The organism is Dactylosporangium sp. NPDC000244, assembly GCF_040300725.1.
In the GTDB taxonomy this organism is placed as follows: Bacteria; Actinomycetota; Actinomycetes; order Mycobacteriales; family Micromonosporaceae; genus Dactylosporangium.
Genome location: NZ_JBEPEH010000045.1, coordinates 1 through 110,872 on the forward strand (window position 1 = coordinate 1; position 110,872 = coordinate 110,872).

General features: G+C 74.4%; 106 protein-coding genes and 2 pseudogenes (1 of these 108 cut by a window edge). 50 read left to right on the forward strand and 58 right to left on the reverse strand.

Annotated features, from left to right (window positions below):
* Positions 1-254 precede the first annotated feature (254 nt).
* A complete protein-coding gene (locus tag ABT369_RS46270) occupies positions 255-1,133 on the forward strand; it encodes a universal stress protein (protein ID WP_350622965.1) in 879 nt (292 codons plus the stop codon).
* A 12-nt stretch (positions 1,134-1,145) separates the two neighbouring features.
* On the opposite strand, the gene ABT369_RS46275 is transcribed toward ABT369_RS46270, so the two are convergent.
* Positions 1,146-2,156 (reverse strand): zinc-binding alcohol dehydrogenase family protein, encoded by a 1,011-nt coding sequence (locus ABT369_RS46275; RefSeq protein ID WP_350622967.1) that lies wholly within the window; start codon positions 2,154-2,156, stop codon positions 1,146-1,148.
* Between the two features lie 96 nt (positions 2,157-2,252).
* Between ABT369_RS46275 and ABT369_RS46280 the strand changes: the two genes are divergently transcribed.
* The gene (locus ABT369_RS46280) at positions 2,253-3,140 is read left to right on the forward strand and encodes a universal stress protein (RefSeq protein WP_350622969.1); all 888 of its coding nucleotides are present in this window, start codon (positions 2,253-2,255) and stop codon (positions 3,138-3,140) included.
* Between the two features lie 39 nt (positions 3,141-3,179).
* Here ABT369_RS46280 and ABT369_RS46285 read toward each other — a convergent pair whose 3' ends face one another.
* The 3 genes from ABT369_RS46285 to ABT369_RS46295 form a co-directional block, all read right to left on the reverse strand.
* On the reverse strand, positions 3,180-3,758 hold the full coding sequence (locus tag ABT369_RS46285; RefSeq protein ID WP_350622971.1) for a CBS domain-containing protein: 579 nt from the start codon (positions 3,756-3,758) through the stop codon (positions 3,180-3,182).
* Between the two features lie 41 nt (positions 3,759-3,799).
* Positions 3,800-4,495: an FAD/NAD(P)-binding protein gene (locus ABT369_RS46290; protein ID WP_350622973.1), complete on the reverse strand. Its 696-nt coding sequence runs from the start codon at positions 4,493-4,495 to the stop codon at positions 3,800-3,802.
* A 152-nt stretch (positions 4,496-4,647) separates the two neighbouring features.
* Positions 4,648-5,613 (reverse strand): Acg family FMN-binding oxidoreductase, encoded by a 966-nt coding sequence (locus ABT369_RS46295; RefSeq protein WP_350622975.1) that lies wholly within the window; start codon positions 5,611-5,613, stop codon positions 4,648-4,650.
* 141 nt (positions 5,614-5,754) lie between these two features.
* On the opposite strand from ABT369_RS46295, the gene ABT369_RS46300 reads away from it, so the two are divergent.
* Together ABT369_RS46300 and ABT369_RS46305 are read left to right on the forward strand one after the other, a co-directional pair.
* Positions 5,755-6,792: an Acg family FMN-binding oxidoreductase gene (locus tag ABT369_RS46300; RefSeq protein ID WP_350622977.1), complete on the forward strand. Its 1,038-nt coding sequence runs from the start codon at positions 5,755-5,757 to the stop codon at positions 6,790-6,792.
* Between the two features lie 194 nt (positions 6,793-6,986).
* On the forward strand, positions 6,987-8,879 hold the full coding sequence (locus tag ABT369_RS46305; RefSeq protein ID WP_350622979.1) for a sensor histidine kinase: 1,893 nt from the start codon (positions 6,987-6,989) through the stop codon (positions 8,877-8,879).
* A gap of 8 nt (positions 8,880-8,887) precedes the next feature.
* Here the strand turns inward: ABT369_RS46305 and ABT369_RS46310 are convergent, their stop codons facing one another.
* Positions 8,888-13,210: an HAD-IC family P-type ATPase gene (locus tag ABT369_RS46310; RefSeq protein ID WP_350623167.1), complete on the reverse strand. Its 4,323-nt coding sequence runs from the start codon at positions 13,208-13,210 to the stop codon at positions 8,888-8,890.
* Positions 13,210-13,731, reverse strand: a complete 522-nt coding sequence (locus ABT369_RS46315; RefSeq protein ID WP_350622981.1) for a hypothetical protein — start codon at positions 13,729-13,731, stop codon at positions 13,210-13,212. The genes ABT369_RS46310 and ABT369_RS46315 overlap by 1 nt, the downstream gene beginning before the upstream one ends.
* 163 nt (positions 13,732-13,894) lie before the next feature.
* Between ABT369_RS46315 and ABT369_RS46320 the strand changes: the two genes are divergently transcribed.
* A complete protein-coding gene (locus tag ABT369_RS46320) occupies positions 13,895-14,890 on the forward strand; it encodes an Acg family FMN-binding oxidoreductase (protein WP_350622983.1) in 996 nt (331 codons plus the stop codon).
* 43 nt (positions 14,891-14,933) lie between these two features.
* On the opposite strand, the gene ABT369_RS46325 is transcribed toward ABT369_RS46320, so the two are convergent.
* The gene (locus ABT369_RS46325; RefSeq protein ID WP_350622985.1) at positions 14,934-15,581 is read right to left on the reverse strand and encodes a DUF2267 domain-containing protein; all 648 of its coding nucleotides are present in this window, start codon (positions 15,579-15,581) and stop codon (positions 14,934-14,936) included.
* Positions 15,582-15,691: 110 nt separating this feature from the next.
* Here ABT369_RS46325 and ABT369_RS46330 point away from each other — a divergent pair, with 110 nt between their 5' ends.
* From ABT369_RS46330 to ABT369_RS46345, 4 genes are all read left to right on the forward strand, one after another.
* On the forward strand, positions 15,692-16,066 hold the full coding sequence (locus tag ABT369_RS46330; RefSeq protein ID WP_350622987.1) for a nuclear transport factor 2 family protein: 375 nt from the start codon (positions 15,692-15,694) through the stop codon (positions 16,064-16,066).
* A gap of 98 nt (positions 16,067-16,164) precedes the next feature.
* Positions 16,165-17,019 carry a universal stress protein gene (locus ABT369_RS46335; protein ID WP_350622989.1) on the forward strand — a complete coding sequence of 285 codons (855 nt, stop codon included), beginning with the start codon at positions 16,165-16,167 and terminating at the stop codon, positions 17,017-17,019.
* A gap of 62 nt (positions 17,020-17,081) precedes the next feature.
* The gene (locus tag ABT369_RS46340) at positions 17,082-18,062 is read left to right on the forward strand and encodes a universal stress protein (RefSeq protein ID WP_350622991.1); all 981 of its coding nucleotides are present in this window, start codon (positions 17,082-17,084) and stop codon (positions 18,060-18,062) included.
* Positions 18,063-18,182: 120 nt separating this feature from the next.
* Positions 18,183-18,452 (forward strand): DUF1876 domain-containing protein, encoded by a 270-nt coding sequence (locus ABT369_RS46345; RefSeq protein ID WP_350622993.1) that lies wholly within the window; start codon positions 18,183-18,185, stop codon positions 18,450-18,452.
* Between the two features lie 83 nt (positions 18,453-18,535).
* Here the strand turns inward: ABT369_RS46345 and ABT369_RS46350 are convergent, their stop codons facing one another.
* The 9 genes from ABT369_RS46350 to ABT369_RS46390 all read right to left on the reverse strand — a co-directional run bounded on the left by ABT369_RS46350 (position 18,536) and on the right by ABT369_RS46390 (position 29,363).
* The gene (locus ABT369_RS46350) at positions 18,536-19,231 is read right to left on the reverse strand and encodes a putative glycoside hydrolase (RefSeq protein WP_350622995.1); all 696 of its coding nucleotides are present in this window, start codon (positions 19,229-19,231) and stop codon (positions 18,536-18,538) included.
* On the reverse strand, positions 19,228-20,181 hold the full coding sequence (locus ABT369_RS46355; protein WP_350622997.1) for an NAD-dependent epimerase/dehydratase family protein: 954 nt from the start codon (positions 20,179-20,181) through the stop codon (positions 19,228-19,230). The genes ABT369_RS46350 and ABT369_RS46355 overlap by 4 nt, the downstream gene beginning before the upstream one ends.
* Positions 20,178-21,494, reverse strand: coding sequence for a nucleotide sugar dehydrogenase (locus tag ABT369_RS46360; protein WP_350622999.1), 1,317 nt, complete (start codon positions 21,492-21,494; stop codon positions 20,178-20,180). Before ABT369_RS46360 ends, ABT369_RS46355 begins: the two co-directional genes overlap by 4 nt.
* A 51-nt stretch (positions 21,495-21,545) precedes the next feature.
* Complete coding sequence (locus ABT369_RS46365) at positions 21,546-22,523, reverse strand: glycoside hydrolase family 191 protein (protein WP_502891913.1); 978 nt, start codon at positions 22,521-22,523, stop codon at positions 21,546-21,548.
* Positions 22,451-23,359, reverse strand: coding sequence for an NAD-dependent epimerase/dehydratase family protein (locus ABT369_RS46370; RefSeq protein ID WP_350623003.1), 909 nt, complete (start codon positions 23,357-23,359; stop codon positions 22,451-22,453). The genes ABT369_RS46365 and ABT369_RS46370 overlap by 73 nt, the downstream gene beginning before the upstream one ends.
* A gap of 169 nt (positions 23,360-23,528) precedes the next feature.
* Positions 23,529-24,257 (reverse strand): nucleotidyltransferase family protein, encoded by a 729-nt coding sequence (locus ABT369_RS46375; RefSeq protein WP_350623005.1) that lies wholly within the window; start codon positions 24,255-24,257, stop codon positions 23,529-23,531.
* 32 nt (positions 24,258-24,289) lie between these two features.
* A complete protein-coding gene (locus tag ABT369_RS46380; protein ID WP_350623007.1) occupies positions 24,290-25,726 on the reverse strand; it encodes a hypothetical protein in 1,437 nt (478 codons plus the stop codon).
* A 2-nt stretch (positions 25,727-25,728) separates the two neighbouring features.
* Positions 25,729-27,210, reverse strand: coding sequence for a GT4 family glycosyltransferase PelF (gene pelF / locus ABT369_RS46385; protein ID WP_350623009.1), 1,482 nt, complete (start codon positions 27,208-27,210; stop codon positions 25,729-25,731).
* Between the two features lie 11 nt (positions 27,211-27,221).
* On the reverse strand, positions 27,222-29,363 hold the full coding sequence (locus tag ABT369_RS46390) for an Agd3-related carbohydrate-binding protein (protein ID WP_350623011.1): 2,142 nt from the start codon (positions 29,361-29,363) through the stop codon (positions 27,222-27,224).
* Between the two features lie 275 nt (positions 29,364-29,638).
* Between ABT369_RS46390 and ABT369_RS46395 the strand changes: the two genes are divergently transcribed.
* A complete protein-coding gene (locus ABT369_RS46395) occupies positions 29,639-29,926 on the forward strand; it encodes a GlsB/YeaQ/YmgE family stress response membrane protein (protein WP_350623013.1) in 288 nt (95 codons plus the stop codon).
* A gap of 28 nt (positions 29,927-29,954) precedes the next feature.
* Here ABT369_RS46395 and ABT369_RS46400 read toward each other — a convergent pair whose 3' ends face one another.
* The 3 genes and pseudogenes from ABT369_RS46400 to ABT369_RS46410 form a co-directional block, all read right to left on the reverse strand.
* Positions 29,955-30,701 carry a hypothetical protein gene (locus ABT369_RS46400; RefSeq protein ID WP_350623015.1) on the reverse strand — a complete coding sequence of 249 codons (747 nt, stop codon included), beginning with the start codon at positions 30,699-30,701 and terminating at the stop codon, positions 29,955-29,957.
* 319 nt (positions 30,702-31,020) lie between these two features.
* Positions 31,021-31,407, reverse strand: a pseudogene (locus tag ABT369_RS46405) (CoA-binding protein); the annotation flags it as partial.
* Positions 31,408-31,518: 111 nt separating this feature from the next.
* Positions 31,519-31,941: a CBS domain-containing protein gene (locus ABT369_RS46410; RefSeq protein ID WP_350623017.1), complete on the reverse strand. Its 423-nt coding sequence runs from the start codon at positions 31,939-31,941 to the stop codon at positions 31,519-31,521.
* A gap of 157 nt (positions 31,942-32,098) precedes the next feature.
* Here ABT369_RS46410 and ABT369_RS46415 point away from each other — a divergent pair, with 157 nt between their 5' ends.
* The 4 genes from ABT369_RS46415 (at position 32,099) to ABT369_RS46430 (ending at position 34,641) form a co-directional block, all read left to right on the forward strand.
* Positions 32,099-32,293: a DUF1918 domain-containing protein gene (locus tag ABT369_RS46415; protein WP_350623019.1), complete on the forward strand. Its 195-nt coding sequence runs from the start codon at positions 32,099-32,101 to the stop codon at positions 32,291-32,293.
* A 103-nt stretch (positions 32,294-32,396) separates the two neighbouring features.
* Positions 32,397-32,684, forward strand: a complete 288-nt coding sequence (locus tag ABT369_RS46420; RefSeq protein ID WP_350623021.1) for a hypothetical protein — start codon at positions 32,397-32,399, stop codon at positions 32,682-32,684.
* Positions 32,685-32,822: 138 nt separating this feature from the next.
* On the forward strand, positions 32,823-33,779 hold the full coding sequence (locus tag ABT369_RS46425) for an Acg family FMN-binding oxidoreductase (protein ID WP_350623023.1): 957 nt from the start codon (positions 32,823-32,825) through the stop codon (positions 33,777-33,779).
* A 121-nt stretch (positions 33,780-33,900) separates the two neighbouring features.
* A complete protein-coding gene (locus ABT369_RS46430; RefSeq protein WP_350623025.1) occupies positions 33,901-34,641 on the forward strand; it encodes a VIT1/CCC1 transporter family protein in 741 nt (246 codons plus the stop codon).
* A gap of 92 nt (positions 34,642-34,733) precedes the next feature.
* Here ABT369_RS46430 and ABT369_RS46435 read toward each other — a convergent pair whose 3' ends face one another.
* The gene (locus ABT369_RS46435; RefSeq protein WP_350623027.1) at positions 34,734-35,819 is read right to left on the reverse strand and encodes a GH12 family glycosyl hydrolase domain-containing protein; all 1,086 of its coding nucleotides are present in this window, start codon (positions 35,817-35,819) and stop codon (positions 34,734-34,736) included.
* Positions 35,820-35,977: 158 nt separating this feature from the next.
* Here ABT369_RS46435 and ABT369_RS46440 point away from each other — a divergent pair, with 158 nt between their 5' ends.
* Entirely contained in the window at positions 35,978-36,379 is a 402-nt protein-coding gene (locus tag ABT369_RS46440) for a hypothetical protein (protein ID WP_350623029.1), read from the forward strand.
* Positions 36,380-36,463: 84 nt separating this feature from the next.
* On the opposite strand, the gene ABT369_RS46445 is transcribed toward ABT369_RS46440, so the two are convergent.
* Positions 36,464-37,261 (reverse strand): ABC transporter ATP-binding protein, encoded by a 798-nt coding sequence (locus tag ABT369_RS46445; protein ID WP_350623031.1) that lies wholly within the window; start codon positions 37,259-37,261, stop codon positions 36,464-36,466.
* Complete coding sequence (locus tag ABT369_RS46450) at positions 37,258-37,926, reverse strand: FadR/GntR family transcriptional regulator (protein ID WP_350623033.1); 669 nt, start codon at positions 37,924-37,926, stop codon at positions 37,258-37,260. Before ABT369_RS46450 ends, ABT369_RS46445 begins: the two co-directional genes overlap by 4 nt.
* A 342-nt stretch (positions 37,927-38,268) precedes the next feature.
* Between ABT369_RS46450 and ABT369_RS46455 the strand changes: the two genes are divergently transcribed.
* Positions 38,269-38,352: an LPXTG cell wall anchor domain-containing protein gene (locus tag ABT369_RS46455; RefSeq protein ID WP_350623169.1), complete on the forward strand. Its 84-nt coding sequence runs from the start codon at positions 38,269-38,271 to the stop codon at positions 38,350-38,352.
* A gap of 5 nt (positions 38,353-38,357) precedes the next feature.
* Here ABT369_RS46455 and ABT369_RS46460 read toward each other — a convergent pair whose 3' ends face one another.
* The 4 genes from ABT369_RS46460 to ABT369_RS46480 form a co-directional block, all read right to left on the reverse strand.
* Positions 38,358-39,029, reverse strand: coding sequence for a DNA alkylation repair protein (locus ABT369_RS46460; protein ID WP_350623035.1), 672 nt, complete (start codon positions 39,027-39,029; stop codon positions 38,358-38,360).
* A complete protein-coding gene (locus ABT369_RS46465) occupies positions 39,026-42,703 on the reverse strand; it encodes an FHA domain-containing protein (RefSeq protein ID WP_502891914.1) in 3,678 nt (1,225 codons plus the stop codon). The genes ABT369_RS46460 and ABT369_RS46465 overlap by 4 nt, the downstream gene beginning before the upstream one ends.
* 49 nt (positions 42,704-42,752) lie before the next feature.
* Positions 42,753-43,196, reverse strand: a complete 444-nt coding sequence (locus tag ABT369_RS46475; protein WP_350623037.1) for a CBS domain-containing protein — start codon at positions 43,194-43,196, stop codon at positions 42,753-42,755.
* 91 nt (positions 43,197-43,287) lie between these two features.
* The gene (locus tag ABT369_RS46480) at positions 43,288-43,998 is read right to left on the reverse strand and encodes an SDR family NAD(P)-dependent oxidoreductase (protein WP_350623039.1); all 711 of its coding nucleotides are present in this window, start codon (positions 43,996-43,998) and stop codon (positions 43,288-43,290) included.
* Between the two features lie 69 nt (positions 43,999-44,067).
* Between ABT369_RS46480 and ABT369_RS46485 the strand changes: the two genes are divergently transcribed.
* The gene (locus tag ABT369_RS46485; RefSeq protein WP_350623041.1) at positions 44,068-44,859 is read left to right on the forward strand and encodes a helix-turn-helix transcriptional regulator; all 792 of its coding nucleotides are present in this window, start codon (positions 44,068-44,070) and stop codon (positions 44,857-44,859) included.
* A gap of 61 nt (positions 44,860-44,920) precedes the next feature.
* Positions 44,921-46,495, forward strand: coding sequence for a cation:proton antiporter (locus tag ABT369_RS46490; RefSeq protein ID WP_350623043.1), 1,575 nt, complete (start codon positions 44,921-44,923; stop codon positions 46,493-46,495).
* 22 nt (positions 46,496-46,517) lie between these two features.
* Here the strand turns inward: ABT369_RS46490 and ABT369_RS46495 are convergent, their stop codons facing one another.
* The 3 genes from ABT369_RS46495 to ABT369_RS46505 are packed head-to-tail and all read right to left on the reverse strand — an operon-like array spanning position 46,518 to position 48,807.
* A complete protein-coding gene (locus ABT369_RS46495) occupies positions 46,518-47,741 on the reverse strand; it encodes a rhomboid-like protein (RefSeq protein ID WP_350623045.1) in 1,224 nt (407 codons plus the stop codon).
* Positions 47,742-48,035, reverse strand: a complete 294-nt coding sequence (locus ABT369_RS46500) for a hypothetical protein (RefSeq protein WP_350623047.1) — start codon at positions 48,033-48,035, stop codon at positions 47,742-47,744. It abuts the gene before it with no gap.
* A 49-nt stretch (positions 48,036-48,084) separates the two neighbouring features.
* Entirely contained in the window at positions 48,085-48,807 is a 723-nt protein-coding gene (locus tag ABT369_RS46505; protein WP_350623049.1) for a hypothetical protein, read from the reverse strand.
* A 19-nt stretch (positions 48,808-48,826) separates the two neighbouring features.
* Here ABT369_RS46505 and ABT369_RS46510 point away from each other — a divergent pair, with 19 nt between their 5' ends.
* The gene (locus tag ABT369_RS46510; protein ID WP_350623051.1) at positions 48,827-49,840 is read left to right on the forward strand and encodes a universal stress protein; all 1,014 of its coding nucleotides are present in this window, start codon (positions 48,827-48,829) and stop codon (positions 49,838-49,840) included.
* 24 nt (positions 49,841-49,864) lie between these two features.
* Here the strand turns inward: ABT369_RS46510 and ABT369_RS46515 are convergent, their stop codons facing one another.
* The 3 genes from ABT369_RS46515 to ABT369_RS46525 all read right to left on the reverse strand — a co-directional run bounded on the left by ABT369_RS46515 (position 49,865) and on the right by ABT369_RS46525 (position 53,137).
* The gene (locus tag ABT369_RS46515) at positions 49,865-50,749 is read right to left on the reverse strand and encodes a universal stress protein (RefSeq protein ID WP_350623053.1); all 885 of its coding nucleotides are present in this window, start codon (positions 50,747-50,749) and stop codon (positions 49,865-49,867) included.
* Between the two features lie 349 nt (positions 50,750-51,098).
* Complete coding sequence (locus ABT369_RS46520) at positions 51,099-52,556, reverse strand: alpha/beta hydrolase (RefSeq protein WP_350623055.1); 1,458 nt, start codon at positions 52,554-52,556, stop codon at positions 51,099-51,101.
* A 245-nt stretch (positions 52,557-52,801) separates the two neighbouring features.
* Positions 52,802-53,137: a hypothetical protein gene (locus ABT369_RS46525; protein WP_350623057.1), complete on the reverse strand. Its 336-nt coding sequence runs from the start codon at positions 53,135-53,137 to the stop codon at positions 52,802-52,804.
* 123 nt (positions 53,138-53,260) lie between these two features.
* On the opposite strand from ABT369_RS46525, the gene ABT369_RS46530 reads away from it, so the two are divergent.
* Entirely contained in the window at positions 53,261-53,911 is a 651-nt protein-coding gene (locus tag ABT369_RS46530; protein ID WP_350623059.1) for a LuxR C-terminal-related transcriptional regulator, read from the forward strand.
* Positions 53,908-54,978: a sensor histidine kinase gene (locus ABT369_RS46535; protein WP_350623061.1), complete on the forward strand. Its 1,071-nt coding sequence runs from the start codon at positions 53,908-53,910 to the stop codon at positions 54,976-54,978. The genes ABT369_RS46530 and ABT369_RS46535 overlap by 4 nt, the downstream gene beginning before the upstream one ends.
* Positions 54,979-55,020: 42 nt before the next feature.
* On the opposite strand, the gene ABT369_RS46540 is transcribed toward ABT369_RS46535, so the two are convergent.
* A complete protein-coding gene (locus ABT369_RS46540; RefSeq protein ID WP_350623063.1) occupies positions 55,021-55,386 on the reverse strand; it encodes a DsrE family protein in 366 nt (121 codons plus the stop codon).
* A gap of 133 nt (positions 55,387-55,519) precedes the next feature.
* Between ABT369_RS46540 and ABT369_RS46545 the strand changes: the two genes are divergently transcribed.
* The 6 genes from ABT369_RS46545 to ABT369_RS46570 all read left to right on the forward strand — a co-directional run bounded on the left by ABT369_RS46545 (position 55,520) and on the right by ABT369_RS46570 (position 61,270).
* The gene (locus ABT369_RS46545; protein ID WP_350623065.1) at positions 55,520-57,121 is read left to right on the forward strand and encodes a Na+/H+ antiporter; all 1,602 of its coding nucleotides are present in this window, start codon (positions 55,520-55,522) and stop codon (positions 57,119-57,121) included.
* A 98-nt stretch (positions 57,122-57,219) separates the two neighbouring features.
* On the forward strand, positions 57,220-58,266 hold the full coding sequence (locus tag ABT369_RS46550) for a sulfate ABC transporter substrate-binding protein (protein ID WP_350623067.1): 1,047 nt from the start codon (positions 57,220-57,222) through the stop codon (positions 58,264-58,266).
* Complete coding sequence (gene cysT, locus ABT369_RS46555; RefSeq protein ID WP_350623069.1) at positions 58,266-59,126, forward strand: sulfate ABC transporter permease subunit CysT; 861 nt, start codon at positions 58,266-58,268, stop codon at positions 59,124-59,126. Before ABT369_RS46550 ends, cysT begins: the two co-directional genes overlap by 1 nt.
* Entirely contained in the window at positions 59,119-59,907 is a 789-nt protein-coding gene (locus ABT369_RS46560; protein ID WP_350623071.1) for a sulfate ABC transporter permease, read from the forward strand. Before cysT ends, ABT369_RS46560 begins: the two co-directional genes overlap by 8 nt.
* Positions 59,907-60,860, forward strand: a complete 954-nt coding sequence (locus ABT369_RS46565; protein WP_350623073.1) for a sulfate/molybdate ABC transporter ATP-binding protein — start codon at positions 59,907-59,909, stop codon at positions 60,858-60,860. Before ABT369_RS46560 ends, ABT369_RS46565 begins: the two co-directional genes overlap by 1 nt.
* A 14-nt stretch (positions 60,861-60,874) precedes the next feature.
* A complete protein-coding gene (locus tag ABT369_RS46570) occupies positions 60,875-61,270 on the forward strand; it encodes an Rrf2 family transcriptional regulator (RefSeq protein WP_350623075.1) in 396 nt (131 codons plus the stop codon).
* A gap of 9 nt (positions 61,271-61,279) precedes the next feature.
* Here ABT369_RS46570 and ABT369_RS46575 read toward each other — a convergent pair whose 3' ends face one another.
* The 5 genes from ABT369_RS46575 to ABT369_RS46595 form a co-directional block, all read right to left on the reverse strand.
* Positions 61,280-61,615: a CU044_2847 family protein gene (locus tag ABT369_RS46575; RefSeq protein ID WP_350623077.1), complete on the reverse strand. Its 336-nt coding sequence runs from the start codon at positions 61,613-61,615 to the stop codon at positions 61,280-61,282.
* A 111-nt stretch (positions 61,616-61,726) separates the two neighbouring features.
* Positions 61,727-62,563, reverse strand: coding sequence for a class I SAM-dependent methyltransferase (locus ABT369_RS46580; RefSeq protein WP_350623079.1), 837 nt, complete (start codon positions 62,561-62,563; stop codon positions 61,727-61,729).
* Between the two features lie 153 nt (positions 62,564-62,716).
* Entirely contained in the window at positions 62,717-63,397 is a 681-nt protein-coding gene (locus ABT369_RS46585; RefSeq protein WP_350623081.1) for a methyltransferase family protein, read from the reverse strand.
* Positions 63,398-63,446: 49 nt separating this feature from the next.
* Positions 63,447-64,469 carry an alpha/beta fold hydrolase gene (locus tag ABT369_RS46590; protein WP_350623083.1) on the reverse strand — a complete coding sequence of 341 codons (1,023 nt, stop codon included), beginning with the start codon at positions 64,467-64,469 and terminating at the stop codon, positions 63,447-63,449.
* A 90-nt stretch (positions 64,470-64,559) separates the two neighbouring features.
* Positions 64,560-65,744, reverse strand: coding sequence for an ATP-binding protein (locus tag ABT369_RS46595; RefSeq protein WP_350623085.1), 1,185 nt, complete (start codon positions 65,742-65,744; stop codon positions 64,560-64,562).
* A gap of 15 nt (positions 65,745-65,759) precedes the next feature.
* Here ABT369_RS46595 and ABT369_RS46600 point away from each other — a divergent pair, with 15 nt between their 5' ends.
* The 3 genes from ABT369_RS46600 (at position 65,760) to ABT369_RS46610 (ending at position 68,259) form a co-directional block, all read left to right on the forward strand.
* Positions 65,760-67,007, forward strand: a complete 1,248-nt coding sequence (locus tag ABT369_RS46600; protein ID WP_350623087.1) for a tetratricopeptide repeat protein — start codon at positions 65,760-65,762, stop codon at positions 67,005-67,007.
* A 71-nt stretch (positions 67,008-67,078) separates the two neighbouring features.
* Positions 67,079-67,309: a hypothetical protein gene (locus tag ABT369_RS46605; RefSeq protein WP_350623089.1), complete on the forward strand. Its 231-nt coding sequence runs from the start codon at positions 67,079-67,081 to the stop codon at positions 67,307-67,309.
* 5 nt (positions 67,310-67,314) lie between these two features.
* Positions 67,315-68,259, forward strand: coding sequence for a Gfo/Idh/MocA family protein (locus tag ABT369_RS46610; RefSeq protein ID WP_350623091.1), 945 nt, complete (start codon positions 67,315-67,317; stop codon positions 68,257-68,259).
* Positions 68,260-68,361: 102 nt separating this feature from the next.
* Here the strand turns inward: ABT369_RS46610 and ABT369_RS46615 are convergent, their stop codons facing one another.
* The gene (locus tag ABT369_RS46615) at positions 68,362-68,949 is read right to left on the reverse strand and encodes a TetR/AcrR family transcriptional regulator (RefSeq protein ID WP_350623093.1); all 588 of its coding nucleotides are present in this window, start codon (positions 68,947-68,949) and stop codon (positions 68,362-68,364) included.
* Between the two features lie 84 nt (positions 68,950-69,033).
* Here ABT369_RS46615 and ABT369_RS46620 point away from each other — a divergent pair, with 84 nt between their 5' ends.
* On the forward strand, positions 69,034-69,915 hold the full coding sequence (locus ABT369_RS46620) for an SDR family oxidoreductase (RefSeq protein ID WP_350623095.1): 882 nt from the start codon (positions 69,034-69,036) through the stop codon (positions 69,913-69,915).
* Between the two features lie 4 nt (positions 69,916-69,919).
* Here the strand turns inward: ABT369_RS46620 and ABT369_RS46625 are convergent, their stop codons facing one another.
* Positions 69,920-70,777 (reverse strand): M15 family metallopeptidase, encoded by an 858-nt coding sequence (locus ABT369_RS46625; RefSeq protein ID WP_350623097.1) that lies wholly within the window; start codon positions 70,775-70,777, stop codon positions 69,920-69,922.
* 113 nt (positions 70,778-70,890) lie between these two features.
* On the opposite strand from ABT369_RS46625, the gene ABT369_RS46630 reads away from it, so the two are divergent.
* The gene (locus ABT369_RS46630; protein ID WP_350623099.1) at positions 70,891-71,667 is read left to right on the forward strand and encodes an alpha/beta hydrolase family protein; all 777 of its coding nucleotides are present in this window, start codon (positions 70,891-70,893) and stop codon (positions 71,665-71,667) included.
* A gap of 7 nt (positions 71,668-71,674) precedes the next feature.
* Here ABT369_RS46630 and ABT369_RS46635 read toward each other — a convergent pair whose 3' ends face one another.
* The 3 genes from ABT369_RS46635 to ABT369_RS46645 form a co-directional block, all read right to left on the reverse strand.
* On the reverse strand, positions 71,675-72,418 hold the full coding sequence (locus ABT369_RS46635; RefSeq protein WP_350623101.1) for a class I SAM-dependent DNA methyltransferase: 744 nt from the start codon (positions 72,416-72,418) through the stop codon (positions 71,675-71,677).
* A 136-nt stretch (positions 72,419-72,554) separates the two neighbouring features.
* Complete coding sequence (locus ABT369_RS46640) at positions 72,555-76,523, reverse strand: bifunctional nitrate reductase/sulfite reductase flavoprotein subunit alpha (protein ID WP_350623173.1); 3,969 nt, start codon at positions 76,521-76,523, stop codon at positions 72,555-72,557.
* Between the two features lie 60 nt (positions 76,524-76,583).
* Positions 76,584-76,985, reverse strand: a complete 402-nt coding sequence (locus ABT369_RS46645) for a MerR family transcriptional regulator (protein ID WP_350623103.1) — start codon at positions 76,983-76,985, stop codon at positions 76,584-76,586.
* 126 nt (positions 76,986-77,111) lie between these two features.
* Here ABT369_RS46645 and ABT369_RS46650 point away from each other — a divergent pair, with 126 nt between their 5' ends.
* The 3 genes from ABT369_RS46650 to ABT369_RS46660 are packed head-to-tail and all read left to right on the forward strand — an operon-like array spanning position 77,112 to position 78,960.
* Positions 77,112-78,323, forward strand: a complete 1,212-nt coding sequence (locus ABT369_RS46650) for an inorganic phosphate transporter (protein ID WP_350623105.1) — start codon at positions 77,112-77,114, stop codon at positions 78,321-78,323.
* Positions 78,323-78,640, forward strand: a complete 318-nt coding sequence (locus ABT369_RS46655) for a hypothetical protein (protein WP_350623107.1) — start codon at positions 78,323-78,325, stop codon at positions 78,638-78,640. Before ABT369_RS46650 ends, ABT369_RS46655 begins: the two co-directional genes overlap by 1 nt.
* 8 nt (positions 78,641-78,648) lie before the next feature.
* Complete coding sequence (locus ABT369_RS46660; RefSeq protein ID WP_350623109.1) at positions 78,649-78,960, forward strand: DUF3349 domain-containing protein; 312 nt, start codon at positions 78,649-78,651, stop codon at positions 78,958-78,960.
* A 54-nt stretch (positions 78,961-79,014) separates the two neighbouring features.
* On the opposite strand, the gene ABT369_RS46665 is transcribed toward ABT369_RS46660, so the two are convergent.
* Positions 79,015-79,509, reverse strand: coding sequence for a YfbM family protein (locus tag ABT369_RS46665; protein WP_350623111.1), 495 nt, complete (start codon positions 79,507-79,509; stop codon positions 79,015-79,017).
* A gap of 89 nt (positions 79,510-79,598) precedes the next feature.
* On the opposite strand from ABT369_RS46665, the gene ABT369_RS46670 reads away from it, so the two are divergent.
* Positions 79,599-80,744, forward strand: a complete 1,146-nt coding sequence (locus ABT369_RS46670) for a DUF1996 domain-containing protein (RefSeq protein WP_350623113.1) — start codon at positions 79,599-79,601, stop codon at positions 80,742-80,744.
* 133 nt (positions 80,745-80,877) lie between these two features.
* Entirely contained in the window at positions 80,878-81,315 is a 438-nt protein-coding gene (locus ABT369_RS46675; protein WP_350623115.1) for a hypothetical protein, read from the forward strand.
* A 12-nt stretch (positions 81,316-81,327) separates the two neighbouring features.
* Here ABT369_RS46675 and ABT369_RS46680 read toward each other — a convergent pair whose 3' ends face one another.
* Both ABT369_RS46680 and ABT369_RS46685 read right to left on the reverse strand, forming a co-directional pair.
* Entirely contained in the window at positions 81,328-81,792 is a 465-nt protein-coding gene (locus ABT369_RS46680) for a hypothetical protein (RefSeq protein WP_350623117.1), read from the reverse strand.
* 38 nt (positions 81,793-81,830) lie between these two features.
* Positions 81,831-82,118 (reverse strand): hypothetical protein, encoded by a 288-nt coding sequence (locus ABT369_RS46685; RefSeq protein ID WP_502891915.1) that lies wholly within the window; start codon positions 82,116-82,118, stop codon positions 81,831-81,833.
* On the opposite strand from ABT369_RS46685, the gene ABT369_RS46690 reads away from it, so the two are divergent.
* The gene (locus ABT369_RS46690; RefSeq protein WP_350623119.1) at positions 82,015-82,704 is read left to right on the forward strand and encodes an MmyB family transcriptional regulator; all 690 of its coding nucleotides are present in this window, start codon (positions 82,015-82,017) and stop codon (positions 82,702-82,704) included. The genes ABT369_RS46685 and ABT369_RS46690 overlap by 104 nt on opposite strands.
* An 8-nt stretch (positions 82,705-82,712) precedes the next feature.
* Here ABT369_RS46690 and ABT369_RS46695 read toward each other — a convergent pair whose 3' ends face one another.
* The 4 genes and pseudogenes from ABT369_RS46695 to ABT369_RS46710 form a co-directional block, all read right to left on the reverse strand.
* Positions 82,713-83,609 carry an RNA polymerase sigma factor gene (locus ABT369_RS46695; protein WP_350623121.1) on the reverse strand — a complete coding sequence of 299 codons (897 nt, stop codon included), beginning with the start codon at positions 83,607-83,609 and terminating at the stop codon, positions 82,713-82,715.
* Positions 83,606-83,935, reverse strand: a complete 330-nt coding sequence (locus tag ABT369_RS46700; RefSeq protein WP_350623123.1) for a YciI family protein — start codon at positions 83,933-83,935, stop codon at positions 83,606-83,608. Before ABT369_RS46700 ends, ABT369_RS46695 begins: the two co-directional genes overlap by 4 nt.
* 65 nt (positions 83,936-84,000) lie before the next feature.
* Positions 84,001-84,132, reverse strand: a pseudogene (locus ABT369_RS46705) (YdeI/OmpD-associated family protein); the annotation flags it as partial.
* A gap of 75 nt (positions 84,133-84,207) precedes the next feature.
* Positions 84,208-84,594, reverse strand: a complete 387-nt coding sequence (locus ABT369_RS46710) for a VOC family protein (RefSeq protein WP_350623125.1) — start codon at positions 84,592-84,594, stop codon at positions 84,208-84,210.
* Positions 84,595-84,644: 50 nt separating this feature from the next.
* Here ABT369_RS46710 and ABT369_RS46715 point away from each other — a divergent pair, with 50 nt between their 5' ends.
* The gene (locus tag ABT369_RS46715) at positions 84,645-85,598 is read left to right on the forward strand and encodes a helix-turn-helix transcriptional regulator (protein WP_350623127.1); all 954 of its coding nucleotides are present in this window, start codon (positions 84,645-84,647) and stop codon (positions 85,596-85,598) included.
* A gap of 10 nt (positions 85,599-85,608) precedes the next feature.
* Complete coding sequence (locus tag ABT369_RS46720) at positions 85,609-86,472, forward strand: oxygenase MpaB family protein (RefSeq protein ID WP_350623129.1); 864 nt, start codon at positions 85,609-85,611, stop codon at positions 86,470-86,472.
* A gap of 104 nt (positions 86,473-86,576) precedes the next feature.
* Here ABT369_RS46720 and ABT369_RS46725 read toward each other — a convergent pair whose 3' ends face one another.
* From ABT369_RS46725 to ABT369_RS46735, 3 genes are all read right to left on the reverse strand, one after another.
* Positions 86,577-87,884, reverse strand: a complete 1,308-nt coding sequence (locus ABT369_RS46725; protein WP_350623131.1) for a condensation domain-containing protein — start codon at positions 87,882-87,884, stop codon at positions 86,577-86,579.
* A 128-nt stretch (positions 87,885-88,012) separates the two neighbouring features.
* Entirely contained in the window at positions 88,013-88,417 is a 405-nt protein-coding gene (locus ABT369_RS46730; RefSeq protein ID WP_350623133.1) for an MmcQ/YjbR family DNA-binding protein, read from the reverse strand.
* Positions 88,418-88,476: 59 nt separating this feature from the next.
* Entirely contained in the window at positions 88,477-88,653 is a 177-nt protein-coding gene (locus ABT369_RS46735) for a hypothetical protein (protein WP_350623135.1), read from the reverse strand.
* 64 nt (positions 88,654-88,717) lie between these two features.
* On the opposite strand from ABT369_RS46735, the gene ABT369_RS46740 reads away from it, so the two are divergent.
* Positions 88,718-89,143 carry an NUDIX domain-containing protein gene (locus ABT369_RS46740; protein ID WP_350623137.1) on the forward strand — a complete coding sequence of 142 codons (426 nt, stop codon included), beginning with the start codon at positions 88,718-88,720 and terminating at the stop codon, positions 89,141-89,143.
* A 62-nt stretch (positions 89,144-89,205) separates the two neighbouring features.
* On the opposite strand, the gene ABT369_RS46745 is transcribed toward ABT369_RS46740, so the two are convergent.
* Complete coding sequence (locus ABT369_RS46745; RefSeq protein WP_350623139.1) at positions 89,206-91,719, reverse strand: LamG-like jellyroll fold domain-containing protein; 2,514 nt, start codon at positions 91,717-91,719, stop codon at positions 89,206-89,208.
* A 141-nt stretch (positions 91,720-91,860) separates the two neighbouring features.
* On the opposite strand from ABT369_RS46745, the gene ABT369_RS46750 reads away from it, so the two are divergent.
* On the forward strand, positions 91,861-92,535 hold the full coding sequence (locus ABT369_RS46750; protein ID WP_350623141.1) for a hypothetical protein: 675 nt from the start codon (positions 91,861-91,863) through the stop codon (positions 92,533-92,535).
* An 11-nt stretch (positions 92,536-92,546) separates the two neighbouring features.
* Here ABT369_RS46750 and ABT369_RS46755 read toward each other — a convergent pair whose 3' ends face one another.
* Positions 92,547-93,176, reverse strand: coding sequence for a maleylpyruvate isomerase family mycothiol-dependent enzyme (locus ABT369_RS46755; protein WP_350623143.1), 630 nt, complete (start codon positions 93,174-93,176; stop codon positions 92,547-92,549).
* Between ABT369_RS46755 and ABT369_RS46760 the strand changes: the two genes are divergently transcribed.
* The 3 genes from ABT369_RS46760 (at position 93,135) to ABT369_RS46770 (ending at position 99,548) form a co-directional block, all read left to right on the forward strand.
* Positions 93,135-94,124 (forward strand): sigma-70 family RNA polymerase sigma factor, encoded by a 990-nt coding sequence (locus ABT369_RS46760; RefSeq protein ID WP_350623144.1) that lies wholly within the window; start codon positions 93,135-93,137, stop codon positions 94,122-94,124. The two genes, ABT369_RS46755 and ABT369_RS46760, sit on opposite strands and share 42 nt — an antisense overlap.
* 64 nt (positions 94,125-94,188) lie before the next feature.
* The gene (locus ABT369_RS46765) at positions 94,189-95,835 is read left to right on the forward strand and encodes a hypothetical protein (RefSeq protein ID WP_350623146.1); all 1,647 of its coding nucleotides are present in this window, start codon (positions 94,189-94,191) and stop codon (positions 95,833-95,835) included.
* The gene (locus tag ABT369_RS46770; RefSeq protein WP_350623148.1) at positions 95,832-99,548 is read left to right on the forward strand and encodes a CHAT domain-containing protein; all 3,717 of its coding nucleotides are present in this window, start codon (positions 95,832-95,834) and stop codon (positions 99,546-99,548) included. Before ABT369_RS46765 ends, ABT369_RS46770 begins: the two co-directional genes overlap by 4 nt.
* A 17-nt stretch (positions 99,549-99,565) precedes the next feature.
* Here ABT369_RS46770 and ABT369_RS46775 read toward each other — a convergent pair whose 3' ends face one another.
* Entirely contained in the window at positions 99,566-103,246 is a 3,681-nt protein-coding gene (locus ABT369_RS46775; protein WP_350623150.1) for a CHAT domain-containing protein, read from the reverse strand.
* 124 nt (positions 103,247-103,370) lie between these two features.
* Between ABT369_RS46775 and ABT369_RS46780 the strand changes: the two genes are divergently transcribed.
* Together ABT369_RS46780 and fxsT are read left to right on the forward strand one after the other, a co-directional pair.
* On the forward strand, positions 103,371-103,652 hold the full coding sequence (locus ABT369_RS46780; protein ID WP_350623152.1) for a hypothetical protein: 282 nt from the start codon (positions 103,371-103,373) through the stop codon (positions 103,650-103,652).
* The gene (gene fxsT, locus ABT369_RS46785; RefSeq protein WP_350623154.1) at positions 103,603-106,230 is read left to right on the forward strand and encodes an FxSxx-COOH system tetratricopeptide repeat protein; all 2,628 of its coding nucleotides are present in this window, start codon (positions 103,603-103,605) and stop codon (positions 106,228-106,230) included. The genes ABT369_RS46780 and fxsT overlap by 50 nt, the downstream gene beginning before the upstream one ends.
* Here fxsT and ABT369_RS46790 read toward each other — a convergent pair whose 3' ends face one another.
* Both ABT369_RS46790 and ABT369_RS46795 read right to left on the reverse strand, forming a co-directional pair.
* Entirely contained in the window at positions 106,231-106,509 is a 279-nt protein-coding gene (locus ABT369_RS46790) for a helix-turn-helix domain-containing protein (RefSeq protein WP_350623156.1), read from the reverse strand. It abuts the gene before it with no gap.
* A 99-nt stretch (positions 106,510-106,608) separates the two neighbouring features.
* Positions 106,609-107,979, reverse strand: a complete 1,371-nt coding sequence (locus ABT369_RS46795; protein WP_350623158.1) for a glycosyl hydrolase family 18 protein — start codon at positions 107,977-107,979, stop codon at positions 106,609-106,611.
* A 174-nt stretch (positions 107,980-108,153) separates the two neighbouring features.
* Between ABT369_RS46795 and ABT369_RS46800 the strand changes: the two genes are divergently transcribed.
* The 3 genes from ABT369_RS46800 to ABT369_RS46810 form a co-directional block, all read left to right on the forward strand.
* Entirely contained in the window at positions 108,154-109,365 is a 1,212-nt protein-coding gene (locus ABT369_RS46800) for a ricin-type beta-trefoil lectin domain protein (protein WP_350623160.1), read from the forward strand.
* Positions 109,366-109,418: 53 nt separating this feature from the next.
* Positions 109,419-110,375, forward strand: a complete 957-nt coding sequence (locus tag ABT369_RS46805) for a serine hydrolase domain-containing protein (RefSeq protein ID WP_350623162.1) — start codon at positions 109,419-109,421, stop codon at positions 110,373-110,375.
* 249 nt (positions 110,376-110,624) lie between these two features.
* Positions 110,625-110,872: the 5' end (the start) of a DUF899 domain-containing protein gene (locus tag ABT369_RS46810; RefSeq protein WP_350623164.1), read on the forward strand. Its footprint extends 460 nt past the window's final position; 248 of the gene's 708 nt are visible here — the first part of the coding sequence; the start codon lies at positions 110,625-110,627; its stop codon lies beyond the right edge, outside the window.

The following is a 110,872-nucleotide window of genomic DNA, read 5'->3' on the forward strand; positions in this document are numbered from 1 at the left end:
ACTACCACGTCGTCTACGCCATCGCGATGATCGTCCTCGCCGCCGCCTACGCCGGCCAGACCTGGGGCCTCGGCAAGCGCTGGGCCAAGCTCCCCCTCGTCCAGCGCAACCGCTGGCTCATCTGAACGCTGCTCGGCCGAGGCCCGGGACCCCACCGTCCCGGGCCTCGCCGTCGTTCGGTCACCTCCCGGAACTCACCCGCGGCCGCGCAACGCTGGAGGCAGGCCCATCACCACGAGAACTGGGAGGTCGTCATGGTCCCGGAGCAGAGCGTCGTCGTCGGCGTCGACGGATCCAGGCCCAGCCTGGACGCGGTCGCCTGGGCCGCGGCCGATGCGGCACGGCGCGGGCTGCCGCTGCACATCCTGCACGCGTTCGTCTGGCCGGCGCTCTACACACCGATCGCGGCGCCGGTGATCGTGCCGTACGAGCGCGGCATGCACGACGTCGCCGCGCAGATCCTCGCCCTGGCGGAGGACCGGGCCCGGGCCGCGGCCCCGGACGTCCGGCTCACCACCGGCCTGCCGATGCAGCCGGCGGCCCAGGCCCTGCTGGAGGCCTCCGAGCACGCGCGCCTCCTGGTGGTCGGCAACCGGGGTCACGGCGGTTTCGCCGGGCTGTTGCTGGGCTCCCTCGGCGTGCAGCTCGCCGCGCACGCCGCCTGCCCCGTGGTCATCATCCGGCACGACGACCGTCCCGCCGGGCCCGAGGCCGGCCGCGTCGTCGCCGGGGTCGACGGCTCGCACGACACCGAGCCTGCGCTGCGGTTCGCGTTCGAGGAGGCGGCGTCCCGCGGGGTCGGGCTGACTGCGGTGCTGGCGTACCTGTGGCCGACGTCCACCGGGCCCGGCGACCTGATGCCGCTGACCTACAACCCCGACGCGCTGCGCGAGCAGGAGCGGCGCACCCTGGCCGAGTCGACGGCCGGGTGGATCGAGAAGTTCCCGGACGTCGACTTCCGCTCGTCCGTCGTGCCCGGCCGCCCGGCGGCGAAGCTTGCCGAGCTGTCCGCCGGCGCGGAACTGCTCGTCGTCGGCTCCCGCGGCCGGGGCGGGTTCACCGGGCTGCTCCTCGGCTCGGTCAGCCAGGCCGTCATCCATCACGCCGCCTGCCCGGTGGCCGTGACCCGGTAGGTGGCGGCGCCATCACCCGGCGGCCGGTGACAGCACGGCCGCCCCCGTGACACGGTCGCCGGCGAGGTCGGCCAGGGCGTCCATGGCCGCGTCGAGCGGGTACGACGTGACGGCCACCCGCAGACGGTGGCGCTGCGCGAGCTCGAGGAACTCGCGGCCGTCCTCCCGCGTGTTGGCCGTGACGCTGCACATCTTCCGTTCCTGGAACAGGTGCTCGCCGTAGTGCAGCGGCGGGATGTCCGTCAGGTGGATGCCGGCGATCGCGAGCGTGCCGCCGCGGTCGAGCGCGGCGAGCATCGGCGGCACCAGGCTTCCGACGGGCGCGAACAGGATGGCGGAGTCGAGCGGCTCGGGCGGTGCGGTGGCGGAGGCCGAGGCGGCGCCCAGGGACAGCGCGAGCTCCCGGGCGGCCGGGGACCGGGTCACCACGTGCACGGTCGCGCCCTCGGCGATCGCGACCTGGCACGCCAGGTGGGCCGAGCCGCCGAAGCCGTACAGGCCCAGCCGGCCGCCGGGTGGCAGCTCGCTGCGGCGCAGGGCGCGGTACCCGATGATGCCGGCGCACAGCAGCGGTGCCACCTCGTCGTCGCCGTACCCGGCCGGGAGCCGGTACACGTAGGCGGCGGGCGCCACGCAGTACTCCGCGTACCCGCCGTCGGCATCCCAGCCGGTGTACTGCGAGAACGGGCACAGGTTCTCCGCGCCGCGGCGGCAGTACCGGCACCGGCCGCAGGTCCGCCGCAGCCACGCCACGCCGACCCGGGTCCCGACCGGCGGATCGGTGACGTCCGCGCCCAGCCCTTCGACCGTGCCGACGACCTCGTGGCCGGGCACGGTGTCCGGGCGCCGCGGGGCCAGGTCCCCCTCGGCCAGGTGCAGGTCGGTGCGGCACACCGCGCACGCCCGGACCCGCACCAGTACCTCGTCGGCGGACGGTTCGGGCACCGGCCGCCGCACCCGGCACAGCGGATGCTCGGCGACGGGCCCGGGCCGGTGTACCGCCCAGGCGGTCATGGTGGTCATCGCTGGTCCTCCTCTCCGACGTGACGTTCGGCCTTGTCGTTCTCACCCCGCGCCGAGGCAGCATGAGGTGTGGGGAGCACGGACAGGAGGCCTCCGATGACGTACAGGTACGGCCCGGTGATCGCCGGCGTCGACGGTTCCGCGCACAGCATCGGCGCGCTGCGATGGGCGGCGGACGAGGCGTGCCGGTGCACCCGGGCCCTGCGGGTCGTGACGGTGCCGACCGGCGACGTCTCCGAGCCGGCCGCGAAGGAGATCGCCGAACGCGCGGCAGCGGAGGCGCAGCGCTGGCACGTCGGTATCGAAGCGGACGCCGAGACCCGCCGCGGCTCCCCGGCCGACGTGCTGCGCGAGCTCGCCCACGGCGCCCGGCTCGTGGTCGTCGGCGGACGGGGCACGACCGTCGGCGACGACCGGCCGATGGGCTCGGTCAGCCAGGCCCTCGGCGCCCGGGCCGACGCCCCGGTCCTCGTGGTGCACGCGGCGGACCGCTGGGCGGCGCCGGACGCGAAGCTGCCGTCCACGGCTCCGGTCGTCACCGGCTTCGACGGCTCCGACTCGAGCCGCCGGGCGTTGCGGCTCGCCTTCGAGGAGGCGGCCGCGCGCGGTGTCCGGCTCGTCGTCGTCCAGGCCTGGCCGCACCCGGACCTGTGGCGGCCGGGCTCGATCCGGGGCGGCGACCTCAGCGCCCACGAGTGCGTGGTCCATGAGGCGTTGTGCGAGGCAACCGCGCGCTGGCAGGCCGAGTTCCCGCTCGTCGACGTCGAGGTGCGCAGCGAGCCGGGCGAGGCCGTCCGGACGCTGGCGGTGGCCTCGCAGTGGGCCGGGCTGATGGTCGTCGGCACCCGCTGCCCGGCCGACAAGGCCCGGCCGGACTATCCGTCGGTGGCCAAGCGGCTGCTGCAGTACGCCGCCTGCCCGGTCCTCGTCGCGCACGGCCCGAGTAAGGCGTCCGCGCCCCGGGTCGCGCCCGCGGCCGCCTGAGGGCACGACCCGCCGTCCGGTCCCGTTGCCGGGCATCGCTCAGCCGGTCCGCGACTGCATCCGGACCGCGGCGATCCCGGCGGTCGTGCGGACCAGTGCCTCCGCCACCGCCAGCTCCTTGTCGTCGTCGAACAGCCCGTCGACGGTCGCGACGCCGTCGTGCACCACGACCGGCCAGCGCCGGCGGCCGCCCGCGTAATTGTCCAGGCGCCGCTGCGCCTCGTTCTGGGCCTGCTCGTCGGTCGGCAGCAGCGTGCGCAGCACGTCGCATCGGCTGACCACGCCGACGACGTGTTCCTGCATGACGACCGGGACGGTGTGCGCGTCCCGCTGCACCATGAAGGCGGCCAGGTCGCTCACGTCCGCCTCCGGCCACGCCGTCACCGGCAGGCCGGCCATCACGTCACGGACACGCCGTGGTGGGCCTCCCGGGGCGGCCAGGGAGGCCGCCTGCTGCAGGATGTCCCGCTCGCTGACCATGCCGACCAGCGTGCCCCCGTCGTCGACGACCGGGACCGCGGTGATCGAGTAGTGCTCCAGCAGCCCCACCACCTCCGCGACCGGGGCATCGGCGCGGACCGTGTGGGCCGGGGTGCTCATGATGTCCTTGGCGTGCATCGCTCCTCCTCGCTGTTGCGATCGTTCACTCATCACCGCTCCTACGCCGGCGGTAGCGGCGGCGGCAGCAGCGGCGACACCCACCGCTCGGCCACGCCGCGGTCGACGAGCCCGCGCGCGGCGCGGCGCATCATCGCCCCGGGCCCGCAGACGAACGCGACGGTGCGCGCGGGGTCGCCGCGCAGCAGCGGGAGGAGATCGGTGACGACGCCGACCCGCCCCGTCCACCCGGCTCCGGCCCGCTCGACGGTCGTCAGCACGTCGATGCGCTCGGCCCGCCACTGGTCGTACTCGTCCGCGAACACCAGGTCCTCCGGCGTTCGCGCGCCGATCAGCACCGCCACCCGCCCGTAGCGGGCACGGTGGGCGGCGGCGTGCCCCACTACCGGCCGCAGCGGCGCCAGCCCGAGGCCACCGGCGACGATGACCAGATCGGCATCCCACGGCGCCGGCAGCACCCAGCCCCGGCCGAAGGGGCCGCGCACGCCCAGCACCCGGCCCGGCCCGGCCGCGCGCAGCACCGCGCCCGTGGCACCGGCGGCTCGCACGGTGTGCAGCAGGCCGCCGGTGCCGTGCCGCCCGGAGACGGCGATCGGCACCTCGCCGACGCCGGACGCGTACAGCGTCGCGAACTGACCCGGCCGGAACACCGGCAGCGGCTCGTCGACCGGTTCCAGCGCCAGGGTCGCGGTGTCCGCGGTCTCGTCGATGCGGTCGATCACCCGGTAGCGTCGCACCGCACCGCCTCCCGCCCTCGTTCTCGCCGGCCCGGCTACGGCAAGCGTCGCACCGGTGAGGCGGTGCGGCGCCCGCGTGCCGGAGGTGAACTCGGAGTCGAACGCGATGCCCGGCTCGATGCCAGATGCGATGCCCGACTCGAGGCCAGGGATCACGCGTCGATGACGTCGGTGACCGGGCGCCGGTTCGTGTAGCAGGTCGTCGGCGCGTACCCGAACCGCAGGACCAGCTGCGGGTCGTGGATCCGGTCGATGGCCCGGCGGATCCGCTCACGGGTGGCCGGCACCTCGATCGGCTGGGAGTACATCGCGGTCGCCAGCCCGAGGTCCGCGGCGGTGAGCAGCACGCACTGCAGCGCCATCCCCACCCGGATCGCGTCTTCGGGACCGTCGCCGAGCACGCCCAACACCGCCACGACCGGATGGCGGGACAGGTCGCGGGTCACCTCGCGGCCGGGGCCGCCGTAGTCACGCCGGGTCAGGATCTCGGCCGGATGCGGTGCGGCGCCGGCCGCGTAGGGCCCGATCCCCTCGACGGCGTGGTTCGCGCAGATGGTCCAGGCGCGCAGCTCCGCCCCGTACTCCGAGTTGGCCCGCAGCTCGGCGTCCGCGATGCGGATCAGTTCGGCCAGCGCGGTGAGCGCCCGCTCACCGGCCACGAAGTCGAGCCAGCCGCCCTCGCGCCGGGCCGCGTCGGCCAGCTGCTGCGGCAGGCCCGGGCTGACGGGGGTGTCCGCGAACGGACCCCGGTTGGTGTGCCGGCGGGTGATCTGCCAGTGCAGCCGGCGCTCCATCGGCGTCGGCGGCCGCGGTTGCGCCGGCCACAAATACAGCAAGGCACTCCCGGACACGAACCGGTGCCGGGCCGGCAGTCCGGAGACGGCCAATCCGAGCCGCATGTTGTAGGCGGCCGCACCGCACGAGATGCGCGCCATCCGGCCGTCCGCGTCGCAGACGGCGAGCCGGCGGCGCTCGTCGAGCAGGACGTACGCCCCGTCGTTCGTCCACCGGAACCGCCACGGCTGACTGTTGTGAATCGACGGCGCCCAGACGGCATCGCCCACCGCGGCGGTGAATGCCTCGAAAGTCCAGGTCGTCGGGGTTGTCAACGTTGACATACCGCACCTCCAGTCAACCTGCGGCCATTACCTCCACAATGCCCCCGCGCGGCGTCCTTCGTCCTGTCGCCCGGGCCGCGATGAACCCGGCCCGGAATGGGCAGAGGGTGCATCGGCCCGACCATTCCGAGGGAGAACGCCATGTCCGCACACCCATCCGGCCCCGCCACCACCTATCAGGTCGGCCCGGTCGGCCGGGAGCTCGCCCGAGCCGCGGCGGCTGCCCTGCACGCGCCGTCGGTCCTCAACACCCAGCCGTGGCGCTGGCGCATCGTTCACGACGCGGCGCTGCTGTACGCCGACCGGCGGCGCCGCCTGGCCACCCTCGACCCCACCGGACGGCTGCTCGTGCTCAGCTGCGGAGCCGCGCTGCACCACGCCTGCGTGACGCTCGCGGCCGACGGGGTGGAGTTCGAGGTCTACTCCCAGCCACACGACGACGACCCGGACCTGCTCGCCGTCGTGCGGTACCGCGGCGCCGCCGAGCCCTCGCCGCGCGTCGAGCGGATGCGGCGGGCCATCCGCTCCCGCCGGTCCGACCGGCGCCCGTTCGCCGACCGGCCCGTGCCGGACGAGGTGATCGAGCGGCTGTGCCGGGCCGCGCAGCGCACCGACGCCCGCCTGCAGATGGTGTGGGCCCGGAACCTCACCGACCTGGCGGTGGCCGCGGGCGAGGCGGCCGACGCGCAGCTGTCCGATCCGCGGTACCGCGCCGAGCTCGCCGACTGGATCCGCGCGCCGGGCGAGGGCTGCGACGGCGTCCCGATCGACACGCTCGCGCCGGTGGGCGCGCGGCCGGTCCCGGTGCGCGACTTCATCGCCGCCGGCACCGCGGCGAGCATCTCCAGCCGCATGGACGTGACCGACCGGCAGGCGCGCTACGGCGTGGTGGTCACCGACGGCGACGGTCCCCTGGACTGGCTCACCGCGGGCGTCACCCTCTCCGCCGTCCTGCTGACCGCGACCGCCGAGCACCTGGCCACGTCGGCGATGAGCGACCTGGTCGAGAACGAGGTGGCCCGGGGGACGCTGCGGCGGATGCTCGGCGGAGTCGGCTATCCCGCGATCGGCATCCGGATCGGGATCCCGGCCTCCGCCGCGGCCCTGCCCCGATCGCCGCGCCGGCCCGCCGCCGAGGTCGTCGAGGTGGTCGCCGACAAGGTCGCCCGCCCGGCGTGACCGATGCGCGGACGGGTGCTCGCCGGCTACCGCCCGCCGCATCTCACCCGCCGCGGGTGATGGTCTCCTCGCCCCGGAGGACGAACCGTCGACTAGTGGGTGAATGCGACCTGTGCCGATCGAGCGTGCCAGCAGGCGGGACCTCCTCGTCGCCGGATCGCCGAGGGCTGAGGGCGGCCATCGCCCAGCGGCTGATGGCCTGGCTGCTGCCCGCGAAGCCGCCGCCGATACCGATCGGGGTGCTCACCGCGGTCGTGGTCATCGGCCTGGAGACCTTCCTGGTGGGCCTGCTGCGGTCCGCGTCGCCGGAGGCCCCGCCGAAGGCGGTCGTCTACATGCTCGGCGTGCTGGCCATCACGAGCGTGTGGGGCGCGCCGCTGGGCATCGCCACGGCGCTGCTCAGTACCATCGTCTACAACTACTTCTACATCCCGCCGGCCGGCCTGAACCTGACCGCCGGCCAGGACCTCACCCAGCTTGTGATCTTCGCCGTGCTGGCGCTCTTCGGCAGCGGGCTGGCGAGCGTGGCCCGGGCCAGCGCCGAGGATGCCCGGCGACGGGCGGCCGAGGCACAGATCACGGCCGGAGTGGCGCAGATCTTTCTCCGCAACGACCTCGCCGGCGGCCTCCAGGCGGCGTCGCGCTTCCTCACGGACCGGCTCCGGCTGTCCTCCGCCTCGCTCGCGCTCGCCGACGCCGGGCCCGCCGACGCGAATGCGGGTGACTTCGTGATCGCCATCGGCGACGAATCCCACCCGATCGCCCGGCTGAGGCTGGCCGCCGACACCCCGCCGGCCACGTGCCGCCGGTTCCGCAACCATCTCCGCGGACCGCTGGAGGTGGTGCTGCGCACCGCGCTGGACCGCGAGCACCTCCTCAGCACGCTGCGCGGCAGTCAAGCGAGGACCGAGGCCCTGCTGACGGAGCAGACGGCGTTGCGGCGGGTGGCGACGCTGGTCGCCACCGGCGAGCCGCCGGCCCACGTCTTCACGGCGGTGACCGCGGAACTGCACCATCTGTTCGCGGGCTTCCGCACCGCCCTGATCCGCTACCAGCCGCACGGCGAGGCGCTCGTCGTCTCCGAACGCGACGAGAACGGCTCCCTGCTGCCGAGTCGCCCGAACCAGTCGGTCGGCGCCGAGAGCGTCGTCGCCACCATCGCGCGCACGGCCAACCCCGTCCAGGTCGACTACGACGCCGTACATGGGCCGACCGCCGAGCAGATGCGGCGGATTGGCGTGCACCGCGGCGTGGGGGTGCCGATCGTGGTCGAACGGAAGCTGTGGGGCGTCGCGGTCGTCATGTCGCACCAGCAGATTGCGGTACCGGCCGACGCGGAGGCGCGCCTGCGGGCCTTCACCGAACTGGTGGCCACCGCCATCGCCAACGCCGAGACCCGCGCCGCGCTCGCCGCGTCCCGCTCGCGGCTGGTCACCGCCGCGGACGAGGCCCGGCGCCGCATCGAGCGGGACCTGCACGACGGCGCGCAGCAGCGCATCATCTCGCTGGCCCTGCATCTGCGGCTCGCCGAGGGCACCGTGCGGGACACGGCCTCGGCCCGGCAGCTGCTGGCCGAAACCGTGCATTCCCTCACCGAGATCCACCAGAGCCTCTCCGACCTGGCCCGGGGCATCCACCCGGCTCTGCTGGTCCAGGGCGGGATCGGGCCGGTCCTGCGAACGCTGGCCCGGCGCAGTGCCGTGCCGGTCGAGCTCGACCTGCGCGTCGAGCGGCGGCTGCCCGAGCCGGTGGAGATCGCGGTGTACTACGTGGTCTCCGAGGCGCTGACCAACATCGCCAAGCATGCCCAGGGATCGCACGCCTGTGTCACGGTGGCGGCCGACCAGCGGCGCGTGCGGGTGATCGTGCGCGACGACGGCGTCGGCGCGGCCGATCCGAAAGCCGGCACGGGACTCGTCGGGCTGCGCGACCGCGTCGAGGCGCTGGGCGGCCGCCTGAGCGTGACGAGCCCGCCGGGCCAGGGCACGACGCTGCACGTCGAGATACCGCTCGCGGAGTCACCGCGGGTGCCGAGCGATGCCTCCGCCACGATCGACGCGATGCCCGCCAGCCACCCGATGGCATAAAAGAGTGCTCACTCATCCCGGCTCGCCGGCAACGGTATCGGCAGTGGCAGCGCGCCGAGGGTCATGCCGGCGGCAGTCGCGGCGAGCACGATGCCCCACGCGACCGGCCCCAGCGGCCGGCACCCGAAGAACTGGCTCAGGCCCGGGGTCTGGACCACGCCGACCAGCGCGGCCGCGGACACGCCGGCGGCGCCGAGCACGACGGGGTCGCCGCGGGACAGCAGGGCGGTCTGGCCCAGCTGCGCGCCGACGAGGGAGGCGAGCGCCACCGTGCTGGCGCGGACGTCCGACCCGGTCGCCTTGGCCGCCAGCCAGGCGCCCGCGGTCGCCGCGGACGTCGCGACCGCGCGGCGGAACACGGTGCTGACGAGCGCCCGGCCCAGCGAGGCATCCGGCCCCTCCCGGACCAGCTGGTCCGGGTCGACACGCCGCGGCGGGCGCGCGGCGACCGTGATCGCGGGCAGCAGGTCGGTCATCAGGTTGACGAAGAGGATCTGCCGGGCGTTGAGCGGCGGCGTCGCCGAGACGAGCGACCCGCCGACGGTGAACAGGATCTCGCCGAGATTGCCGCCGAGCAGCAACGCCAGGGACTCGCGGACCGACGCCCACATCGCGCGCCCCTCCACGACCCCGTCGACGATGGTCTCGATCTGCCCGTCGAGGACGATCAGGTCCGCCGCGTGCCGAGCCGCGGCGGTCGCCTGCTCGCCGAGCGCGATCCCGGCATCGGCGAGCCGGATGGCGGGCGCGTCGTTGGCGCCGTCGCCGGTGACCGCGACACTGCGACCGGCGCGGTGCAGCGCCTGGACCACGGCGACCTTGTGGGCCGGGCTCACCCGGGCGAAGACCGACGCCTTGGCGACCAGCGCGTCGACGGCGGCATCGCCTTCGGCGTCGTCCAGCTCCGGCCCGGTGACGACGGTACCGCCGTCGAGCAGGTCGAGCTCGGCGGCGATCGCCGCCGCCGTGCTCGGATGGTCGCCGGTCAGCATCAGCACCCGGATGCCCGCGCCGCGCAGCCGGTCGACCGCCTCGCCCGCGCTGGGCCGGATCGGGTCCGCCAGGCCGAGCAGGCCCAGAAACCGCATGCGCTCGACGCGCTCGTCGTCGAGGCCGCCCTGGGCCGACGCCGCGCGTTCCGCGATCGCCAGCACCCGCAGCCCCTGCCGGGCCATCCGGTCGATCTCGGCCTCGATCTCCCGCCGGTCCTCCGGCGTCAGGGTCCGCAGCTCCCCGTCGGCCCACCAGGTCACGCAGCGTGGCACCGTGACCTCCGGCGCGCCCTTGACGCTGATCACCTGGCTGCCGCCCGCCGCGCCCAGCACGGCGTGAAACCCGCGGACCGGCTCGAAGGGCAGCTCGCGCACCGGGGTCCAGCCGTCGGCAGCCTCGCCGGTGGTGACGCCGGCCGCCTCCGCCCCGACCACCACCGCCCGGTCGGTCGGGTGCGGCAGGGACTCGTTCGGGCTCGGCGCGGGGCTCGCCCGCAGCGCCGCGGCGAGGACCTCGCGGTGCCGTGCGGTGAGCCGGTCCAGCGGCACGTGGACCCGGCCGTCGGACACGCTGCGCAGGGCGATGCGTCCCTCGGTGAGCGTGCCGGTCTTGTCGAAGCAGATCACGTCGGCCCGGCCGAGCGCCTCCATCGAGCGGGGATCGCGGACCAGGATGTTGCGCCGGCCCAACCGGCGGCTGGCGCTGAGCTCGGCGGCGGTCGCGATGAACGGCAGCCCCTCGGGCAGCGCCGACACCGCGAGGGCGACCGCGTTGCCGACCGATTCGGACAGCCGCCCCCGCACCACGCCGGTGGCCAGCAGCGCGACCGCGGCCGCCCCGGCCGCGGGCAGCGACGCCTTGGTCAGCTCGCGCAGCCGTTGCTGGACACCGCTTCTCGGCGACTGCTGCAGCGCGAGGAGCGCGTTGCGGCCCGCCTCGGTGTCCGGGCCGATCGCCACCACGACCCCGGCCGCCGTGCCGGCCGCGACGGTCGTGCCCGCGTACACCATGCTGGTGCGTTCGGCGATCGTGGCCGCCCGCGTCGCCGCGACGTCCTTCTTCATCGGCATGGACTCGCCCGTCAGCGGTGACTCGTCCATCTCCAGCCCGGCGCACTCGAGCAGGCGGCAGTCCGCCGGCACGGCGTCGCCCGGCTCCAGCAGGACGACGTCGCCGGGCACGAGGTCGTCGAGCACCCCGACCCGCTCGATGCCGCCCCGGCGCAGCCGTACCGCCGGTGCGGCCTCGGTCACGAGCCGCCGCAGCGCCCGGCGCGCCGCCACGTCCTGAACGCCGGACAGCACCGCGCTGGCCAGGATCACCGCGATGACCAGCGCCGCGTCGCTCTTCGCACCGGTGACGGCCGACACCCCGGCCCCGGCGGCGAGCGGCAGCGTCAGCGGGGTGTCCAGCTCCCCGGCGATGGTCCCGAGCACTCCGCGCTCGGCCGGTGCGTCCGGTGCCGCTCCCCCGTCGCGGGCTCTCCGGCGGCGCAGGGCCTCCTCGTCGTCGATGCCGTGGGGGGCCGTACCGAGCAACCGCAGCGCCTCGCCGATCGGCAGCGCGTGCCAGGCGACGTCCGCGGCCGCGACGGGCGGCGTCCGGCGGGCCAGGCCCCGGGCCGACCACGCGCCCGCGACCACGTTGGCCACCTGGGCGGCCGCGGTGGCGATCGACGTGCGGCGCGCGCCCCGCTCCCCGGTCTCCATCAGGCCCAGCAGCGCCCCGGCGGCCGTTCCCTGCACGGCGACGCGCGTGCCGCGGCGGCTCACCGCACGCGCCACCGACGCCGCCTCGAGCATCAGCCAGGCCGTCTCCAGCCCGGGTCCGCCCATCAGGTGGGCGCCCCACGGCGGCCGCCGGTCCTCCCGCAGCACGCCGAAGCCGCAGTCCGCCGCCGCGAGCGCGGCGTCGTTGCTCCCCGCGACCAGCGCCACGGCGTGCCCGTCGGCCTGCAGCGCCCGGATCGACGCGGCGAGGCGCGAGCCGCCGGGCACCCGGCCGTCGGCCGGCACCCGCCCGCGGATGCCGGCCCAGGTCGCGCTGCCCGCCCCGGCGATCAGGACGGAGCCCACCTTGCGCCCGGCGGCGATCACGGCGGCGGTCATCGGGTCCAGGGCCGGCTCCGCCAGCACGACGGCGACGAGCCCCCCGTCACGGGTCAGCGCGTACAGCGTCCCCCGGTGCCCGTCATGGGATCGGGCGTCGGCCAGGACCGCCTCGGGGATCGCGGCATCGGCGTGCCGCGCCTCGGTGAGGGCCCAGCCGTCGGCTCCGGCCACGGGCGGCGAAGCACCGTCGGCGAACAGACGCGCGGCGGCCTCCCACGCGGCCTCGACCGATCCGTGGACCGGTACCACGTGGGTGATGACCCGCCGGCCGCCGGTCAGCACGGCGGCGTCGATGACCACCGTGTCGATCCGGTCGAGGCGGCGCAGCGCGGCACGGTCGCGAACCAGGACGCCGCGCTGGGCGAGCAGCCGGCCGAGGCCGCCCGCGAAGGCCTCACGCCCGGCGTGCACGGGAGCCGGCGACCCGGCCATGAGCAGACGCGATGCGCGGCGCAGTCCCGCCGGCAGCTGGGTGGCCGCGGCGGCGACCAGCAGTGTCAGGGTGCTGACGCGCCGGGTGTACCGCTCGACCGGGCCGTCCGGCAGCTCCGCCGGGCGGCCGTCCTCATGCCGGTCGGCCCGCGCGGCGGTCGCGTTCGCCGCCAGCCTGGGCGAGCGGCGCTGCCACGTGTCGCGCTGCGCCGCCATCTCCCGCAGCAGGACCGTGCGCAGCCCCGCGTCCGCGAGCAGCGACAGCTCCGCCTGCCCGGCGGCGTTGATGAGCGCGTTCAGGGCCGAGATCAGCAGGTCGGCCTCGTGCCGGCCGAGCGACCGCCGCAACCACGCCCGCACCGCGGGGAGATGGTCGGCCAACGTCACAATCGCGGTCAGCTCGCGCGCGGCAGCGGGCAGCCGGAGTTGGCGCGCCACGACCGATCCGGCGACGCCCACGACGTCGGCGGCGAGCGTGATCCGCTGCCGGGTCTCCGCGTCCAGCTCCTCCGCGGCGGCGTCGGGGCTCGTCTCGGACTCGACGTCCGCCACGGCCTCGATGAGCTCATCGAGGCTGGGACCGTTCTCGTCGTAGCTGACGAGGACCCGGCCGAGCGCCGCGTTCCACGCGGCCCAGTCCACGCCGTGCACGGCCCCGACGGCCCGCTCGATGAGCCGGCCGTGCTCCGCCGTGACCGCGCCCCGCCGGGCGCCTCGAATCTCGATATGTGCCAGGCCGTCCCGGGCCCACGCCTTCCGCCGGCCCCGGGACGACCGGTTCGGGGATCGACCCATCACCCGGCGACGGTGGCACGGCGCTGATGCGTCGCCACCCACACCCCCGCCGCGGCCGCGAGCGCGACCGGCCATTCCAGGACGCCGAACGCCGCCAGGGCGCCGACGCCGCCGTAGTACAGCAGCCGTGACGGCCTGGGCTCACCGACGGCCGACTTGAGCGCACCGGCCGTCCACCGGGCGCGTTCGGCCACGGACCACTCGGTGGGGTGTTCGATGTGCACGACGGGCATCTTGAGGTGCGGCACCGGTACGTCCTGCCAGGTCACCAGCTGCGACCCGGACGGGTGCGGGGCCTCGGCGGTCTCCTTGGCGGGCCGCTGCGCCTTCGGCGCCGTGCGGCCGGTCTTGGTGGCCGCTCGTGCCTTGCCGGGCCGCTCGGTCTCGGTCTGGGTCGCGGTCCGGGTCGCGGTCTGGGTCGGGGGCTGCGTCACGGTCGCCTCGGCGGCCTTCTTCCCGGTCGTGGCCTTCGTCCGCGTCCCGGCACCACTCCGGGCGCGCGTCTGCGCTGTTGTCGTCATGACCCAGCACCTCCTGATCGTCGGCATCTGACGAATTCGGGTGCCTACCCGCGCGACGCCCGATCAACCAGGCCGAAGGGGGGCGAACTGCGGGCGTAGGTCCCCCGGTGCCGGGTAGGTCACGGCAATGGAAGCCCGTCACGACGACGAAGGGCGCCAGCCGATGGACCGACAGCCGAGGGATGCCGCACGGCAGCGGGCGGCGGGCGTGCTGCGCCGAGCCGCCGAGGAGGCCGGCCGGGCGCCGTCGCTGCTGAACACCCAGCCGTGGCGATGGCATCTCGGCGGGGACGTGCTCGAGCTGCACGCCGACCTGTCGCGCCAGGTCGGCTCGATCGACCCGCGCCGGCGGCTGCTGACGCTCAGCTGCGGCGCGGCGCTGCACCATGCCCGCGTGGCATTGGCGGCGGCCGGCCACGAGCCCGTGGTCCAGCGGCTGCCGGACAGGCGCCGGCCGTTGCTGCTCGCCCGCGTCCGGGCCCGTGAGCCGCACCCGGTCACCCGCGACGACCTCGTCAGGTACGAGAGCATGCGCTGCCGCCGCACGGACCGGCGGCCGTTCCGTGCGGCGGTCCCGGTGCCGGCCGAGACCATCGCGGCGCTGGAGGCCACGGCCGATGCCGAGCACGCGTCGCTGTACCGCATCGAGCCCGACGATCTCGACCTCCTGCGGCACACCGCCGAGCGCGCGCAGGCCATCGATGCCGGGGACGAGCTCCCCGTGGCCGAGCAGCGGGCATGGACGCATCGCGACCCGGGCACCGGCGACGGCGTGCCGGCCGACACTGTGGTGGCACGAGCCGCCCGGCCCGTGCCACTGCGCGACTTCGCGCTCGGCGAGGAGGCCACGCTCCCGCCCGGCCCCGGGGACGACCGCTGGGCCTCATACTTCGTGGTGGCCACCGAGGGCGACCGGCCCCTCGACTGGCTCGTCGCCGGCGAGGCGGCCAGCGCGGTCTGGCTGGCCGCGACCGCCGAGGGGCTGGTGATGTCCCCGATGAGCGACGTGGTCGAGAAGCTCGGGGCGCGGGCCCTGCTCGGCACTCTCATCGACCCGCCCGCGCGGCCGCAGCTGGTGCTGCGGGCCGGGGTCGACGTGAACCCGGTGCCGCCACCGGCGAGCCCGCGCCGCCCGCCGCGCGACGTCATCGACGTGTGACAGCGGCGATCCGGGCGGGGTCGCCGCCGCGCGCCGTCCTCACTCATCCGCTCCTGGTGGCACCGAGCAGGATCTCGTCGGCGAGACGAGCGGCCCGGTTGACCTGGCGCTGATCCACGCCGGCTCCGGTGCGCTGGTCATCCTCCAGCCCCCGGGCCAGGGCCCGCACCGCCGCGGTGAGGTTGCCGACCTGCTCCTCGATGCGGGCCGTGCGGTCGGGCGGCTCCGGCGACTGCGGTGTCTCGGCGGCCGTCCGGCCCGCGGCGGTCGTCCCCGCGACGGTCGCGCGCAGGTCGGCCGGGAGCTCGCCCAGGATCTTCGACACCTGCTCCGGCGTCATGTGCTCGGCGACGGCGCGGGTGATCGTGGAGGCGAGCGCAGGAACCTGGGTCGCCGGGACACCTGCCTGGGCGGCGAAGCGCTCGACGTACCGCTCGACCCCGTACTTCACCGGAACGTGGCACACGTCCCAGCCGTCGTAGTACACACCGCGCAGGAGCTCGGGCAGCTGCGCGCCGAACTTGACGGCCGCCTCGGCGGGAAGCCGGTCGCGCACGGTGTGCAGCCAGGCTCGCAACGCGCGCTGTGCGAAGCGCCGATCGCCGGTGTCGAGCGCGTCGGAGACGCCGGCGAGCCAGATGTTGGCGGTGTGCAGGGCATGGTTGTAGGCATCAGGTCCGGACCGTGTCATGGTTCGGTCTCCCTTCGCGTACCCGGTTGGCACGTGCAGGCCGTTCCCCTCTACGGTTCATCGAATCCACGCCGTCTGCCAGGGCAACGTGCCCGGATCGAGGAGGAGTCATGGCTCTGCCCCCTGCGGAGGACCTGCTGGCCGCCGAGCGCCGGCTCCAGGCGGCCCAGCGCGCCGGTGACGCCGCCGCGCTCGACGACCTGCTGGACGACCGGCTCATCGCCATCGGACCCGACGGCGGGAAGGTCACGAAGCAGGACGACCTGGCCGCGCACCGCAGCGGCACCTCCGTCGTCACCGGGCTCGTGGAGGAGGAGCTCGACGTGCTGCTCGCCGGCGACGTCGGCGTCACGTTCTTCCTCGGTACCGTCACCGGCACCTACGAGGGCGAGCCGTTCGACGCCCGGCTGCGCTACACCCGCACGTGGGTGCGCGACGCCGGGCTGGGCTGGCGCGTCATCGCCGCGCACATCAGCCCGGCCTGACGCCCGGGTCCCGCGCGCCGTCGCCCTGCCGTCGGGCCGCCGGTCGTGCCAGCGTGGAGGGGGAACCAACCGTCCCTTGGACCGACCGGGAGGACGCCATGACCGCCGTGCGCCACCCAGTGATCGTGGGCGTCGACGGGTCGCCCGCCGCGTTCGGGGCCGTGCGCTGGGCCGCCGACGAGGCGATGCGGCTCGGCCGGTCGCTGCGCGTCGTGCACGCCCTGGAGGTGTACGGCCCGTACGAGGACGTCAGCGACGAGCGCGACCTCGCCCTCGACGCCGCCGCCGAGATCCGCCGCTGGCAGCCCGGCCTGGAGGTGGCCACCGGCACCTGGCACGGCGAACCGGCGCGGGTGCTCGTGGAGCAGTCGCACACCGCGAGCCTCGTGGTCGTCGGCAGCCGCGGCAGCGGGGGCTTCCACTCGCTGCTCGTCGGCTCGGTCGGGCTGCATCTGGCCGCGCACGCGCACTGCCCGGTGCTCGTCGTGCACCACGCCGAGCGGTGGGCCGGTCCGGAGTCGCCACTGCCGTCCCGCGAGCCGATCGTCGTCGCGGTGGACGGCTCGCACGACGCCGACTACGGGCTGGGCCTCGGATTCGCCGAGGCCGCGGCCCGGGGCGTTGCGCTGCACGCCCTGCGCACCTGGCACGAGCCGGGGCACCGCTGGGGCCGCTCCCCCGACCCGGCCGGGCGGGCCGCGGCCGCCGGGCGCGAGCTCGCCGCCGAGCTGGGGCCGTGGCGGGTCAAGTACCCGGACGTGCCGGTCGTGCCACGCGTCGCGCACTGCCCGTCCGTACCGGTGATGCTGGAGGCCGCCCGCGACGCGCTCATGTTCGTCATCGGCGCCCGCGGCCGCGGCGGCTTCGAGGGCATGCTGCTCGGCTCGGTCGCCCACCAGGTGCTCCACCACGCGGACTGCCCGGTGCTCGTCGCCCGCCGCGCGGCCGGGTGAGGCGACGGCCGGGCGGATGCTGGAGAACGGATGCCGCAGACAGGCGCGAGGAGATGATCGCCATGATGATCGCGGAGCCCGCCCAGCCGGCACGCGGCCAAGCGTGCGGCCGGGTCGGCGTCGGCGTCGGCCTCAGCCCGGCCGGACTGGCGGCGCTGGCCTGGGCGACCGAGGAGGCCATCACCTCCGGCGCCCGGATGACGCTCTGCTACGCCCGCGACCACGGGGACCCACCGGCCGCCGTCCCGGATCTCGAGACGCTGCGCCGCGCCCAGCCGGACCTCGTGCGCCGGGTGGAGTGGTGCCGGCAGTTGCTCGGCGGCGGCAACGTGACCGTCGAGCTGCCGCTCGGCGACGTGCCCGCGGCGCTGGTGGAGCTCAGCGAACGCGTCGACCTGCTGGTCCTCGGCGGCCACGACGTCACCCGCCGCCACCACCGGGCCCGCGGCGGCCAGGTCGCCGCAGGGGCGAGATGCCCGGTCGTGATCGTCCGGCCGCCCCCGGAGCACGGGGTCGCCCCGTTCGCCGGCCACGTCGTGATCGGGGTCGACGGTTCGCCCGGCTCGTCGGCGGCGATCCGGTTCGGCTTCGGCCACGCGCAGCGGCACCAGCTGCCGGTCGCGGCCGTCCACGTCGAGGATCGGTGGCCCGGCGACTTCTGGTTCGACGAGGAGCACCTGGAGACACACTTCGCCGTCGAGCCGGCCGCGCTGGAGCTGCTGGCCCGCGAGGTCGGCCCGTTCGCCGCCGGCCATCCGCGCGTGGCGGTCAAGCGGGCCGTGTTCGGCGGCGACGCGATCACCGGGCTCCGGCACGCGGCGACCGGCGCGGCGCTGCTGGTGCTGGGCCGCCACGGCCACCGGCCGCCGGAGCCGCCGCGGCTCGGGCCGGCGAACCAGGCGTTCACCGAGCACGCCGACTGCACAGTGGCCATCGTCCCGGAGCGCGGGGCCGACCGGCGCACGGCCGCGGGCGGGCCGGGCGAGGGACCGGCCGGCGACGAGGGACCGCCGGCCCCGTATACGGCGCCGGTTCCCGGGTAGGCAGAGCCGCGACGTGACCTGTCCGGGGGTAGCCGACCCTCGCCGCGTCGCAGAAGTGCGCGCCGCGCACGCAGAGTCGCAGAAGTGCGCGCCGCGCACGCAGAGAGGCTGGAGGCCATCATGCCGGTAGCCAAGCATTGGACGGTCGACATCAACATCGGCGAGCAGGACGGGAACACCGCCGCGGAGGCCACGCTGCGCACGGACGACGGCGTCCAGCTGGCCGGCAACGGAGCCGCCCGGCTCAACCCGGCCGACGACGACATCCCCGAGATCGGCGACGAGCTGGCGGCCGCCCGGGCGCTCAGCGACCTGGGCCACCGGCTGCTGCTGGCGGCCGCGGCCGACATCGAGGCGGTATCGGCGCAACCGGCCCGGCTGACCTGGTAGCCGTCCCGATCGGCCTGACTCTGCCGCGGCGGGGAGAGCGCGCCCCGACCGGGGCCGCGCTGTGACGCGGCCCCGGTCGGGTCTCACACCAGCGACAGTGCGCGGTCGCTGATAACGCACTCCATGCCGAACAGCTCCGCCCGGCGGCGCGCGAAGTCGGCCAGGCCGGGCGTGTCCGCGTAGTCCAGCGCGTACAGATCCAGGCCGTCGCGCGGCAGGCCCTCGGCCACCCGGGCGTGGTCCTCGAGCACGTCGGCCGGCCAGGGTTCGTAGCCGTCGTCGGTCCACCGGGCCGAGAAGGACTCGAAGACGATGCCGTCGACGTGCTCGGCGAGGTGCGGCAGCATGCCGAACCCGCGGTTGGCCAGCACGTAGCCGGACCCGGCGACCCGGCGCAGCGCGGCGACGAGCCCGAGCAGCGGCGGCACGTCCTCCGGGAACGTCAGCTCGACGTTGAGCGTGTCGAGGAACAGGCCCGCGAAGCCCGCGTTCATGGCATCGCGAGCCTGCCGCAGCACGTGCTCCTGCCACCCCGGATGGCCGACGTGGACGAAGGCGCCGCCCCAGTCCGGGTTGCGCTGCGGGCGCTGCCACGGCGCGGGCGGCCCCTGGTCCTCCGACAACGAGAGGTACGCCAGCGGTTCGGTGCCCGCGCCACGCAGCGACTGCAGCTCCGGCGGACGGTAGAACTCCGGCTGCAGGACCGCCCGCTGATAGGCGGCCAGCTCCGCAAGGCGGCCGGTGCCGTAGTAGAAGACGATCGGGATGCGGTCGCTCATCGGCGGTACCACTCGACGGTGCGCCGGACGCCCTCTTCCAGCGACACGGTCGGCTGGTAGCCGGTCAGCGCGCGCAGCCGGGTCAGGTCGGGGCAGCGGCGGTTGACCGCGCCGGGCGCGCCCGCGGCCGGCTCGATCTCGGTGTCGGCGCCGGTCAGCCGCAGGATCAGCTTGGCGAGGTCGGCGATGCCCGTCTCGGCGGTGTCGTCGCCGATGTGGACGATCCGGCCGTCCGCCTCCGGGCAGGCCATGAGGCGGACCATCGCCTCGACCGCGTCGTCGACGAAGCAGAACGCCCGGGTCTGCCCGGCGCCCGGCACCCGCAACGGGCGATCGCCCCGCAGCGCCCGCAGCGTCAGCTCCGGGATGGCGTGGTCGGTGCCCATCCGCGGGCCGTACACGTTGTGGAAGCGGCCGACCACGGCCCGGAAGTCCCCCGCCCGCGCGCCGTGGATGACGGCGGTCTCGCCGAGTAGCTTGCTGACGGCGTAGGCGTACCGCGGGGCGGTCACGTCGCCGACGGTCACCGGTGTCGACTCGCCGGTCGGCACCGGCGCGATGCCCGCGTCCACCGCGCCCGCGTAGACCTCGCTGGTCGAGGCGAAGAAGACGTGCTCGCCGGCGGCGATCCAGTCCAGCAGGTGCAGCACGGCGAGGCTGTTGACGCGCACGACCCGGGCCGGGTCGGCCTCGACGTTGCGGACCCCGACCACGGCCGCCAGCAGGTAGATCTGGTCCCAACCGCGGGGCAGCGCCCGCCAGGTCGCCGGATCCGTGAGGTCGCCGTGCGCGACGGCGAGGCGCGGCCGGCGGGCGAGCGCGGCGAAGTCGGCGTCGTTGCGGCCGCGCGAGAAGTCGTCCACAATGGACACGTCGTGGCCGTCGTCCAGCAGACGGTTGGCGAGGTGGAAGCCGATGAATCCGGCCCCGCCGAGCAGCAGTGCCTTCACGCGGACACCCCCTGCGGGAGATAGCCGATGCCGGCGTAGCGGATGCCGGCGGCGGTCAACGTGCCTTCGTCGAGGATGCGCCACGAGTCGAAGACGACGGCCGGGCGCCTGGCCCCGAGCACCGCCGCGGGCTCGATCGCGCGGTAGTCCGGGTGGTCGTTGATGACGAGCACGCCGTCGGCCTCGCTGAAGGCCTTGTCGATGCTGGTGGGCTCGCCGCCGTACTGCCGGATGACGCTGTCGGGCACGAGCGGGTCGTGACCGAGCACGGTGATGCCGGCCGCGGCGAAGACGGGCATCATCGCGGCGATCGGGGTGCCGCGCATGTCGTCGGTGGGCGGCCAGCCCTTGAAGGCCCAGCCGAGCACCGCCAGCGTCGCGCCCTCCGCGGTGCCGCGGGCCTGCCGGATGAGCTCCACGACGGTGCCCGCCACGTGCACCGGCAGGAACTCGTTGAGCTTGCGGGCCGGCTCGATCAGGAACGGCGGCCGATCGGCGGAGTCGCTGAGGGAGTCGCTGAGCATGATGTACGGATCCTTCGACAGGCAGCCACCGCCGACGTACCCGGGCCGGGCCAGGTCGGGGCGCGGATAGCCGAGGTTGGCCGCGCCGATCACCTCGAGCGGGTCGACGCCGTGCCGCTCGGCGATGAGGGCGACCTCGTTGCCGAACGCGTAGATCAAATCGGTGTGGCAGTTGTTCGACAGCTTCACCAACTCGGCGGCCTCCAGCCCGGAGACGGGCACGAGGCGCTGGGCGAGGTCGCCGAACAGGTCGAGGCCGGCGGCCAGGCTCGCCTCGTCGAGACCGCCGACGACCTGTGGCAGCTCCACGAGCTCGCGCAGGGCCTGGCCCTGGATGGTGCGTTCGGGCGCCATCACCAGGCGGACGTCGCCCCAGGCGGCCCGCAGCGGCGGCAGGACCACCTGCCGGCTCGCGCCCACGGGCACGGTGCTGCGCACGACGACGAGCGTGCGGGGCCCGCAGGAGGCGGCCACGTGGCGGGCCGCGGCGGCGAGGCTGGTCAGGTCGGGGCGGCGCGAGTGCTCGTCGACCGGCGTGGATACGCAGATCACGGCCGCGTCGACGGTGCCGGCGGGCAGCGCCGTGTCGACGAGGATGGTGCTGCCGGCGTGCTCGGCGAACACCTCGGCGACCCCGGGCTCGAAGATGTGCGGGCGGCCACGGTTGAGCGCCTCGACGACGGCCGGCTGCACGTCGACGCCGTGGACGGTGAAGCCCTTGCGGGCCAGGGCGGCGGTGAGGGTCAGGCCGACGTAGCCCATCCCGATCACGCCGATGGTGCGTGCCATGCGTGTTCCTTCCAGTGATGCTGATCGGTGTTGCCTTGGCCGGTGGGCGGATCAGCCGCAGGGCGCGGCGATCCGGTCGAGGTCGCGGGTGGTGACGGTGCCCAGGAACCCCTCGGTGCGGTAGTGGTCGCAGGCGGCGTGGACATCGGCCGGGCGCCGGGCGTAGTCCACCGCCAGCACGACCTTCCCGGCGTCGCGCAGAGCCCGGGCGTCGGCGAGGTTCTCCGAGCAGTAGTCCTCGGTGCAGGGCCGGTCGGTGGCGCGGTAGAACAGCTCCTCCATGCCGATGCCGTCGATCGCGTCGGTGTAGCCGGGATAGCGGCGCAGCTCCGGGGAGTTCTGCGGCACGATCCAGAAGCCGGGCCGTTGTCCGCGGGCGTACCGCGAGATCCGGTCGACGAGCCCGACCATCGCGACGGCCAGGCGGTCGCGGTTCCAGCCGGGCACCAGGTGCAGGTCGATCTCCTCGTAGGCGAGCGGCGTGTCCAGGTACACCCCGTCGAACCCGGCGGCCAGGGCCCGGTCGACCCGCGGCTTCACCACGCGGTCCCACCATCGCTCGTCCCAGTACCGCACGAAGGACTCGTCCGGCCAGTCCTCCCAGCGGTTGAGCAGGAGATCGCCGGCCTCGGCGGCCAGTCCCGGATACTCCGGGCGGAAGCGCTCGAGGCTGCCGATCTCGAAGTACGCCAGCACCCGCTTGCCCGAGGCTCGCAGCCCCGCGATCTCCTCCGGCCGGAACCAGTTCGCGTTCGCGTCTCGGGCCAGGTCGATGACGGCGAGCCGCTGCGAGGCCCGCGCCAGCGCCGCGAGCCCGCCGTCGGCGTAGCCCTGCAACTGGTACACCCAGCCATCCCCGGTCGCCGGCGGGGGATGGCTGGGTGCGCATCCGACGCACGCGGGCGCGACGAGGACGACCGCGGCGGCAAACACGGCACCGCGCGCGAGCGCGGCGTTCACTGACCGGTGCCGTCGAGCGCGGCCCACACCTGCTTCACCGACTCGGCCATCGTGTGGGTGGGCACCCACCCGAGGACCGCCTCGGCCCGGGCGATGTCCGCGCGGATCCAGTCGACGCCGACCGAGCGGGCCGGGCCGCTGCCCTGCTCGACGATCGCGCCGCTGTACCCGGCCGCTCCGGCGAGGCGGCGCACGGCCTCCCGGGCCGTCACGGCCTGTCCGCTGCCGACGTTCACGACGCCGGAGCCCCGCTCGGTCCGGGTGGCGGCGGCGACGACCGCCGAGGCCACGTCGCGCACGTCCACGAAGTCCCGGTACGCGCTGAGCGGCCCGAGCAGCACCTGCCCGGCCGCCCCCGCCAGGGCGTCGCGGATCAGCACCGCGGCCCGCCCGAGCAGGTTGTCGCGGTGCAGGCCGGGGCCGATCGGGTTGAACACGCGCAGCGTCACGCCGTCGACGAGCCCGGCCGCCGTCGCCAGCTGCAGCAGGCGGGTGGCGGCGAGGTGGGTCGTGCCGTACTCGCCGACCGGCGCGCACGGATGGTCCTCGCCGACGCTGGTGCCGTGGGCGACCGGGCCGTACTCGGACGCGGACCCGAGCCTGACCAGCCGGGCCCCCGGCGCCGCGGCCGTGACCGCGTCGACGAGCCGGACGGTCGCCACCGTGTTGGCCTCCAGCAGGTCGAGGGCCGTGCCGGTGAGCCGGCCGGTGCAGTTGACGACGACATCGGGGCCCGACTGGCGGATCAGCGCGGTCAGCGCGGCGACGCTGCCGGTGACGAGGTCGTGGCGGGCGCGGGGCGGGCAGCTGAGGTTCGCGACCCGCGGATCGGCGGCCAGCGCCTCGCGGACGCTGGAGCCGACGAATCCCGACGCCCCGAAGATCAGCACCCGCAGCCGGCTCATGCCGCCACCTCCGCAAGCTCCGGCGCCGGCACGAGGAAACTGTGCCCATGATGAGCGGCCCCTCCGCTTCGCTCCGGACCGCTCATGCCGCCACCTCCGCAAGCTCCGGCGCCGGCACGAGAAAACTGTGTTTCATGATGAGCGGCCCCTCCGCTCCGCTCCGGACCGCTCATGCCGCCACCTCGCTACGCAGGGGCAGCAGGGCCGGCTCGAGCTCGCCGAAGCGGCGGTTGGCCTCGTCGTACTCCTCGGGACGGCCGATGTCGAGCCAGACGCCCTCGAACTCGTACGTGTGCGGGAACTCCCCCTGGCGCAGCAGATCCTGGATCAGCCGGTCGAAGCCGAGCGCCAGGCCCGGCGGGTAGGGCGCCAGGGTCTTGCGGGGCATGGCGTAGATGCCCATCGAGACGCGGTGGCGATACGCGGGCTTCTCGGTGAAGCCGACGACCCGGCCCTCGACGACATCGAGGACGCCGAACTCCATCCGGGTCGTCTGCGCCGCCGTCGCGATCGTCAGCGGCGCCCCCGCGCCGCGGTGCTGGGCCAGCAGGTCGGCGTGGTCGAGATCGGTGAGCAGGTCGCCGTTCATGACCAGGAAGTGCTCGGGCAGCTCGTCCTTGACCAGGAACAGCGGACCGGCCGTCGACAGCGGCACGCTCTCCTCGACGTAGCCGATCTCGAGCCCCCAGCGGGAGCCGTCGCCGACGAACGCGCGGATGAGCGGGCCGAGATGGTTGATGGAGAGCGTGACGGAGGTGAAGCCCCGGGCCGCCAGCTGTTCCAGGACGATGTCCAGGATCGCGTGCCGCTCCCCGATCGGCATCAGGGGCTTGGGCAGGGTGGTGGTGTACGGACGCAGCCTGACGCCCTTGCCACCGGCCAGAATGACCGCATGCATGTGCTTGATTGCCTGCTTTCGTTGTAAGAGCGTCACCGGTACTGCCGAACGCGACCCACGGACGGAATGAGGGCCACGGCGAGCAACACGAGCAGCAAGGCGACGCTGCCGAGGAAGGGTGCGGCGGCCTGCGCCCCGAGCGCGGCGGCCAGGGCGACGCAGAGCCGGCCGTAGCCGCCGTGCGCCGCCAGGACGAAGACGAGGAGGACGGCGCCCGCCAGCAGGACGCTCGCCGCGGCCATCGCCTGCGCGGCCGGCGTGAGACGTCCCGCCTCGCGCAGCCCGGCGAGCACGACCGCCCCGGCGAGCGCGGCGACGAGACCGCAGGCGCAGACGTCGAGCGCGAGCCGCCACCACAGCCGCCGCCGGAAGCCGCCGGGCCCCCACGCCTCGTGCAGCAGTTCCCGCGCCCGCTCACCGAAGCGGCGGGCCCGCCACTCGACGAAGCCCATCGACACCACCAGCGGCAGCGTCGCGAGCAGCACCTCGAAGTGGTGGGCCAGCAGCGGCGCCTGGGGCAGCAGGACCAGCGCGGCCAGGAGCGCGGTCGAGAGCACGACCAGCGCGAACGTGCCCCACCGGCCCCGCATCAGCGGCCGCAGCCGGCCGGGCGTCGCGTCGCCGGGCGCCCGCAGTGCCCGGCGGAGCGCGACGCCGAAGGTCACCACGGTGCAGGCGAGCGCCGCCGCGATCACGGGGGTCGGCGGCCACCAGCCGGCGAGCACGAACCCGCCGCCGGCCACGACCGCGGGCGACATCAGGGCCACCAGCCGGGCCTCGGCCCGGTAGAACACCAGCACGGTCGAGGCGAGCTGGTACGCGGTCACGGCCGGCACCAGCAGCGCGGCCGCCGCCACGCCGCTCATCACCGCGACGGCCGCCCCGAGGGCCGCGGCCACCGCGACGCCGCACACGGCCCCGCGAGCCAGCAGCCGGCCCGCGGCGGCGTCGTCGCCCTGGTTGATGTGCTGGTACGCCAGCCAGGTCAGGCCGCCGGCCCACACCCAGCCGAGCAGGCCGGCGACGACGACGGCCGCGAGGGGCGAGCGCGGCACAGCGGCGAGCACCGCCGGAAACAGCACGCTGGGCAGCAGGTAGAGCCCGCCGTGGAACAGCTCGCGCCACTCCCGCCGCCGCGGCGGCCGGCTCGGCGGACCGACCGCGGGGCCGTCCAGCCGGACGCGAACCGACTCGGCGAGCTCGAACACGTCGCGGTAGCCGTAGCGGACCCGCGCGGCCCGGTCCGTGACGCCCCGCGCCTCCAGCAGCGCGGCCAGGTGCAGCCCGTCCACGAACCGCCCGTCGCCGGAGGCGGCGCGCACCTCGGCGGCGAGCGTCTCGACCGGATCCGTGCCGAGCTCCGGGCGGTCGGGAACGGGCGCGGGGCGCACGATCGGCAGGGCGATCGTGCTGGCCGTCGCCCAGCCCCGCGCGGCCGACGCCATCGACGTCGGCCGCACCTCGCTCACCGTCATCGCAGTGCCCCGGCCGGGGTCCGCCCGTCCAGCGCGGGCGCGGCCAGCCGCTCGTACAGGCTGCCGTACGCCTCCAGCGACTGGGCCAGGGTGAACCGGTCGAGCACACGCTGGCGGGCCCGGACGGCCAGATCCCGGCGCAGGTCCGGATCGAGCAGCAGGGTCGTGCACGCGTCGGCGACGGCGGCCGGGTCGCGCGGCGGGACCACGAACCCGGTGTCGCCGACGGCTTCCGAGACGCCGCCGACGTTCGTGCACACCATCGTCCGGCCGCACGCCATCGCCTCGATGACCGAGTACGGGAACCCCTCCGAGATGCTCGTGAGCGCGACGACGTTGCCGCTGTGGTAGGCCGCCACCGCGTCGGGCGCGCTGCCCTCCAGCCGCGCCGCTCCCACGAGGTCCAGCCGCTCGATGAGGGCGGTGCAGCTGTCCCGGTACGGCAGGTCGATCGCCGCCCCGTAGATGCGCAGCCGCGCGTCCGGCACCCGCCGGCGCACGAGCGCGAAGGCCCGGATCAGCGTGTGCAGGTCCTTGAGCGGGTCGATCCGTCCGACGTAGACGATCGTCGGCTCCTCCGGCTCGGTCCGGGCGCTCGGAAACAGCTCGGGCGCGATGCCGTTGTACATCGTCCACATGCGATCGGGATCGGCGCCGTTGCGAAGCTGCCAGCGCCGGTTGTACTCGGAGTGCGGGGCCAGCGCGTCCGCGACCTGGTAGGCGGCGCCGGCGAGGCTGCGCTGGAAGCTCAGCAGCAGCACCGCGACGGCGTGCGGCAGGTCCCCGCCCACCTGCTCGAGATACCGCTCCCGCAGATAGACGCCGTGCTCGGAGATGAGCATGGGCGTGTCGTACGTCCACTTCGCCGCCATCGCCACCAGCGTCGACAGCCCGTTCATGGCGCAGTGCACCACGTCGGCGCGCACCGGCGGGACGGCGAGCGGCCGCAGCATGGAGCCGATCATTGCCACCGCCTGCGCCGCGTCGGCCAGCGTGAGCCGGCGCGGCCGCCCCGCCAGCGCCGGATGCCCGCGGCCGAGCATCGTGGCGACATCGTCCCACCGGTCCTGCAGGCGGCCCAGGGCCGCGTTCGAGCGCAGCGCGGACCCGATGTCCCCGCCGCCCGCCGCGTACTCGTGCAGCCCCCGCAGGGCGAGCAGGAACCGCCGGCGCTGGGCGGCGCCGCGCCGCGGATCGGGGTCCGGCGGCGCGACGAGCGCGACCATGAAATCCTCCAGCGCGGCGTGGAACAGCGACCGGGTCGCCCGCCCGGGGCGCCGGAGCCGTTGGCGACCGGCACTCCACAGCGGAATGGTGACGACCCGCTCGAGGTTCTCCGGCAGCTTCCACCGCACCGGCTCCCGGCCGTCCACGCAGAGGGCGACCGCTTGCCACCGGTGCTCGGGCAGGCCGTGCACGAGCTGGTCGCACCAGACGCTCACCCCGCCGAGCGCCTGCGGGTACGTGCCTTCCGACACCAGCACCACCCTCATGAGCGCGGGCTCGCCGTGACGGTCACCGCGGTCGCGGCGGCGAGCGTCAGCCGGGCGGACACCTCCGGGCCGTACGTCGTCGAGCCGGTCCCGCTCGCGCCGCTGACCGTCACCGATCCGGCGAGCGGGCCGGAGACCGTGATCGTGTGGGCCGCCGGGTCGTAGACGGCGTCGACACCGCCGCGCAGCTCGGCGAAGTGCGCGGTGCGCTGGGTCGCGTACGCCGCCAGCGTCGGCCAGTCCGGGCTGAGCAGCGGCACGGTGTAGTAGGCGCTGTACTTGGCCAGGACCTGCTCCAGCCAGTCGGTCAGCAGCGTGCGGCCGGAGCCGTAGTCGTGCAGGTTGGCGATGTGGAACGTGTGGGTGTAGAGCGATCCGGTGGCCAGGTGCGTCAGCGCGACGTTCGCCTCGGCGTCGAGCATCTGCGCGTAGGTCAGGTTGGTCGGCCAGAACGGGAACTTGCCCGACGGTCCGTAGAACGAGTTGTAGAAGGCGGTCTGCTCGGCGGGCGTCGTCGTGTGGTACGCGATGTTCGTCGGCCAGTCCGGCACCACGGTGATGCTGGGCTCGAGCGGGTGGACCTTGCCGCAGTTGAAGCAGTCCGGCACGTGGCTCGGGAAGGACATGTTGCCGTGGACGTACCGCACGCCGAGCGCCTTCGCCGCGGCGAGGAACTGCGGGTTGGAGGCGGCGAGCCCGTGGTCGGTCGGCGGGTCGACGTCGTCGTCGGGGTTGTCGTTGTAGACGCCGAGGCCCGAGTACTCCCCGGTCTTGAGGATCGCGTTCGGCTGCGACAGGCCGAGCTGGGTGGCGACGGTACGGTTGGCGGCGATCTCGTTGCTGCTGGTGGCGTAGTCCGTGAAGTTGAGCTCCGGGTGGGTCAGCGTGTGGTTGATCCAGCGGAACTTCGTGGCCAGGCACCGGCTCGTAGCGGTCAGCGTGCTGACGCCGCCGTTCGGGCTGCACTGCGTTCCGGCGGTGAGGTCCGCGTCGCCGCCGTTGTACGCGAGGTTCAGGGTGAGGCCCGACGCGAGCGGGTAGGTGGTGCGCAGTGCCGTCTGACGCTGGTTGGCGTTGTACGCCTCGTGGCCGGACATCGCGAAGCCCGGGTCGGATTCGATGTGCCCGTCCGGGTAGTAGTGGTCGGCGGTGTTGAACCAGTCGTCGACGTCGACGTCGAGGAAGTGCCGCTGCTCGCCGAGGAACAGCCCGCGGCTGGCCCAGCGCAGCATCCCGTAGGTCAGCAGGAAGGACTGGGTGAGGTACTGGTTGGAGGTGAAGGTGAGGGCGAGGCGCTCCCGGCCGTCCGTGGAGGTGCTGCGCACGCCGAGGATGTCGGAGCCGTTGACGAGGACCGGATCCGCGGCACAGCCGGCGGCGACCCGGGTCTTGTACACGTACGACTGCAGGATCGGCACCTTGGCGGTCGTCTTCAGCGTGTCGAAGACACCGGCGCCGGCCGTGGTCAGCGAGGCGGGCAGCGCGGTGTCACCGACGGAGGTCTCGCTCGACGAGGTCAGGCAGTAGTTCTCGGGAAAGGTGCCGTAGCTGGTGTAGAGGGCGGCCTGGCGCACGGCGTAGTCGCGCTCGTACGCCCACAGGGTGTTCCATTCGGTGCCGTCGAGGCCGCTGATGTAGGAGCCGCCGCTGTTGTACAGCAGCGAACTGCTGGTGAGCAGAATGGCGTTGTACTTCCCGGCCCCGTCGGACCGCAGCAGCGACGCCGCCGTCAGCGGCTGGTCCTTGGTGAGCAGCACGTCGTAGGCGGCCCCGACGCGGTCGAGCGTCGAGCGCCACGTGTCGACGCCCCAGTCGCCGGAGTCGACCCCGAGAACCAGTGCCCGCAGGCCGACCTTGGCGGTGGCCGGCGCGGCCAGGGTCGTCGCCCCGCTCGAGGGGGACTGAAGGTTCGGGCGCACCGAGAGGTCCCGCTTGAGGGGCACCGATCCCTTCACGCTGGGCAGCGGCGCACCGGGCTTCGCGGGTTTGCGGGGGCCCGGGTCGCCGAGGACGAGGGCGTGGTCGTGACCGGCTTTGACGGGGCCTCGGCGGGCGGGTGCGGCGGTGGCCGATGATGCGGTGCCGGCGACGAGGAGTGTGCCGACGGCGGCGGCGGTGAGCAGCTTGAGCAGAGCCATGAAATCTCCGGTTCGCAACGGCCGCGCGGCAGAAAATGGGCGCACGCGACCAACGCCGGTCAGCGTGGGAGCGCTTCGGCGGGAAGGTTTGTGGAACGAGCCGATGCTACGAGCGGTCGGCCGGACGCGGGGCCGTCTGGGGTGTGAGTTCGCGGATGGCCTTTCCGGTCACCCGATCTCACATCGGCCCGTGCGGCGTGAGAGGGACACGTCGACGCGGGTAGCTTGGGGGTCGACGGGCGTGCCCGTCAGGCGCGCCCTCTGAGGAGGTCGAGATGATCGGGACGATCCTGTGGGCGATCATCGGCGGTATCGTGCTCGGTGTGCTGGCACGGTTGATCCTGCCGGGGCGGCAGAATATTTCGGTCCTGGCGACCGTGGTGGTCGGCATCCTCGCCGCCTTCCTGGGCGGCTTGGTCGCGACCTGGATCGGTGTCGGCAAGACCAACGGTGTCGACTGGATCCGCCACGGCATCCAACTGCTGTTCGCCATCGTCGGCATCTACATCACCGCGCAGGTGTCCACCCGGCGCGGAGGACGGTCCGGCGCCGCGATGCGGTAGCGCCGCCGGACCGTCGACGGGTCGGTTCCTACTGGACCGCCCCGGCCTCAGTCTCCGTCCGAATTTCGCCGTCCGGGGACGCGGACTGCGCGGCGACCCGGGTGGGCCGCCGCGCCTCGATCCACTCCTGCAGGGCCGGCCCCGACTCGAGACTGGCGATCATGGCGTACCGCGGCTCCGGGCCGGGGTGGAACACCGCGTGCCAGAGGCGCTCGGTGTCCACCACGAACTGGGCCCCGCGCGGCAGCGGGATGCGGTACTCCGTGGCCGGGTCGTCGCGGTCCTCGCGCAGCACCATGTAGCTGTCCGGGTCATCCGTCAGATTCAGCCAGGCGCGCACCACCCGGCCCTCGCCCGGCGGGTTCAGCCGGTTGTTGTCGTCCAGGTGCATGTGCCGCTGCACCACCGTCTCCTCGTCCACGGACGGCCAGAGCTTGATGACGCGGACCCGGCCGAAGCGGGCGCCGACGGACGTCACCCAGTCGCACAGCGAGGGCGTGCGCAGGGCGTTGGCGGTCCACTTGCCGTCCTTGTCCGGCTGGTTGTGCTCCCAGAACCCCCGCGGGTCGTCGTCGCCCATGGCGGAGGCGAGCACGGCGAAGTTGGTGTCACCGCCCGACTTCCAGTCCAGGTAGGTCAGCGACTCCCACTCGACCGGATCGATGCTGTGCCGATCCCGCCGCAGGGTGAGAAATCCCGTCGGGCCGAGCTCCGGGAGCTCATAGTGCGGCACGCTCGCGAGCGCCTCGGGAGATTGCTGTTCGTTCATTGTCATTTGGCCGAGCCTGCCCAGCCCGGCCGTGACGACACCCGCCGCACGCGGTGCGGCGGGTGTGATTTCGCCTGATCGCGGCGCCTCACCCGCCGTGGGACGCCCCGCGCCGGTCGGCGTTGTGGGCGGGATGCGTGCGCCAGCGCACCTGCCGCTGCTGGGCCCGGCGGTGAGCATTGCGGTGCCCGCCGCGGCGCCGCAGCAGCAGTGTCTGGGCGATCCCGTCGTGCATCCCGGGCCGGGCCGGCGCCGCGGGCACGGGCTCGGGGTCGATGCCGTGGTAGACGCGGCTCGCCGGGGTGATGCCGCCGACGACCATCTGCGCCAGCGTGCGCTCCATGCCCATGCAGGTGTCCTCGACGTACTCCAGCCCGGCCGCCTCGGCGATCCGGCGCGCCTCCGGGCTCTCGATGCCGAGCTGCAGCCACACCGCCCGGGCCCCGAACGCCGCCACCTCGCGCACGATCTGGGGCGCCTCCGCGGCCGGCCGGAACACGTTCACGACGTCGATGCGCCACGGGACGTCGGCCAGCCGCCCGTAGACGTGCTCCCCGAGGATGCGATCGGCGTGCGGGTTGATCGGAATGATCCGCCAGCCCTGCTCCTGCAGCATCTTCGGCACCCAGTACGCCGCTTTGAGGGGATCGCGCGATGCTCCGACGACCGCGATCGTCCGCGCGTCGGCCAGAATCTGCCGTGCGGTGCGCATTGGACTCATCTCCAATCCGAGCCGAGTCCTGGTCTCGGTTCCAGCGTTGCCGGGCGTGGCCTGCCGCGCAAGGCCGAACGTCCCGAATCGGGCGGCAATGCGGCCCGCACCTCAAGCGGTGCCGGTCAGCAAGGTGGCGAGCACGTCGCCGCGGCTCACAACGCCCACCACCCGATCGCCGGCGACGACGGGCACCGTGCGCAGGCCCTGCTGCAGCATGATCGCGGCGACCTCCGCGACCGTCGTGCCGGGTGCGGCCACCAGCGGCAGGCCCGACATCACCTCGGCCACCCGGCGGCACGCACCAGGCCGCACGACGGCCGGAGCGCAGCCACGCGCCACGGCCCGCAGGCCGCCCGTGCGCTCCCGGAGCAGGTCCATGTCGCTGATCAGCCCGACCAGGGCCTGGCGCTCGTCGACCACCGGCATCGTCGTGATGGACAGCCGCTCCAGCAGCGCGAGCGCATCGTCCAGCGAGGCGTCACAGCCGATCGTCCAGGCCGGCGCGGTCATGATCTCGGCGGCGCTCGTCACCACCCCTGGCTACCCGCGAAATCGCGGTGTCACCGCCCGGCCCGCCGCAGTCTGCGCCGAGTCTGCCCGCCCATGCATGAACCACGGCATCGGGGGAACCAGTCTCCGTCACCAGAACCACCGATCAACCTCGGGGAGCGCGGTCGTGAAGGCGAAGATGGGCGACAAACTGATCGAAGAGGGCACGCGGGTGGGCGACCATCGCCGCATCGGCGTCATCACCGAGGTGCGACGCGACGACGGCACGCCTCCGTACAAGGTCCGCTGGCTCGACACCGGCCACGAGGCGCTCGTCTTTCCCGGGCCGGATGCCCGGATCGAGACCGCGGGCGCCTCCGACCGGCCCGGGTGACCGACGAGTTCCCGGAGAGGGCCGGCACGCCGCCGACGGGACGTTCGGCCCTGACTGTCACCGTCGGCGACCGATAGTGTCAAAGTGCCAGGGGGTGAATCGGATGGCGACCACGATGATCGTGGGTGCGCTGATCGCGTGCGTCTACGCCGCGCTGATCGCCTTGCACGCAGCCGCGATCCGTCACGGCGGCACGGCCCGCAAGCGGCTGCATCCCGCTACGTGGCTCGCGGCCAACGGCGAGCGGCGGCGTGGACGCGAGGAGAGCGGCATGGTGCGGCGCCGCATCGCCGGCGAGCTCGACCGCCGCGGCTACCACGACGCCATGGCGGCGCTCGCCGCGCGGGACGCGATCGAGCATCCGCTCGAGGTGCCCAAGTCGCTGCGGTGAGACGTTGGAGGTGAGCGTCACGGCCCGGCCCTGCCCGGGCCGGCCGGCGCCGGGTGAATTTCACCAGCTCGGCACATCGATCCGGTGGGATCGGGCAGCCGTTGCGCCACGGACACCTGGAGCCGAAGGAGGAGCGCGATGCACACGGCCCTGCTCCGGGCGGCGCGGGACGCACGGCTCGCCCCGTCGATCCTGAACTCTCAGCCGTGGCGCTGGCGGACCGGCGGCAATGCGCTCGAGCTGCATGCCGATCCCGCCCGCCAGCTGCTGCACATCGACCCGCACGGTCGGCTCATGATCCTCAGCTGCGGCGCCGCGTTGCACCACGCGCGCGTGGCGCTGTGCGCCGCCGGTCACGAGCCGGTCGTCGAACGGCTGCCCGATCCCGGGCGGCCGATGCTGCTCGCCCGGATCGTCATCGGCCGGGCGCAGCCGCCGACGAGCGAGAGCCTCGCGGCGTACGACAGCATGCGCCGGCGCCACTCCGACCGGCGCCCCTTCCCGGCCGACGCACGGGTCCCGGCCGAGGCCCTCACCCGGATGCGGGCCGCCGCCGAGGCCGAGCGCGCGCACCTGTACGTGCTGGGCTCGCCGGACGTCGAATATCTGCGGTACGCCGCGCAGGGCGCCCACACCATCACCGCCCACGACACCCGCGCGGCGGAGGAGCTGCGGCAGTGGACCCACCGCGACGAGGCCGCCGACGGGGTGCCGCCCGCCACGGTGGTGCCCGAGGTGCCGCGGCCGGTGCCGGTGCGTGACTTCGGTCTCGGCACGGAGGCCGAGCTGCTGCCCGGTGCCGGCGACGACGCCGGCGCCGAGTACCTGGTCGTCGCGACGGGCGGGGACGGGCCGCCGGACTGGCTCGGCGCGGGCGAGGCCACCAGCGCGGCCTGGCTGACGGCGACGACCGAGGGGCTCGCGGCATCGCCGATGAGCGAGGTGGTCGAGATTCCCGGCGCGCGGGTGCTGGTCCGCACGCTGCTGCCGACCCGCGAACAACCCCAGCTCGTGCTGCGCGTGGGCGTCCCGCCGACGACCGAGCCTCCCCCGGCTCCTCGCCGGCCCGCCGCCGGCATCGTCACCGAGGGCTGACGGCCCACTGGGCGTCCACTGTGGAGGCTCACCCGACTCCGCCGGAGGCAAGCACAGCCTTGCCTTCGTTGCGGCGTACGGATTCGGGGTCGTACCGTCGTTGACGGGTGGGTGATCAACGATGAGCGAGAAGACCATGCCGGCGGCGATCGTCGCGGCCGTGCACCCCGGCGAGCTGCACACCGCCGGGGCGTCGGGACGGTTGAACTGGCTGCGCGCCGGGGTGCTGGGGGCCAACGACGGCATCGTGTCGACCGCGGCCCTGGTCGTGGGCGTGGCGAGCGCGACCACCTCCACCGTGGCGATCCTCAGCGCGGGGACGGCCGGGCTCGTGGCGGGCGCCGTGTCGATGGCGCTCGGCGAATACGTGTCGGTGAGCACCCAGCGCGACAGCGAGCGCTCGCTGCTCGCCACCGAGCGGCGCGAGCTCGAGCAATACCCCGAGGAGGAGTTCGAGGAGCTCACCGCGCTCTACCGGGCGAAGGGACTCACCGAGTCGACCGCCCGGCTGGTGGCGCAGGAGCTCACCGCGAACGACGCATTCGCCGCCCACGCGGAGGCCGAGCTGCACATCGACCCGGAGGCGCTGACCAGCCCGTGGCAGGCGGCCGCGGCGTCGGCGGTCTCGTTCACCGCCGGTGCGCTGCTGCCGCTGCTGGCCATGCTCCTGCCGCCGGCCGAGACCCGCATCCCGATCACCGTCGTGGCCGTGGTCCTGGCGCTCGCGGTGACCGGGGCGGTGAGCGCGCGCCTGGGCTCGGCCGGGGTCGGCCGCGCGGTCGCCCGGCTCGTGGTCGGCGGCGCCCTGGCGATGGCGGTCACCTTCGGCATCGGGCAGCTCGTGGGCACCGCGGCCGGCTGAACCCCGTCACGGCGCGGCGGCCGCCCAGCGGCATTCACGGCGGTGCCGGCCCCGCCGCGGGAGCGGGACCGGCACCGTTTCCGGGGTGTGGGTTACGCGGTGGTGCAGCTCACCGACGACGGCGCGGTGCCGTTCGCGGTGAAGCCGTAGGTCGTCGAGGCGCTGGCCCCCAGGGAGCCGTTGTACGTCTCGTTGCGCACGGTCACCGGCGAGCTCGAGGTGACCCGCCCGTTCCACAGCGACTGGATCGTGGCGCTGCCGCCCGACCAGGTGGTGCTCCAGCCCGAGATCGCGGCCGTGCCCGAGTTGCGCACGGTCACCTCGCCCTGGAAGCCGCCCTGCCAGCTGTTGATGGTGCGGTAGGTCGCGGTGCAGCCGGCCGTGCCGCCGCCACCGCCCCCACCGCCGCCTCCGCCGCCGCCGTTGATCGACGCGGAGAACGCGGTGACGGCGAGGCCCTGGCCGCCGATCCAGGGCTCGAAGCCGGCCTGGATGCTGGTCAGGTACCACGAGCTGGTGGCCTTGCCGCGGGAGATGACGTCGGTGATGAAGTTCTTGACGTCGAAGCTCCAGCTGGTCATCGCCGACGGGGAGACGTAGGAGACCACGTCGTTGCCGCCGTTGTTGCCCTGCCAGACCTCCCACGACTTGCCCGCGACCGTGGCGGTGCCGACCCGGCTGCCGACGGGCTGGATCGAGCCCTGCCGGTTGAACCAGATCATGATCTCGGTCGCGTTGACGCCGTTCGTCTTGGGCGTCGGGTCGAGCCAGATGTCGTACGCGGCGTCATAGGTGGCACCGCTGACGAAGTTGTACGTGATACTGGTCTGGGCGGTGCTGATCGCGCTGATCTGCATCGGCAGGTTGGTGCCGGGCGAGCAGTTCGAGTAGTGGCAGCCCACGTAGATCGCCGGATACGAGGCCGGCGCGCCGTTGGTCGGCTTGTTCGCGTTGATCTGCGAGATCGAGAAGCCGGTGCCGGTCACGTTGATGCACTGGGTGGCGCTGTTGCCCCAGTTGTTGTTCATGACCACGTACCGGCCGCCGATCGTGGTGGACCCGTACGTGTCACAGATCTGGGTGTCGGCACCGGCCGGCGATGCGGGTCCCATCACCGCCACCAGGCCTCCGACGACGAACAGGCCGGCCGCCGCGACTGCGCGCAGCGCTTTGCTCATGGTGTTGCCTCCTTGCCTCGGTTGGAGCGCTGAGCGGGAGCGCGCTCCTGGAGGCGGACGCTAGGCAACCTGACCCGGGACGGCGACAGAAGAGCGTCACATTACGTATTGCCGCAGCTCAATAGGGGTGACAGTAAGTGAAAGGTACACCTGGTCCAGTGAGGGTTGTCTATGCGATAGCGGGGTGTGGACTGGCCCTCGCGTTGTCCGCGTGTACCGGCGGCCACGACGATCCCGCACCGGCGCCCACGGCCCCGCCGTCCCCGGCCGTGCAGCGGCTGCGACCGGGCACCCACGTCGAGGTGACCGCGGTGGTGAGCCGCGTCTACGGGACGCACGCGTTCGTGGTCGAGGACGCCGACCTGCCGCCGACCGGCCAGCTCGTCGTGTCGGAGGCACCGGTGACGGTGCTGGTGCCCGAGCTCGTCACGCTGTCCGGCCTGGTCGAGCAGCTCGACCAGGCCGCGCTGCGGCGCTACGGCATCGGCGACGCGGCGCTCGCCGTGGTCGTCATCGCCTCAGCCGTGCGCGACTACCCCGGGGAGAGCCCAACCGCCTGAGCGCCGCCGGATCGGCGGCTCAGGACCGCGGCTCAGGACTGCGGCTCACGACTGCGACTCAGGACTGCGGCTCACGACCGCGGCTCACGACTGCGCGAAGGCGCGGCGGGCGGTCCGGGCGCTCCACCGTCCGTCGCGGTGGTCCACGTCGATCGCGTGACGGAACGCCGCCGAGATGTTCGCGCTCGTCAGCACGTCCGTCGCCGGGCCCGCGGCAACCACGCGTCCGTCGGCAAGGATCAGCGCGTGCGTCGTCGTCTCGGGCAGCTCCTCCAGGTGGTGCGTCACGAGCACCGAGGTCAGCCCGGGATGCGTCCGCGGCAGCACGGCGATCGTGTCCAGCAACTGCTCGCGCGCGGCGACGTCCAGACCGGTCGACGGCTCGTCGAGCAGCAGCAGCCGCGGCTCGCCGATGAGCGCCCGGGCGATGAGCGTGCGGCCGCGCTCGCCCTGGGACAGGGTCGGCCAGCGGTCGCCGACGCGCCCGGCGAGGCCGAGCAGGTCGATGAGATCGTGTGCGCGGGCGCGCTCGGCGGCGGTGGGTTCCCAGCGGTTGGGCGTCTCGACGGTGCCGGTGATGCCGGTCAGCACGACCTCGGCGACGGTGAGCGGCGAGCGCAGCGGATGCCGGGGATTGACGTGACCGATGGCGCGCCGGAGCTTCTGCAGCTCGACCCGCCCGAGCTCGTGCCCGAGCACGTGAACGCTCCCGGTCGTCGGATGCGTGACGGCGCCGCAGAAGCCGAGCACGGTGCTCTTGCCGGCGCCGTTGGGACCGAGCATCGCCCAGTGCTCACCCGCGCCGACCGCGAAGCCGACGCCGTGCAGGATCTCCTTCCCCTCGCGCCGGAAGGTGACCTCACGCAGCTCCAGGACGTTCACATGTACTCCTTCACGCCGTCGATCAATCCGTAGGACGCGGCCACGGCGCCGTCCGCGTCGCCGGCCCGGATCGCCCGGAGGATGGCCGCGTGCGCGTCGCGCACGCCGGGATCCTCGGGGAACACGGCGGTCTCCTCGATGGACTGGTTGATGACCCCCTCGACGGCGTCGAAGAGCCGCAGCAGCAGCGGGTTGCCGGAGGCCACGACCACGCCCCGGTGAAAGGCGGCGTCGGCGGCGACGTACCCGGCCCGATCGCGGCGTTCGTGCGCCAGCGCCCGGGCCGCGAGGGCTCCCTCGAGCGCATCGACCGCCGCGGGGTCCGCGCGCCGGGCGGCGATCCGGGCCGCGGCCGCCTCGAGCCCGCCGCGCACATCGAGCACGGTGGTCAGCCCGGCGTCACGCTCGTCGCGCACGAGCACGCCGGTGATCTCGTCGGTGGCGCGCACGTAGGTTCCGTCGCCGACGCGGGGCTCGAGCAGCCCGGTGATGCTGAGCGCTCGCAGCGCCTCACGCACCGTGCCACGGCTGACCCCGAGCTCCTCGGCCAGGTGGTGCTCCCCGGGGATCTTCTCGCCGACGGGCCAGCTGCCGTCCTGAATGAGCTCGCGGAACCGCTCGGTCACCTGGATGACGAGCGGCGCCTGCCGCACCAGACCACGCACGCGGCGAGTGTACTGCAAATGTCGAACATTTACACCGGTGGCCTCGGCCCCCTCGCCGCCCGATAGCCGGCACCCATACGGCGGGCGACGGCGGTCTTACGTGGGGTGACTGCGACAGGGCGCGAACTGCGTGCGGATGACGGCGGCCACACGGTGAGCGGGTGAGCGGCGGCGGGGTGAGCAGCGCACGGCCGACCTACGGGCGGGCGGCGCCGTAGGGGCGAGCAGCGCGCGGGCGGGCGGCGGCGTGGGCGTGGGGCGAGCGGGCGGGCACGGACGGCGACGACGGAGCGGCAGACGTCCCGGTCACCGGCCTGCAGACGAGCGCCATGGCCCTCGCCCCTGCAGACGAGCGCCATGGCCCTCGCCGGTCTGCTCATGATCGGCCTGGGCCTGCTCCTGCTCCGTCGCCGCCGCCAGTCCTGAGTGGCCTATCCCGACGACCGCCGGCTCACCATCTCCGCGATCCAGACGGGCGCGTACGGGGAGGTGCAGTTCGGCGGCGTCGGGTAGTCCTTGAGCACGCCGAGCCGCTCGCCGATGGCGATGGCCCGCGCGCGATGCTCGGCGTGGTCGATGCCGATCTGGGCGAGGCAGTGGTTCATCGCCCACTGCAGCCGCTGCGGCGCCTCGCGCATCTCCGACTCGATCACGTCGAGCAGGGCGGCCAGGTCCAGGGACGCGGGCGCCTTCGAGACCCGCTCGGTCGTGAGGGCCCAGCCCGCGCTCGCGACCACGGGATCCGCGTCCGAGAGCCAGGTCAGGCGGAGCGACTCCGCGTGCGGGCTCTTCTTCACGGCGTAGTTCACGAGCCAGTCGTGCACCTTCGGGCCGCCCGTCTCGCGGACCATGGCGTCCAGCTCGTCCGCCGCGAAGGCCTTCGGGCGGCAGACGAGCAGGGCCAGCAGCCGGGCCGCGGTGTCGCCGGTCCGCCAGAGCTCGCGGGCAAGGTCCTGCTGCGTCTTCAGGCGCTTCGCGACCTCGCGCAGGCGGCTCAGGTTCACGCCGTGGTCGTCGCCGCGCCTGGCGTTGGCCTCGCGGATCTTCGGGTCCTGCAGCGCGTCCAGCTCGGCCATGACCTCGGCCAACTCCGTCTCGCTCACGAGCCGGACGGTACCACCAGCGGGCCCCCGTGACCGGGAATGCCCTTGTCGTGCGGGATCGGCGCGTCCGGGGCCGTCGTCGTGATGTCGTGGGCGCGGGTCTGGGCGGCCACGTTCTCGTAGTACGCCGACACCGTGGACAGGGCGGCGCGCACCGCGGACAGCAGCTCGCCGCCCGCCCGCTCGATGACCGCCGACTCGTGGAGCTCGAAGGCGCGTACACCTTCCAGCACCGCGGATTTCAGGTCGCGCAGCAGCCGCACGTCGGCCTCGGCGTAGAGCCGGCACAGGGCGGTCACCCGGCGGTGGTCGTCGCCGGACCGCAGCAGCTCCTTCACCACCGGCAGGGAGCCGTGCACCAGCGCGTCGGGCGCCACCTGGGAGTCGTACGCGCGGACGTCCTGGTGCGGGTCGCAGAAGCCGACGGTGTGCTGCCACAGCCCGCGCAGGTCGTCCTGCAGCAGGCCGTCGAGGTAGCTGACGAGGAACCGGCGGTGGGCCTCGAGGACGTACTGCGCCTTGAACGGGGTCAGCTCGCGCGGATCCTCGCCGGCCGTCGCCTCCGCCGACGTGAAGCCGTAGTCGGCGCTCAGCGCGTTCTCCATGCCGGCGAGCAGGTACACGAAGCGGACCCACATGCGGAACAGCTCCTCCAGCGGCACCGAGTGCAGGCCGGACTCGGTCAGCACCACGCCCCAGCGGGCGCCGAAGCGCAGGCGGCGCAGGTGACCGATTTGGTACATCGCCAGCTGGGCGTCGATCTCGGCGTGCGCGTGGTGCAGCACCTTGCGGTAGGCCGCGGTCGCGTCGAGGCCGGCGTGGTTGCGGATGATGTGCGGGCCGCCGATGTGCAGGTGCACGAACTCGGTGACGTCGAAGACCGCGCCGCCGACGGCCATCCAGTAGCCGGCCTCGGGCGTGTTGTGCCGCGCGAGCTCGGACACGTCGAAGCGCGGGCCCTGCTGGGCGTGGCCGAGGTACGTCGTGAAGACGTCCTCCCCCAGCCGCCCGTCCGCGACCAGTTGCCGCATGAACTCGCGGCCGTCGCCCGGTGCGATCTCGGTGAGCGCCTTGACCACGGCGGCGGCGAAGGGCGCGCTGCCGCAGACGTACACGTGCGCGCCCCGGCCGCCGTCGGCCACGGGCCGGAGCAGCTCGCGCAGTACCGCCGCGTCCTGATGAATGGCGTCGTCGACCCGGCGGCGTCGTCCGGCCCGCACGGTGTGGCTCTTGCCGTCGAACGCGACGGACGCGTCGGCGCGGGAGAACGCGACCTCGAGCCGGAGCCGTCCCTCGGCCGCGGCGGCATCGAGGGCGGCGTGCTCGACGAACTCGCCGGGCGTGCGGATGCCGAGGTAGAGGTGGCGCTCGCCGGAGTCCACGAAACCGAGGAACGGCGCGATGCCGGAGCCGGCCGCGAACATCACCACGGGGACGGCGGGGTCGGCGGGCAGGCGGAACCGGGGCGTGGGCACGATCTGCAGCGAGATGCGCCGGCGCCCCTCGGCGGCGGCCCGGCGCAGGAAGTGCGAGGCGGTGCCGAGGCGTTTGCGGGGGTACGACCACGGCGTGCGCGCCGAGTCGTACTCGAGTCCGGTGACCACCAGCCGCAGCGTGGTGGCGGCCCGGCCGGGCGGCGGGGCGGAGGCGATGGAGTACAGGCGGAACGGCTCGGGCGGCACCACCTCGCAGAACGCCTCCGGGTCTCCGGGGTCGGCCTTCCACAGCCGGGTGACGTCGTACCCGCCCGCGTACAGCAGGTTGAGCACGTCCCACAGCTCCCACTGGTCCTCCATGCGGGCGTCGACCACCCGCTGCCAGGAGCCGACCGCGGTGAGCCGCGCGAGGCGCTTGGCCACGGCCCGCCCGACCGGCCGGAGCTTGGCGAAGCGCAGCAGGGTCCGCAGCGGCAGCACGTCGACGTCGCCGTAGCCGTGCCGGCAGGCGACCGCGGCCCGCCAGCGCGGGGTGAGCCCGACGAGCTCGTCGCCGGTGGCCTGCAGCGCGGCGACGGTGCGGCGGACGATCTCGTCATCGTGCTCGGCGAGCACGCCGACACGGTCGCCGGGCTGGTGGTGCACCCCCTGCCCGGTGACGTCGAGGTCCAGGTGGCACGTCCAGGCGCCGGACTCGCCGGTCACCACGCGGCCGCGGCGCGCGGTGCCGAACACCACCGGCGGCCCGACCGGCGGGCGGCGCTCGTCGCGCACGACCGCCAGCTCGCCGTCGACCTTGTCCCAGGTGCGGTCCTTGAACAGGCCGGTGAACCGCGCGCCGGTCGTCACCTGCCGTCCGACCTTGAACGCGACCTCCAGGAAGCCGTACGCCTTGATGCGGTGCAACCCCATCCAGCCCCGGTCGCCGACGTAGGCGTCGAGCACCGCGTTGTAGATGCCGCGCAGCGTGCTGTTGCGGGTGTCCTCGATGTACTGCCGCACCGACACCTCGCGCAGCGCCGCCACGAGCTCGCGCCAGTGCCGCGGGAAGAACCCGGCCAGGTAGGTGCTCTGCTGCCCGACCAGCGAGCCGTAGTCGCGGCGCTCGAGGAACGCGTCGATGGCGTGGACCTGCGGCTGCGCGGTGCCGCTCGGGCTCGGCGCGCCGTCGAAGATCGGCACGCCCGCGGTGCCGACGGTCTTGGCCCACAGCACCTGGTCGAGCGGGTGGCGGCCGCGCGGGTTCGGGTCGATCCGGGGATAGACGGTCTGGGTGACGTACTGCAGCCGGTCGAGGATCACCAGCAGCGCCCGCTCGAGACCGGCCGGGTCGTCGGCGACCACGGCCTCCTGGGCCTGCAGCATGGCGCCCAGCACCGGCGTGAGCCCCATCGCGAACTCGGTCGTGACCAGGTAGAAGACCCGCTCGGCGGCGTTGTCCCAGGTGGGCACGAGCAGGTCCATGTTGGCCAATGTGCGGGGGCCGGCCGGGTCCCGCAGGCGCCAGTTGTAGAAGAACAGGTCGATGTACGACACCGCCGGCATCTGCTTGCCCAGCCGCCGCGAGACCGTCGTCCACGGCCGCAGCAGCGACTCGGGCAGCGCCGCCGGCGGATCGACGGCCATGTACTGGTACGCGTGCGCGAAGACCCCGAGCATTGTGGAGGCGCGCAGCAGGTACCGGTCCGGCAGCGCCTCGGCCCGCGCGTCGAGCACCGGCAGCGCGTCGAAGGCCCGGCGCAGCCCGAGCCGCCGGAACAGCTCCGGCAGCCGCCCGGTCATCTCGTCCCAGGCCCGGTGCGACTCCGGGAACGCGGTCAGCGGCGGCTCGACCGGCAGGAAGCCGTGCGCGAGGGACAGGAACCCGTCCAGCTCGTGCCCGGCCTGCCGGTTGTGCGCCTCGGCCGCCTCCACCACGCGCCGGGCGGCGACGGCGGGCCGCCCGACCGGGTGCAGCGCGGTCAGCTGACCGGAATCGATCAGCCCGGTGGCGTCCGAGTCCACGAGCGACCAGGCCAGCTCGTACCGCCCGATGCGCAGCCGGTCGCCGGGAGCGAGCACGCGCCGCGTGACCCGCTCGTCGTTGACGAACGTGCCGTTGGTGCTGCCGAGGTCGGTGAGCACGACCTGGTCGCCGTCGAGGTCCAGCCGTGCGTGGCGCCGCGACACGTCCCGGTCGTCGAGGACCACCGCCGCCGTGCCGCCGTCGCGGCCGAGGGTCGCCGGCAGGGAGCACACCCGCTCGGTCGTGTCGCGGGTGTGCCGGTCGGTGAGCCGCAGCCGGAGCTCAGGAATGGTAGATCACCGCACGGCACAGGTCGGCGCGCGACAGGGTCCCCACGAGCTGCCCGTCGTCGACGACGGGGACCCGGCGCAGGCCGCGGTCCAGCATGACGACGGCGGCGCGCGCCAGCTCGTCGTCGGGCCGCAGCGCCGCCACGTCCCGCACCACGAGCGGGTCCACGACCCGGTCGGCGAGGGTGCGGCCCCGCTCCAGGAACAGCGCGAACGCGTCGGCGAGGGTGCCGCCCGCCGCGGTCACGTCGTCGAACCCGGGCAGCATGGCCCGCACCAGGTCCTCCTCGGACAGCGCGCCCACGAACCGCCCGTCGTGGTCGAGGACCATGAGCTGGCCGACCTCGGACACGCTGATGACCTCGGCCGCCCGCCGGATGGTGGCGCCCAGCCGGATGTACGCCGGGAACGCCGTCATGACCTCGCTGACCAGCACGCCACCTCCCGAGAGATCCGCCTCATCAGTATCGTGACCGACCGGCGGGGGGAGATCGGGCTTTCGGCTCAGACCTCGCCGCGATTCGGCTCTACCACGGGGCGATGGTCCCGTCGTATTGATGGAACAGTCCCGTGGGGCCGTCGTCGGGCAGCGTCGCCAGCCGTACCGCCGCCGCGGCCGCCTCCGCGGGGTCCCCGTCGGCCGTGGCGGCGCGCGCGTTCAGGTCGGTGCGGCGCAGGCCCGGGGCCAGGGCGTTGACCCGGAACTCGGGCAGCGCCTGGGCGTAGAAGAGCGTGAGCGCGTTCAGGGCCGTTTTCGAGGAGCGGTACGCCGCGCCGCCACCGGCGTTGTCGAACTGCTGCTCGGGGCCGGGCGAGCTCCAGTGCAGGGAGCCGGTGCCGCTGGAGATGTTGACGATGCGCGGGTGCTCGGCCCGGCGCAGCGCGGGCAGGAACGCGTTGGTGACGGCCAGGACGGCGAACAGGTTCGTCTCGTAGGTGGCGCGGAACGCCTCGATCGTGGCGTCGGGCGGGGCCGCCCCGTCGACGAGGATGCCCGCGTTGTTGACGAGGATGTCCAGCTCCGGCACGGCCGCGGCCGCCGCGTCGATGCTGTCCCGGTCGGTGACGTCGAGCTGGATCGCGCGGGCGCCGCCGCCGATCCGCGCGGCGGCCTCATCCCCGCGGGCCCGGTCCCGGGAGCCGACGTAGACGGTCAGCCCGGCCTCGGCGAGCTGCTGCGCGATGTGGCGGCCGATGCCCTTGTTGGCACCGGTCACCAGAGCCGTGGAAAAGTTCATGGTGCGAGCCTGGCGCGGGGGCCGCCCCCGTTCCAGGCACAAACGATGCCTGGCAACGGAGGTGCACCCATGGCGCGGGCGGAGCTGGGACGGTTCCTGCGCGACCGGCGCGAGGCGCTGCGGCCCGGCGATGTCGGGCTCCCCGCGGGCCCGCGGCGGCGCACGCCGGGGCTGCGCCGCGAGGAGGTCGCGGGGCTGGCGTGCATGTCGGTGGAGTACTACGCGCGCCTCGAGCAGGCCCGCGGCCCCCAGCCGTCGCGGCGCATCCTCGACGCGCTCACCGGGGCCCTGCGCCTGAACCCAGCCGAGCGCTCCCACCTGTTCCGCCTGGCCGAAACCGCACCGGCCGCTCCCCCGGGCCCGTCCCGCCGGGTGCGCCCCTACGTCGCCGGGCTGCTGAACCGGGTCGACGCGGCGGCGGTGGTGACGTCGGCGGCGTACGACGTCATCGCCTGCAACCCGCTCGCCTCGGCGCTGCTGACCGGTCTGCGCGCCCAGCCGAACCTGGCCCGCCGGCGGTTCCTGGGCGGCCCGGTGCACGGCGGCGGCGCCGAGGAGTTCGGGCACATCGCGGTCGCCCGCCTCCGGGCCGCGGCCGACCGCTACCCGCACGACGCGCACCTGGCCGCGCTCCTGTCCGATCTGCGGGCCAGCGAGGAGTTCCGCCACGTGTGGGACCTGAACCCGGTGCGGGCGCCGGGCCACCGCTCGAAGACCCTCGCGCACCCGCGGCTCGGCCCGCTGCGCGTCGACTGCGACGTGCTGGAGGTCCCCGACGACGACCAGCAGGTCGTGTTCATCACCGCCGAGCCGGGCTCGCCGTCCGCCCGCGCCCTGCGGGAGCTCGCCCGCGGCGCCTGATCCGGAGACCGGACGCCGAGCGGCGGTGGTTCCCCCGGGACGGGCGGGGTAGCGCGGGCATGTGAACGGCATCGGCTTCCTCACGGTCGTCGTCTGCTCGGTGGCCATCTCGGCCATGGCGAACCGGCGTGGCTGGCCGGGCCCCCTGATCGTGGTCGCGGTCGCCGCACTGGTCGCGTTCCTGCCCGGCCTGCCGCGGATGGAGCTGCCGCCGCAGCTGATCCTGGCGGTCGTCCTGCCACCGTTGCTGTACTCGGCCGCGCTGGAGCTTTCGTTCGTCAGCTTCCGCCGCGACCTGTTGCCCATCGCCTCGCTCGGCATCGGCCTGGTCATCTTCACCGCGGTCGCCGTCGGGGTCGTCGCCTGGTCCCTCCTGCCCGCGCTGACCGCCGCCGGCGCGCTCGTGCTCGGCGCGGTCCTGGCTCCCTCCGACGCGATCGCGGCGGTGGCGCTGGGCCGCCGGTCCGGCGTGCCCGGCCGGATCATGACGATCCTGACCGGGGAGAGCCTGGTCAACGACGCCGTGGCGCTGGTCGCCTTCCAGCTCGCCGTCGCCGCGTACGCCGGCTTCCCGCCGTTCATCCATCAGCCCGCGCTGCTGGCCGCCTACAGCACGTCGGCGGGGGTGCTCGTGGGGCTCGCCGTGGCGGTGCTCGTGCACCTCATCCGGCCGCGGCTGCACGATCCGGCGCTGGAGACGGTGCTCGGCGCGGTGGTGCCGTTCGTGGCCTTCCTCGCCGCGGACGAGGTGCACGCCTCGGGGGTGCTGGCCGTGGTCGCCGCCGGATTCTGGATCGGCCACCACAGCGCCGACGCGGCCTTCGCCACCCGGTTGCAGAGCCGGCAGGTGTGGCGCACCGCGGATCTGGTCCTGGAGGCCTTCGTCTTCGCGTACATGGGCCTGCAGGTCCCCGTCATCCTGCAGACCGCGACCGGTGACGGCGTCGGCCCGGGCCTTCTGGCCGGCACGATCGCGACCGTGCTGCTGGTCGTGGTCCTGGCCCGCCCGGTGTGGATCACCGCGATGATGCGGATCACCGGACGGCGCATGCCATGGCGGTTCGCCGCGGTGCTGTCGTGGTCCGGGATGCGCGGCGTGGTGACCCTCGCCGCGGCCGGCGCGATCCCCGCCGTCACCGTCACCGGTGTGCCGACCGCCGACCGCAACCTGATTCAGGCCACCGCCGTGTCCGTCGCGGTCCTGACCATCCTGTTGCAGGGGGCCACGCTGCCCTTGCTGGTGCGCGCGCTGCACCTCAGCGACGCCGCCGAGCGCCGCCGGGCCAACGCCGAGCTGGCCCGGGCCCTGCGGGTCGCCCGCCAGGCCGCGCACGAGGTCACCGCCCAGGCCTCCGCATCCGGCGACGGCATCGAGGCCGCGGCCCTGGCGCTGATCGAACGCCGGGTGGCCCACGTGCTCACCGCGACCCCGCACCACCTCGCGGACCTGCGCGAGGCCGGCCGGGCCGGGCCGACCACGAACGAGCTCGTCCAGCAGATCCTCGCCCGCCAGCGCCAGGCCCTGATCCGGGAGCGGGACCTCGGCCGCCTCGACGACGAGGTGCTGCGCGCCGTGCTGCAGCAGCTGGACTACGAGGAGGCCGCCGCCAGCACCGACCTGCGGACCCGGCTGTGACCGGGCTGGTGACCGGGCTGGGTCATCCGGCCGGGGCGCCGCTGCCCGGGTCCGGAAGCGCCACCCCGCCCGCGCGGCCGAGCACGGCGGTGAGGCGGGGCCGATCCGCCGGACGCGTGAGCACGACGAGCACCGCCCGCCCCGGCGGCACGGCCCGGATCGCCCGCTCGATGCTCGCGTCGGACAGGCCGGCGTCGTGCACGCCCGCCGCGGTGGCCGCGACGACCGCCCCGGCGGCCAGGCCGAGCGTCGGCCACCCGGCGAGCGTGCCGACGACGACGCCCCACGCGGCCCCGGCCAGCGCACCGTCGAGGGCACCCAGGTCGCGGGTCTCCAGCTCGTGCAGGCGGTACGGGCGGCCGGCCCGGTCGCCGGGCACGTCGGACCAGGCGACGACGGCGTCGTCGAGGCGGATCAGCCGCCGCTCCCGCAGGCGCAGCACGGTGACCAGGGCGTCCCGGGCGCGGTCGGCCGTGTCGAAGGCGTAGACGGCCGGCCGGTCGGATCGCCGCGCGCCGGGCCGTCGCAGCCGCCCGGCCAGGGGCCGGTGGCGCAGCTGCCAGCCGGCCAGCAGCCCGATGAGGGTGGACAGCAGATGCCCGAGGCTGGTGAAGGTGCGGGCGTCGAGGAACGGCAGGACCACGAGGGCGAGCACAGTGGGTACGAGCACGCGCCGGGCCCGCACCGGCAGGCTGCAGGCCAGGGCGGCGGCCACGGCGTGCAACCCGTAGCTGGTGCCGACGTCGGCGGCGCTCGCCACGGCCGGGCCGAACCATGCGCGGCGCAGGCCGACCTGGAGCACCTCGTACACCAGGCAGCTGGCGATAACGTGGGTGAGCAGGAAGACCTCGGCCAGCCGACGCCGCCCCCACAGCAGCTCGGCGGCGCCGGTGAGCAGCAGCAGCGGCAGGACCGTCAGCGGCCCGACCCGGCTCTCGAACACGAACGCGCTGGTGAGCAGCGTCCACACGCGGTGGCGCTCCAGATTCGCCACGTTGGTCGAGTTCGCGGCGACGATCCGCGCGCGGGCCTGCGGTCCGGCGAGGTCGAGCGCGAGCTCGATGCCGACCACCACCAGGACGTACAGCGGCGCCAGCCGCAGCCGGGCCGCCGCGGCCAGAACCACGCGCGTGCGGGCCACCGGTCCCCGGGACGCGGCGAGGTCGGCGGCCAGGTCGCCGCCGGGCAGGTACCGGGCCGGCACCAGGGCCGGGCGGTCCTCGCGCAGCCGCCTGCGGTGGAACACTCACCGGTCCCGCGGCCTCGGACCGGTTCCCCGCTCGTCGGCCGGCCGGACCCGGTGCCGGACGCGGGCGAAGAGCCGGTTCCGGGCCGCGGCCCACCGCCGCACCGCCAGCCGGAACTCCGCCGACGGGCCGGCGCGGCCGCCTGAAGACAGCCGCGACCAGAGCGCATCGCCGTGCGCATGCCGCATGCGGTGCTCGTACTGCCGGGCCAGCCGCGCCGCGACCCGCAGCGCGGCGACCGCACAGGCGAGCCAGAGCACGGCGAGAACGAGGACGCCGATCAACGTTGCCATCGGTCTCACCTCAGTCCGGCGCGCACCCGTCGGTGCCGGCCGGCGTTCGTCACCGGCGGCGGGTCCGCTGGTGCTGGTTCGGGCCCGGCCCGGCCGCCGGTGCGGGCACCCGGGCCGCCCGCCGGCCCGTCAGCGGCCAGAAGGCGACCGGAGCGGCCGCGAACAGTGCCAGCGTCACGCCGGTGAGCGTGCCGACGAGATGCTCGCGGGACGGCAGGCCGCCCACCGTCACGACCTCGGTGGCGTGGTAGGTGACGAGGGCCGCCGCGAGCCAGCCGACCCGGCAGCGGACCGCGGCGTACGCCAGCAACGCCACCACCCCCGCGGACGGCCCCGCATCGGCGAGCCAGGCGTCCTGGAACCCCAGCCCGACCGGCGGGCCGGCCGCCAGCCACAGCGGCGCGGACAGGGTCGCGAGGCTGTGCCCGGCGATCGCGACGGCCACGGTACGCCACGTGCCGAGCACCGCTTGGGCGAGGGAGAACACGATCAGCACCTGCAGCACCGCGAACCAGAACGGCAGCAGTGCGGCGGGGGCGAACATCGACAGCGGCAGCCGGACGACGACGCCGGGCACCGGCTCGTCGGGGTGGGTGACGGCGTACCGGACGATGAGGGCGTGCCCGGTCTCCGTCCGCGCGGCGAAGCCGAGGACTGCCACCATCAGGGCGGCGGCCGGGCCCAGCCACAGCCGCCCGTACCGGCGCCCCTGCACCGCCTCGATCGCCGGGCCGAACAACGCCCGGCACTGGGCCGCCAGCCGGAGCGACACCGGCCGCACCACGCTCACCATGCGCAGGGAGCTACCCGCCGTCGCGCCGGTCAACCCACCCGGTGGACCGGACGAATCCGTTGCCGCGGCCCGGTTCGGCGTGCGTACCGTCGGAGTGGAGGAGGTCGTGATGGTTGCCGAGCAGAGCGTTGTGGTCGGCGTCGACGGCTCCGCGCCGAGCCTGCACGCGGTCGACTGGGCGGCGGTGGACGCGGTGCGCCGTCGCCGGCCCCTGCACATCCTCTACGCGATCGCGTGGCCGCCGGCCTACCCGCCCGCCGCCGCGCCGGTGCCCTCGCCCTACGAGGTGCGGGAGCGGGAGAAGGCCGCGCAGACGGTCGCCACGGCGGCGACCCGGGCCCGCGCGGCCGCCCCCGACGTGCGGATCAGCACGTCCATGCAGGCGGACCCGCCGACGGTGGCGCTGCTGCGCGCGTCCGGGCACGCCTGCGAGGTGGTGGTGGGCAACCGCGGCCACGGTGGCTTCGCCGGGCTGCTGCTCGGCTCGGTCGGGGTGCAGGTGGCCGCGCACGCGCCCTGCCCGGTGGTGGTCGTGCGCGACGCCGACCGGCCGGCCGGGTCCGAGGCGGGCCGCGTGGTGGTCGGCATCGACGGCTCACACGACGCCGGCGACGCGCTGGGGTACGCGTTCGAGCACGCGTCCGCGTCCGCGTCCGGTCTGACGGCGGTGCTGGCGTACCGGTGGCCGGGCTCCGTCACGAGGCCCGACGATCTGCTGCCGCTGACCTACGACGCCGACGACCTCGCCGCCGAGGAGGAGCGAACCCTGGCCGAGTCGGTCGCCGGGTGGCGGGAGAAGTTCCCGGACGTCGACCTGCGCACCAGCGCGGTGCGCGGCCGCGCCGCCGGGGTGCTCGTCGAGCGGTCGGCCGGCGCGCGGCTGCTGGTGGTCGGGTCCCGCGGCCGGGGCGGGTTCGCCGGGCTGCTGCTCGGCTCCGTGTCCCAGGTCGCGATCCACCACGCGGCCTGCCCGGTGGCCGTGATCCGGCACGCGGCGCGGGAGTCGTCGTGACCGGCGACCCGCGGCCGCTCCGGCTCACCCGGGCTCGGCGTCCTCGTCCGGCTCGGTGCGGGCGATCAGCACCGGGCACTCGGCCCGGTGCAGCAGGCGCAGGCTGACGGATCCCAGCAGCAGCCCCGTGAACCCGCCGCGGCCGCGGCTGCCCACGACGACCAGCCGCGCCCGCGCCGACCGGTCGCTCAGCACGTCACCCGCCTCGCCGGCGACGCCGTGGCACTCCCACCGCACCCCGGGAAACTCCTCGGCGGCCGCGGCGACCCGTGCCGTCGCGGCCTCGGCCAGCGCGCGGGTGGCCTCGGCCGTGTCGTGCAGCAGCGGTGGCGACCCGAGCGCCGGCGGCGACAGCGGCGTCTCGATCGCTCGCACCGCGATCAGGTCGTCGCCCCACCGTTGGGCCTCGGCGAAGCCCAGCCGCAGCGCGGCGCCGGCCGAGGCCGAGTCGTCGACGCCGACGAGCACGCCGCCGGACGGGTCCGGCCGGCCGCGCACGACCGCGACCGGACAGCGGGCGTGCGCCGCCACCTGTTGGCTGACCGAGCCCGCGACCGCGCCGACCGCCTGGGTCCGTCCCCGGGTGCCGACCACGAGCAGCGCGGCGTCGGCCCCGGCGCGCAGCAGCGCCTCGGCCGGATGACCGTAGACCGCCTCCGTGCGCACCTCGACGTCCGGCGCGACGACCGCGACGTCGCGGGCCCCGTCGGCGACCACCAGCTCGGCCAGCTCGCGCGCGGTGTCGGCGAGATCGCCGCGCGGGGCGAGGAGGGCCGGCACCCGCCAGTGGTAGGCCAGCAGGATGTCTACCGTCGCGCGCCGCCGCGCCGCGGCGGCCGCGGCCCATCGCACCGCCGCCGCCGAGGCCGGCGTGCCGTCGACGCCGACCACGATCCGCTCCTGGGTCATCTGGTCCTGTCCCCTCCGTGTCGGCGCCGGCTGTTTGCGGCGCGGGGCGGAGGTGCCCGGGTCGGCGCCGTTCATGCACGGCGACCGCGTCGGCCGGCCGCGGCCGACGGCCCGGGCCGGCCAGGGCTGGGCGGTGGCGGCGGTATTGCGGACCGGCCCGACAGCTGCCGTGCTGCGGAGGCGATGACATCCGGTGGATGTCACCTGCGGTAGGACCGGCCCGGTCTCAATCAACCACCCCGGCGGTGGTTTCGTCCTCGGCCCGACGGTTCGCGGGCCGGCGATGATCGGCGGCGCCGCCCCGTCCGGTCGCCCGACCCGATCCGTGTGACGCCGCCCGGGGGCCCGCTCATGTCGTCGCGCCCGGACCGGGCAGGCCCATCTGCGCGCTGAGCGGCGCCAGCACGCTGCGCAGCGCGGCCGAGGCGAACTGCCAGTTGTGCCCGCCGGACCCGACGAACTGGTGGGTGGGAATGCCGGCCTGCATCGCCAGCGCGGCGAGTTGCCTGGAGACGGCGGCGCAGCGGGGATCGTCCTGCCCGGCGGCGAACCAGAGGGTGACGCCGGGGTAGGTGTGGTGGGCGAGGAGCAGGGCGGGATCGTGGGCCGCCGGGGCCGCGTCCCGGCCGCCGTAGAGGGCGACGAGGCTGTGCTCGGGGCTGCCGAGGTTCGGCCGGGCGTCGCCGCCGAGGTCGACGGCGTGGCGGTAGATGCCGGGGTGGCCGAGGACGAGGTCGAGGGCGCAGGTGCCGCCCTCGGAGAAGCCGACGATGCCCCACCGGGAGGCGTCGTGGCGCAGGTGCAGGGTGCCGGTGATGAAGGCGGGCACGTCGGTGGTCAGGTACGTCTCGGCGTTGCCGCGTGGCCCGTCGACGCACTCGGTGTCGCCGGTGGCGGAGCCGTTCTGGTCGGCGACGACCAGCACCGGCGCCACGCCGCCGTGAGTGGCCGCGTAGGCGTCGTCCGTGGCCTCGCCGCCGCCGGCCTTCAGCCAGTTGATCGGTGTGCCCGGGGCGCCGACGAGCATGACCAGCACGGGCAGGTCGGCGCGGTGCGGACCGTAGTACGCCGGGGGCAGGTAGACGGCGCCGGGGCGGTGCGCGAAGTGCGACACCGTGGCAGGCGCGTCGAGCATCATCAGGGTGCCGCCGGCCGGCGACCGCGCCGCCGGGGCGCCGTCGAGGGCGCGCCGGGCGTCGGCGCCGCGCAGCGTGCCGTCGTGGCCGAGCATGTCGCCGGCCGTGGGCCAGATGCCGTACTCCTGGTCGATGAGCATGAGCGCGCCGACGACGGTAAGCGGGACCGCCGCCACGGCCGCCGCCCGGCGCCACGTCGCCGCGCCCCAGCGGGCCGGGCGGCCGAGAGCCAGCGGGCATCCGGCGATCGCGGCGAAGGCGGCCCCGATCCAGGCGGCGAAGCTCGGCGGGTAGGCGTCGGTGACCGTCCCGGTCGTCCGCAGGGCCAGGGCCAGGACCCCCACGGCGGCGGCGACGCCCAGGCCGAGCAGCAGCGCGGAGCGCCGGGTCCGGCGGTCCCCCGGCCGCACCCAGACGAAACCCAGGCAGAGCAGCCCGGCCGTCTCCAGCCCGGCGGCGATCGGCCGGTCGAGCAGCGGCACCCGATCGAGCGCGCCGACGGCGGCCAGCCACGCGAGCCCGGCCGCGATCACGACCGCAGCAGCCGGTGCGATCCGCCAGGGCCGCGAGCGCCGAGCGGGTCGCGTCGCGGTGGCCGGGTCGTCGGTCACGCCGCCGATCGTGGCGCGGGCGGCCGGGCGACGCGGGTGCGTGATCCTGGGTGCGACCATGATGCGCGCCCTCCGGGCAGTCGGGTGCTGGGCGGGATTCGGCCCAAGGTGCCCCGGCCGCCCGGGGTGAAGCCGGCGGCCGGGCGAGATGACGCATGGCCGGGCCCGCGATCCACTCGCTGCGAGCGTGCCGGGCGCGCGGCGCCGCCGACACGGCGCTTTGCCGCACGCCGTTCGCGGTTGAGCCCGGGTGCGGTGCGGTAATCCCGCAGCGCGGTCTCCGCCGGGGTCGCCGCCGGGGCTCGTCACGGGTCGACGGTGATCTCATGGGCCCAGTGCGACCGGCTCCCGATGATCATGCGGACGTGGTCGCCCGGCCGCAGCGATCCGAGCGGGCGGTGGCCCGGCTCGACGGCGATCCGGCCGACTGGCAGGCGGATCGTCGCGTCCTGGCCGCGCAGCGCGTCCCCGGCGCCGGTGTCGTGCAGGCGCAGGCTCTGCGCGCCGAGATCGACGCTGATGACGTCGCCCTCGGCGCGCATGGTGCCCGACCCGTCCGCCAGGCCCAGCAGCGGGAGTCCGGCCGCGAGGCCGACGCCGGCCGCGATGGCCAGCAACGCCACCTGCCGTCGAGTGTTCAAGAGCTGCTCCCGGAGCCGATCAGGCCCGATCGTGACCGGCCGGCCGCGCCGCGCGGATCCGGGACGGCCCGCACCCCCGTTGCGGTTATGCCGCAGGTCATCGGCACGGCCTACGCTGTGCTCATGGCGAAGTCCCCGCCGTGGCGGATCCTCCTGGCCGACGACCACGCCGTGGTGCGGGCCGGCCTGCGTGCCCTGCTCGCCGCCGACAGCCGCTGCGAGGTGGTCGGCGAGGCGTCCAGCCTGGGTGAGCTCCGCGCCCTGGCCCACGCCCTGCGGCCCGACCTCATCGTGCTGGACCTCAGCTTCGGCGCGGAGCACGCGCTGACCGTCGTGCCCGGCCTGCTCGCGCCGGCAGCGCCGTCAGCGCCGTCAGGGCCGCCGCGCATCGTCGTGCTCACCATGCACGACGACGTCGCCACCGCGCGTCAGGCCCTCACCGCCGGCGTCCAGGGCTACCTGATCAAGGAGTCGGCCGCCGACGAGCTGCTGCGCGCCGTCGAGACGGTCATGTCCGGCTCCACCTACCTGCATCCCGAGCTCGGCGTGCGGATGCTCCGCCAGCCCGAGCCGCCCGCCGACGGGCTCAGCCCGCGCGAACGCCAGGTCCTCGCCCTCGTCGCCCGCGGCCACACCAACGCCGAGATCGCGGAGCAGCTGCTGGTCAGCCTCCGCACCGTGGAGACCCACCGGGCGAACCTCCGCACCCGGCTCAACCTGCACAGCCGCGCCGACCTCGTCGACGCCGCCCGCCTCTTCGGCCTGCTGCCGTGACCGCCGGCCCCGGCACCGGACAACCGGAGGTCTGGGCGGTCGGCGACGCCGCGACGGCTCCGGCCGGATCGGTTCCGTCCCGGATCGCCGTCCGTGCGCTCGCCGCGCTGGGGCTGGCGTCGCTGGCCGCCAGCGTCGTCATCGAGCTCGGCGACCTGCACCCGACCGCGGAGATCGCCACCGGCGCGACCGCCAGCGCCGCGCTGCTGCTGGCCATGGCGTTCAGCCGCGGCACCGACACCCGCGTGCTGCAGCGGCGCGGCCAGCTCCTGATCGGTGCCGGCCTGGCCGCGCTGCTCGTGGTCGCCGCCCTGTGGCAGCTCACCGAGCACGCCGCGCCCCGGGTCCTGCTGCTGCTGATCCCGGTCGCGCTGCTGTTCGCCACCGCCGGCCTGGCCGTCCGCGAGGCCGGCATCCAGCGCCGTCAGGCCCTGGCCCGCGAGCTTCGGGCCCGCATCGACGGCGAGGAGGCCGAACGCCGCCGGTGGGTCCGCGAGCTGCACGACGACACCCTCCAGGAGCTCGCCGCCGTCATGGTCGCGCTCGGGGCCGCCGCCGGCGGTGGCCCCACGGCGCAGCTGCAGGGCATCACCGACGCGCGCGAGCTCGTCGGGCGGCAGATCCAGACGCTGCGCCGCCTGATCGCCCAGATGCGGCCGCTCGCCCTGGACAGTCTCGGCCTCACCGCGGCGATCGAGGACCTGGGCCGGCACGCCCGCGACGCCACCGGGCTCGACATCGAGGTCGCCGCCGAGCCCGTGCCGCGGCTGCCCGGCGACACCGAGATCGCCCTGTACCGCATCGTCCAGGAGGCCCTCACCAACGCCATCCGGCACTCCGGCGCCACCAGCATCACGATCCGCACCGCCACGCACCCGGGCACGCTCGAGGTCAGCATCACCGACAACGGCGACGGCCGGCCGGACCGCGGCTTCACGCTCGGCCACGGCATCACCGGCATGCACGAGCGGGCCGGAGCGGCGGGGGCACGCCTGAGCATCACGGCCGCGCCCGGCGGCGGCACGACGGTGCGCCTGCGCCTGCCGGCCCCGACGACCCCGGCCTGACCCGCAAGCGGCGCACGAGCCTGACGCTCCCCGTGCCTGAGTTCAGTAGCTGAACGTGGTCGCGCCCTCGTCGCCGATCCACTGCCACATCGGCACGGTCCCGCCAAGCTCCGCGCCGTCGATCAGCCGGGTCTTGTCCAGGTGGCGGGCGTCGAAGCAGATCGGGCACACCAGGTAGCGCCCGCCCGCGGCCGCGTAGCGCGCCACGAGGTCGGCCAGCGGCGGGCAGCCCTCGCACGCCACGGCGGTCGCGACGCCGGGCACGGCCAGCCGGGCCGCCTCCTTCGTCAGGAACATCAGGGTCGGGCGGCCGGACTCGGCCGCCCCCACCGCGACGAGGAAGGCGACGGTCACCTTCTCGGCGTCCTCCAGCCCGGTGATGAGGCTGACCACGGCCTTACCGCTCATGATGATCTCCATTCGGCGTTTTGGTGGGCGAACGGTAACGCCGCAACCCAAGAGCGGTCCTGGGCAGAAGTCCCCATATTGGTGCGCCGCCGGAGCCCGCGCGCGGCGCCTGAACCCGACATAAGGTCAACGGGTGAGTCCCGAGACATTACTGCTGATCGCGCTGGGTGCCCTCGCCGTCGTGACCGGGGTCCGGTGGATCGGCGAGCGGACGGGGCTGCCCGCCGCCGCACTGCTGCCGGTCATCGGCATCCTCTACGCGCTGCTGCCCGGGCCCAACATCGAGCTCGAACCGCACATCGTGTTGACGTTCATCCTGCCGCCGCTGCTGTACTCGGCCGCGCTGGACTCGTCGCTGCTGGCGATCCGGGCCAACCTCCGCATCGTGATCGGGCTGTCCGTGCTGCTCGTGCTGGCCACGGCGCTGCTCATCGGGGCCGGGTTCGGGCTGTTCGTGACCGGGGCCACACTCGCGGCGGGGGTGGCCGTCGGGGCCGCGGTCGCGCCGCCCGACCCGGTCGCCGCGCTCGCCGTCGGGCGGAAGGTCGGGCTGCCGCCGCGGCTCATCACGATCATCCAGGGCGAGGGGCTGCTCAACGACGCGACGGCGCTGACGATTCTCAACGTCGCCGTCGCCGCGGCCGTGGGCGGGCACTTCTCGTTCCCGATGGCCGCGGGGCTGTTCCTGCTCGCGGCGGTCGGGGGTGCCGCGGTCGGCATCGGGGTCGCGTTCGCGGTGCGGATGCTGCGCCCGATCGCCAAGGACGCGCTGCTGGCCAACGCGGTGTCGCTGGCCACACCGTTCGTCGCCTACCTGGTGGGCGAGCGGCTGCACGTGTCGGGCGTGCTCGCCGTGGTGGTCGCGGGGCTGATCGTCGGGCACGACACGCCGCGCTCGGGGACCGGGGCCAGCCGGCTGCAGACGAGCGCGGTCTGGCGGCTCGTGGACTTCCTGCTGGAGGGGCTGGTCTTCCTGCTCATCGGGCAGCAGTTGCCGGCGGTGCTGCGGGGGCTCAGGCAGTACGACATCAGCACCATCGTGACCGCGCTCGTCATCTCGGTCGGGGTCACGCTGCTGCTGCGGCCGGTGTGGCTGGCCCTGACGCAGGCCGCGCACCTGCTGCTGCGCCGCGAGGACGAGGGGCTCGCCAGGCGCGAGATCGCGGCGCTGAGCTGGGCCGGGACGCGGGGCGTGATCAGCCTCGCGGCGGTGTTCACGATCCCGCTGACCACGGACGCGGGCGACGCCTTCCCGGACCGGGACCTGCTGCTGTTCTGCACGTTCGTGGTGGTGCTCGTCACGCTGGTCGGGCAGGGGATCACGTTCGCGCCACTGGTGCGGCTGCTGGGGCTGCGGCACAACGAGGTGGACGAGGCCCGGATGCGCAACGAGGCGCGGGCGGCGGCGGTGCACGCGGCGCTGGACCGGCTGGACGACCTCGAGGAGGACGAGCCGGCCGAACGGCCCGAGATCGACGCGCTGCGCACCAAGTTGCAGGAGCGGCTGCGGCGGTACGAGCACCGCCTGGACGTCCTGCAGAACGCCGACAGCGACGAGCTGCCGGTGTCGGAGCGCTACGAGGCGGCGCTGCGCATCCGCCGCCTGGCGATCGAGGCGCAGCGCGAGGAGCTGCTGCGCCGGCGGGATGCGGGCACGCTGCCCGACGAGGCCCTGCGCCGGCTCGAGCGGGAGCTCGACCACGAGGAGCGCGTGCTGCCCGACCGGCCGAACTAATCCCATCTGGTGAGTGGGATTGACGAACGGCGGCCATCTTCACTACATTGCCTACTCATTAAGTAGACAACGTCGACTTTGACTTCAAGGATGGCTCCGTGAAGCTGCGTACCCGTGTGCTCGCTGTCAGTGCAGCGTTACTCCTCCCCGGGACCGCGCTGAGCGCCTGCGCCGGCACCGCGGACAACTCCACCTCGGCCGACGGCAACGGCGCCGTGACCCTCTCCCTCGTGGCCTACTCGACCCCGCAGGCGGCCTACGAGGCGCTCATCGCCGCCTACCAGAAGACCGACGCGGGCAAGAACATCAAGTTCACCCAGTCCTACGGCGCCTCCGGCGACCAGAGCCGCGCCGTGGCCAGCGGGCTCAAGGCCGACATCGTCGCCTTCTCGCTGGAGCCGGACATCACGCGGCTCGTGACCGCCAAGCTCGTCGACGCGAGCTGGAACAGCGACCAGTACAAGGGCATGATCACCGACTCCGTCGCGGTCATCGGCACCCGCAAGGGCAACCCGAAGAACCTCAAGACGTGGGACGACATCGCCAAGCCGGGCGTGCAGGTGCTCACGCCGAACCCGTTCACCTCCGGCGGCGCGAAGTGGAACATCCTCGCCGGCTACGGCGCCAAGTCCAGCAAGGGCAAGGACGCGGCGGCCGGGGCGGCCTACCTCGACGCGCTGTTCAAGAACGTGCCGGTGCAGGACAACAGCGGCCGCGCCTCGCTGCAGACGTTCACCAGCGGCAAGGGCGACGCCTTCATCTCCTACGAGAACGAGGCCCTCTTCGCGCAGAAGAACGGCCAGGCCGTCGACTACACCGTGCCGGACGACACGATCCTGATCGAGAACCCGATCGCGGTCACCACGAACAGCGCGCACCCGGCCGAGGCCAAGGCGTTCCTGGACTGGCTGCACACGCCCGCGGCGCAGAAGATCTACGCCGAGAACGGCTACCGCCCGGTGGTCAAGGACGCCGGCGGCCCCTCGTTCCCGAACCCGTCGGGCCTGTTCACGATCAGTGACCTGGGCGGCTGGTCGAAGGTGAACAAGGAGCTGTTCGACCCGGGCAACAGCGTCATGGCCTCGATCGAGCAGAAGCTCGGCATCTCCACCTCGGCCGCCCCGAGCCCGGCGGCGTCCAAGTAATGTCCGCCACGGCCGTTCAGAAGCCCACCGGGTCCGGCTCCGCGCCGGGCCCGGCCGGGCCGCGTGTGCACCGGCGCCGGCCGCCGGTCGGCACCGCCCTCAGCCTCGGCACGGCGGTGCTGTACCTCAGCCTCATCGTGCTCATCCCGCTCGCCGCCGTCGTGTGGCGCTCGACCGAGGGCGGCTGGGACACGTTCTGGCGCGCCGTGCAGACCCCCGACGCGTGGGCGGCGCTGAAGCTCACCGTCGGCGCCTCCCTCGTCGTCGCCGTCATCAACGTCGTCATGGGCACCGTCATCGCCTGGGTGCTGGTGCGCGACAACTTCCCGGGCAAGTCGATCGTCGACACGCTCATCGACCTGCCGTTCGCGCTGCCGACCATCGTCGCGGGGCTGGTCCTGCTGGCGCTGTACGGCACCAGCAGCCCCCTGCACATCAACCTCGCCTACACCCGGGTCAGTGTCGGAGTGGCCCTGCTCTTCGTGACGCTGCCGTTCGTGGTGCGCACCGTGCAGCCCGTGCTGCGCGAGCTCGACCGGGACATGGAGCAGGCGGCGTACTCGCTGGGCGCCTCCCCCGCCACGACGTTCCGCCGGATCATCCTGCCGAACCTCGCCCCCGCCATGATCTCGGGCGCGGGCCTGGCCTTCACCCGGGCCATCGCCGAATACGGCTCGACGAACCTGCTCACCGGCAGCATCCCGTTCGAGACCCAGGTGTCGGCGGTCAACATCTTCGGCCGCATCGAGAGCGACGACACCACGTCCGCCGCCGCGATCTCGACCGTGCTGCTCGTCGTCGCGTTCGTGGTGCTGATCGCCCTCGACCTCTTCCAGCGCTGGAGTGCCCGCCGTGGCTAAGTACCCGTTGCGCGTCCTCGCCCTGGTGTACCTGCTGTTCCTCCTGGTGCTCCCGGTCGGTCTGGTCATCTGGCGGACCTTCGAGCACGGCCTGCGACCGATCATCGACACGCTGACGTCGGACAACGCCACCCACGCCTTCGCCGTCACGCTCTCGGTGGCGGTCTGGGCCGTGCTGGCCAACACCCTCTTCGGCGTCGTCGCCGCGCTGCTGCTCGTGCGGCACCGGTTCCCCGGCAAGCGGCTGCTGAGCGCGCTCATCGACCTGCCGCTCGCCGTGTCGCCCGTGGTCGTCGGCCTCGCGCTGATCCTGGTGTACGGCAAGTTCGCCCCGGCCGGCGGCTGGCTGGAGCGCAACGGCCTGCAGATCATCTTCTCGCTGCCCGGCATGGTCCTGGCCACCATCTTCGTCTCCCTCCCCCTCGTCGTGCGCGCGATCGTGCCCGTGCTGGAGGAGATGGGCGACGAGCAGGAGCAGGCGGCGCACACCCTCGGCGCGTCCCGCTGGCAGACCTTCCTGCGCATCACGATCCCCGGCATCCGCGCCGCGCTCGGCTACGGCGTGGTGCTCTGCCTGGCCCGCGCGCTGGGCGAGTACGGCGCGGTCGCCGTCGTCTCCGGCCGCCTCGTGGGCCAGACCCAGACCGCGACGCTGTTCGTCGAGGAGCGCTACCAGAACTACGACCAGACCGCGGCCTTCACCACCGCCAGCGCCCTGGCCCTGATCGCCATCGTCATCCTGCTCGTCACCAAGCTCCTGCGGCCGAAAGAGAACGCCTGATGGCCATCGAAGTCCGCGACGTGAACAAGTCGTTCGGCAAGACCCCGGTCCTGCGCGACATCTCCGTCGACATCGCCTCCGGCTCCCTCACCGCACTGCTCGGCCCGAGCGGCGGCGGCAAGTCCACGCTGCTGCGCGTCATCGCCGGCCTCGAGCGCCCCGACACCGGCAGCGTGCACATCAACGAGGTCGACGCGACCGGCCTGACCCCGCAGCGGCGCAACGTGGGTTTCGTGTTCCAGCACTACGCGGCGTTCAAGCACATGACGGTGTACCGCAACGTCGCCTTCGGCCTCGAGGTCCGCCGCCGCCCGAAGGCCGACATCCGCAAGCGCGTCATGGAGCTGCTCGAGCTCGTCCACCTCGACCAGTTCGCCGACCGGTACCCGGCCCAGCTCTCCGGCGGCCAGCGTCAGCGCATGGCCCTGGCCCGCGCCCTCGCCCCGGAGCCGGAGGTGCTGCTGCTCGACGAGCCGTTCGGCGCGCTGGACGCCCAGGTCCGCAAGGAGCTGCGCACCTGGCTGCGCCGCCTGCACGACGAGGTCCACGTCACCACCGTCTTCGTCACCCACGACCAGGAGGAGGCGATGGACGTGTCCGACTCGATCGTCGTGCTCGCCGACGGCGTCGTGCAGCAGGTCGGCACGCCCGGCGAAATCTACGAGAACCCGGCCAACCCGTTCGTGATGAGCTTCCTCGGCCCCGTCACCCACCTCGACGGCAAGCTGGTGCGCCCGCACGACGTGGCCCTGTCCCGCGAGCCCGGCGGCACCGAGGCGACCGTCACGCGCGTGGTCTCGCTCGGCTTCGAGGTCCGCATCGAGGCCAGGGCCGGCGACCGCGACGTGTGGGCCCAGCTGACCCGGGCCGGCGCGAAGGCCATCGACGTCAAGCCCGGCGACACCGTGTACTTCAGCCCGTCCGCCGAGGCCCGGACCTTGGCCGCTGTGTGACGCCGACCGTTCGCATGCTTCCCAAGCGCATCGAGTACTCGATCCGGGCCCTGGTCGTCCTGGCCGGGTCCGCCCCGCAGACGGTCAAGGCCCAGGACGTCGCCGACGCCCAGGACATCCCGGCCGGCTACCTGTACGACCTGCTGGCCGACCTGCGCCGCGCGGACCTGGTGCAGGTCCAGCGCGGCACGGGCGGCGGCTACGCCCTCGCCCACCCGCCGGCGTCACTGACCCTGGGCGAGATCGTGCGCCGGTTGGACGGCCCGGGCCAGGACCCGCCGGCGGGCCACGACCTGCCGGTGGACCACGCCATCGAACGCCTGCACCACCTGTGGGATCGGGCCAACCGCGTCCGCCTGGACTACCTGGACGCGGTGACCCTGGCCGATCTCATCAACCACGCCCGCTGAGACCCCGGCTCAGGACTCCGACTCGGGCGCCGGCTTCTTCCAGGTCATCTTGACGTTGAAGGTCGCCTCGGCGGTGCCCTTCGCGACGATGAGCCCGCACCCGCCGCCGACCTTGAGCCCGAGCTGCAGCTCCAGCTCGTCGGGCCGATGCTCCTTGAGCCGCCGCACGACGTAGTTCAGGGCCGGCATCACGCTGTCCATCGAGCCGGCCAGCGTGTACGGCAGCATCATCACCGCGTCCTGCACGGAGACCAGGGACACCGCCTCGTCCAGGTCCCGGGGGCTCACCTCGATCTCGATGAAGTCCGCCGTACCGTCGCCGATCGGCATGCGACCAACCGCCACGCCCGCCGCTCCCTTCGCAGAGACCGCCATGTATGCGGCCATCGTAGCGGCGCCAACACCCGCCTGTGACGATCCGTCCGGGTAGTGGTCGCCGCCCGAACGGGGCGGCGGCTAGGGCTTGACGGCGTGGGCGCCCACGAAGGACGGGGTCCACACGACGGTGCCGTGGTCCGTCGCGTCCGCGCGGATGCGGTCGGCCAGCGTGTCCAGCTCCAGGTCGTCCGGGTCGGCCACGCCCAGCTTCGCCATCGCCGGGGACAGGCTGCGGGTCACCGCCGCGAGCCAGGCGTAGCCGCCGAAGTCCGGGCCGCCGCCGGTCAGGGCCTCGTCCAGCATCGCCGGGGCGGGCAGGCCCGCGGCCCGGAACGCGGCGAAGAGCCCGCGGCCCATGCGGACCTGCATCCCGGCGCGGCGGAAGGTCTCGATCACCAGGCGGCCGGTGTCGGTCCAGAGGGACTGCTCCGGCAGGGAGCGGGACGGGATCGACGGGTCCAGGTCGAGCTCCTGGAACGCGAGCACGCCGCCCGGGCGGACCCTCGCGGCGATGTGCCGCAGCGCCTCGGCCGGGTCGGCGCGGTACATGAGGACCAGGCGGCCCACGGCGGCGTCGAAGGGACCGTCGAGGTCGACACTGGCCGCGTCGCCCTCGACGAAGCGGACGTGGTCCAGCCCCAGCGCGCGGGCGCGGCCGCGGGCGACGGTCAGCACGGCGGGGTCGACGTCCACGCCGACGACCGAGCCCGCCGGGCCGACCAGCGAGGCGGCGAGCAGGGCCACGTCGCCGGAGCCGCTTCCGACGTCGAGCACGCGCATGCCGGGGCCGAGGCCGGCCGCGCGGAGGAGGCGTTCGGTGGTGCCGTGCAGGAAGGCGGCTTGCCGCCCGAGGCGCTCGTACTCTTCCTGAGTACGCGCCAGTGCGTACGCCGGATCGGCGGATGAATACTCCATGAGCCCAGAGGGTCCTCCGCCGCGCCCGGACGCGCAGTCGGCAACGCGCTACCCGCCCGTTGAACCCGCGGGGCGGCGCGTGCGTGGGGGTGATCCCGGCTCGGCGGCGCCCTGCGTGGGCAGTGTCGGGGGCGCCGCCGAGCCGGTGGTCCACTACACGCCGGCGGGCCGGCCGCGGCGCGCGTAGTCGTCGTACTCGGCGCCGAACCGGGCGCGCAGGTCCCGCTCCTCGAACCGGATGCCGACCAGGATGTAGCCGCTGGCGGCGACGGCGAAGAAGAGGTGCCCGGCGGTCATGTGCGGGGTGGCCCAGAACGTGATCGCCAGGCCGAGCATCATCGGGTGGCGGACCAGCGCGTACAGGCCGCCGCGGACGAAGCCCGGCTCGTGGTACGCCCGCCGCCGCAGGTGCGTCCACGCCTGCTTCAGGCCGAGGAAGTCGGCGTGGTCGACGGCGAACGTGGACCACACGACGAGCACCCACCCGGCCGCGAACAGCACCCAGATCGCGGCCGCGAAGGGCCCGCCGACCCGCCAGATCCCGGCCGGCACCGGCTGCCAGAGGCCGAAGATCGCGAACAGGACGAGGGCGGAGGCGAGGACGTACGTGCTGCGCTCCACCGGCGCCGGGATGCGCCGCTTGAACCAGGCGCGGGCCATCACCGTGTGCTGGGCGGCGAAGGCGAGCAGGAGCGCGCCGTCGATCGCGAGCGCCGCCGCGGCCGGCCGGGTCGCGGGGCCGTCCCCGCGCACGAGGAACACGGCCGCCCAGGCGGCGCTGATCAGGAAGCACGCGTACGCGATGACGGCGTACCCGGCGATGACGAGGCGCATGCGCAGATCGTCCGGCACGGGGACGGCCCGGCGCAGTGGGGAAAATACCTCAGTTCGCGCCGTACCAGGCGGCGATCTGGGCCCGCGACCGGAAGCCCATCCGGGCGCGGATCCGCTCGACGTGGGCCTCGGCCGAGCGCTCGGTGATGCCGAGGCGCTCCCCGATCTCGCGGTTCGTGCACCCCTCGGCGATGAGCGCGGCGACCTCGCGCTGCCGGGCGGTGAGCGTCAGCGCGGCGCCCCGGTGCCGGGCCGGCAGCCCGAGGAACCGCCGGATGGCGCCGGTCAGGGGCCGGGTGTCGCCGATGTACGGCAGGTGCGAGCGCCCCGCGACCGCCTCGAACCGCGCGTGCGCGATGCCCTCGGCCAGCCGCCGGCCCTCGGCGAGCGGGGCGGCCCGGTCGCGGTCGCGGTGCAGGACCAGCGTCGGCGCGGCGATGTCCGGGAGCAGGTCGAGCACGTCGACGCGGTACGCGAGCTCGAGCATCGCGCACGCCGTCGCGGCGTCGGAGGACTCGCGCTGGTAGCGGGCGAACGCGGTGCGGGTCGCGGCGTCGGTGTCGGCATCGGGCGCGAAGACGTCGGCCAGCAGATTCGAGGCCAGACCCCAATGCTGCCGTACCAATCCCAGCACATGATGCCGCAGCTCCGGCGACGCGATGTCGGCCCCGCGGGCCCATCCGCCGTAGAGCACGAGCCGCCGGACGGTGTCCGGGTGCCGCGCGGCCCACGTTGCGGCGACGGCCGCGCCGAGCGAGATGCCCATGAGGTCGAACCGCTCGAGCCGGGCCGCGCCGACGACCGCTTCGAGCGCGTCGAGCTCGTCGTCCATCGTGTACTCGGCGCCGGGCGCCGCGGCCGTCGACAGCCCGATGCCGGGCTTGTCGTAGCGGATGAGCCGCCGCCCGTCGGCGAGGGCCTCGTAGAAGGCACGCTCGGCGGGCAGCGCCCAGCTGCGCTCGAGGTGGCCGATCCAGCCGGAGACGTACACCAGCGGCGGCCCGGTCCCGGTGACCGCGTAGGCGATCCGCGCCCCGGCGGCCGACCCGGTGACGGCGATCCTCTGACCCATCGAGGCCATTCTGCCGCGCCGCGCCGGAACGGGTTGGAACGGGTTCGCCGACGGGGCCGGCCGCCGCGTCACCGGCGTCGAGCCTCTCGGCTACGACAGCATCTTGCGCGACTTGAGGTAGCGCACCAGATCGTCGTACGCACCGCCCTCGTTGGCGAACATCGCCACATTGCGGGCCGCGGCGAACCAGGGGCCGGTGGACGGGCGCACCTCCTTGAGCGCCCGTTCCAGGTCGCGCTGCTCGATCGGGCGGACCTCGCCCCGCTCGATCGAGTCCTCGATGGCGAACTCGGCCGCCGTCTCGCACAGGTGGGCCAGGTCCGCCCCGGAGAAGTCGGCGGTGTCCGGGACCAGCCGGGCCAGGTCGATGCCGGCGATCGGCCGGTCGCGCAGGTGGTAGCGCAGGATGCTCTCCCGGGCCGGCCCGTCCGGCGGCTCGACCAGCGCGACGCGGTCGAGCCGGCCGGGCCGACGCAGGGCCACGTCGACGTCCCACGGGGTGTTGGTGGCGGCCAGCACGAACACGCCGTCGTTGTTGCCGTCCACGCCGTCAAGCTCGGTGAGCAGCTGGTTGCCGATGTTGCGCAGCCAGGCGGAGTTGAGCTTGGAACGCTGGTGGCCCAGGGCGTCGATCTCGTCGAGGAACAGCACGCAGGGCGCGCTGCGGCGAGCCGATTCGAACAGCTCGTGCAGGTTGCGCTCGGAGTTGCCGATCCACATGTCGAGGACGTCCACAATGGACAGGGAGATGAAGCGGGCCCCCAGCTCGCCGGCGACCGCGCGGGCCAGGAAGGTCTTGCCGCAGCCCGGCGGGCCGTAGAGCAGCAGGCCGCCGCGGAGGCTCTTACCGTACAACCGCCGCAGTTCGGGGTTGCGCAGCGGGCCCAGGAAGGCCAGCTCGAGGCGCCGCTTGACCGCGGCCATCCCGCCCACGTCGGCCAGGCGCACGGTAGGCACCTCGACGTCGTAGTCCCGATCCGCCTCGCCGGCCGCCGGCTCCGGCCGGTCCACATCGGACGCCGCGAACCGAGGCGGCGGCGCGATGTCCTTGAGCTCCTCCTCGTAGGCGGCCAGCGGATCGAGGGCACGCTGCATGAGCGCGATCGCGGCGGGGTTCCCGGGCTCGCGGGCCAGCACCCGCCCGATGTCGGCGACCGCCTCCGGGCCGCGGCCGGCCTCGAGCAGCAGCTCGGCGAGGTGCAGACGAAGGATCGCGTCGTCCGGGCGGGCCTCGAGCGCGGCCCGCAGCGACGCGATGATCGGGGAGTCGGCCATGCCTAATATTGACGCATGACGGTTGGAACGGGGGCCGCGCGGCTCGCCCGCGCCCGCGCGCTGCTCGACGTCGGCCGGCCCCGGGCGGCCCGGCGCGAGATCACCGCCTTCCTCGCCCAGGAGCCGCACCACCACGAGGCCCTGTGCCTGCTCGCGCGGGCCGAGGGCAGCCTGCGCGACGGCCCCGCGATGCTCGACGCGGCCGGGCGCGCGGTCGAGGCCGACCCCGGCCACCAGTACGGCCACATCATGCTGGCGACCGCGAACCTGCGCCTCGAGGACTGGCCCGCGGCCCGGGCCGCCGCGCTGGAGGCCATCCGCCTGGGGCCGGACGAATGGCTGCCCCACACCATCCTGGCCTGGGCCGAACTGCGCCTGATCCACCCGCTCACCGCCCTGCGCACCGCCGCGCGCGCCGTGCGCCTCGCCCCGCAGGAGGCCGGCGCCCACTACATGCGCGGCACGCTGCTCGACACCGTGGGCTTACACCGCAAGGCCCGCCGGTCGTACCGCCACACGCTCGCGATCGACCCCCAGCACTCCGCCGCCCTGGTCCGCCTGGCCCGCCTCGAAATCCTCCGCAACCGCCTGCCGGCGGCGGCTGCCCACCTGAGCGCCGTGCTGTCCGCCTCGCCCACCGACCCCGCCGCCCGCACCCAGCTGGACCGGCTGCTGCAGTCCGGCCTCGGCGGCTCGGCCCTGGAGGCGGTGTGGATCGCGGGCGCGCTCGGCCTGTTCACCATGTACCCGTGGATGTGGCCCGCCGTGGCCCTCGCCCCCGCCCTGTGGTGCGTGCGCGCCGCGCGGACGTGGCGCGCCCTGGCCCCGGGCCTGCGGACGTATGCCCGGCAGCTGCTGCACACCTCCCGGACCCGGGTGGCCCTGCTGGCGGCCTGCGTCCTGACCGCCGTGACGCTGACCGTCTGCGGTTCGCTGCAGGACCCCGGCGCCACCGTGCCGGCCTGGCTGCTCCTCCCGATCGCCGCCCACGCCCTGACCCTCCTCGCCGCCGTGACCGTGCCCGCGATCACGACCCGCCGCACCGCCGCACCCCGGTCGACCACCGCCCCACCCCGCCCGACCGGCCGCACCGCCGAGTGGGGCGTGCGCCGGGCCGCCGCCGGCGCGATGTTCGCGTTCGGGTTGTGGATGCTGCTCGACCCGCCCTCGTGGGCATCCGGCCACACGCCAGGCATCGCCGCGGCCGCCGCCACGTTGGCCGGGATCCGGGTCCTGATGCGGCCCCCGGAGGACCCCCAGTAGGCCGCATCACAGCTTCAGTGCTGCCCGCGGCGCTGAGCACCCGGTGGCCGAGACCGCGATACAGTCCGGGTATGCCGATCGAGGTCGCCCGCGGCGAGCCGTTTCCGGTCGCGACCGAGGCCGATGTCGCCGCGCTGGTCGAGCGGCTCGGGCCGACGGCCGGGAACGAGCGGCAGCGCGGCGCGCTCGGCGACCACTTCGCCTACGAGCCCGACAACGACGGCGGAGGGACGGCAGCCGTGGTACTGCGGCCGTACGATGCGAACCGGCTGACCGCCTCCACCGCGACGAACTTCAACTGAGCGCCATGCGGCTCGGGATCGTCGGCGCGGGAGAGGTGGCCTGGCGGCACGCGGCCGCGGCCGAGGGGGTCGGCGGGCTCACGCTCGCCGTGGTCGCCGACCGGGATCCAGGGCGGGCGGAGCGGCTCGCGGAGCGTTTCGGGGCCCGCGCCGCCGCCGGGCCGGACGAGGTGTTCGCCGGGGCGGACCTCGTCGTGCTCGCGGTGCCGCACGCCGACCACGAGGAGCTGGCGCTGCGCGCGGCCGCGGCCGGGCGCACGGTGCTCGTCGAGAAGCCCCTCGCGGTCTCGGCCGCGGCGTGCGACCGGATCATCGTGGCGGCCGGGGACCGGCTCGTGGTCGGGCAGCAGGGGCGGTTCTTCGCCCAGGTGCGGGCCGCGCGCGAGGAGCTGGCCGGGCTCGGGCGGCCGCTGCTGTACCTCGAGCGGCGCTCGACCGACTACGCGCGCCCCGACCGGCCGGCCTGGTTCACCGATCCCGCGCGGGCCGGCGGCGGGATCGCGATGCTCGTCGGGGTGCACAGCATCGACCGCGCGGGCTGGCTGCTCGGCGCGCGGCCGGTGGCGGTCGCCGGGTCGGTCGCGGCCCCGGCCGGGTCGCCGGTGGAGACGTCGGCGGCGGCGACGCTCTACCTCGACAATGGCGTGCGGGCGCATCTGACGCTCGTGGACTCGCCGGAGTTCTTCCACGAGACCACGATCGTGTGCGAGCGGGGCACGCTGACGGTCGACCCGGCCGGGGTGAGCGTCGGCGTGCGGCGGGTGCTCGAGGTCGACGGCGACCGGGAGTACACCCTCTCCTTCCGGCGGCAGTACGAGGCGATCCTGCGCGGCGAGCCGACGGCGACCCCGGAGGAGGGGCGGCGCGCGGTCGCCACGGTCGAGGCGTGGTACCGCTCCGCCGCCTCCGGTGGCCGGCCGCAACCGGTCGCGTCCGCCGGGACGCCGTGACGCCCGGGCCGCGTCAGGCCTGCTCGCCGTCCAGGGCCAGAGTCGCGGCCCGCCGGCCGCAACCGGTCGCGTCCGCCGGGACGCCGTGACGCCCGGGCCGCGTCAGGTCTGCTCGCCGCCGAGGGCCAGGGTCGCGGCCCGCAGCTCGTCGAGGGCCGCCCGCGTGTAGGGCCCGAGCTCGGCCCGGGCGTCGTCGCCCTCGGACCAGGCCTGGAAGCCGCGCTTGAACGCCAGCACGCCGAGCTCCCCGGCGAGGGCGGCGATCGGGTCGGGCACGCCGCGGGCGGCCAGGGCGGCCGTCATGGCGGCCGCGAGCCCGACGCTCTTGAGGGCGTCGCGCTCCTGCAGCTCGGCACTGGCCGCGACGGCCGCCCGCAGGCGCGGGCCGAGCTCGCGGTTCATCGGACCCATCGCGCTCGCCGCGCGGTCGAGCCCGGCCGCGACCGCCTCGAGCGGGCCGGCGCCCGGGGCCGCGTCGGCGATCCCCTCGGTCAGCAGGCGGCTCAGGGTTTCCTGGCCCGCCACCAGGATCTCGCGCTTGTCCTGGAAGTGCCGGAAGAAGGTGCTCTTCGTGACGCCGGCCCGCTCGGCGATCTGCGCGACCGTCGTGTCGTCGAAGCCCTGCTCGGTGAACAGGTCGACCGCGGCCACGACCAGTCGTTCACGCGCCCCCGGTTCCCATCGAGCCATGAACCCATCATAGGTGACGGGACCTTTGTCCCATCACCCTGGTACAGTGACGGGACAAGAGTCCCATCACTGTTGGAGCAAGTCATGCGCGTCTTCATCACCGGCGGCAGCGGCCTCATCGGCTCCGCGGTCGTCGCCGAGCTCCTCGGCCACGGCCACACCGTCCTCGCCCTCGCCCGCTCCGAGGCCTCCGCGCTCGCGCTCAAGGGGGCCGGCGCCGAGACCCTCAGCGGCGGCCTCGCCGACCTCGACGTGCTGCGCGCCGGGGCGGCCCGGGCCGACGGCGTGATCCACCTGGCCTTCAGCAATGACTTCAGCAGCGCTGAGGCCGTCGGCCGGGCGGTCGCCGAGGAGAGCGCGGCCCTCGCGGCCCTCGGCGAGGCGCTCGTCGGCAGCGACCGGCCCCTCGTCACCGTCTCCGGCACCCCGGCGGTGCCCGGCCGCGCCTCCACCGAGGCCGACCCGGCGCCGACGGAGGGCCCGGTCGGCGCCCGCGGCCGCTCGGTCCGGGCAATCCTGGACCTCGCCGGGCGCGGGGTCCGCAGCACCGCCGTGCGCCTGCCCCGCACGGTCCACAACGAGGGTCAGGGCGGCTTCGCGGGCCTGCTGACCGGCATCGCGCGCCAGACCGGCGTCGCGGGCTACCCCGGCGACGGCGCCCAGCGGTGGCCGGCCGTGCACGCCCTCGACGCGGCCTCGCTCTTCCGCATCGCGCTGGAGTCGGCGCCGGCCGGCACCAGCTGGCACGCCGTGGCCGACGAGGGCGACGCCGTGCGCGACATCGCCGCGGTGATCGGCCGCCGCCTCGGCCTGCCGGTCGAGCCGGTCCCGGCGGAGTCCTTCGGCCCGCTCGGCCCGATCTTCGCGGCCGACCAGCCGTCGTCGAGCGCCCACACGCGGGAGACGCTCGGCTGGACCCCGGCGCACCCGAGCCTGCTGCAGGACCTGGAGCTGCTGCGGCCCTGAGCCGTCAGGCGACCGGGAAGTCGTAGTACGTATCCGGGAACGGCTCGTCGGCGAGGGTGTAGTGCCACCACTCCTTCGGGTAGTTCGCGAAGCCGCCGGCGGACATGAGACCCGTCAGCAGGTCCCGGTCCGCGCGCTGGGCCGCGCTCACACCCGCCGCCGCCGTGTGCGCCAGCGGGTCGAAGCAGTCGAAGCCGGTGCCCATGTCGATGGTGTCGTCCGGGAACCGCTGCGCCGCCGGGGCGGTGCAGGACACCAGCGGGTCGCCGGGGTGGTACGCCGGCCCGGTGCGGCCGGGCAGCGCCACCAGCGTCAGGTCCAGCGTGCTGCCCCGGCTGTGCGCGGTCGGGCCGCCGATGTAGCCGTCGTCGAAGAGCGCCGACTTGTCCACCTGCGGGTAGAACTCGGCCTTCATGCGCTGATCGGCGTCGCCGGACCAGTGCACGAAGTCGTCGACGGCCCGCTGGGGCCGGTAGCAGTCGTAGACCTTGAGGCTGTAGCCCCGCGCCAGGGCGCTCTGCTGCACCCGGTGCAGCGCCTCGGCCGCCTGGCGGGCGAGCAGGCACCGCGGCGCCAGATACCCGGTGACCGGCCGCCCGACGAAGTTGTGCGCGGTGGCGTAGCGGATGTCGAGCAGGATGCTGTCGTCCACGTCGGTCACGGACACGAAGCCGGGCGGCAGCGGGGCGGAGGACGCCGACGGCGACCCGGCCGGGCTCGAAGCCGGCGACGGCGACGGCGACGGCGACGAAGGCCCTGCCGCGCGAGCCGTGGCGGAGGCGGACGACGGGGGCGCGGGCTGGGCCGGACCGCCGCACGCGGCCAGCAGCAGACCGGCCATCAGGGCAATGAGCAGGCGCACGGCCGGATTATTCGGGGTCCGTCCCGGTCGATGCGACGCCGTCCTTCGCACCCGCCACCCGGCGAACCGCCGCCGCGACGTAACCATCGCCGCCACTCGCGGGTCATATCCATATGCGGACCGTGACACTGCTCAGCTGCCTGCTGCTCCTCGCCGCCTGCGCCGCGCCCGCGCCGGCCCCCGGCGAGCCGGCCGTCTCCGCGAAGCCCGGCCCGCCGAGCCCCACGCCGAGGTGGTGCGGGGAGCCGCAGCTCGACGACCGGCAGGTGGCCCTGCCCGGCGAGCACGGCACCTACCTGGCCGGCTACCTGCTCGGCGCCGGCGACGTCACCCTGGTCGTCGTGCCCCAGGCGAGCGCCACCGCCTGCTCCTGGCTGGCGTGGGCGAAGGACAAGGCGGCGGCCGGGTACCGCGTGCTCGCCTTCGACTTCAACGGCGAGGGCCGCTCCGGCCGCGCCGAGACCGGCCACGCCTCCGACGACGTCACCGCCGCCGTGGCGTTCGCCCGCACCGGCGCCACCGGGCCGGTGGTCATCGTCGGCGCCTCCAGGGGCGCGACGGCCGCCCTGGTCGCCGCGGCCCGCCTCGACCCGCCGCCCGCCGCGGTGATCAGCCTCTCCGGCCCCGGCGACTACGCCGGCGAGAGCGCCCTGGACGCGGTGCCGCGGCTGACCGCGCCGGTGCTGTACCTGGCCGCCACCGCCGACGGCCGGTTCACGGAAGACGCCCGGGCGATGTACGACGCGACCCCGGGCGAACGCCGCACGCTCACCGTGGTCCCGGGCCGGCTGCACGGCACTGCCCTGCTCACCATCGCCGCCGAGGGCGCCACCGAGGCGGCGAAGGCCGTCGACGACTTCCTGCGGGCGACCGCCCCGCCCCGGGCCTGACCCGATGTCAGCGCGGCAGCCGGTACACCGACACGTGCTTGGTCGAGTCGCCCGTGAACTCGGTGCCGGACCAGTCGGCGTGCCGGGACTCCAGGGTGAACCCGGCGAGCCGGCCCATCAGGTCCATCTCCGACGGCCAGATGTACCGGTGCGGGCTGCGCGTCAGCCGCGCCTGCCGGGCGTCGCCGAAGTCGAACGTGAAGTGGTGCGACACGATCCGCTGGTTGAGCACGTCGAAGGTGTCCAGGCCCAGGTATCCGGGCTCGGAGCCGAACACGACCGCGCTCTGCGTCGGCGGGAGCCGGCGCAGGTCGGGCACCTCCAGCTCGACGACGAACCGGCCGCCCGGGACGAGGTGCCGGGCCGCGTTGCGGAAGCACGCGACCTGCTCGTCCTGGGTCAGCAGGTTCGAGATCGTGTTGAACACCAGATAGACGAGGGTGTACTCCCCCGGCGCCGTCGCATGCGCCATGTCCCCGGCCACGACCGGGATCTCGTCCGCGCCGGCCTTGGCCCGCAGCCGCGCCAGCATCGGCCCCGACAGCTCGATCCCGGTCACCGGCACGCCCGCGCCGCGCAGCGGCACCGCGATGCGCCCGGTGCCGATCGCGAACTCCAGCGCCCGCCCGCCCCCGGCGAGCGACGCCAGCCGCGCCACGACCGGATCGACCTCGGCGGGCGCGAACATCCCCTCCCCCGGCGTGTCGTACCGAGCGGCGATCTCGTCGTCCCAGACCTCGTCCTGACCCATGCGCTCGACACTTTCGCGCCGTCGCGCCGGTTGTCCAGTCAATTGTTCCCAGGCAACACGGCCGTGTCGTCGCGCACGATGGTCGCCAGGTGGCCGGGGCGGTGAACACGGCCCGCTCCCGGCGTCCGCGGCGTCCCTAGTACACGTCGCGCAGGTAGCGCTTCTCGGCCGCCAGCTGCTTCACGTACGCGGCGGCCGCGCCCTCGTCCATCCCGCCGTGCGCGGCCACGATCTCGCGCAGCGCCGCGTCCACGTCCTTCGCCATCCGCGTCGCGTCCCCGCACACGTAGAAGTGCGCGCCGTCCTGCAGCCACGCCCACAGCTGCGCCCCGTGCTCCCGCATGCGGTCCTGCACGTACACCTTCGCCCGCTGGTCCCGCGAGAACGCCACATCCAGCCGGGTCAGCACCCCGTCCGCCCGCAGCGCCGCCAGGTCCTCCTCGTAGTAGAAGTCCGAAGCCCGCCGCTGCTCCCCGAAGAACAGCCAGTTCCCGCCCCGCGCCCCGCGCGCCCGCCGCTCCTGCAGGAACGCCACGAACGGCGCCACCCCCGTGCCCGGGCCCACCATGATCATCGGCGCCGAGTCGTCGGCCGGCGGCCGGAAGTGCGGCGAGCGCTGCAGGAACACCCGCACGGGCGCATCCGGCTCCGCGTCCGCCAGATACGCCGAGCACACCCCCTTGCGCACCCGCCCCGCCCCGTTGCCGAACCGGACCACCGACACCGTCGTCGCGACCCGGGTCGGCGCCAGCAGCGGCGACGACGAGATCGAGTACTGCCGCGGCTGCAACCGCTTCAGCACGCCCACCCACTCGTCCGCGCCCGCCTTGACCGCGTGCTCGGCGACGACATCGACGGCCTGCCTGCCCCAGGTGTACTTCGCCAGCTCCCCCTGGTTGTCCGGCCGCAACAGTGTCCGCAGTGGACTGTCGTGCCCCCGGTCGGCGACGAAGCGCAGCAGGTCCGGCGTGACCCGCGTGATGTCGAGCCGGTGCAGCAGCGCCTCCCGCAGCTCGACCGGGCCACCGACGTCCACTGTGGACAGCGCGTCGAGCCCGGTCACCGCCAGCCACTCGTCGACCAGGTCCGCGCAGTTGACCGGCCACACGCCCAGCGCGTCCCCGGCCGCGTAGCCGAAGTCCGCGTCCACGTCGAACGCGAACTGCCGCACCTCCTTCGCCGACCCGGGCCCGCTCAGCAGCCGGTTGCCGCGCAGCGTCGCGGCGACCACCTCGCCGCGGCCGGCCCGGGGCGGCGCCGGGCGCGCGGCCGGGGCCGGGGCCCGCAGCGCCAGCAGCACCGCGTCGAGCCAGCCGTGGGCCGCGGTCTCGAAGTCCGGCTCGCAGTCGACCCGCGCCGTGAGCCGCTGCCCGCCCAGCTCCGTCAGGCGCGCGTCGAGCCTCCGCCCGTGCCCGCAGAAGTCCGCGTAGCTCGAGTCGCCGAACGCCAGCACCGCGTACCGCCGCCCGTCCAGCCGCGGCGGCTCCGCCTGCAGCGAGTCCCAGAACGCCGTGCCGTTGTCGGGCGCGTCGCCGTCGCCGAACGTGCTGGTGATGACGAGCAGGTCGTTGCCGCCGCCGAGCAGGTCCCCGGCCGCGGCCGTCATCCCGCGCAGGTTCGCCCGCCACCCCTCGTCGGCCAGGCGCCGGCCCACCAGCGCGGCGAACTCCTCCGCGGTGCCGGTCTGCGACGCCCACAGGATCTCGATCGTCCGCGCGGTGCTCTCCACCGCCGCCCCGGGCCGGTAGTACTTCCCGGCGAGGAAACCGTCCGCCCAGGCCGCGGTCGCGGGCGCGAACGGCGCCCCGGGCGGCAGCCGGGGCACCACCCCGGCCGCGGGCGGACTCGCGGCCAGCGCGCTCAGGAACCCCGCGAGGTACATCCGCTCAACCTCGGACAGCGGTGCGAGGTCCACCCCGGACAGCGTCGGCGGCGAGGAGTCCGCCTCGGGCGCGACCCGGGTCAGGGCGACCGCGCAGACCTTCAGCTCCGGCTGGAACGAGATCGGGTCGACCGCGTCCGACGTGACCGCGTTCACCGACAGGTCCGCCCCGAACACGTCGTTCCAGTGAAACGGCGCGAAGCAGTCGCCGGGCCGCACCCGGTCCGACACAGCCGCCGGCAGCACCGCCCGGCCCCGCCGCGACTCCACCCGCACCGAGTCGCCGTCGGCGATCCCGAGGCGCCGCGCGTCGGCCGGGTGCAGCTCCACGAACGGGCCCGGGTTCAGCCGGTTGAGCTTCGCCACCTTTCCCGTCTTCGTGAGCGTGTGCCACTGGTGCTGCAGCCGGCCGGTGTTGAGCAGGAACGGGAAGTCGTCATCCGGCAGCTCCGCCGGGTCCAGGTGCGGCCGCGGGAAGAACACCGCCCGGCCGTTCGCGGTCGCGAAGTTCAGCCGCGGCCGGGTGCCGTCGGCGGACTCGCGGACGGGCTGGCTGACGCCGTCGTTGCGGTACCGGATGGGATTGCGGCTCTTCGCCTCGGGCGGGGCGGGCCACTGCACCGGTCCCCGCCGCAGCCGCTCGTAGTCCACGCCGCGCAGGTCGTAGCCCGTCTGCGGGTTGTGGAAGCCGCGGATCTCGGCGAACACCTCCTCGGCGCACGAGTAGTCGAACGCGTCGCCGTAGCCCATCGCGACCGCGACCCGCGCGATGAGCTCCCAGTCCGCGAGCGCCTCCCCCGGCGGGTCGGCGACCGCCGCGACCAGCGTCAGGTTCCGCTCCGAATTGATCATCACGCCGTCGGTCTCGGACCACATCGCGGCCGGCAGCACCACGTCCGCGTACGCGTTCGTCTCCGTCCGCTCGTACGCGTCCTGGGTGATCACCAGCTCGGCCGCCTCCAGCCCCGCGATCACGGTCGCCCGGTTGCCGACCGACGCGACCGGGTTCGTGCAGATGATCCAGCACGCCTTCACCTCGCCCGCGGCCATCCGCTCGAACAGCTCGACGGTCCCCTTGCCCACGTCGGTGCGCAGCGTCCCACCCGGCAGCCCCCAGGCCCGCTCGACGAAGACCCGATCGGCCTCGACCAGCACCGAGCGCTGCCCCGGCAGGCCCGGCCCCATGTACCCCATCTCCCGGCCGCCCATGGCGTTGGGCTGCCCGGTCAGCGAGAACGGCCCGCTGCCCGGCCGGCAGATCGCACCGGTCGCCAGGTGCAGGTTCACCAGCGCGTTCGTGTTCCAGGTGCCGTGCGTGCTCTGGTTGAGCCCCATCGTCCAGCAGCTCATCCACTCCCCGGCCCCGGCGATGAGCGCGGCCGCCTCGCGCAGCCGCTCCTCGGGCACCCCGGTGATCGCCGCGACCCGCTCCGGCGGATAGCCGGCCAGGAACTCCGGCATCGCCTCCCAGCCCTCGGTGTGCTCGGCGATGAACCCCTCGTCGATGTGCCCGCCCGCGACGAGCAGGTGCAGCAGCCCGTTGAGCAGCGCCAGGTCGGTGCCGGGCCGGACCTGCAGGAAGAGATCGGCCCGGTCCGCGGTCGCGGTCCGCCGGGGGTCCACGACGATGAGCTTCGCCCCGGCCTTGATCCGGTCCATCATGCGCAGGTACAGAATCGGATGGCAGTCGGCCATGTTGGACCCGGTGACGAAGAACAGATCGGCCCGGTCGAAGTCGTCGTAGGAGCCCGGCGGCCCGTCCGCGCCCAGCGACAGCTTGTAGCCGCTGCCCGCGCTGGCCATGCACAGCCGCGAGTTCGACTCGATCTGGTTGGTGCGCACGAACCCCTTGGCGAGCTTGTTCGCCAGGTACTGCGCCTCGAGCGTCATCTGCCCGGACACGTAGAACGCCACCGCGTCGGGACCGTGCTCGTCGATGATCGCCCGCAGCCGCCGCGCGGTGTGCTCGATCGCCTCGGCGACGCCCGTCTCGGCCCGCGGCTCCCCGCGCCCGCGCCGGACCCGGGCCCGCTCCAGGCGCCCGCCCCCGGCGAGCATCTCCGCGCTCGTGGCCCCCTTGGTGCACAGCCGCCCGGCGTTGGCGGGATGGTCCTTGTCGCCGAGCACCTTGAGCACGCGGCGGCGGCCATCGGGGTCCGTCGCCACGTCGAGGACCATGCCGCAGCCGACCCCGCAGTAGGAACAGACCGTGCGGGTCTGCATCACGACCCGACGGTACAAACGCTCAGTTACACGCGTGTCACACGCCTTCGGCTCCCCGGATTACACGCGCCCCACATCGAGGCTCTCGCCGATGTGATCCGCCGGGGCCGGCTGCGCGCGGTACCAGCGGATCTTCTCCCGAATCCGCTCCTGCTCGTCGCGCAGTGCGGCGATCTTCGCCTCGATGTCCCGGTCGTGCTCCTCCAGCAGCCCGGCGCGCTCGGCGAAGGTGTCGTCGCCGCCGCGGGCGAGCTCGGCGTAGCGCAGCATCCGGGCGATCGGCATGCCGGTGTCGCGCAGGCAGCGCAGGACGCCCAGCCAGCTGAGGTCGTCGTCGGTGAAGACCCGCTGGCCGCCGGCGTTGCGCTCGACGCTGTCGAGCAGGCCGATGCGCTCGTAGTACCGCAGGGTGTCGAGCGTGAACCCGGTCCGTTCGACCGCCTCGCGCGGGGTGTACGCCATCCGTCAGTTGTACCCGTCGCCGGTCCGGGTACGGAAACATGAACAGGAGGTTTACGGCAGCCGAACTTTCCGGAGGAGGTCCTCCGCCCACTGTCGCCACCTGGCCGGCGGCGCGACGATCGGATTGTGACTGAAACGACCGTGGTGCTCGTTCTGGTGATCGTGACCGCCCTCGGTTTCGACTTCACCAACGGCTTCCACGACACCGCCAATGCGATGGCCACCTCCATCGCGACCAAAGCTCTCCGGCCCAAGACGGCGGTGCTGCTGTCGGGCGTTCTGAACCTCGTTGGCGCCTTCCTCTCCGTCGAGGTCGCGCTCACCGTCACCAACGCGGTCGTGAAGATCCAGAACTCCGACGGCACGCCGAAGGCGAACCTGCTCGAAGGCGGCGGTTCCGCACTCCTGCTCATCGTGCTCGCCGGCCTCGTCGGCGGCATCGTCTGGAACCTGCTCACCTGGCTGCTGGGCCTGCCCTCCAGCTCCTCCCACGCGCTGTTCGGCGGCCTGGTCGGCGCCACCATCGCGGGCCTCGGCTGGGCCGGGGTCAACTGGAACGGCAACGGCACCAAGCTCGACGGGCTCGTCGGCAAGGTGCTGCTGCCCGCGGTCCTGTCCCCCGTCATCGCGGGCGTGATCGCCGCGGTCGGCACCTGGCTGATCTACAAGGTGACGATCGGCGTCGCCCAGCGCTTCACCGACAACGGGTTCCGCTGGGGCCAGATCGGCTCGGCCTCGCTGGTGTCGCTGGCCCACGGTACGAACGACGCCCAGAAGACGATGGGCGTGATCACGCTCGCGCTCATCGCCACCGGCGACTGGACCGACACCAAGAACATCCCGTTCTGGGTGAAGGCCGCGTGCGCCCTCGCCATCGCGCTGGGCACCTACCTCGGCGGCTGGCGGATCATCCGCACGCTCGGCAAGGGCCTCGTGGAGATCGCCCCGCCGCAGGGCATGGCCGCCGAGTCGGCCTCGGCCGCGGTCATCCTCGTCTCCAGCCACCTCGGGTTCGCCCTGTCCACGACGCACGTGGCGACGGGCTCCATCCTTGGTACCGGCATCGGCAAGCCCGGCGCGCAGGTGCGCTGGTCCGTGGCCGGCCGCATGGTGCTCGCGTGGCTGATCACGCTCCCGGCCGCCGCGATCGTCGGCGCCGTGATGTGGTGGATCGGGCACCTGATCGGCGGCCTGGCCGGTGCGGTCGTGGTGTTCCTGATCCTTGTCGGGCTCGCCGGATACATGTTCTGGCACTCCCGCAAGAAGCCGGTCGACCACAACAACGTCAACGACGAGTGGGAGCCTGCCGCTCCCGAGATGGCCGAGGCGGTCCGCTGATGACCCACAACCTGCAGTTCGCCCTCCAGGCCGCCTGGCGCGTCCTGCTCGTCGGCCTGATCCTGGGCGCCGGCCTGCCGACCCTGTTCGCGCTCGGCGTGCGCTCCCTCGCCTGGGGCGCCGGCGGCGACGCCGAGGTCCACGCGGACGGCACCGCGGGCCCCAAGGCCAACCCCGCCGGCACGGTCCTGGGCTGGGTGTGCTTCGTCGTGGTGCTGCTCGGCGTCGTGCTGGGTATCACCTTCATCGTGGCCAGCGGCTTCGGCAAGGCGCTGAGCTTCGAGCACATCTACCCGACGATCGTCGACAAGAAGTAGGGGGATCCGTGGGCGAGTCCCGCTCCAACTTCCTGGTCCGCAGCATCGAGTGGCTGCGGGCCGGCTACCCGACCGGCGTGCCGCGCCAGGACTACGTGGCGCTGCTGGGCATCCTGCGCCGCAAGCTCACCGAGGACGAGGTCCGCAAGATCGCCCGCGACCTCGCCGAGCAGTCGACGGCCGACCCGATCACGCCCGAGGACATCGAGGCCATGGTCAAGGACGAGGTGCTGCAGACCGCGACCCCCGAGGACGTGGTACGCGTCTCCGCCCACCTCGCCGCCGGCGGCTGGCCCCTGGCCGACCCGCCGACCGAGTAGGCATCGCCGCTCAGCGCGCCCGCACCGGCCTGGCCGGTGCGGGCGTTCGCGTATTCACTGGTCCACGGTGAAGATGACCGGGCGGCCCGCGGCCGCGGCGCGGCGGTAGAACTCGCGGGCGGCGACCAGGTTCTCCCAGGTGTACGCGAAGTCCTCGTCGCCGGGCGCGCCCTCGTAGTCGTCCGGGTCGAGGCGGTCGTACCGCTCGCGCAGCCACGCCTCGCCGATGCCGTCCAGCGCCGCGGCGACCGCGGGCACCTCGTCCGCGTCGACGTGGGCCACGATGTAGTCGTCGCCGTCGTGGCACTGATACCCGCCGAGCACCGCCAGCTCCAGCGGCCCGCCGTGGCGGTGGCCGAGCCAGAGCGTGCCGTCGGTGAGGCAGCGGTGCATCGCGTCCCAGGCCTTGTCGACCTCGCACGTCCACTCGGCGTCCCAGGCCTCCTCGACCCCGGCGACGACGGCCATGACCTCCTCGTCGTCGCGCGCGGCGGCGAGGGCCTCGTCCTGCGGGTCGGTCAGCGCGAAGTACACCCCTCGGGCACCCATGGTGATGATCATAGAGCCGCGCCTGTGGTGGGCATTAAGGAAGCTTTAGAAGGCTTTCCGCCCGGCCCGGCGCCACCTAGCATCGCCGCGTGTCTTTTGCCGTGTTCCGGGGCCGGCGGGGCGTCGCGGCCGTCCTGGCCGTCGTCGCCATCGTCGTGACGGCGGTCGCCGTGTACCTGAGCCGGGCCTCCGCCGAACCGGCGCCCGAGTCCGCGAGCGCCGACAGCGCCCTCGCGCCCGCGTCGGCCGCGGCCCCGGCCGATCCGTCCGACCCGTCCGGCGCGCTGTCCTCCGCGAACGCCTCGGCAGCCCCGTCGGCCACCGCGAAGACGACGGCGAAGGCGCCCGTGACCGGGTGGGTGCCGGTCGACACGGCGGCGTGGAAGGCCCAGGCCGACGCGTACAACGCGCTGAAGGCGGACCCGGTCCCGGCCGGCGTGGGCAACCTCGCGGAGTTCCGGGCCGACTGCGCCTACAGCCACTCGGCCGCCGACGACCCGATCGTCTTCCCGGGCCTGCCGGGCGCCTCGCACATGCACTCGTTCATCGGCAACGCGGCCACGAAGGCCTCCACGACCGCCGAGGACCTGCAGCGGTACACGGCCACGTCCTGCAAGCCGGTGCAGGACCACTCCGCGTACTGGGTGCCGACGCTGTACGACAACAAGACCGGCAAGCCCGTGGAGACGACGGGCTTCCGGGTGTACTACCGCTCGATGATGAACACGTCGGCCGGGCAGATGCCGATGCCGACGGGCCTGCGCATGATCGCCGGGGACGCCAAGAAGAGCGTCCCCACCCCGCGGGGCGCCCAGGGCCAGTTCTACTGCGCCTTCTACGGCCCCGGCGACCTCGACGGCATCGCGCGCAGCACGAACGGCAACTGGCCCATCTGCGGCGACGGCGCGACCTTCCACTTCATGCTGCAGTTCCCGGACTGCTGGGACGGCGAGCACCTGGACAGCCCGAACCACAAGGACCACGTGGCGTACGGCTACAACAACAAGTGCCCGGCCGACCACCCGGTGAAGATCCCGGCGATCACGTTCGACATCCAGTACGGCGTGAAGGGCCAGCCCGAGGGCTACTACCTCTCCTCGGACAAGGACGGCAAGAGCGCGTCCTCCATGCACGGCGACGCCTTCGTGGTGTGGGACACCGCGACCATGAACAGCCGCACCAGGAACTGCATCCAGCAGCGCCGCACGTGCGACGACTTCGGCTACCAGCGCTAGCCGGCTCGCTTCGCTCGCTGCCGGGGGAGACTTCGTCTCCATCGGCGCGCCGCCCGGCTGATCCGCGCTGCCCTCCGGCGCGGGCGACCTGCGGCGCTGGCCGACGCCGGGGGCGATGCGGCAGGATGCGGGCGTGTTCACCACCGATGAGACATTCCGCAGCGGCGGGGAGAAGGTGTGCGACTGCTGCGGCCAGCCGAGCCGCCGCACGTGGGCGATGGTCGAGCGCGACCGGCACCCCTACGCGCTGTTCTTCGCCGCCTGCTACGACCACGGCGACGTCCGCGAGAGCTGGATCGACGTCGTCTTCGGCACCTGGGGCGAGGGCACCGAGTACACCGACCATTTCACCTTCGGCTGCCGGTTCGGCCCGGTCACGAACAGCCCGCTGCCGGCCGCGACCGCCGTCGACGCGGCCGCCGTCGCGCCGGACGGGCCGCTGTTCGGCACCAAGCTCGGCCGCGCCGAGGCGCTCGCGCACCCGCGGATCGCCGACTTCTGGCAGGTCGTCGACTACATCGTGGAGACCGATCCCCTGGTGCACGAGCACCACTACGGCCACCGCCCCTGACGTCGGGGTGCGTCAGGTGTCGTACTCGCCGCTGTCCCAAGGCGACGCGAACGCCATGTAGTTGCCGGGTTCCAGCTCCACCCACCACGGATCGCCGCCGTCCTCGGTGAACTCGGTGTCCTCGCGCAGCAGGAGGCCGAAGGTCGTACCGAAGCGGTCCACGCTGAAGGGGGCGACCTCGATCCGGCCGTACGTCACCGGGCCCAGCGAGGCCAGGCGCGCGTCGTGCACGGACTGGGCGTGGGCGCGGTCCAGGGTGGCTCGCGGGCCCAGGGAGTCGATGTGGGCCTCCAGGAAGGTGCCCGCGGCGTCGAACAGGAACAGGGCCACGAACTCCTCGCCCGGGTCGTCGTCGCTCGCGAAGCGGAACGGGGTGGTGAGGAAGAACTGGCGGCCGTCGGCGGTGTGGCCGACGAACTCCGCGTGGTAGTCGTCGTGGTCGATCGCGACGCGGGTCGGGGGTGGAACCGGGGTCATCTCGTGATCATGTCAGGGCCGGGAGTCGGCGCGGTCAGTCAGGCCAGGGTGGCGGTGTCGATCACGAACCGGTACCGCACATCCGAGGCGAGGACCCGTTCGTAGGCGTCGTTGACCTGGTCGATGCCGATGACCTCGATCTCGGCGCCGATGCCGTGCTCGGCGCAGAAGTCGAGCATCTCCTGGGCCTGCGGCAGTCCGCCGATGATCGAGCCGGTCAGGATGCGCCGCCGCAGGCTCAGCGACCCGGCGTGCACCCGCATCGGCTCCGGCGGGCCGCCGACGCTGACCAGCACGCCGTCGACCCGCCCACTCAAGCTCGTCACGGCCCGGCCCAGCCTCCGCCCGCCGATCCAGCGAATCCTCGACTCGATGACCACCACCCCGGCCGTCGTCTTCTCCGGCCGGCTCGACGTCATCGGCACCAACACCCTCGGCCGGGCGCTCTACGAGCCGATGTACGCCGACCCGGTCCGCCCGGTCAACACCGCCCGGTTCGCGTTCCTCAACCCGGCGGCCCGCACCTTCTGGCGCGACTGGGACGCCATCGCCAACGACTCCGCCAGCCTGCTGCGTGCCGAGGCCGGCCGCAACCCCTGCGACAGCGCCCTCACCGCCCTCGTCGGTGAACTGTCCACCCGCAGCGAGGACTTCCGCGTCCGGTGGGCCCGCCACGACGTCCGCATCCACACCAGCGGCGTCAAACGCATCCACCACCCCGTCGTCGGCGACCTGGAACTGCCCTACGAGGCCATCCCGCTCGCCACCGACCCCGGCCAGACCCTGCTCATGTACACGGCCGAATCCGGCACCGCCAGCGAGGACGCCCTCCGCCTGCTGGCCAGCTGGGCAGCCTCCCTCACCACCGCGGTTGCAACCGAGCGGCAGCCCACCGAGCCGGATTCGGCCTGACCTGGCGATCAGGCCAGGGCGGCCAGGCGGGCGGCCAGGAACTCGCGCTCGGGCTCGTTCGCGGTCAGGGCCAGGGCGCGGCGGTACGACTCCGCGGCCTCCGGTCGCCGGCCCAGGCGCTCCAGCAGGTCCGCCCGCACGGCGGGCAGGTACTGGTAGCCCCCCAGCCGCACGTCGCGCTCCAGGGTCTCCAGCTCGCGCAGGGCGTGCTCGCACCCGTGGACGCGCGACAGGGGCACGGTCCGATTGAGGGCCACGACCGGGGACGGCCAGACGCGCAGCAGCTCGTCGTACAGGGTGAGCAGCTGCGGCCAGTCCGTCTCCTCGAACGTGGGGGCCTGCGCGTACAGGGCGGCGATCGCGGCCTGCAGCACATAGCGGCCCGGGCGGGCGGCCGCCGGCGGGACGCGGAACGGGATGCGGGCCTTCGCGATCTTCTGCTTCGCCCGGGTCAGGCGCGCGGCCATCGTCGGCTCCGGCACCAGGAAGGCGCGGGCGATGTCGGCGGTCGAGACGCCGCAGACCAGGCGCAGGGTCAGCGCCGGCTGCACGTCCGGGCCGAGCGCCGGGTGGCAGCACATGAACAGCAGGCCGAGCCGCTCGTCCAAGACTGGCATCGGCTCGGGCAGCGGCTCGGATTCGGGGACCGTCAGCAGCGCGAGCTTGGTGCGGTGCACCCGCTCCCGGCGGACCACGTCGATGGCCCGGCGCCGGGCGGCGGTGGTCAGCCAGCCGACCGGGTTCGCGGGAATGCCGTCGACCGGCCAGGCGACCAGGGCGGCCGCGTACGCCTCCTGCACGCACTCCTCGGCCACGTCCACATCCCGCACGACGCGCACCGTGGCGGCGAGCACCAGGGCCCAGCCGTCACGGTGCGCGCCGGCGACCGCCTCGGCGACGGTCACGCGACGAAGCCGCCCGCGACCGGGCGCACCTCGACGCCGCCGCCCATGCCGATCACCGGGTTGCCGCCGGCGATGCGCAGGGCCGCGTCGAGGTCGGGGGCCTCCAGGATGTAGAAGCCGGCCACGACCTCCTTCGCGTCCACGAACGGGCCGTCGGTCACCCCGCCGGCGCGCAGCGAGGTCGCCGTCGCGCTCGGCTCCAGCGCGAACGCCGCCCTCAGCGCGCCGGACGCCTCCAGCTCCTGCGCGTGCCGGTCGTGCGCCTCCAGCTCGCCCGCGTCCGTCGCCGAGTCCGCCGCGTAGATGAGCACCGCGTACTGCGCCATGATCGTCCCCTTTCCGATGAGCCTTCTCACCCACTTGTCGAACGGCCCGCCGGAAATCGACAACCTCAGCCCAACGATTGCAGAGCCCGCCGCAGAGCCGTCGCACGGGTCGCCTCCGTGCGCGCCTTGAGCAGCGGGAGAAAGCGCGCGTATCGGGCGGTCCGCGACAGTTCCGCATAGGCGACAGCGGCCTGCGGCGAAGTGGCGAGGGTCGGTGGGGTTCTCGGTGTCGGCGAGCCAGGCGTCGAAGCCGGCCGCGTCCAGCACGAGGCTCACAGCATCTCCAGGTAGTGCGGGTTGTGCATGATGCCGAGCAGGTTGCCGAAGGGGTCGAGGACCGTGGCGGTCACGAAGCCGTGGCCGCGGTCCTGGGGCCGCTCGTGCACGGTGGCGCCGAGGTCGAGCAGCCGGGCGAGCTCGGCCTCGACGTCGTCGACGTGCCAGTACAACACGGAACCCACGGGGCCGGTCGGCGTGCCCGGGGCGCGGAAGCGGGCGTCGATCAGGCCGAGCTCGGCCTGGCGGTCGCCGATGCGCCACTCGGCGTAGCCCTCGCGCAGGAAGTACGGCTCGGCGCCGGTGACCCGCGTGTACCAGTCGCGGGCGGCGGTCCAGTCGGCGGCGAAGTAGTTGACGGTGGCCATGCCTCTCAAGGTCATGCCCCTACCCTCCCGGCAATTGCGGAAGGATAGCTTCCTAGACTCGACGAATGTTGGTCCGCGTGCTCCGGCTCCTGTCGCTGCTGCAGCAGCGCCGGGAGTGGGCGGGCGCCGAGCTGGCCGCGCGGCTCGAGGTCAGCACGCGCACGGTGCGCAGCGACGTGGAGCGGCTGCGGGAGCTCGGCTACCAGGTCGACGCGACGACCGGGCCCGGCGGCGGCTACCGCCTCGCCTCCGGCACCGCGCTGCCGCCGCTCGTGCTCGACGACGACGAGGCCGTCGCGGTGGCCGTCGGGCTGCGCGCGGCCGCGGCCGGCAGCGTGGCCGGGATCGAGGACGCCTCGCTGCGGGCGCTGACCAAGCTGGAACGGACGCTGCCGAAGCGGCTGCGGCCCCGGGTCGACGCGCTGCGCAGCGCGACCGTCTCCGCGGCCGGCGGCGGCCCCGCCGTCGACCTCGACACGCTCACCCGGATCGCGGCGGCCGCGCACGGGCACGAGCGGCTGCGGTTCTCCTACGCGGCCCACACCGGCGAGGCCAGCGTGCGCGACGTGGAGCCGCACACCCTCGTCTACACCGGGCGCCGGTGGTACCTGCTCGCCTGGGACGGCGACCGCCGCGACTGGCGCACGTTCCGCGCCGATCGCATCACCCCGCTGCCGCCCGACGGCCCGGTGCGGCGCTTCCTGCCCCGGGAGCCGCCCGGCGGGGACGCGGCCGCGCACGTGCTGCGGGGCGTGACCGCCGCGCCGTTCCGCTACCGGGTGCGGATCCGCTTCGCCGCGCCGGCCGTGGTGATCGCCGAGCGCAGCACGCCGACGTCGGGCCGGATCACGCCGCTCGGCGACGACGCCTGCGAGCTGGCCACGGGCACCGACTCGCTGTACGACCTCATGACGTACATCGGCAAGTTCGAGGTCCCGTTCACCGTCCTGGACCCGCCCGAGCTGCGGGACTTCCTGCGCGCCCTGGCGGGGCGGTATCTGGACGCCGCCGGTTCGTAGACTGCGGACCATGCGGGGACGATTCGACAACCTTCACCGGATCAACGCGCTCGACCCGGTCGCGGACCACCTGGAGATCCACCGGCTGACGCTGACCGAGGAGTTCCCCTGGGACATGCGCATGGCCTTCAACCTGGCGTTCAACCGCTCCTTCGCGCTCCCGCGCATCGCCCGGCGGCTGGTGGCGACCGGCGCGATCCTGCGCGCGCCCCGCAAGCGGGCCGACGACACCGGCATCATCATGTACGAGATCCTGCTGCACGGGCCGGACTCGCCGCGCGGGAAGCTCGCGCTGCGGCGGCTGAACGAGGCCCATCGCGGGTTCGCCCTCGACAACGGCGACGGCGTCTACGTCATCGCGTGCCTGGTCGTCGTCCCGATGCGGTGGCTGCGGCGGTACGGCTGGCGCGCGCCCGCCCGCAACGAGCTCGAGGCCGCGGCGGTCTGCTACGCCCGGATCGGCCGCCTCATGGGCCTGCGCGACCTGCCCGCCGACTTCGCGGCCTTCGAGGCGTACCTCGAGCGCTACGAGCGCGAGCACCTGCGCCCCACGCCGGAGGCCGAGCGGATCGAGCGCACGACCCGCGACCTGCTCCGCGTGCGCATCCCGGCCCGGCTGCGGGGCGCCGCCGACGCGCTCATCGCCGCCCTCTACGACGCGCCGCTGCGGGCCGCCTGCAACGTGCCGGAGCCGCCGCGGTGGGCGCGCGCGGGCCTGCACCTGGCCCTGCGCGCCCGGGCGGTGCGGCTGCGCCTCGGCCGGCCCCGCGCGGTGCCGCTGTTCGCGGACGGCATCGTCACCAGGACCTACCCCGGCGGCTACGACCTGGCGAAGGTCGGCTCCTCGGTACCATCCGAGGCATGCGGGAGCTGACCTCGGACCGGCTGCGGCTGCGGGAGTGGCGCGACGAGGACGCGCCCTTCGTGCTCGACATGGGCTCACGGTGGGCTACAACATGACGTGCGAGCTGTTCTCCACTACCCCACCGCAGTAGGGGAGTCGGGGTCCAGGGCGGCCTCGACGGCGACCGCCTCCAGGCCCCGCAGCAGCGCCTCGGCGTCGTCCGGCGCGATGACGTGGGTGTCGCAGAAGACGATCGCCTGCGTCGCGCCCGGCAGCTCGTCGAGGTGCACGATCAGCGGCTCGAACGGCACGTCCTGCCGCGTGGTCCAGGTGAACACCCCGCCGCCCCGGGCCCGGGCGATGTCGTCGACGCTGGGCACGGGTGCACCCGCGATCGCGGCGTCGTCGCGGCGGTCGTTGAAGTAGCAGGGCAGCTGCAGCCCCGGCCGGTCGGCGACAACGGTTTCCACCAGCGCGTCTAGGCCGGCCGGGTCGTAGTACGCGTGCTTGTAGGTGCTCATCGCCGAGCGGCGGGCCCGCTCGAAGGCCTCGGCGAAGGTGAGGCCGGCGATGTCGAGGCGGCAGAGGCCGTACTGCGCGAGCATGCACACCACCCGGTCCAGCCCCGGCCGGAAGCGGTTGTTCACCATCGGCCGCACCACGACCGGGTTCAGCCCCGTGACCCGAGCGAGCGCGATGGCGAACACGGCGAGGAGCACCGGGGCGGCCGCGACGCCGGTCTGGGCCGTGACCGAGCGCAGCGCCATGCTCAGCGCGGGCGACTGGAACTCCCCGCGCCAGTGCCGCGGCGACTGCGGGGCGCGCGAGGCGGGGTAGCGGCGCAGCGGCATCTCGCGCAGGATCGTCTCCCAGTGCCGCAGCGCCATCGCGTGCTGCCGCTGCCCGGGCGCGGAGGCCTGCCAGCGGGCCTGCTCGAGCGGCTGCAGGTCGGGAACCGGCAGCTCGGGGCGCTTGTCGAGCTCCTCGAGCAGCACCCCGGCCCCGAACCCGTCGGTCACGAGGTGGCACATGACCACGATGAGGTGGGTGTACTCGTCGCCGCGCCGGACCGCCGCCATGCGGATCGGCCAGTCGCGCTCGAAGTCGAACGGGTCGTTCTGCAGCTTGAGCCGAATCTGCTCCGGGTCCGCGTCCTCGTAGACCTCGAGCGCGACCTGGCCCTCGTTCGCCACCACCTGCCGGGCCGCCCCGTCGGGCCCGAACCGCAGCCGGGTGCGGGCGGTGGGGAAACGGCTCATGAGGTACCGCAGCCGCTCCTGGATCTCGTCGAGCGTCGTGCCCTCGGGCAAGGGTCCCCAGGCCCCGTTGGGAATCCAGGACTCCTGCCGCACCATGGCACGGTAGATGTCCTGCTGCCCCCAGGACAGCTCGCCCTCACCGGCCCCGTCACCGTCGAAGGCCACCATGTGCCGCTCGGTCATCCGCCCCACCCCTCGATCGGAGAGACTGGATGCTAACCACACCACAGATCATGACCACATCGGTACAGCGACCGATTTGCTGCTCAGCTATTGCCGGGTGAGGCTTCGTCTCCCCCTCTCCGCACCCGCTACCGCGTGAGCCGGGCAGCGAGGAACTTCGGGGCCATCTCGGCGTAGCTGTCGGTGACCAGCTCGGCGACCTCGGTCCAGTCGGTGTGGTCGCCGAGGATGACCGCGGCGACATTGCGGCCCCAGGGCGCTCGGAAGGACGGAAAGCCACGCGCGGTCAGCCCGAGCAGGTCGTCGGCGGGCACCCGGAACGTCATCACGGTCGGCGCCACACCGTCGACCACATACTGCGCGTAGACCGCGAACCGTTGCGGATCAGGCGTGTAGACGTGCGCCACGGTCCGCGTGCGGATCCGCCACCGAACCCCGATCCAGGCCGGCTCCTCGTGGATCTCGGGCAGCTCCCCGCAGATCGTCCGCAGCCGATCGAGAATCTCCGACGGTACGTCCCCAGGTCCCGACACAGCTCGACCCTAACGGTTGCCGCCCACCCTCGCGGCCGCTCCCCGGAGCCCGTGGCCTCTTAATCGAAGTCGAAGATGCTGTGCGTGTCGTAGAAGTGCAGCACGTACCGACACTGCACGCAGATCATGAGCGTCATCCGGTGACTGGTGAAGCCCCAGCGACTGTCCTGACGCGACTCTTCCCGCTGGAAGGCGGTCCCCCTGCACAGCGGGCAGGTCAGCTGGTATGCGGTCATGACCTGACGGTAGCAAGCCGTTGCAGCGGTCCAGCGCTGCTCGCGTCGATGGCACCATAGGCCCGTGCCGATCTCCGTGAACGACTCCCCCAAGGCGCACATCGTCACCGCGCTGCTGCGCGACGGCAACCGGATACTGCTCTGTCACCGATCGCCCCGGCGCCTCCGGTATCCCGACGTCTGGGACCTGCCCGGCGGGCACGTGGAGCCCGGCGAACAGCCTGGCGCGGCACTCGCACGAGAGCTTCGAGAGGAACTGGGCATCGACATCGCGGTGCCGGCGGGCCCGCCCCTGGGGGAAGTTCGCGGCGACACGTTCGACATGCAGATCTGGCTGATCGAAACGTGGACGGGGTCCCCGGCCAACATCGCACCGGAGGAACACGACGCCATCGCGTGGTTCACCGAAGACGCGCTCGAAGCTTTGTCCCTGGCGCACGACGGCCACCTTGCGATGTTCCGGAAGGTTCTCGCCGAGCATCGGCCCTGAGCGCGAAGCGAGCCGGAGACACAGCGGGGGCTCCTCGTGAGAGCCCCCGCCGCCGCGAAACCTCAGCTGCCGGAGGTGAACAGCTGCCGGATCTCGTCCGCGCTCAGCGCGCGGTCGTACAGGTGGACCTGGTCGACGGTGCCGTCGAGGTAGTCCACCGGGTTGCCGCCGTACTTGCCGCGCCCGATCACGGTGTTGCCCGTCGGGCCGGCCTGGGGCAGGCAGGCGCTCGCGGTCCCGGCCAGTTCGCCGTCGACGTACAGGCGCAGCTCACCCTTCACCGTGTCGCGCACGCCGACCAGGTGGTACCACTGGCCCACGTTCGGCTTCACCGGCGCCAGGGCCCGCACACCCGCGAAGCTCATCGCGAAGCGCTGGTCCGCGCCCGAGTACTGCAGGTAGAAGTCGCTGTTCGAGGGCCCGTCCTGGCTGACGACCGTCTGGAAGGCGCCGTCGGCCTTGTCGAGCTTCACCCACGCCGCAGCGGAGTAGTCCGAGGCGGTGTTCAGCAGCGGCTTGCCGGCGTCGAGGTACTGGTTCGAGCCGTTGAGCGAAACCCCGTTGCCGTTGTGGCCGGTGACGAACGCGGCCCCGCCGACCAGCGTGGCGTCGTTGTGGCCGGCGGCGTCGGCCGCGACCGTCCCGTCCGTCTCGTCCAGCGGGTAGAACACGACGCCGGTGAGGCCGGGCGTGCCGGGCGGCGGCTGCGGGACGTTCGCCGCCGAGCCGTCGGCGTCCTTGATGATCTTCTGGTTGATGGCTTTGACCTGCTTGAGGTCCATCTTGGTGACCTGGCGGTCGTAGGTGAAGAAGCCGTTGAGCTCGGCCTCGACGTCGGTGATCTGGGTGTAGATCGAGCCGCTGATCCCGCACGACTTGGCGGACGTGATGACGGCCTGCTGGTTCTCGACGTACTTGCGGGTGAGGGTGGCCGAGTCCGGCTCCATCTCGTAGGCCTGCCCGTCGCCGAACCACATGTGGTTGGACGTCTTGAGGCCGAACCCGCCGTGCTCACCGTCGATCGCCACCCGGTTGCCCGACGGCGAAGGTGACGCCGGCCCGAGGTACTGATGGAAGTCGATCACATCGCCGCGACCTGAGTCGCCGTGGGAGTTGCAGCAGTTCACGCCGCTGTGGGCGTCGACGAGCCGGGTCGGGTCCTGGGCCTTGACGTCGTCGGCGATGCGGCCCGTGGCGGCGCGGTCCCACTCGCCCCAGCCCTCGTTGAACGGCACCCACGCCACGACCGAGGTGAACGAGCTGTGCTCGCGCACCATCTCGTGCAGCTCCGACTCGAACTGCCCGCGCCAGGCCTCCGGGATCGGCCCGGTGTTCGCGGCCGGCATGTCCTGCCAGATCATGAGGCCGAGCTTGTCCGCCCAGTAGTACCAGCGGTCGGGCTCCACCTTGATGTGCTTGCGCACCGCGTTGAACCCCATCGCCTTGTCCTGCTCGAGGTCCCACTTCAGCGCGGCGTCGGTCGGCGCGGTGTAGAGCCCGTCGGGCCAGAAGCCCTGGTCGAGGTTCGCGAGGTTGAACAGGATCTTGCCGTTGAGCGTGATCCGCAGCTTGCCGTCGGCGCCCGGAGCCGTGCCGATCTGCCGCATGCCGAAGTAGGAGCCCACGGTGTCGACGGTCTTGTTGCCGTCGAGCAGGGTGACCTGCAGGTCATAGAGGAACGGGTTGTCGGGCGACCAGAGCTTCGGATTCGGTACCGGCAGCCGCAGCTCGGTCCCGGCGGCGCCCGTCACCGTGCCGACGACCTTGCCGCCGTTCTTGGCGACCGCCTTGACCTTCAGGTTCGTCCCGCCCGCGACGGCCGCGGTGAGCTTGAGCGCGCCGCCGGCCACGTCGGGCGTGGTGGACAGGCCGCTGATGGAGGCGGCGGGCACCGGCTCCATCCAGACCGTGCGCCAGATGCCGGAGCTGCCCTGGTAGAAGATCCCGTGGTCGGAGTTGCGCCGCTGCTTGCCGATGGGCTGGCCGGTCGCGTCTGTGAGGTCCTCGGCCCACACGATGAGCTCCTGCGGCCCGGTGCCCTGCAGCGCGTCGGTCACGTCGACGTCGAAGCCGTCGTACCCGCCCCGGTGCGTGGCCACCTGCGTGCCGTTGACGTAGACCTTGGCGTCGTAGTCCACGGCACCGAAGTGCAGCTGGAGCCGCTGCCCGGCCCAGGTCTTGGGCACCGTGAAGGTCCGCCGGTACCACATGCGGTCCTCGTGCCGCTGGATGCCCGACAGCGCGGACTCGATCGGGTACGGCACCAGCACCCGCTCCCCGAGGCTCTGTCCGGTGGGGACAGCCTGGTTCACGTCGGCGCGGGCGAACTCCCACACGCCGTTGAGGTTCTGCCACTTGTCCCGGGTCAGCTGCGGCCGCGGGTATTCGGGCAGCGCGTTGTCGGGCCCGACCTTACTCGTCCACTTGGTCGCGAGCGGCGGGATGCCCACGTGCCAGGCGGGTGAGTTGTCCGGCGGCGGGGCGGCACCCGCTCCGGCCGGGATGGCCAGCACGGCCGCGAGCGCGGCGGCGCCGGCGGCCATGAATTGGCCAAGTCGTCTGTCCAGTCTTCGCATGGCGGGGTGCCCCTTCGACGTTGGGGAGCGGTGAAGAGTGCACTCATCTGAACAAATATGCTCAGCAATCGTCAAGAGACGCCGGTAACTACGTTCCAATCGAACACATTCACACAAGCCATGGCACGGTACCCTGGCGCGATGTCGGAGCATGACATCGAGGACCTGGTCCACGCATCGATCCTCATCCTGGACCGGAACCGGGCCCCGCGGCTGCGCGACTGGTGCACGGCCCTGTACGCGTTCCAGCGCACCCACGACTGCTCGCACACCATGGGACGGGTCGAGGACATCCTGCTGCGGTGCGGGCACACGTACCGCTTCCCGCTCGAGGAATTCCCCGAGTACGCGCACCTCACCGACGAGTTCACCGAGCTCGGCGAGTACGACGAGGAGGACCCCGACGAGGGCGTGCGGGACGGCTACGTGCGCCCGCCGTGGCTGTACTGCGAGGCCGGCACCCGCATGTGGCGGCGGATGGTCGACGAGGGACGCCTGCGCGGGGCCGACGCCCAGCCGCCCCGCCCGGCCGAGCTCATCGACGTCGTGGCGGCGGTGGCCGAGGCGGCCGAGCGCGACGGCGACGTCGAGCTCATCGCGATGTGGTGGGGCCTCGGCCACCAGACGCTCGTCGGCGGCACCCCGTTCGGGCCGGAGGACCTCGGGGAGATCCCGGCGGTGCGGCGCCTGCGGGAGGTCGTCGAGCGCTCCGGGGCCTACGCCTTCGAGCTTCCGGACGGCTTCCGCCCCACGGAGGACGAGCTCGAGACGCTGGACGACGAGCTCGAGACGTGGTGGTACCGCATCCCGGCCTGAAAACGTCGGTATTACCGCGTGAACCGGCCCGCCTCCGCGCCCGCCAGCCGCCCGGGCGGGAGCCGCCGCCCGCAGACCGCCAGCAGCAGGTCCTGGGCCGCGCCCCGCACGGGCGAGCCGGTGCCGTGGTGCCAGTCGAGGTCGGTGGCCTCCAGGCGTACGCCGGCGAGGTCCACCCCGAAGAAGGCGACGTTGCGCGGGCTCATGCCGCCCAGCACGATCGCCAGCCGATCGGGCGGCACCCGCCGGTCCAGCCCGAGCCCCTCGGTGATGTCGAGGCCGTGGATGACCTCGTGGGACAGCGCCCCGGCCGGCCCGCCGCCGGGCGGGGTCCACGGGTGCCGCGCGTTGTCGCGCACGGCGGCGACGAGCGCGTCCGGGCTCATCCGGGCGGCGTCGCGCCGGGCGGTGCGGTCGGCCATGCGGTTGAAGCTGAACCCGGACCGCACCAGCTCGGCGACGGTCCGGCCCGTCGAGGAGCGGAACGGCTGCGTGGTGTGCGCGACGACCTCCCGCACCCGCCAGCCCGCGCACAGCGTCGGCGCGTCCCACTGCGCGGTCGTCAGCTCGTCGTAGAGGTCCGCGAGCTCCGTGCGCTCGTGCTCGATCGCTTGGAACTCGATCGCTTCGAAAATGTCCATGTCGAAGATACGGGCCGGACAGGGCAGACTCATCGGGTGCGGCTGGACGAATTTCGCATCGAGCTGACCGGGTACTGCTACCGCATGCTCGGCTCCGGCTTCGAGGCCGAGGACGCCGTGCAGGAGACCCTCCTGCGGGCGTGGCGCTCCGCCGATCGCTACGACGAGCGGATCGGGTCGTTGCGCACGTGGGTGTACCGCATCGCCACCAACGTCTGCGTGGACATGCTGCGCAGTGCCCAGCGCCGGGCCCTGGCGATGGACCTCGGTCCGCACGCGCGCTTCGGCGACGCGCTCGGGCCGCCGCTGGACGACGTGCGGTGGGTGCACCCGATCCCCGACGCGCGCGCCCTGCCCGAGGACTCGGCCGTGCGGCGCGAGACGATCCGGCTCGCGTTCGTGGCGGCGCTGCAGCGGCTGCCCCCGCGCCAGCGGGCCGTGCTCATCCTGCGCGACGTGCTGTGCTGGAGCGCGGAGGAGGTCGCGACGCTGCTCGAGTCGAGTACCGCGTCGGTGACCAGCGCCCTGCAACGCGCCCGGGCGGCCCTGCGCGCGCACCCGCCCGCGCCCGGCGACCCGTGGAAGCCCTCCGACGCGGCCCAGCGCGACCTGCTCGACCGCTACTGCGCCGCCTTCGAGCGCCACGACATCGACGCCCTCGTGGCCCTGCTGCGCGAGGACGCGACCATGTCGATGCCGCCGTTCGCGTGGTGGCTGCGCGGCCGCGCCGACATCCGCCTGGCCCTGTCGGACCCGGAGGCCTCCTGCGCCGGCGCCCGCCTGGTGCCGGCCCGGGCCAACGGCTCCCCCGCGTTCTGGCAGACCCGCCCCGGCCCGGACGGCGTCCACGAGCCGTTCGCCCTGGTGGTCCTCGACGTGGCGGACGACGCGATCGCGGGCATCGTCACCTTCCTGGACGCCCCGCGCCTGGTCACGCTGTTCGACTGAAATCGATCGAGTTCCGTCGCCGGTCCGCTGCGGGCGCCCGGTACGGTGGTGGCCGGAGGTGGGCATGGGCGACGAGGTCCTGGATCCGATCCTCGCCGAGACACTCGGCAGCGCCGCGAACGCCCTGCACGACTGGGGCCGGCAGCGTGGCCTGCGGTACGAGCTCGACCGGCCGCTCACCCACGGGCGCTCCGGCGCCGTCGTCGCCCTCGTGTACGTCACGGACGCGGCCGCCCGGCACACCCGCAAGCTGCTGCTCAAGCTCGACGTCTTCCCCGACGGGCCGGCCTCGGAGTTCCAGCGGCAGCGGGCGGCCCTGGACGAGGCGCCCCCGCCGTTCGCGCGCCGGCACCTCGCCCGGCTCGCGCCCCGCGGCGACGACCTCGTCCCGGTCGGCGACGGCCGGTGGTTCGTGTTCCAGGAGATCGCCGGCAGCGGCGACGAGCCCGACGGCGGCGGCCGCCTCGACGAGCTCGACGTGCTGACGAAGGCGCTGGCCGCGGCGCGGGCCGGCGGCACCCTCGCCGCGACGGGCGCCGGCACCGACGATCCCGTGCGCTGCGACGCCGCGGCGTTCGTCGACGCCTGCGCCGAGGTCACCCGCGCGGTGCTCGACGACTGGGCGGTCGCGGCCGAGGTCGCGTCGCTGACCGCGGCCGAATACGTCGAACGGCACCTGCTCGGGCGCGCCCGGCCGGGCAAGGCCCTGCACACCCTCGCGGCCCGGATCGGCGACGCGCCGATCCGCATCGACGGCGAGCGTGAGGTGCTGCCCAACCCGTTCGCCGCGCTGGCCGCCGGCCGTCCCGGCGGTGACCGCCGAGTTCGGGCGCTGCTCGGCCGCTGCCACGGGGACCTGCACGCCGGCAACATCCTGGTGCCGATGGTCCAGCCGGTCTCCCCGCTGCCGTTCCGCCTGGTCGATCTCGCCAAGTACGAGACCGCCGGGCCCCTCGCCCGGGACCCGGCCGGCCTGCTGCTGTACGTCATCGTGCGCACCCTGCCGGACCTGCCGCCCGCGCAGCGCGGCTCGCTGATCGAGGTCGTCGCCGACCCCGGCACCGGGCACGGGCTGATGCTGCCGGGCTGGCTGCCGGACCTCGTCGCCCGCATCCGCGACGCCGGCGAGCGCTTCGCCAACCGGGCCGGCCTGCTGCCCGAGTGGCGCGCGCAGTGGCCGCTGTCGCTGGCCGCCGCCGCGCTCATCCTCCTCGCCCGGGCCACCACGCCCGCCGACGCGAAGCTGTGGCTGCTCCGGCTCGCCGGCCGGGCCACCGCGGTGCACCTGGGCCCGGGCCCGGATCTCGCGGCGGCCACGACCGGCGAGCCCCGCGTCGTCACGACGCAGACGGTCGGCGGCCTGGTCGCGCCGAAGGAGACGAGCCCGGGGAGGACCTGGGTCGCGTCGTTCTGCCAGCTGCGGACCTACCTCGAGGAGCACGCCGGGGACGACGGGCACGGCGCGGTGCTGGCGCTGCGGGAGGCCGCGGAGGCGGGCGAGGATCGTCACGCGGAGTACCTGGAGTTCGTCCGGTCGGTCGGCGGCCCCGAGCTCACCCTGCGCGGGCCCGGCGACGACCCGACGCCGGACGTCGTCTACGCCTGCCCGATGCGCCGGCCGTGCGACCGCGTGGTGCGGCCCGGCCGGCCCGGCGACCCTCCGCCGTACTGCGCCCTGCGCTCGGGCGGCATGCGGCGCGAGTTCCGATGAGCGGCCTGCCGCCCGCCGAGGCCCGCACCGAGTACGCCCGCCGGCTCCTGGCCCGCTACGCCCGCAGCGGCGACCCCGCCGAGCTGGCCCACGCCGAGACCCTGGCCCGCCGGGTGGTCGCGGACTGCCCCACCGGCGACCCCGGCCGCGGCGACTACCTGTCCAACCTCGCGATCGTGCTCCGCACCCGGTTCGACCGCGAGGGCGACGCGGCCCTGCTGGACGAGTCCATCGCCCTGCAGGAGGAGGCCGTCCGGGCCGCCCCGCCCGGCGATCGCAACGCCGCGGCGCTGCTGGTGAACCTCGCCGTCGCGCTGCGGGTCCGGTTCGGCCACGGCGCCGCGCCGGAGGATCTCGCGCGCGCCGTCGAGCTCGTGCGCCGGGCCGAGCCGGACCTCGACGGGCATCCGCTGGGCGAGGCGCTGCGCGGCGCCGTGCTGGGCGTGCTGCGCACCGCCGCCGAGCACGACCGCGACCCGGCGGTCCTCGCCGAGGCCGTCGCCGCGGTGCGCAATCAGCTCGCCGTCGTGCGCGACCCGGACGAGCGACGCCGGCTGCGGCTCACCGCGAGCGGGCTGTTCCGGCTGCGGTACCAGCGCGGCGGCGCCCCCGAAGACCTCGACCGCGCCGTCACGGAGGCCGAGGAGGCGGCCGCCGGCCTGCCCGACACCCACCCGGACGGCCCGGCCGTGCGCTCGACGCTCGGCGCGGCGCTGGTGCTGCGCTTTCGCCGCCGCGGCGACCTGGACGACCTCGACCGGGCGCTGCCGCTCCTGCGGGCCGCCCTGGAGGACCTGCCGCCGGGACATCCCACCCGGACGTCCGCCGCCACCAATCTCGTCGCCGCGCTGCAGGCCCGATACGAGACGCGCGCCGACCCGGCCGACCTCGACGCGATGATCGAAGCCGGGAAGATCGCGGTGGCGGCCGCACCGCCGGCGGGACCGGTCCGGGTCGCCGCCCTGGCCAACCTCGCCTCGGCGCACGCGGCGCGTGCGGAGAGCCGCGACACGCCCGCCGACCTCGACGCCGCCGTGGACCTGCGGCGCTCGGCCCTCGGCGCGGCACCGGCGCCCGATCAGGTGGCCGCGCTGCACTCCGGGCTCGCGTCGTCGCTGCGGCACCGCTACGAGCGGCGGGGCGACGAGGCGGATCTCGACGCCGCCATCACGTCGGGCGAGGCCGCCGTCGAGGCCGCCCGCGACGGCTCCGCCGAGCGGGGCCGGGCGCTGGCCGACCTGTGCGCGGTGTACCGCACCCGCTACGACCGCCACGGCCGCCATGACGACCTGGAGGCCGCGGTGCGGGCCGGACGCGCGGCGGTCGACGTCACCGCCGAAGACGATCCGGCCCGGGCGCGCCGGCTGTCCACGCTGGGCCTGGCGCTGCTGCGCCTCGCCGGTCACACGGGCTCCGCCGCCGACCTCGACGACGCCGTGGACGCCGGGCGCCGGGCGGTGGCGGCGACCCGGCCCGGCGACCGGATGCACGCCCGGATGCTCGCCAACCTGTCCAACGCGCTGCGGGTCCGCCACGAGCGCACCGGCGACCTCGCCGACCTCGACGAGTCCGTCCTCGATGCCCGGGCCGCGCTCGCCGCCACCCCGGCGGGCGACGCGCTGCGGCCGCGCCGGCTCGCGGCGCTGGCCACCGGGCTGCTGCGCCGGTTCGAGGCGAGCCGCCGCGACGAGGACATCGACGAGGCGATCGTCACGGCCGAGCAGGCGGTCGCGGCCACCGCCGCCGACCACCCGGGCCGCCCCATGCACCTCGCGAACGCCGGCCTCATGCGGTTCCGGCGGTTCGAGGCGTCCGGCGCGCACGAGGACCTCGAGGCCGCCATCGACCGCGACCGGCGGGCCGTGCTCGACACCCCCGACGACCACCCGGACCGGCCCGGCTACCTCTCCAACCTCGTCGTGCCGCTGCTGCGCCGGCACGCGATGCTCGGCGCCGCCGAGGACCTCGAGGCCGCGGTGGCGGCGGCCGGCGCGGCGGTGGCCGGCGACCCGGACTCCGGCGGTCTGCTGTTCAACCTCGGCGCCGCACTTCGCGCCCGCTCCACGCTCGCCGGGGCGCCGCCGGCCGACGCGGAGCGGGACCGGGCCGCCGCGGCCGAGGCCTTCCGCCGCTGTGCACGGCAGCCGGGCACGATGCCCGTGATCCGCGCCGCCGCCGCCATGTACGAGGCGGAGCTGGAGGCCGCCGCCGGGGACTGGGCGGCCGCCGACGCCGCGTACGCCGTCGCGCTGGACCTGCTGCCGGTCCTGGCCGGCCGGCAGCTGGGCTGGGACAGCCGGCACGCGCATCTGGCGCGGCTCGGGGGGCTCGGCACCGACGCCGCCGCGGTGGCGCTGCACCGGGGCGACCCGCTGCGCGCGGTCGCCGTGCTCGAACGGGCCCGGGGCGTCGTGCTCGGGCAGGCCGCCGAGCAGCGCCGCGACCTCGGCGAGCTGCGCCGGACCGACCCCGCCCTCGCCGACGCGTTCGACGAGGTCTGCGCGGTGCTCAACGCCGACACCGCCCCGACCGAGGCGCTGGTGGCGGACCCGGCCACGGTCGCCGCGGCGGCCGGACGGCGCCGGGACGCGGCCGCGAGGTTCGACGGCGTCGTCGCGCGCATCCGCGCGCTGGGCCTGCTCCGCGACCCGGAGCCCGGGGACCTGCTCGCGGCGGCGGCGGCGGGCGGGACGGTGGTCGTCGTCAACGTGTCGCGGTACCGCTGCGATGCCCTGATCCTGCGGCCCGGCGGGGTGGAGCCGGTCCCGCTGCCCGAGCTGCGCCGCGAGGACGTGTCCGCGGATGCCGCCGCCCTGCTGGCCGCGACCGAGGCGAACGACTGGGACAGCAACCCGGCGCTGCGGCGCGTCCTCGGCCGGCTGTGGGACCGCGTCGCCGCTCCGGTCCTCGCCCGGCTGGACCCGGCACCGGGGGCCCGGGTGTGCTGGCTGCCGACCGGGGCGCTCGGCGTGCTGCCGCTGCACGCCGCCGCGCCGGACGACGGCGGGCCCGGGCTGCTCGACCGGACGGTCTCCACCTACACCGCGACCCTGCGCTCACGCATCCACGCGCGCGATGCCGGGGCCGCCGGGACCGAGCCGGCGAGCGCCGCGGCGCCGCTCGTGGTGGCCGTGCCGCACGCCGGCGACCTGCCGCCGCTGCGCCGGGCCACCGAGGAGGGCCGGGTCGTCGCGGGGCGGCTCGGCACCGATGCCGTCATCGCGGACGCGGACGCGAACCCGGACTCGGACTCGGACTCGGACGCGGGCCGCGACGCGGTGCTGAAGCGGCTGCGCGACGCCGACTGGGCCCACTTCGCCTGTCACGCCGTGACGGACGCGGCGGACCCGGCGGCGAGCGCGCTGCTGCTGGCCGACGGGCCGCTGCGGGTCCGCGACATCGGCGCCCTGCCGACCCGGCCGCGCCGCCTCGCGTATCTGTCCGCCTGCACGACCGCGCTCGCCGGCGGCCTGCTGGCCGACGAGGCCATGCACATCTCCTCGATCTTCCAGCTGACCGGGTTCCGCCACGTGGTCGGCACCCTGTGGCGGGTCGGCGACGACGCGGCGCACGACCTCGCCGCCGACGTCTACGGGCGGCTCGGGGCCGGCGCGGCGCCGGCGGAGGCGGTGAACGCGGCCGCGCGCGAGCAGCGGGACCGCTACCCCCGCAGCCCGATGCTCTGGGCCGGCCTGGTGCACCTCGGGCCCTGACCCGCTCAGGGTCCGAATCAGGGTCCGAAGTGGACGTGCGACGCCCACAGGGCGATGGCGGACGGGTGGCGGCGCCGGAGGTCGAGCACGACGCCGTGCAGCGCGCTCGCCGGGTCCGCGCCGGCGTCCACCGCCGCGTAGAACGCCTCGGCGATGTCCGGCGCCGCGTCGTCCGAGACCGGCCACAGCGTGCCGACGACGTGGCGGAACCCGGCGAGCTGGAGCCCGGACGCGACGTGGATCGACTCGTCCAGCAGCACGGTGCCGCCGAACGCGGTCGCGCACGCCGACAGGTAGGCCAGCTCGCCGCGCGGCACGCTGAGCGCCGCGAGCTCGGGAACGCTCAGCGAGCCGGCGTGCACCTCCAGCCGGCCCCGGCCCGGGTTGGTCGCATCGGTGACGGCATGGCAGGCGAAGTGGGCGTGCGTCGCGTCGGGCAGCGCGGCCCGCACCGCCGGGGCGCTCGCCGCCGCGTCGATCAGCGGCGTGGACCCGAGCCGCAGCGCCACGTCCCGGGCCTCCGCGGCGGCCAGGCGCAGCCGCGGCAGCCCGGCCGCTTCGCCGACCCCGACGACGACCGCCCGCCGTACCGCGCCGGACCCGGCGCGGGCGCGCTGATGGCGCAGCGTCGCCACGGTCGGCGTGTACGACGACACGACGTGGTCGAGCGCCACCGCGTGGATCGGGAGCAGGGCGAGCGGCCCGGTCGGCATCCACCACACCCGCGGCCACGGCGAGCCGGGCGGCGGGGTGCCCGCGTGGCCGAGGTGGCGCAGCACCGGCTCGCCGATCGCGGACCGGAGCCAGGCCAGCACGTCCGCGCGCCGCCGGCCGGCCGCGACCGGGTCCGGGTCCGACTCGCTCGCCAGCAGCGCGTTGACGTTGGCCACGACCTCGTCCTCGGTCGCCTCCAGCCGCACCTCGCCGGCGCCCTCCGCGGTCAGGGTCAGCGCCACGACGCCGGCCGCGGTGACGATGAGCGCCACGACGGTGCCGCCCGCGGCCGCCGCGCGCAGCTCGTCGAAGGTCGGCGGGCGGCCGAACCGCTCCAGCCCCGGCCGCCGGCGGATCCGTTCCAGCAGTGCCGTCCACCGCTCGGCCGCCCTCCGGCGCTCGGCGCCCCGGCGGGCCGCCTCCAGCGCCGGCAGCAGCGCGCTGTCGTCGCCGGAGGGCGCGTGGAGCACCGCCCGCAGCCGCTCCAGCTCGGCGTGCAGCTGCGGGTCGAGCCGTTCGAGCAGCCCGTCGTCCGCGCGGGTCTGCAGCGACTGGGCCAGCAGGACGCCCCGGCCGGCCTCCAGCGCGGCCCACGCGCCCGGCAGGTCGCCGCAGTGGACGGCGGCCGCGGCCGCCTCCGGGCCGAGGCCGTTGAGCAGCTCCAGGTGCCGCCGCCGGTCCACGGGCGACAGCGCCCGGTCGACGAGCGCGGGCAGGAGCTCCAGCACCCCCGCCCAGGCGTCCCGGGCCCGATCCCACCGTCCGGTGCGCCCGGCGAGCCGGGCCAGCGCCCGGCCCTGCAAGGCCCGGCGCAGCGCGGGTGCGGAGCCTCCCGCAGCCCCCTCCGCGAATGCGGCGAACGCGCGATCGAGGGTGGCGGCGGAACCGTCGCGGGCGTGGGTGCGGACCAGAATCTGCGCGAGGTTGCCGAGCCGGGAGGCGCGATAGACGCTCTCCGGCGGGGTCGCGGCGACCGCCTCCTCGCTCGCCGCGAGGGCCCGGTCCAGATCCTCGGGCCGCCCGTCGCGCTCGAACAGCATGAGCGTGGCCGCCGCGAGGTTGTTGGCCAGCCGCGGCCGGTCGGGGTGGCCGGCGGTGGCCGCGTGCAGCGCCTCGGCCGCCAGGTCCACGCCGGCGCGCGGGTCGCCGCCGGTCTCCTCGGCCAGCGCGAGCGTCGCGTTGCTCAGGTTCGACAGCGCGGTGGCGCGCTCCGCGTGCCCGGCCGACGTCGCCGCGACCGCGGCCCGGCCGGCGAGCACCGCCCCCTCGAGGTCGACGACCCGGCCGTCGCGGTCGTAGCGATCCTTGAGGAATCCGCACAGGTTCGCCCGGTGCAGGCCCTCGTCGGCGCCGATCCGCGCGGCGGCGTCGGCGGCCTGCGCGGCGTAGTCGACGGCCTGGTCGAGGTCGGCGAGGGCGCCGGCGTCCTCGAACCGGCCGTGCAGCGCGTTGGCCAGGTGGGCGAGGTAGGCGGGGCGCTGCACGTGGCCCGGCGGCGTCGCCCGGACGGCCGCGGACGCGAGGTCCACCGCCGAGTCGAGGTCGGCGCGCCGGCCGAGCACCTCGAACCGCAGCCGGAGCGCGTTGCTCAGCGTCGACAGGACCCGCGCCCGGTCGGGGCTGCCCTCGGGCGCCAGGGCGGTGGCCCGCTCGGCCGCCGCGACCGTGTCCCGCAGGTCGGCCGGGTCGCCGCCGGCCGCGAACCGCGCGTTGTGCGCCAGGGCCAGCGCGGTCAGGATGATCGGCAGGTCCGGGTCGCCGTCGCGCGCCGCGTCCACCGCCGCCGCCGTGGCCTCGACCGCCGCGTCGTAGTCGGACGGGCCGCCGGCGAGCTCGGCCCGGTGGCGCCGCAGCGTGCCCAGGTTCGACAGGTAGCCGGGGAGCTTCGGGTGGCCCTCCGGCACTCCCCCGACCGCGGCCTCGAGCAGCTCGATCGCCACGTCGAGATCGGCGGGGTCGCGGTCGCGGTCGAAGCGGTCCCGCAGCGCGGCGGAGAGGTTGGAGCGGTAGGCCGACGCGTCCGGGTCGGTGTCGTGCGCGGCGTCCACGGCCGCGGCGCCGGCCTCGATCGACCGGCGCAGGTCGTCGGCGTCGCCCGTGAGCAGGTACCGCTGCCGCAGGCCGATGCCGAGGTTGGACAGGTGCCCGGCGCGCGACGGGCTGCCGTCCGGCACCCGGGCCAGCACCGCCTCGCCGAGCGCGATCGCCTCGCCGAGGTCGTCCGGGTCGCCGAACCGGTCGTAGCGGGCCTGCAGCGCGGAGGACAGGCTCGAACGGTAGGTCACGTCCCGCGGATCGTCCGGCGGCGAGGCGGCGAGGGCGGCCCGGCCGTGCTCGACGGCGGCGGCCAGATCGGCGTCGCGGCCGAGGGTCTCGTACCGCAGCCGCAGCGCCGCCCCGAGATTGCCCTCGGCGGCCGGGAGTACTTCGGCGGCGGCCACCCGCACGGCCTCCGACCCGGCCGCGACGGCCTCGTCCACCGCGCTCACGTCGCCGGTGGCCCGGAACCGGTTCTGCTGGGCGCTGCACAGGTTCACCAGGTAGACGGCGCGCTGGGGGCCGCTGCCCCGCGCCGCCGCCTCGCGCAGGAGCCGGATCGCCCGGTCGAGCAGCGCCGGTGTGCGGCCCGACCGGCTCGTGAGGAGCCGAGCGGCCTCGGCGCTCCAGGCATCGGGGTCGGTGCCGGCCGGCGGCACGGTGCGGGCCAGGCCCTCGTGCATCGACGGCGGGACCTGGTCGGGCGCCCAGGGGAACACGAGACCGAGCCAGTGCGCGGCCCGGTCCAGGTCCGCCTCGTCCTCGCCCTCGGGCAGGTGCAGGTACCGCAGCCAGTGCCCCAGCCCGATCAGCAACGCGGTGTCGAGGTCGTCCGGGTCCACGCCGAGCGCGGCGCGCCGCAGCACGGCCAGCGCGGCGGGGTCCAGTACGACATCCGGTTCTTCGCTCCCGGCCGCCCGTTCCAACCAGCTGCGCAGCTCGTCCATCCCGTGGCCGCTCCTGTACGAGTCCGGCTTGCCGTCGTCCGACCTTGCCCGACCTGTGCGCGCACCGTCAACCGCTCGCGGCCGGGCACCCGATCGTGGAGGGGAACGTCAACCGGAGGTGGCCATGATCCGCTCCCGCCTCGCGACGGCCGGCCGCGCCGCCGTGCGCGCCCTGGCCGTCGTGGCGGCCGTGCTGCAGGGCCTCGACCTGCCCGACGGGCGCGCGGCCTGGGTGCTGCGGCTGCTGACCGTGGCCGCGTCGGTCGCGGCGGCCGTCGATGGACTCCGGCACCTTGGCCGGTCCCGCGACGGCACGGTACAACGGAGACACCCGACGAGCGCGGAGGAGGTGCCCGGTGCCGGAGGAGACGCCGGCGGCACAGCCGCGGCCGGACCGGATCGCTGATCGGCACGGCTTCGCCCGCGAGCTGGGCCTCCTGCGCGACGGAGCCGGCCTGACCATCCGCGACGTCGCCGCCCGCAGCGGCGTCCCGGCGAGCACCCTGGGCGGCTACTTCGCCGGCACGCACCTGCCGGGCCGATCGCCGGCCGGGCAGTTCGAGCGGATCCTCGCGGCCTGTGGCGCCACCGATCCGGCCGTCGTCGCGCAGTGGCTCCTCGGGCTGCGCCGCGCCCGGCGGGGCCAGCCACCCGCGCCACCACCCGCGCCGCCGCCGGCCGCGAGCCCTCCGGCCGCCGCCGAGTCCGACGGCGCGATGGACACGCCGGCCGTGGTCTCGACCCGGGCGCCGACGGAGCGGCTGAACCGGCAGCCGGGCATCCGCGGCCGGGCGTCGCTGCTGGCGCGGCTGGAACGGGATCTCGACCAGCCTCCCACCGGCGACCCGGCCGCGCGGGTGCACGTGCTGCACGGGCTCGGCGGGTCGGGCAAGAGCACCGTGGCGCTCGCGCTCGCCCGCGCCGCCGAGCGCCGCGGCGTCACCGTGTGGTGGGTCTCGGCCGTCCGCCCGGCACTGTTCACGACCGGCATGCACGCCGTCGCCATCGACCTCGGCGCCACGCCCGACGAGCTGCGCGTCGGCAGCCTGCCGGACCAGGTGTGGCGGCGGCTGGCGGGGCACGACCGGCCGTGGCTGCTGGTCGTGGACGACGTCGACGATCCGCGGGCGGTGCTGAGCCTCCCGGGCGCCGAGGTCACCGACGGCAATGGCTGGCTGCGGCCGATCGCCGGCGGCCACGGCGCGGTCGTCGTCACCACCCGCGACGGCGGCGGGCGGACCTGGGCCGGCGGCGAGCCGCCCTGGTTCGAGCTGCACCCGGTGCCCTCCCTCGACGCGGCGCTGGGCGGGGAGGTGCTGCAGGAGCTGGCCGGGCCGGCGGCGGGCCCGGCGGACGCGGCGCGGCGCCTCGCCCACCGGCTGGGCGGGTTGCCGCTGGCCCTCGGGATCGCCGGGCGATACCTGGGCGAGGTCGCCACCATGCCGCCGGGCCTCGCCGGCGGCAACGAGGTGCGGACGTTCGACGACTACGCGGCCGCCCTGGACCGCGCCGGCCCGCTGCGCCTGCTCGACGAGGACGAGGACGAAGGCGCCGCCGGTCCCGGGCACGGCCGCACTCGCGAGATCGTCGGGCGGACCTGGGAACTGTCGCTGGATCTGCTGGCCTCGCGCGGTCTGCCCCAGGCCCGTCCGGTGCTGCGGCTGCTGTCGTGCCTGCGCCCGGCCGCCGTGCCCCCGAGCCTGCTGCGCGCCGACGTCCTGGCGGCCCACGCGCCGTTCGCCGGGCTGACCCCGCGGCGGTTGTGGCGGGCCGTGCGCGGGCTCACCGACGTCGGGCTCCTCGATCCCGGCGGCGACCCGGCGGGCGAGACGCTGCTGATGCATCCGCTGGTCCGGGAGGCGTCGCGGCGCAACGACGACGTCGACGGCGATCCGGACACCTACCTCGCCGCGCTCGTCGCGCTGCTGCGGGCGGCGGTGCAGGACCTCGACCCGAAGCACCCGGCCTCCTGGTCGACCTGGTCGGCCCTGGCCGAGCACTGCGGCGCTCCCCTGGACCTGATCCGCGACCACCGGATCGCGCCGCCCGGCACCGGCCCCGACGTGCTCGAGCCGGCGCTGCTCGCGGTGCGCTACCTGCGGGCCGCCGGGCAGAGCCGCCGCGCCCGGGCCCAGGCCGCGGCGCTGATCGCCGAGGCCGGTCCGGTCGTCGGGCGCACCGACGCGACGGTGCTCGCGCTGCGCAACGAGCTCGGCCGGTCCATGTACGACACCGGCGAGTACAACCCCGCCAAGCGGGAGCTGCACGCGACGCTCGCGGCCCGGCGCCGGCTGCTCGGCCCGGAGCATCCCGACACCATGACGACCGCGCACTATCTCGGCCGGGTCCTGCGCGACGACGGGCAGCTCACCGACGCCGAGCGGGTGTTCCGGGAGGTGCTCGAGCAGCGCCGCCGGGTCCTCGGCGAGGAGCACCTCGACACGCTCACGAGCCTCAACAACGTCGGCGACGTCATGCGGGCCCAGGGCCGGCTCGACGCGGCCGGGCAGGTGCTCGGGCACGTCCTGCACGCCCGTCGCCGGCGGCTGGGGGCGGATCACCCGGCGTCGCTCGTCACGCTGTTCCACCTGGCCCGGCTGCGCCGCGACCGCGGCGAGCTGGCGGCGGCCGAGGCCGAGTTCGAGTCGCTCGCGGCGACCAGCGGCCGGGTCCTCGGCGAGGACCATCCGCGGACCCTCAACGCGTTGCAGGGCCTCGCCGACGTCCGCCACGGGCTCGGGCGCGCCGCCGAGGCCGAGGCGCTGACCCGGGAGGTGCTCGCCCGGCGGGCGCGGACGCTTGGGCCGGAGCACCCGGCGACGCTCGTGTCGCGGCACCGCCTGGCGCTGACCCGGCGGGATCTCGGCGACGACGCCGCGGCGCGCGCCGGGCTCGAGGAGGTGCTGGCCGCCCGCCGCCGGGTGCTCAGCCGCGGGCATCCGGCGACCGCGCGTGCCGCGGCCGACCTGGAGGCGCCGGCCTGATCAGCCGGCGCCCGCGTGGGTCTTGGCGATCTGCGCGAGGTTCACCCGGGACTGGATGCCGAGCTTGCCGAAGATGCGCCGTAGGTGGAAGTTGACGGTGTGGGTCGAGATCCCGAGGCGGCGGGCGATCTGCCGGTTGGTCAGCGCCCGGCCGACGAGGGCGGCGACCTCCCGCTCGCGGCAGGTCAGACCGGCCCAGGCCGGGGCCGCCGCCCGCTGGGCTTCCGGCGGGGCTCCCGGTAGGGCTCCCGGCACGATCAGCACGACGATCAGCTTCATACCACCAGCGAAGCGGACCGGCGGGCCAGCCGGACAGCGGCGCGCGGATCCCCGGACACGCTCGTACGAGCGTCGTACGGGGCCGCGCGCCGCTGCGTGCTACGGCAGCGTCCAGCGCTGGTTGGCGCCGGCGAAGCAGTCCCAGATCTGCAGCCGCGCGCCGTCGGCGGAGCTGTTGTCGCTCACGTCGAGGCAACGGCCCGACGCGGTGTTCACGAGGGTGCTGTTGCCGCTGTTGTACTGCCACTTCTGCGCGCCGGTACCGTTGCAGTCCCACAGCTGGATCTTCGTGCCGTTGGCGGTGCCGGCCGAGGTGACGTCCATGCACTTGCCGAGCGCGCGCAGGGATCCGTCCGACGCCACCGTCCAGTTCTGAGCGGTCGTGCCGTTGCAGGTGTACAGCTGGATCGCCGCCCCGTTCGCCGTGGACGCCGCAGCGACGTCCGCGCACTTGCCCGCGAGGCCCGTGATGCGCCCGGTGCGGCCCGCCGGCGGGGTGGTCGGCGGCGGGGTGCCGCCCGTCGCCGTCTCGTAGGCCGCGCTGATCAGCGAGTTGGCGCCGGTCGCGTCCTGCGAGAGCTCCCAGAACATGATGCCGCCGCCGTTGGCCATGGCCCACTGGGTCTTGCGGCGCACGGTACCGAGGCCGTTGTAGCACTCGTTGGAGCCGTTGATGGTGACGCAGTCGCGGTTGGCGTTGGCCGGGTCCCGCGAGACCAGGTCGGCGTAGGTGAGGTAGCTCGGCCGCGAGTAGATCGGCACCCCGATGACGGCCTTGCTCGCGGGCAGGCCGCGGCCCTTCCAGAAGTTCACGGCGGCGACGGACCAGTCGTAGTTGGCGTGCGGGCTGCCGCCGTCGTACGTCATGATGTTGAGCCAGTCGACGTAGCCGAACACGGCCGGCTGCACCCCGTTGGCGGTGCCGCCCTCGGAGACCACGGCGGCGGTGAGCAGCTTGCCGCGGCTGTGCATCGCGGTGCTCAGCTGGGACATGAGCGCGGTGTAGTTGTTGCCGGACGTGCCCGGGTCCGGGTACTCCCAGTCGATGTCGACGCCGTCGAGGTTGTACTGGTTGACGAGGTTGACGACGTTGTTGACGAACGCGGTCCGGGCGGTGGCGTTGCCGGCCAGGGTCTCGAAGGCGGAGTCGTTGCCGTCGTTCCAGCCGCCGATCGACAGCGACACCTTGGTGTTCGCGGCGTGGCCGAGCGAGACGATCTGCTGCAGCTTGGACGGGTTGTCCACGGCGCCGAGGCTGCCGTTGCCGTTGGGCAGGACGAAGGCGTAGTTGACGTGGGTCAGCTTGCTGTACTGGATCGCGGTGGCGCTGCCGGCCCAGGACGGCATGTACCCGATGCTGCGGAAGCCGTTCGGCAGCGTGGCGGCGCTGGCGGACGGCTGGACGGCGAAGGCCACGGCGGCGCCGGCGGCGACCGTGACCGCCGCGATGGCTAGGGCGGATCGGCGCATAGGGGCTCCTTCGGGTGTGGGGGTGAGCCTCTTGGCCAGGGACGATAGGAAAGTTAACTGTCAGTTGTCAATGCGCGTCTTAGTTCAAGTCGCATATTGACGATGCGGTGCGCACCACATAGCCTCCGATAGATCTGTTAAGTAACCTCACTAATCCGCCTGGGAGGTAAGCAGATGCGAAGGCTCAGGTCATTGGCGTCCGCCGCGCTGATGGCAACGATCGCCGCGACCGGCCTGCTCGTGGTGGCGTCACCCGGCGCCGCGCAGGCCGCGGTCGTGTGGAACGAGGACTTCAGCGGGGCGTCCGGCCAGGGCGTCGACACGTCGAAGTGGAACTTCGACACCGGTGGCGGGGGCTTCGGCAACTCCGAGCTGGAGTACTACAACAGCGGCACCAGCAACGTGTACCAGGATGGCCAGGGGCACCTGGTCATCGAGGCCCGGCGCGAGAGCGGCGGGCGCACCTGCTGGTACGGCACGTGCCAGTGGACCTCCGGGCGCATCCAGACGGCCGGGAAGTTCACCCAGCAGTACGGCCGCGTCGAGGCCCGCATCCAGGTGCCGAAGGGCAACGGGCTGTGGCCGGCGTTCTGGATGCTCGGCGGCAGCAACTGGCCGGGCGACGGCGAGATCGACATCATGGAGAACGTGGGCCGCGACCCGAACACGGTCTACGGCACCATCCACGGCCCCGGGTACTCCGGCGGCAACGCGGTCGGCGGCACCCGCAACATCGGCCAGGCGCTCGGCAACGCGTACCACGTGTTCGCCGTCGACTGGTCGCCGAACCTCATCGTCTGGACGATCGACGGCTCGGAGTACTTCCGCGCCACTCCCGCCAGCACCCGCGGCAACCCGTGGGTGTACGACCACCCGTTCTTCATCATCCTCAACCTGGCCGTCGGCGGGAACTTCCCCGGCAGCCCCGACGGCTCCACCCCGTCGGTGAACCGCATGCTCGTCGACTACGTGCACGTCAGCACGACGAGCACCCCACCGCCGGGCGGCAACGCGCTGCGCGGCAACGAGAGCGGCCGCTGCATCGACGTGCCGTCGGCGAACCCGGTCGACGGGGCGCGGCTGCAGGTGTACGACTGCAACGGCACCACCGCCCAGCAGTGGACGATCGGCTCGGACGGCACCGTGCGGGCGCTGGGCAAGTGCATGGACGCGGCCGCCGCCGGCACCGCGAACGGCACCGCGATCCAGCTCTACACCTGCAACGGCACCGCCGCCCAGCGGTTCACCCTGACCGCCGCGGGCGACCTGGTGAACACCAACGCCAACAAGTGCGTCGACGTGGCCGGGCACGGCACCGCCAACGGCTCGCAGCTGCAGCTGTGGGACTGCACCGGCGGCGGCAACCAGAAGTGGACCCGGGTCTAGGTTTCGCCAAATTGCCGTGGCCCGGGACTCCCGGGCCACGGTACAACCTCCCTATGACGACACTCGATGCGCTCGAAGGCCTGCACGGCGCCGTGGCCGTGCGCGACGGCTCGATCGTGCTGGAGCACTACGGTTCCGGGCCGGACAGCACCTGGGGCCAGCCGCTCGGCGTCATAGACTTCGGACCCGGGACGCTGCACGACATCAGGTCGATGACCAAGAGCATCACGGCGCTGTTGTACGGCATCGCGCTCGCCGAGCGCCGGGTGCCGGACCCGTCCGAGCCATTGCTGCGGTACTTCCCGCGCTACCCCGACCTCGCCGCCGAGCCCGAACGCGCCCGCCTCACCGTCGAGCATGCGCTCACCATGTCGCTGGGCCTGCAGTGGCGCGAGGACCTGCCCTACACCAGCCCGGACAACGCCGAGATCGCGATGGAGCTGGCGCCCGACCGCTACCGGTACGTCCTGTCCCGCCCCGTGCTGGAGCCGCCCGGCACCCGCTGGTCCTACTGCGGCGGCGCGACGGCCCTCCTCGGCGCGCTCATCGCCGACGGGACCGGGGTCGCGTTGCCCGAGTACGCCCGCGCGAAGCTCTTCGACCCGCTCGGCATCGACGCCTTCGAGTGGATCGCCGGCCCCGACGGCGTCCCGTCGGCGGCGTCGGGCCTGCGGCTGACCCCGCGCTCGCTGGTCCGCCTCGGCGAGCTGGTCCTGGCCGAGGGCGCCGGCATCGTCCCCGCGGCATGGGTGCGCGCCATGCTGGAGCCCCGCCTGCCGAACTCGTGGGGCGGGGAGTACGGCTACCAGTGGTACATCGAGCCGGTCGACGGCCACCGGATGTGGGCCGCCATGGGCAACGGGGGCCAGCGCCTCTTCATCCTGCCGGAGCTGCGCCTGGTCGTCGCCGTGACCGCGGGGAACTATGACGGGGACGAGCAGTGGAAGACCCCGCTCGCCGTGCTGCGGCAGTTCGTGCTGCCCGCGGTCGCCGGCTCTCCGCCTGCCTGATCGCCGGTTCTCCGCCCGCTCGTTCGCCGGTTCCCCGCCCACTCGTTCGCCGGTTCTCCGCTCGCTCGTTCGCCGGTTCTCCGCTCGCTCGTTCCGTTTCCCGCTCCCTCGTTCGCCGGTTCCCCGCCCGCTCGTTCCGTTTCCCGCCCCCTCGCTCGCCGGTTTTCCGCCCCCTCGTTCGTCCGTTTCGCGCGCGCCCGATCGTCGTAATAGGAGGAGGACTGTTCGCTCACCGTCAGGAGGGAAACGATGACGCTTCCGGAGATCGTCTCGCGGGACGAGTGGCTCGCGGCGCGGCTTGCGCTGCTGGAGCGGGAGAAGGAGGCCCGGCGCGAGCTGGACCGCATCAACACCGAGCGGCGACGGTTGCCGATGGTGCGGGTAGCCAAGCCGTACCGCTTCCACGGCGCCGAGGGCCCGGCCGGCCTCGCGGACCTGTTCGCGGGGCGGGCGCAGCTCATCGTGCAGCACGTGATGTTCGACCCGGAGTGGGACGC

Excerpts from the sequence above, each read along its gene's own strand:
- ABT369_RS46680 (WP_350623117.1), bottom strand. The coding sequence starts at position 81,792 with ATGACCCCGGTTCCACCCCCGACCCGCGTCGCGATCGACCACGACGAC.
- ABT369_RS46485 (WP_350623041.1), top strand. The coding sequence starts at position 44,068 with ATGGCGCGGGCGGAGCTGGGACGGTTCCTGCGCGACCGGCGCGAGGCG.
- ABT369_RS46370 (WP_350623003.1), bottom strand. The coding sequence starts at position 23,359 with ATGAGCCGGCTGCGGGTGCTGATCTTCGGGGCGTCGGGATTCGTCGGC.
- ABT369_RS46300 (WP_350622977.1), top strand. The coding sequence starts at position 5,755 with ATGTCCGCACACCCATCCGGCCCCGCCACCACCTATCAGGTCGGCCCG.
- ABT369_RS46530 (WP_350623059.1), top strand. The coding sequence starts at position 53,261 with ATGGCGAAGTCCCCGCCGTGGCGGATCCTCCTGGCCGACGACCACGCC.
- ABT369_RS46780 (WP_350623152.1), top strand. The coding sequence starts at position 103,371 with ATGATCCGCTCCCGCCTCGCGACGGCCGGCCGCGCCGCCGTGCGCGCC.
- ABT369_RS46435 (WP_350623027.1), bottom strand. The coding sequence starts at position 35,819 with ATGAGCAAAGCGCTGCGCGCAGTCGCGGCGGCCGGCCTGTTCGTCGTC.
- ABT369_RS46735 (WP_350623135.1), bottom strand. The coding sequence starts at position 88,653 with ATGACCGCATACCAGCTGACCTGCCCGCTGTGCAGGGGGACCGCCTTC.
- ABT369_RS46765 (WP_350623146.1), top strand. The coding sequence starts at position 94,189 with ATGGGCGACGAGGTCCTGGATCCGATCCTCGCCGAGACACTCGGCAGC.
- ABT369_RS46805 (WP_350623162.1), top strand. The coding sequence starts at position 109,419 with ATGACGACACTCGATGCGCTCGAAGGCCTGCACGGCGCCGTGGCCGTG.
- ABT369_RS46330 (WP_350622987.1), top strand. The coding sequence starts at position 15,692 with ATGGCTCTGCCCCCTGCGGAGGACCTGCTGGCCGCCGAGCGCCGGCTC.
- ABT369_RS46325 (WP_350622985.1), bottom strand. The coding sequence starts at position 15,581 with ATGACACGGTCCGGACCTGATGCCTACAACCATGCCCTGCACACCGCC.
- ABT369_RS46635 (WP_350623101.1), bottom strand. The coding sequence starts at position 72,418 with ATGGGTCAGGACGAGGTCTGGGACGACGAGATCGCCGCTCGGTACGAC.
- ABT369_RS46615 (WP_350623093.1), bottom strand. The coding sequence starts at position 68,949 with ATGGCTCGATGGGAACCGGGGGCGCGTGAACGACTGGTCGTGGCCGCG.
- ABT369_RS46565 (WP_350623073.1), top strand. The coding sequence starts at position 59,907 with ATGGCCATCGAAGTCCGCGACGTGAACAAGTCGTTCGGCAAGACCCCG.
- ABT369_RS46800 (WP_350623160.1), top strand. The coding sequence starts at position 108,154 with ATGCGAAGGCTCAGGTCATTGGCGTCCGCCGCGCTGATGGCAACGATC.
- ABT369_RS46285 (WP_350622971.1), bottom strand. The coding sequence starts at position 3,758 with ATGCACGCCAAGGACATCATGAGCACCCCGGCCCACACGGTCCGCGCC.
- ABT369_RS46770 (WP_350623148.1), top strand. The coding sequence starts at position 95,832 with ATGAGCGGCCTGCCGCCCGCCGAGGCCCGCACCGAGTACGCCCGCCGG.
- ABT369_RS46305 (WP_350622979.1), top strand. The coding sequence starts at position 6,987 with ATGGCCTGGCTGCTGCCCGCGAAGCCGCCGCCGATACCGATCGGGGTG.
- ABT369_RS46375 (WP_350623005.1), bottom strand. The coding sequence starts at position 24,257 with ATGCATGCGGTCATTCTGGCCGGTGGCAAGGGCGTCAGGCTGCGTCCG.
- ABT369_RS46600 (WP_350623087.1), top strand. The coding sequence starts at position 65,760 with ATGACGGTTGGAACGGGGGCCGCGCGGCTCGCCCGCGCCCGCGCGCTG.
- ABT369_RS46500 (WP_350623047.1), bottom strand. The coding sequence starts at position 48,035 with ATGGCAACGTTGATCGGCGTCCTCGTTCTCGCCGTGCTCTGGCTCGCC.
- ABT369_RS46335 (WP_350622989.1), top strand. The coding sequence starts at position 16,165 with ATGACCGCCGTGCGCCACCCAGTGATCGTGGGCGTCGACGGGTCGCCC.
- ABT369_RS46655 (WP_350623107.1), top strand. The coding sequence starts at position 78,323 with ATGACCCACAACCTGCAGTTCGCCCTCCAGGCCGCCTGGCGCGTCCTG.
- ABT369_RS46700 (WP_350623123.1), bottom strand. The coding sequence starts at position 83,935 with ATGGCGCAGTACGCGGTGCTCATCTACGCGGCGGACTCGGCGACGGAC.
- ABT369_RS46510 (WP_350623051.1), top strand. The coding sequence starts at position 48,827 with ATGCGCAGGGAGCTACCCGCCGTCGCGCCGGTCAACCCACCCGGTGGA.
- ABT369_RS46755 (WP_350623143.1), bottom strand. The coding sequence starts at position 93,176 with ATGGACATTTTCGAAGCGATCGAGTTCCAAGCGATCGAGCACGAGCGC.
- ABT369_RS46425 (WP_350623023.1), top strand. The coding sequence starts at position 32,823 with ATGCACACGGCCCTGCTCCGGGCGGCGCGGGACGCACGGCTCGCCCCG.
- ABT369_RS46400 (WP_350623015.1), bottom strand. The coding sequence starts at position 30,701 with ATGACAATGAACGAACAGCAATCTCCCGAGGCGCTCGCGAGCGTGCCG.
- ABT369_RS46515 (WP_350623053.1), bottom strand. The coding sequence starts at position 50,749 with ATGACCCAGGAGCGGATCGTGGTCGGCGTCGACGGCACGCCGGCCTCG.
- ABT369_RS46665 (WP_350623111.1), bottom strand. The coding sequence starts at position 79,509 with ATGGGTGCCCGAGGGGTGTACTTCGCGCTGACCGACCCGCAGGACGAG.
- ABT369_RS46270 (WP_350622965.1), top strand. The coding sequence starts at position 255 with ATGGTCCCGGAGCAGAGCGTCGTCGTCGGCGTCGACGGATCCAGGCCC.
- ABT369_RS46645 (WP_350623103.1), bottom strand. The coding sequence starts at position 76,985 with ATGGCGTACACCCCGCGCGAGGCGGTCGAACGGACCGGGTTCACGCTC.
- ABT369_RS46715 (WP_350623127.1), top strand. The coding sequence starts at position 84,645 with ATGTTGGTCCGCGTGCTCCGGCTCCTGTCGCTGCTGCAGCAGCGCCGG.
- ABT369_RS46320 (WP_350622983.1), top strand. The coding sequence starts at position 13,895 with ATGGACCGACAGCCGAGGGATGCCGCACGGCAGCGGGCGGCGGGCGTG.
- ABT369_RS46360 (WP_350622999.1), bottom strand. The coding sequence starts at position 21,494 with ATGGCACGCACCATCGGCGTGATCGGGATGGGCTACGTCGGCCTGACC.
- ABT369_RS46580 (WP_350623079.1), bottom strand. The coding sequence starts at position 62,563 with ATGGAGTATTCATCCGCCGATCCGGCGTACGCACTGGCGCGTACTCAG.
- cysT (WP_350623069.1), top strand. The coding sequence starts at position 58,266 with ATGTCCGCCACGGCCGTTCAGAAGCCCACCGGGTCCGGCTCCGCGCCG.
- ABT369_RS46480 (WP_350623039.1), bottom strand. The coding sequence starts at position 43,998 with ATGAACTTTTCCACGGCTCTGGTGACCGGTGCCAACAAGGGCATCGGC.
- ABT369_RS46750 (WP_350623141.1), top strand. The coding sequence starts at position 91,861 with ATGTCGGAGCATGACATCGAGGACCTGGTCCACGCATCGATCCTCATC.
- ABT369_RS46420 (WP_350623021.1), top strand. The coding sequence starts at position 32,397 with ATGGCGACCACGATGATCGTGGGTGCGCTGATCGCGTGCGTCTACGCC.
- ABT369_RS46590 (WP_350623083.1), bottom strand. The coding sequence starts at position 64,469 with ATGGGTCAGAGGATCGCCGTCACCGGGTCGGCCGCCGGGGCGCGGATC.
- ABT369_RS46275 (WP_350622967.1), bottom strand. The coding sequence starts at position 2,156 with ATGACCACCATGACCGCCTGGGCGGTACACCGGCCCGGGCCCGTCGCC.
- ABT369_RS46595 (WP_350623085.1), bottom strand. The coding sequence starts at position 65,744 with ATGGCCGACTCCCCGATCATCGCGTCGCTGCGGGCCGCGCTCGAGGCC.
- ABT369_RS46295 (WP_350622975.1), bottom strand. The coding sequence starts at position 5,613 with ATGTCAACGTTGACAACCCCGACGACCTGGACTTTCGAGGCATTCACC.
- ABT369_RS46430 (WP_350623025.1), top strand. The coding sequence starts at position 33,901 with ATGAGCGAGAAGACCATGCCGGCGGCGATCGTCGCGGCCGTGCACCCC.
- ABT369_RS46390 (WP_350623011.1), bottom strand. The coding sequence starts at position 29,363 with ATGGCTCTGCTCAAGCTGCTCACCGCCGCCGCCGTCGGCACACTCCTC.
- ABT369_RS46345 (WP_350622993.1), top strand. The coding sequence starts at position 18,183 with ATGCCGGTAGCCAAGCATTGGACGGTCGACATCAACATCGGCGAGCAG.
- ABT369_RS46775 (WP_350623150.1), bottom strand. The coding sequence starts at position 103,246 with ATGGACGAGCTGCGCAGCTGGTTGGAACGGGCGGCCGGGAGCGAAGAA.
- ABT369_RS46315 (WP_350622981.1), bottom strand. The coding sequence starts at position 13,731 with ATGACGACAACAGCGCAGACGCGCGCCCGGAGTGGTGCCGGGACGCGG.
- ABT369_RS46710 (WP_350623125.1), bottom strand. The coding sequence starts at position 84,594 with ATGACCTTGAGAGGCATGGCCACCGTCAACTACTTCGCCGCCGACTGG.
- ABT369_RS46280 (WP_350622969.1), top strand. The coding sequence starts at position 2,253 with ATGACGTACAGGTACGGCCCGGTGATCGCCGGCGTCGACGGTTCCGCG.
- ABT369_RS46630 (WP_350623099.1), top strand. The coding sequence starts at position 70,891 with ATGCGGACCGTGACACTGCTCAGCTGCCTGCTGCTCCTCGCCGCCTGC.
- ABT369_RS46745 (WP_350623139.1), bottom strand. The coding sequence starts at position 91,719 with ATGCGAAGACTGGACAGACGACTTGGCCAATTCATGGCCGCCGGCGCC.
- ABT369_RS46795 (WP_350623158.1), bottom strand. The coding sequence starts at position 107,979 with ATGCGCCGATCCGCCCTAGCCATCGCGGCGGTCACGGTCGCCGCCGGC.
- ABT369_RS46540 (WP_350623063.1), bottom strand. The coding sequence starts at position 55,386 with ATGAGCGGTAAGGCCGTGGTCAGCCTCATCACCGGGCTGGAGGACGCC.
- ABT369_RS46725 (WP_350623131.1), bottom strand. The coding sequence starts at position 87,884 with ATGACCGAGCGGCACATGGTGGCCTTCGACGGTGACGGGGCCGGTGAG.
- ABT369_RS46605 (WP_350623089.1), top strand. The coding sequence starts at position 67,079 with ATGCCGATCGAGGTCGCCCGCGGCGAGCCGTTTCCGGTCGCGACCGAG.
- ABT369_RS46610 (WP_350623091.1), top strand. The coding sequence starts at position 67,315 with ATGCGGCTCGGGATCGTCGGCGCGGGAGAGGTGGCCTGGCGGCACGCG.
- ABT369_RS46520 (WP_350623055.1), bottom strand. The coding sequence starts at position 52,556 with ATGGTCGCACCCAGGATCACGCACCCGCGTCGCCCGGCCGCCCGCGCC.
- ABT369_RS46340 (WP_350622991.1), top strand. The coding sequence starts at position 17,082 with ATGATGATCGCGGAGCCCGCCCAGCCGGCACGCGGCCAAGCGTGCGGC.
- ABT369_RS46620 (WP_350623095.1), top strand. The coding sequence starts at position 69,034 with ATGCGCGTCTTCATCACCGGCGGCAGCGGCCTCATCGGCTCCGCGGTC.
- ABT369_RS46415 (WP_350623019.1), top strand. The coding sequence starts at position 32,099 with ATGGGCGACAAACTGATCGAAGAGGGCACGCGGGTGGGCGACCATCGC.
- ABT369_RS46720 (WP_350623129.1), top strand. The coding sequence starts at position 85,609 with ATGCGGGGACGATTCGACAACCTTCACCGGATCAACGCGCTCGACCCG.
- ABT369_RS46310 (WP_350623167.1), bottom strand. The coding sequence starts at position 13,210 with ATGGGTCGATCCCCGAACCGGTCGTCCCGGGGCCGGCGGAAGGCGTGG.
- ABT369_RS46350 (WP_350622995.1), bottom strand. The coding sequence starts at position 19,231 with ATGAGCGACCGCATCCCGATCGTCTTCTACTACGGCACCGGCCGCCTT.
- ABT369_RS46570 (WP_350623075.1), top strand. The coding sequence starts at position 60,875 with ATGCTTCCCAAGCGCATCGAGTACTCGATCCGGGCCCTGGTCGTCCTG.
- ABT369_RS46395 (WP_350623013.1), top strand. The coding sequence starts at position 29,639 with ATGATCGGGACGATCCTGTGGGCGATCATCGGCGGTATCGTGCTCGGT.
- ABT369_RS46790 (WP_350623156.1), bottom strand. The coding sequence starts at position 106,509 with ATGAAGCTGATCGTCGTGCTGATCGTGCCGGGAGCCCTACCGGGAGCC.
- ABT369_RS46640 (WP_350623173.1), bottom strand. The coding sequence starts at position 76,523 with ATGCAGACCCGCACGGTCTGTTCCTACTGCGGGGTCGGCTGCGGCATG.
- ABT369_RS46690 (WP_350623119.1), top strand. The coding sequence starts at position 82,015 with ATGCGCCGCCGCAGGCTCAGCGACCCGGCGTGCACCCGCATCGGCTCC.
- ABT369_RS46585 (WP_350623081.1), bottom strand. The coding sequence starts at position 63,397 with ATGCGCCTCGTCATCGCCGGGTACGCCGTCATCGCGTACGCGTGCTTC.